The 93,708-nt window shown below is 65.2% G+C and carries 85 protein-coding genes; 54 read left to right on the top strand and 31 right to left on the bottom strand.

Annotated features, from left to right (window positions below; genetic code table 11):
• The first annotated feature begins 220 nt into the window (after positions 1-220).
• The 7 genes from M2D63_RS14425 to M2D63_RS14395 all read left to right on the top strand — a co-directional run bounded on the left by M2D63_RS14425 (position 221) and on the right by M2D63_RS14395 (position 6,844).
• Positions 221-1,573 (top strand): 3-oxoacyl-ACP reductase, encoded by a 1,353-nt coding sequence (locus M2D63_RS14425; protein WP_285863608.1) that lies wholly within the window; start codon positions 221-223, stop codon positions 1,571-1,573.
• Positions 1,574-1,575: 2 nt separating this feature from the next.
• Positions 1,576-2,430 (top strand): MaoC/PaaZ C-terminal domain-containing protein, encoded by an 855-nt coding sequence (locus M2D63_RS14420; protein WP_285863607.1) that lies wholly within the window; start codon positions 1,576-1,578, stop codon positions 2,428-2,430.
• Positions 2,431-2,490: 60 nt separating this feature from the next.
• Positions 2,491-2,796, top strand: coding sequence for a MazG-like family protein (locus M2D63_RS14415; protein ID WP_285863606.1), 306 nt, complete (start codon positions 2,491-2,493; stop codon positions 2,794-2,796).
• The gene (locus M2D63_RS14410; protein WP_285863605.1) at positions 2,793-3,542 is read left to right on the top strand and encodes a methyltransferase domain-containing protein; all 750 of its coding nucleotides are present in this window, start codon (positions 2,793-2,795) and stop codon (positions 3,540-3,542) included. Before M2D63_RS14415 ends, M2D63_RS14410 begins: the two co-directional genes overlap by 4 nt.
• Positions 3,543-3,560: 18 nt before the next feature.
• Complete coding sequence (locus M2D63_RS14405; RefSeq protein WP_285863604.1) at positions 3,561-4,208, top strand: DUF4136 domain-containing protein; 648 nt, start codon at positions 3,561-3,563, stop codon at positions 4,206-4,208.
• A gap of 19 nt (positions 4,209-4,227) precedes the next feature.
• A complete protein-coding gene (locus M2D63_RS14400) occupies positions 4,228-4,788 on the top strand; it encodes a DUF4136 domain-containing protein (protein ID WP_285863603.1) in 561 nt (186 codons plus the stop codon).
• A 103-nt stretch (positions 4,789-4,891) separates the two neighbouring features.
• Entirely contained in the window at positions 4,892-6,844 is a 1,953-nt protein-coding gene (locus M2D63_RS14395) for a pilus assembly protein TadG-related protein (protein ID WP_285863602.1), read from the top strand.
• Here M2D63_RS14395 and M2D63_RS14390 read toward each other — a convergent pair.
• Together M2D63_RS14390 and M2D63_RS14385 are read right to left on the bottom strand one after the other, a co-directional pair.
• Positions 6,829-9,519, bottom strand: coding sequence for an ATP-binding protein (locus M2D63_RS14390; RefSeq protein WP_285863601.1), 2,691 nt, complete (start codon positions 9,517-9,519; stop codon positions 6,829-6,831). The genes M2D63_RS14395 and M2D63_RS14390 overlap by 16 nt on opposite strands.
• Positions 9,516-9,959, bottom strand: coding sequence for a TadE/TadG family type IV pilus assembly protein (locus M2D63_RS14385; RefSeq protein ID WP_285863600.1), 444 nt, complete (start codon positions 9,957-9,959; stop codon positions 9,516-9,518). Before M2D63_RS14385 ends, M2D63_RS14390 begins: the two co-directional genes overlap by 4 nt.
• Positions 9,960-10,033: 74 nt before the next feature.
• Here M2D63_RS14385 and M2D63_RS14380 point away from each other — a divergent pair, with 74 nt between their 5' ends.
• Together M2D63_RS14380 and M2D63_RS14375 are read left to right on the top strand one after the other, a co-directional pair.
• The gene (locus tag M2D63_RS14380; protein ID WP_285863599.1) at positions 10,034-10,504 is read left to right on the top strand and encodes a prepilin peptidase; all 471 of its coding nucleotides are present in this window, start codon (positions 10,034-10,036) and stop codon (positions 10,502-10,504) included.
• Between the two features lie 134 nt (positions 10,505-10,638).
• A complete protein-coding gene (locus M2D63_RS14375; RefSeq protein ID WP_285863598.1) occupies positions 10,639-11,442 on the top strand; it encodes a response regulator transcription factor in 804 nt (267 codons plus the stop codon).
• A gap of 20 nt (positions 11,443-11,462) precedes the next feature.
• Here M2D63_RS14375 and M2D63_RS14370 read toward each other — a convergent pair whose 3' ends face one another.
• The 8 genes from M2D63_RS14370 to cpaB are packed head-to-tail and all read right to left on the bottom strand — an operon-like array spanning position 11,463 to position 18,932.
• Entirely contained in the window at positions 11,463-11,726 is a 264-nt protein-coding gene (locus M2D63_RS14370; protein ID WP_285863597.1) for a DUF3613 domain-containing protein, read from the bottom strand.
• Positions 11,727-11,733: 7 nt separating this feature from the next.
• On the bottom strand, positions 11,734-12,462 hold the full coding sequence (locus tag M2D63_RS14365; RefSeq protein WP_285863596.1) for a tetratricopeptide repeat protein: 729 nt from the start codon (positions 12,460-12,462) through the stop codon (positions 11,734-11,736).
• 14 nt (positions 12,463-12,476) lie between these two features.
• Positions 12,477-13,364: a type II secretion system F family protein gene (locus M2D63_RS14360; protein ID WP_285863595.1), complete on the bottom strand. Its 888-nt coding sequence runs from the start codon at positions 13,362-13,364 to the stop codon at positions 12,477-12,479.
• A gap of 1 nt (position 13,365) precedes the next feature.
• On the bottom strand, positions 13,366-14,247 hold the full coding sequence (locus M2D63_RS14355) for a type II secretion system F family protein (protein WP_285863594.1): 882 nt from the start codon (positions 14,245-14,247) through the stop codon (positions 13,366-13,368).
• Positions 14,244-15,515: a CpaF family protein gene (locus M2D63_RS14350; protein ID WP_285863593.1), complete on the bottom strand. Its 1,272-nt coding sequence runs from the start codon at positions 15,513-15,515 to the stop codon at positions 14,244-14,246. Before M2D63_RS14350 ends, M2D63_RS14355 begins: the two co-directional genes overlap by 4 nt.
• Positions 15,512-16,705, bottom strand: coding sequence for a pilus assembly protein (locus M2D63_RS14345; RefSeq protein ID WP_285863592.1), 1,194 nt, complete (start codon positions 16,703-16,705; stop codon positions 15,512-15,514). The genes M2D63_RS14350 and M2D63_RS14345 overlap by 4 nt, the downstream gene beginning before the upstream one ends.
• Positions 16,702-17,982 (bottom strand): type II and III secretion system protein family protein, encoded by a 1,281-nt coding sequence (locus M2D63_RS14340; protein ID WP_285863591.1) that lies wholly within the window; start codon positions 17,980-17,982, stop codon positions 16,702-16,704. The genes M2D63_RS14345 and M2D63_RS14340 overlap by 4 nt, the downstream gene beginning before the upstream one ends.
• 20 nt (positions 17,983-18,002) lie before the next feature.
• Positions 18,003-18,932: a Flp pilus assembly protein CpaB gene (cpaB, locus tag M2D63_RS14335; protein ID WP_285863590.1), complete on the bottom strand. Its 930-nt coding sequence runs from the start codon at positions 18,930-18,932 to the stop codon at positions 18,003-18,005.
• 300 nt (positions 18,933-19,232) lie between these two features.
• On the opposite strand from cpaB, the gene M2D63_RS14330 reads away from it, so the two are divergent.
• Positions 19,233-19,466, top strand: a complete 234-nt coding sequence (locus tag M2D63_RS14330) for a Flp family type IVb pilin (protein ID WP_285863589.1) — start codon at positions 19,233-19,235, stop codon at positions 19,464-19,466.
• A 64-nt stretch (positions 19,467-19,530) separates the two neighbouring features.
• Positions 19,531-19,938 (top strand): response regulator, encoded by a 408-nt coding sequence (locus M2D63_RS14325; protein ID WP_285863588.1) that lies wholly within the window; start codon positions 19,531-19,533, stop codon positions 19,936-19,938.
• Positions 19,939-20,025: 87 nt separating this feature from the next.
• Here the strand turns inward: M2D63_RS14325 and M2D63_RS14320 are convergent, their stop codons facing one another.
• Both M2D63_RS14320 and pbpC read right to left on the bottom strand, forming a co-directional pair.
• The gene (locus M2D63_RS14320) at positions 20,026-21,693 is read right to left on the bottom strand and encodes a ShlB/FhaC/HecB family hemolysin secretion/activation protein (RefSeq protein WP_285863587.1); all 1,668 of its coding nucleotides are present in this window, start codon (positions 21,691-21,693) and stop codon (positions 20,026-20,028) included.
• Between the two features lie 108 nt (positions 21,694-21,801).
• Positions 21,802-24,156 carry a peptidoglycan glycosyltransferase PbpC gene (pbpC, locus tag M2D63_RS14315; RefSeq protein WP_285863586.1) on the bottom strand — a complete coding sequence of 785 codons (2,355 nt, stop codon included), beginning with the start codon at positions 24,154-24,156 and terminating at the stop codon, positions 21,802-21,804.
• Positions 24,157-24,260: 104 nt separating this feature from the next.
• Here pbpC and M2D63_RS14310 point away from each other — a divergent pair, with 104 nt between their 5' ends.
• Positions 24,261-24,554, top strand: a complete 294-nt coding sequence (locus M2D63_RS14310; RefSeq protein WP_285863585.1) for a hypothetical protein — start codon at positions 24,261-24,263, stop codon at positions 24,552-24,554.
• A 117-nt stretch (positions 24,555-24,671) separates the two neighbouring features.
• On the opposite strand, the gene M2D63_RS14305 is transcribed toward M2D63_RS14310, so the two are convergent.
• On the bottom strand, positions 24,672-29,576 hold the full coding sequence (locus tag M2D63_RS14305) for an alpha-2-macroglobulin (RefSeq protein WP_285863584.1): 4,905 nt from the start codon (positions 29,574-29,576) through the stop codon (positions 24,672-24,674).
• 145 nt (positions 29,577-29,721) lie between these two features.
• On the opposite strand from M2D63_RS14305, the gene M2D63_RS14300 reads away from it, so the two are divergent.
• Entirely contained in the window at positions 29,722-31,065 is a 1,344-nt protein-coding gene (locus tag M2D63_RS14300; protein WP_285863583.1) for an MATE family efflux transporter, read from the top strand.
• 59 nt (positions 31,066-31,124) lie between these two features.
• Here M2D63_RS14300 and speA read toward each other — a convergent pair whose 3' ends face one another.
• The 4 genes from speA to M2D63_RS14280 all read right to left on the bottom strand — a co-directional run bounded on the left by speA (position 31,125) and on the right by M2D63_RS14280 (position 35,368).
• On the bottom strand, positions 31,125-33,038 hold the full coding sequence (speA, locus tag M2D63_RS14295) for an arginine decarboxylase (protein ID WP_285863582.1): 1,914 nt from the start codon (positions 33,036-33,038) through the stop codon (positions 31,125-31,127).
• A gap of 153 nt (positions 33,039-33,191) precedes the next feature.
• Positions 33,192-33,563 (bottom strand): translation initiation factor Sui1, encoded by a 372-nt coding sequence (locus M2D63_RS14290; protein ID WP_285863581.1) that lies wholly within the window; start codon positions 33,561-33,563, stop codon positions 33,192-33,194.
• A 194-nt stretch (positions 33,564-33,757) separates the two neighbouring features.
• On the bottom strand, positions 33,758-34,294 hold the full coding sequence (locus M2D63_RS14285) for an NUDIX hydrolase (RefSeq protein ID WP_285863580.1): 537 nt from the start codon (positions 34,292-34,294) through the stop codon (positions 33,758-33,760).
• 3 nt (positions 34,295-34,297) lie between these two features.
• Positions 34,298-35,368, bottom strand: a complete 1,071-nt coding sequence (locus M2D63_RS14280; protein ID WP_285863579.1) for a DUF2333 family protein — start codon at positions 35,366-35,368, stop codon at positions 34,298-34,300.
• Positions 35,369-35,647: 279 nt separating this feature from the next.
• Between M2D63_RS14280 and M2D63_RS14275 the strand changes: the two genes are divergently transcribed.
• From M2D63_RS14275 to M2D63_RS14210, 14 genes are all read left to right on the top strand, one after another.
• The gene (locus M2D63_RS14275; protein WP_285863578.1) at positions 35,648-37,261 is read left to right on the top strand and encodes a PleD family two-component system response regulator; all 1,614 of its coding nucleotides are present in this window, start codon (positions 35,648-35,650) and stop codon (positions 37,259-37,261) included.
• A gap of 110 nt (positions 37,262-37,371) precedes the next feature.
• The gene (locus M2D63_RS14270) at positions 37,372-39,333 is read left to right on the top strand and encodes a methyl-accepting chemotaxis protein (RefSeq protein WP_285863577.1); all 1,962 of its coding nucleotides are present in this window, start codon (positions 37,372-37,374) and stop codon (positions 39,331-39,333) included.
• A gap of 108 nt (positions 39,334-39,441) precedes the next feature.
• On the top strand, positions 39,442-41,220 hold the full coding sequence (locus M2D63_RS14265; RefSeq protein ID WP_285863576.1) for a protein-disulfide reductase DsbD: 1,779 nt from the start codon (positions 39,442-39,444) through the stop codon (positions 41,218-41,220).
• A 173-nt stretch (positions 41,221-41,393) separates the two neighbouring features.
• On the top strand, positions 41,394-41,846 hold the full coding sequence (gene aroQ / locus M2D63_RS14260) for a type II 3-dehydroquinate dehydratase (RefSeq protein WP_285863575.1): 453 nt from the start codon (positions 41,394-41,396) through the stop codon (positions 41,844-41,846).
• A 98-nt stretch (positions 41,847-41,944) separates the two neighbouring features.
• Positions 41,945-42,406, top strand: a complete 462-nt coding sequence (gene accB, locus M2D63_RS14255) for an acetyl-CoA carboxylase biotin carboxyl carrier protein (protein WP_285863574.1) — start codon at positions 41,945-41,947, stop codon at positions 42,404-42,406.
• 17 nt (positions 42,407-42,423) lie between these two features.
• Positions 42,424-43,779 carry an acetyl-CoA carboxylase biotin carboxylase subunit gene (accC, locus tag M2D63_RS14250; protein WP_285863573.1) on the top strand — a complete coding sequence of 452 codons (1,356 nt, stop codon included), beginning with the start codon at positions 42,424-42,426 and terminating at the stop codon, positions 43,777-43,779.
• A gap of 1,013 nt (positions 43,780-44,792) precedes the next feature.
• Positions 44,793-45,671, top strand: coding sequence for a 50S ribosomal protein L11 methyltransferase (gene prmA, locus M2D63_RS14245; protein ID WP_285863572.1), 879 nt, complete (start codon positions 44,793-44,795; stop codon positions 45,669-45,671).
• Between the two features lie 40 nt (positions 45,672-45,711).
• The gene (locus tag M2D63_RS14240) at positions 45,712-46,980 is read left to right on the top strand and encodes a DUF3426 domain-containing protein (RefSeq protein WP_285863571.1); all 1,269 of its coding nucleotides are present in this window, start codon (positions 45,712-45,714) and stop codon (positions 46,978-46,980) included.
• A gap of 156 nt (positions 46,981-47,136) precedes the next feature.
• A complete protein-coding gene (gene dusB, locus M2D63_RS14235; protein WP_285863570.1) occupies positions 47,137-48,150 on the top strand; it encodes a tRNA dihydrouridine synthase DusB in 1,014 nt (337 codons plus the stop codon).
• Complete coding sequence (gene fis, locus M2D63_RS14230) at positions 48,147-48,467, top strand: DNA-binding transcriptional regulator Fis (RefSeq protein WP_003186237.1); 321 nt, start codon at positions 48,147-48,149, stop codon at positions 48,465-48,467. Before dusB ends, fis begins: the two co-directional genes overlap by 4 nt.
• A gap of 82 nt (positions 48,468-48,549) precedes the next feature.
• On the top strand, positions 48,550-50,157 hold the full coding sequence (gene purH, locus M2D63_RS14225; RefSeq protein WP_285863569.1) for a bifunctional phosphoribosylaminoimidazolecarboxamide formyltransferase/IMP cyclohydrolase: 1,608 nt from the start codon (positions 48,550-48,552) through the stop codon (positions 50,155-50,157).
• Between the two features lie 121 nt (positions 50,158-50,278).
• Positions 50,279-51,574 carry a phosphoribosylamine--glycine ligase gene (gene purD, locus M2D63_RS14220; protein WP_285863568.1) on the top strand — a complete coding sequence of 432 codons (1,296 nt, stop codon included), beginning with the start codon at positions 50,279-50,281 and terminating at the stop codon, positions 51,572-51,574.
• 135 nt (positions 51,575-51,709) lie between these two features.
• Complete coding sequence (locus M2D63_RS14215) at positions 51,710-54,481, top strand: hybrid sensor histidine kinase/response regulator (protein ID WP_285863567.1); 2,772 nt, start codon at positions 51,710-51,712, stop codon at positions 54,479-54,481.
• A gap of 54 nt (positions 54,482-54,535) precedes the next feature.
• Complete coding sequence (locus M2D63_RS14210; protein ID WP_285863566.1) at positions 54,536-55,132, top strand: MarC family protein; 597 nt, start codon at positions 54,536-54,538, stop codon at positions 55,130-55,132.
• On the opposite strand, the gene M2D63_RS14205 is transcribed toward M2D63_RS14210, so the two are convergent.
• The 7 genes from M2D63_RS14205 to cobG form a co-directional block, all read right to left on the bottom strand.
• Entirely contained in the window at positions 55,129-55,752 is a 624-nt protein-coding gene (locus tag M2D63_RS14205; protein ID WP_285863565.1) for a hypothetical protein, read from the bottom strand. The genes M2D63_RS14210 and M2D63_RS14205 overlap by 4 nt on opposite strands.
• The gene (locus M2D63_RS14200; protein ID WP_285863564.1) at positions 55,745-56,434 is read right to left on the bottom strand and encodes a hypothetical protein; all 690 of its coding nucleotides are present in this window, start codon (positions 56,432-56,434) and stop codon (positions 55,745-55,747) included. The genes M2D63_RS14205 and M2D63_RS14200 overlap by 8 nt, the downstream gene beginning before the upstream one ends.
• A gap of 65 nt (positions 56,435-56,499) precedes the next feature.
• Positions 56,500-57,189, bottom strand: coding sequence for a hypothetical protein (locus M2D63_RS14195; protein WP_285863563.1), 690 nt, complete (start codon positions 57,187-57,189; stop codon positions 56,500-56,502).
• 103 nt (positions 57,190-57,292) lie between these two features.
• Complete coding sequence (gene cobJ / locus M2D63_RS14190) at positions 57,293-58,990, bottom strand: precorrin-3B C(17)-methyltransferase (RefSeq protein ID WP_285863562.1); 1,698 nt, start codon at positions 58,988-58,990, stop codon at positions 57,293-57,295.
• Positions 58,990-59,721: a precorrin-2 C(20)-methyltransferase gene (locus tag M2D63_RS14185; protein ID WP_285863561.1), complete on the bottom strand. Its 732-nt coding sequence runs from the start codon at positions 59,719-59,721 to the stop codon at positions 58,990-58,992. The genes cobJ and M2D63_RS14185 overlap by 1 nt, the downstream gene beginning before the upstream one ends.
• On the bottom strand, positions 59,721-60,347 hold the full coding sequence (locus M2D63_RS14180) for a precorrin-8X methylmutase (RefSeq protein WP_285863560.1): 627 nt from the start codon (positions 60,345-60,347) through the stop codon (positions 59,721-59,723). The genes M2D63_RS14185 and M2D63_RS14180 overlap by 1 nt, the downstream gene beginning before the upstream one ends.
• Positions 60,340-61,674 carry a precorrin-3B synthase gene (gene cobG / locus M2D63_RS14175; protein ID WP_285863559.1) on the bottom strand — a complete coding sequence of 445 codons (1,335 nt, stop codon included), beginning with the start codon at positions 61,672-61,674 and terminating at the stop codon, positions 60,340-60,342. The genes M2D63_RS14180 and cobG overlap by 8 nt, the downstream gene beginning before the upstream one ends.
• Before the next feature lie 117 nt (positions 61,675-61,791).
• On the opposite strand from cobG, the gene cbiE reads away from it, so the two are divergent.
• The 23 genes from cbiE (at position 61,792) to M2D63_RS14060 (ending at position 83,478) form a co-directional block, all read left to right on the top strand.
• Positions 61,792-63,003, top strand: a complete 1,212-nt coding sequence (gene cbiE / locus M2D63_RS14170; RefSeq protein WP_285863558.1) for a precorrin-6y C5,15-methyltransferase (decarboxylating) subunit CbiE — start codon at positions 61,792-61,794, stop codon at positions 63,001-63,003.
• Positions 62,996-64,093, top strand: coding sequence for a cobalt-precorrin-5B (C(1))-methyltransferase (locus tag M2D63_RS14165; RefSeq protein ID WP_285863557.1), 1,098 nt, complete (start codon positions 62,996-62,998; stop codon positions 64,091-64,093). Before cbiE ends, M2D63_RS14165 begins: the two co-directional genes overlap by 8 nt.
• Entirely contained in the window at positions 64,090-64,806 is a 717-nt protein-coding gene (locus tag M2D63_RS14160) for a cobalt-precorrin-6A reductase (protein WP_285863556.1), read from the top strand. Before M2D63_RS14165 ends, M2D63_RS14160 begins: the two co-directional genes overlap by 4 nt.
• 355 nt (positions 64,807-65,161) lie before the next feature.
• The gene (vapB, locus tag M2D63_RS14155; protein ID WP_285863555.1) at positions 65,162-65,392 is read left to right on the top strand and encodes a type II toxin-antitoxin system VapB family antitoxin; all 231 of its coding nucleotides are present in this window, start codon (positions 65,162-65,164) and stop codon (positions 65,390-65,392) included.
• Entirely contained in the window at positions 65,392-65,796 is a 405-nt protein-coding gene (gene vapC, locus M2D63_RS14150) for a tRNA(fMet)-specific endonuclease VapC (RefSeq protein WP_285863554.1), read from the top strand. The genes vapB and vapC overlap by 1 nt, the downstream gene beginning before the upstream one ends.
• Positions 65,797-65,892: 96 nt before the next feature.
• Positions 65,893-66,330, top strand: a complete 438-nt coding sequence (locus tag M2D63_RS14145; protein WP_285863553.1) for an NfeD family protein — start codon at positions 65,893-65,895, stop codon at positions 66,328-66,330.
• 23 nt (positions 66,331-66,353) lie between these two features.
• Complete coding sequence (locus M2D63_RS14140) at positions 66,354-67,211, top strand: SPFH domain-containing protein (RefSeq protein ID WP_285863552.1); 858 nt, start codon at positions 66,354-66,356, stop codon at positions 67,209-67,211.
• A 100-nt stretch (positions 67,212-67,311) separates the two neighbouring features.
• Positions 67,312-67,704, top strand: coding sequence for a DUF2946 domain-containing protein (locus M2D63_RS14135; protein WP_285863551.1), 393 nt, complete (start codon positions 67,312-67,314; stop codon positions 67,702-67,704).
• 45 nt (positions 67,705-67,749) lie between these two features.
• On the top strand, positions 67,750-68,220 hold the full coding sequence (locus M2D63_RS14130; protein WP_285863550.1) for a copper chaperone PCu(A)C: 471 nt from the start codon (positions 67,750-67,752) through the stop codon (positions 68,218-68,220).
• 19 nt (positions 68,221-68,239) lie between these two features.
• A complete protein-coding gene (locus tag M2D63_RS14125; RefSeq protein WP_285863549.1) occupies positions 68,240-68,656 on the top strand; it encodes a DUF2946 domain-containing protein in 417 nt (138 codons plus the stop codon).
• A gap of 80 nt (positions 68,657-68,736) precedes the next feature.
• Positions 68,737-70,803 carry a TonB-dependent copper receptor gene (locus M2D63_RS14120; protein ID WP_285863548.1) on the top strand — a complete coding sequence of 689 codons (2,067 nt, stop codon included), beginning with the start codon at positions 68,737-68,739 and terminating at the stop codon, positions 70,801-70,803.
• 58 nt (positions 70,804-70,861) lie between these two features.
• Positions 70,862-72,223, top strand: a complete 1,362-nt coding sequence (locus M2D63_RS14115; protein ID WP_285863547.1) for a PepSY domain-containing protein — start codon at positions 70,862-70,864, stop codon at positions 72,221-72,223.
• Positions 72,224-72,360: 137 nt separating this feature from the next.
• Entirely contained in the window at positions 72,361-73,149 is a 789-nt protein-coding gene (locus M2D63_RS14110) for an ABC transporter ATP-binding protein (protein WP_285863546.1), read from the top strand.
• A complete protein-coding gene (locus M2D63_RS14105; RefSeq protein ID WP_285863545.1) occupies positions 73,146-74,093 on the top strand; it encodes an ABC transporter substrate-binding protein in 948 nt (315 codons plus the stop codon). The genes M2D63_RS14110 and M2D63_RS14105 overlap by 4 nt, the downstream gene beginning before the upstream one ends.
• Positions 74,090-75,100 (top strand): iron ABC transporter permease, encoded by a 1,011-nt coding sequence (locus M2D63_RS14100; protein WP_285863544.1) that lies wholly within the window; start codon positions 74,090-74,092, stop codon positions 75,098-75,100. The genes M2D63_RS14105 and M2D63_RS14100 overlap by 4 nt, the downstream gene beginning before the upstream one ends.
• 109 nt (positions 75,101-75,209) lie before the next feature.
• Entirely contained in the window at positions 75,210-76,625 is a 1,416-nt protein-coding gene (gene cycA / locus M2D63_RS14095) for a D-serine/D-alanine/glycine transporter (protein ID WP_285863543.1), read from the top strand.
• A 204-nt stretch (positions 76,626-76,829) separates the two neighbouring features.
• Positions 76,830-78,095: an urea ABC transporter substrate-binding protein gene (gene urtA / locus M2D63_RS14090; protein WP_285863542.1), complete on the top strand. Its 1,266-nt coding sequence runs from the start codon at positions 76,830-76,832 to the stop codon at positions 78,093-78,095.
• A 102-nt stretch (positions 78,096-78,197) separates the two neighbouring features.
• The gene (gene urtB / locus M2D63_RS14085) at positions 78,198-79,697 is read left to right on the top strand and encodes an urea ABC transporter permease subunit UrtB (protein ID WP_285863541.1); all 1,500 of its coding nucleotides are present in this window, start codon (positions 78,198-78,200) and stop codon (positions 79,695-79,697) included.
• Entirely contained in the window at positions 79,697-80,776 is a 1,080-nt protein-coding gene (gene urtC, locus M2D63_RS14080; protein ID WP_285863540.1) for an urea ABC transporter permease subunit UrtC, read from the top strand. Before urtB ends, urtC begins: the two co-directional genes overlap by 1 nt.
• Positions 80,773-81,633, top strand: coding sequence for an urea ABC transporter ATP-binding protein UrtD (gene urtD, locus M2D63_RS14075; RefSeq protein WP_285863539.1), 861 nt, complete (start codon positions 80,773-80,775; stop codon positions 81,631-81,633). Before urtC ends, urtD begins: the two co-directional genes overlap by 4 nt.
• Before the next feature lie 51 nt (positions 81,634-81,684).
• Positions 81,685-82,383, top strand: a complete 699-nt coding sequence (urtE, locus tag M2D63_RS14070) for an urea ABC transporter ATP-binding subunit UrtE (protein WP_285863538.1) — start codon at positions 81,685-81,687, stop codon at positions 82,381-82,383.
• Between the two features lie 36 nt (positions 82,384-82,419).
• Entirely contained in the window at positions 82,420-82,950 is a 531-nt protein-coding gene (locus M2D63_RS14065) for a GNAT family N-acetyltransferase (protein ID WP_285863537.1), read from the top strand.
• Positions 82,951-82,956: 6 nt separating this feature from the next.
• A complete protein-coding gene (locus M2D63_RS14060; RefSeq protein WP_285863536.1) occupies positions 82,957-83,478 on the top strand; it encodes a GNAT family N-acetyltransferase in 522 nt (173 codons plus the stop codon).
• Positions 83,479-83,573: 95 nt separating this feature from the next.
• Here M2D63_RS14060 and M2D63_RS14055 read toward each other — a convergent pair whose 3' ends face one another.
• Entirely contained in the window at positions 83,574-83,879 is a 306-nt protein-coding gene (locus M2D63_RS14055; protein ID WP_285863535.1) for a chaperone modulator CbpM, read from the bottom strand.
• 2 nt (positions 83,880-83,881) lie between these two features.
• A complete protein-coding gene (cbpA, locus tag M2D63_RS14050; protein WP_285863534.1) occupies positions 83,882-84,829 on the bottom strand; it encodes a curved DNA-binding protein in 948 nt (315 codons plus the stop codon).
• Between the two features lie 159 nt (positions 84,830-84,988).
• Here cbpA and M2D63_RS14045 point away from each other — a divergent pair, with 159 nt between their 5' ends.
• Complete coding sequence (locus M2D63_RS14045; RefSeq protein WP_285863533.1) at positions 84,989-86,254, top strand: Hsp70 family protein; 1,266 nt, start codon at positions 84,989-84,991, stop codon at positions 86,252-86,254.
• 114 nt (positions 86,255-86,368) lie between these two features.
• Here M2D63_RS14045 and M2D63_RS14040 read toward each other — a convergent pair whose 3' ends face one another.
• From M2D63_RS14040 to M2D63_RS14030, 3 genes are all read right to left on the bottom strand, one after another.
• Positions 86,369-87,376 (bottom strand): AI-2E family transporter, encoded by a 1,008-nt coding sequence (locus M2D63_RS14040; RefSeq protein ID WP_285863532.1) that lies wholly within the window; start codon positions 87,374-87,376, stop codon positions 86,369-86,371.
• A 113-nt stretch (positions 87,377-87,489) separates the two neighbouring features.
• The gene (locus M2D63_RS14035) at positions 87,490-87,771 is read right to left on the bottom strand and encodes a PsiF family protein (RefSeq protein WP_285863531.1); all 282 of its coding nucleotides are present in this window, start codon (positions 87,769-87,771) and stop codon (positions 87,490-87,492) included.
• A gap of 62 nt (positions 87,772-87,833) precedes the next feature.
• The gene (locus M2D63_RS14030) at positions 87,834-88,625 is read right to left on the bottom strand and encodes a helix-turn-helix transcriptional regulator (RefSeq protein ID WP_285863530.1); all 792 of its coding nucleotides are present in this window, start codon (positions 88,623-88,625) and stop codon (positions 87,834-87,836) included.
• 99 nt (positions 88,626-88,724) lie between these two features.
• Between M2D63_RS14030 and M2D63_RS14025 the strand changes: the two genes are divergently transcribed.
• On the top strand, positions 88,725-89,621 hold the full coding sequence (locus M2D63_RS14025) for a DMT family transporter (RefSeq protein ID WP_285863529.1): 897 nt from the start codon (positions 88,725-88,727) through the stop codon (positions 89,619-89,621).
• Here M2D63_RS14025 and M2D63_RS14020 read toward each other — a convergent pair.
• Positions 89,602-90,492 carry a triacylglycerol lipase gene (locus tag M2D63_RS14020; protein WP_285863528.1) on the bottom strand — a complete coding sequence of 297 codons (891 nt, stop codon included), beginning with the start codon at positions 90,490-90,492 and terminating at the stop codon, positions 89,602-89,604. The genes M2D63_RS14025 and M2D63_RS14020 overlap by 20 nt on opposite strands.
• 125 nt (positions 90,493-90,617) lie before the next feature.
• Between M2D63_RS14020 and osmE the strand changes: the two genes are divergently transcribed.
• Entirely contained in the window at positions 90,618-90,971 is a 354-nt protein-coding gene (gene osmE / locus M2D63_RS14015) for an osmotically-inducible lipoprotein OsmE (protein WP_285863527.1), read from the top strand.
• Between the two features lie 78 nt (positions 90,972-91,049).
• Here osmE and M2D63_RS14010 read toward each other — a convergent pair whose 3' ends face one another.
• Positions 91,050-93,092, bottom strand: coding sequence for an AsmA family protein (locus M2D63_RS14010; protein ID WP_285863526.1), 2,043 nt, complete (start codon positions 93,090-93,092; stop codon positions 91,050-91,052).
• A gap of 317 nt (positions 93,093-93,409) precedes the next feature.
• Between M2D63_RS14010 and M2D63_RS14005 the strand changes: the two genes are divergently transcribed.
• A partial coding sequence (locus M2D63_RS14005) for a hypothetical protein (RefSeq protein ID WP_285863525.1) occupies positions 93,410-93,708 on the top strand: 299 nt, incomplete at its 3' end.

Genomic DNA, 93,708 nt, shown 5'->3' with positions numbered 1-93,708 from the left:
TCTCTTCCTCTTATTTTTCACCTCTCGGGGTTGGGGGGGGGGGGGGTGTGCCCCGGGGGGGGGTGGTGGGACCCCCCCCCGCGCCCCGCGGGCCCCCCCCCCCGCTCCCACGACCCCAGGCAGTTGTTCCCACCCACAGCGTAGGTGTTTTTTCAGGGTTCGAACGACCAACGGCCAAACATGGTCCACACTTTGAAGCTTATTTCAGGGAGAACCGCACATGAGCGACCGCTATATCGACTTCGCCAATTCCGACCTCGGTCGTCGCCTGGTCGGCGCAGTCGGCCTGCCCAGTCCGGCTCGCCTGGAGCGCTGGGAGGCTGGTCGCCTGCGGCCGGTCGAAGGCGCCCTGTTGCTCGGCGGCGGGCCGCTGGCGAACAGGATCGAAGCCTTCGCCAAGCGCCTGACCGATGACCTCTACAGTTTTGCCAGCCCCGACCTGAGCGCGACCGAATGGGTCGCGGGCCTCGGGCCCAAGCTCAAGGCGGTGGTGTTCGATGCCAGCGAGCTGGACGACAGCGACAAGCTCAAGCAGCTGCGCGAGTTCTTCCAGCCGCTGCTGCGCAGCCTCGCCCCCAGCGCCCATGTGGTGATCCTCGGCCGTGCCCCGGAGCAGCTCGACGACCCGATGGCCCGTGTGACCCAGCGCGCCCTGGAAGGCTTCAGCCGCTCACTGGCCAAGGAGTTGCGTGCCGGTGGCACCCTGCAGTTGCTGTACGTCAGCGATGCCGCCGAAGATCAGCTCGAAGGCGCCCTGCGCTTTTTCCTCTCGCCCAAGAGCGCCTTCATTTCCGGCCAGGTCCTGCGCCTGGAAGCCTGCGCCAGCAGCGTGCAGGACTGGACCCGCCCGCTGGCCGGACGTCGCGCCCTGGTCACCGGCGCCGCCCGCGGCATCGGTGCGGCCATCGCCGAAACCCTGGCCCGCGACGGTGCCGAAGTAGTGCTGCTCGACGTGCCCCAGGCCAAGGCCGACCTCGAAGCCCTGGCCGCCCGCCTGGGCGCGCGTAGCCTGGCCCTGGATATTTGCGCCGCCGACGCCCCGGCCCAGCTGATCGAAGGGCTGCCCGACGGCGTCGACATCATCGTGCACAACGCCGGCATCACCCGCGACAAGACCCTGGCCAACATGACCCCGGAATACTGGGACTCGGTGCTGGCGGTCAACCTCAAGGCCCCCCAGTTGCTGACCCAGGCCCTGTTCGACAGCGGCACCCTGCACGATAACGCACGCATCGTGCTGCTGGCCTCGATCAGCGGCATCGCCGGCAACCGCGGCCAGGCCAACTACGCCGCCAGCAAGGCCGGCCTGATCGGCCTGGCCCAGGCCTGGGCGCCGAAACTGGCCGAACGCGGCAGCAGCATCAATGCGGTGGCCCCCGGCTTTATCGAGACCCGCATGACCGCCGCCATCCCCTTCGCCCTGCGTGAAGCCGGCCGGCGCATGAGTTCCCTGGGCCAGGGCGGCCTGCCCCAGGATGTGGCCGAAGCGGTCGCCTGGCTGGCGCAACCCGGCACCGGTGCGGTCAACGGCCAGGTGCTGCGGGTGTGTGGCCAGGCCGTGATGGGGGCTTGAGCATGACGCGACAGTGGCGGGACCTCGACAACACGGCGGCGCTCTCCGGGCTGTACCTGCGCGCCGCGCGTAAACGCAAGATCAGTGGCTACACCCTGCCCGACACTGGGCTGCGCTGCTACCTGGAGGTCGAGCCAAAACGGCTCGAAGCCTATCGCAAGCTGTGCCATTTCAGTGACGACGGCTGCTTGCCGCCCACCTTTCCCCATGTCATGGCCTTCGCCCTGCAACTGCAATTGCTGACCGACCCGCAGTTTCCCTTGCCTCTGCTCGGGCTGGTCCACCTGCACAACAGTATCCGCGTGATCCGGCCGCTGGGTGGCATCGCTCGGCTGCGCTTCAGCGTGCATGTCGAGAACCTGCAAGCCCATGAAAAAGGCGCCACTTGCGACATGGTCACCCAGGCCGCAGATGGCCTCGGCCTGCTCTGGTCCGAGACCAGCCGCATGCTCTGCCGTGGCCTGAAGCTCGATGGCGAGGCGCCTGCCGGCGTCGAACCGGATGCACTGCCGCTGACCGAGCTGACCCGCTGGTACGCCGACAGCGACATCGGTCGGCGCTATGCCAAGGTCTGCGGCGACTACAACCCGATCCACCTGAGCGCCAGCAGCGCCAAGCTGTTCGGCTTCCCCACCGCCATCGCCCACGGCATGTGGAGCAAGGCCATGGCCCTGGCGGCGTTGCGCGGGCACCTGCCGGCCAGTGGCTACGAGATCGCGGTGGATTTCCTCAAGCCCGTGCGCCTGCCCAGTGAGGTGATCCTCGACGCCAGCCCCACGGCCGCAAGTGGTCAACTGCTGTTGCAGGGCCATGGCGACCTGCAGCACATGCGCGGGGCCTGGCGAGCGCTGGACTGAAGTGCAGGCTTGCGTTGCGCGGGCGGGCGCCTGAAGCTATGCAGCTTGAGGAGAGCCTTGATGAACCTGCACGAACTGACCCAACGCCTGCACCGGATCCGCGACACCAACGACTGGCGCGGCTTTCACAGCCCGAAGAACCTGGCCATGGCCGCCAGCGTGGAAATGGCCGAGCTGGTGGAAATCTTCCAGTGGCTGAGCGAGGACCAGTCGCGCCAGCTGTCGCCCGAACAACTGGAGCATGCCGGCCAGGAGGTCGGCGATGTGGTGCTGTACCTGTTGCTGCTGTGCAGCGAACTGGGCCTGGACATGGAACAGGTGGTGCGCAGCAAGCTGGCCGACAGTGAAAGGCGCTTCGCCCGATGAACGACCGTCATTTCGATGCCCTGGCCACCCGCTTTGCCGAGAAGATCTACGGCGGCGCCAAAGGTGCCATCCGCCTTGCGGTGCTCCAGGCCGACCTTGCCGAAGTCCTGCCCGACCGGCCCCTGCGCGTGCTGGATATCGGCGCGGGCCTGGGCCACATGGCCCTGTGGCTGGCCCAGCGCGGTCACCAGCTGACCCTGGCCGAACCCGCCGGCCCCATGCTCGACGGTGCCCGCGCGCGCTTTGCCGAAGCCGGCCAGCCGGCCACCTTCATCCAGGCGCCCTGGCAGGACCTGCTCGGTCAATTGACCGAGCCCTACGACCTGGTGCTGTGCCACGCCGTGCTCGAATGGCTGGCCGAACCGGAAACCATCCTGCCGGTACTGCACCAGTTGACCCGTAGCGACGGCCTGCTGTCGCTGGCGTTCTACAACCGTGACGCGCTGGTCTATCGCAACCTGCTCAAAGGCCATTTCCGCAAATTGCGGCGCAACGACATGGCCGGTGAAAAGCAGAGCCTGACCCCGCAAAAACCACTTGATCCGCGCATGCTCAAGGTGCAACTTGAAAGCCTGTGGCAGGTCGAAACAGAGAGTGGGGTGCGCGTGTTCCACGACTACATGCCCAGCGAATTCCAGAGCAAGGCGGAGCTGCTCGACCTGCTGGAAATGGAGCTGGCCCATCGGCGTCATCCGGCGTTTGCCGGGCTGGGACGCTACCTGCACTGGATCTGCAAGCCGCGCTGACATCTGCCGGAGGGTGACATGCCGTACCGTTTGACCCTGGGCGCACTGTGCCTGACCCTGGCCGGCTGCCAGAGCCCCAACCCCTATGTCGCCAGCTCCCGCCCCTTGCCTCCCCCGCCAGCCCAGGCCGCCAGCACCTTCGATGCCAGCGCCTACCCGGCCGCGCCGCGCGACTTCGGGCGTTATCGCAGCTGGACCTGGCGCGACGGGCAACTGCCGGCCGGCACCACCCTGGCCGACCCCGGCCAACTGGCCGAAGCGGTCAGCAATGCCCTGGACCAGCGCGGCCTGCGCCCGGCACGCAATGGCCAGGGCGACCTGCTGGTCAGCGCCAACCTGCGCATGGAGCGCCGGCTGCGTCAGGTGCAGGAAGACTACTACCCCTACGGTGCCTATCCCTACGGCGGCTACCCCTATGGCGGCTATGGTGGGTACGGCAGCTACGGCCGTTACGGCAGTGGCTATGGGGCCTACGCCAGCGTGCCGCTGGTACGCACCTATGAAGTGGAGGTGATGGTGGTAGATCTTGACCTGTATGACGCCAACGATGGCCAGGCGGTCTGGAGCACCAGCGCCGAGACCGCCAGCCAGGGCTCCCGGAGCGAACGCGAAGAGGCCTTGCGCGAATCCCTGAACAAGGCCCTCGACGGCTATCCTCCCAGTTAAAGGCAATTGGAGATCCATCATGTTGCGCCGATTCGCTTTACTCACATCCATGGTGCTGCTGGGCGCGTGTTCAAGCGGCAATGTGTCCCAGGACTTCGATGCCAGCCGCGACTTTGCCGCCTACCGCAGCTGGGTCTGGCAGGAACCGGCGCTGCAGTACCGCCCCGACGATCCACGGATCAAGAGCGACCTGACCGAGCAACGCATCCGCCAGGCGGTGGCCGGCCAGCTCGACCAGCGTGGCCTGCGCCCCGCCCAGGGCAGCAGCCAGGGTGACCTGAAGGTGCAGACCTACCTGATCGTCGAGAATCGCCAGCAGCAGATCACCACCAATTACGGCGGTGCCTGGGGCGGCTACTGGGGTAACTACTGGGGCGGGCCGATGTACAACGAGACCCGCAGCGTCGACTACAAGGTCGCCACCATCCAGGTCGACATGTTCGACGGCCACGACGGCAAGCTGGTGTGGCGCGGCAGTGCCGAGCAGATCATGAACAACTATCCGCCAGGCCCCGAGGAGCGCAACAGCGCCATCCAGGACACTGTGACCAAGGTCCTCGCCAACTACCCACCGCACTGAGTCGGAACGGGCCGCTCGCCATGCAGGCGACTGGCCATCATCTTGGCTACACTGCAGGGCACAACTGCTGCCACGCGCGGCCTCGGCCGGCAAAGGAGTGCGCGTGTCCCCTCGTTTTCCCGCACGGCAACGCGGCGCCATCGGCCTGGTCGCGGCCCTGACCCTGGGCATGGGGCTGCTGTTCGTGCTGATGGTGGTCGACAGCAGCCGGCTGTTCCTGGAGCAACGCAAACTGCAGCGCATTGCCGACATGGCAGCGCTGGAAGCCGCCGGGCAACTGGCCGTGTGCAGCGGCACAGGTCCCCAGGCCGCCGCCCTGGCCCGGGCCAGCGCCGTGCGCAATGGTTTCGAACTGAGCGCCGTGCAAGCCCTGGACACCACCTGCGGCAGCCTGCAGACCGGCGCCAACAGCCTGCGCAGCTACAGCGTCGATGCCACGCGCCACGAAGCCATCCGGGTGGTCGCCAGCACCCGTGTGGCGACTAGCGTGGCCGCCGGCGTACTGGCCCTGGCACGCGGCAACCCGGTGCCCGACTTCACCCTCCTGAGCGCCAGCGCCGTGGCCGCCACGCCCAGGCCACCCCAGGCGATGCTGCGCATCCGCAGCACCGCCGCCACCCTGGACTCGCGGCAAGCGCCACTGCTCAATGCCCTGGTCGATCCCCTCGGTGGCCACGTCCAACTGGACCTGCTGGGCTGGCAGGGCCTGGCCAATACCCAGATCAACCTGCTCGCCTACCTGGACCAGTTGGCCATCGATGCAGGGGTCAGCGCGGGCAATTATCAACAGTTGCTCAGCGCCGGTGCCACGGCGACCCAACTGCTCCAGGCCGCCGTCAAAGTGCTGCAGCGCAGCGGCGCCACGGCCGAAGTGGTGACCAATCTGGGCAGGATTGCCGTCGGTTCCGACAACAGTCGCCTGCTGCAGTTGGGCAGCATGCTCGACCTGCAAAGCGGCACCACCCAGGCCGGGCTCGACGCCGGCCTGCGGGTGCTGGACCTGGTGCAAAGCGTGATCCTGCTGTCCACCAAGGAAAACGCCGCGACCGTGGAAATGCCCATCAACCTGCTGGGGCTGGCCAACGGCAAGGTGCGCCTGAAAGTGATCGAGCCTCAACAGCTCTCGGCCATCGGCAACCCGCAAACCGACACCATCAGGGTGCAAACCGCCCAGGTGCGGGCGCTGGTCTCCCTGGAATTGCCGGTGCTGTCCACGGTGGCCGGACTGGTCAACGCCGTGCTCGATCTGGCCTCGCCGCTGACCAACATCCTCAACAACCTGCTCAGCCTCAACGTAATGGGCACCCTGCAATCGCTGACCTGCGCCCTGGGCATTCCCTGCAAGGTCACCGACATTCGCCTGCTGCCGGGCACGGTCAGCGTGGATGTCGGCATCAACGTGGCAAGGGCCAGCAGTGAAGTCAGCGACTACAGCTGCAACCCGGAGAAAACCCTCACCGCCCCGACCCGGAGTGCGGCGGTGGATATCGCCATCGGCCAGTTCAAGAACCCGGAGGATTTCTTCAGCAACGGCACTGGCGAAGTCACGCCGCTGCCGCTGATCGACATCGGCACCAACGTCTGCAGTCGCGTGCTGTTCCTGCCACCCATTTGCGGCACCCGGGTGGCATTCGCCGGCGGTGGCATCGGGGTGAAGGTCAACGCACCGCTGCTGGGCAGCAACTCGACCGACCCGGCCAGTGACCTGCGATTCGCACCGCCCGGCCACACGCCACCCGACATCGACCGGCCACCGGCCTATCTGAGCACCTCGGCCAGCAACATCATCGACAGCCTCAACGACACCATCGCCGGCATCGAGGTGCAGGCCTACAAACCCGTCAGCGGCAACCTCCTCGGCGCCGTGGTGACCCAGGTCGCCGGGTTGCTCGATGGCGTCGCCAACATCCTCGAACCGCTGATCAAGGGCCTGCTCGGCCCACTGGTCGATCCGCTGGTCAATGCCCTGCTCAAAACCCTGGGCATCGACCTGCTCAAGGTCGAGGTGGGTGCCAACCTGACCTGCTCCAGCAGCCGTGCTCAGCTGGTGCAGTAGCTCGGCAACTCGATGCAGAAGCGCGCGCCCTCGGCGGCGTTCTCGACACTCAGGCAACCACCCATGGCGTCGATGATGCCGTAGCTCACCGAAAGCCCCAGGCCGGTGCCGACGCCCACCGGCTTGGTGGTGAAGAACGGCTCGAAGATGCGTTCCAGCAAGCGCGGCTCGATGCCGCCGCCGTTGTCCTCGACCAGCAGGCGCACCTGGCGGTCGCTGGCCTCCATGCGCAGGGCAATCCAGGGTTGCAGCTCGCGCTGCTGTTGCCGACGCGCCAGCAAGGCATCCCGGGCGTTGACCATCAGGTTGATCAGCACCTGCTCCAGCTGGTCCTGGTGACCATTGACGGTCTGCGCCTGCATCGGGGCTTCGACCCGCAGCTCGACGCCCTTGCCACGCAAGCCCTCGGCCAGCAGCGACAGCGCGCCCTCGACCGCCTGCCAGGGCGCGAAGGGTTGCTGCTCGACCTCCGAGCGCCGACCGAACACCCGCATGTGGTCCACCACGCGAGAGGCGCGCAGTACCTGGGCATCGATGCGCTTGAGCTTGTCTTGCAGGTAATCCACCTGCACATCGCCGTTGTCCAGGCGCTTGAGCGCATTGACCACCGCCATGCGCATGACGTTCAGCGGCTGGTTGATCTCATGGGCGAGCCCGGTGGCCATCTCGCCGAGGGTAGCCATCTTCGCGCTCTGCAGCAGTTGCTGCTGGGTACGCCGGACCTGGGTGTTGTCGCGCCCCACCGCCTGGATTTCCAGCAGGCGGCCCTCGCCGTCGAACAGGCCACGATCGGACCATACCCACCAGGCATGCTCGCGCCCCGGCAGCTCCAGACAGATTTCCACGCTGCTCACCGGCTGCTCCGGCGTGAGCCCGGCCAGCCGCTCGAGGAAGGCCTCGCGCTGGCTGTCGGACATCCACTGCCCCAGATTGATCCCCGCCAACTGCGTCGCCGAGCACTCCAGGTAATCGGCCAGGGGCTGGTTGCCGAACACCAGGGTCAGGTCGGGGGTGTAGCGGCAGATCATCGCCGGTGAATCCTCCACCAGCACCCGATAGCGCTCCTCGCTTTCGCGTACCCGTTCGGCGGCCTCGGTGGCCTCGCTGACATCCAGCCAGATGCCCACTACCTCCACCGGCAAGCCCAGGTCGTCACGCAGCAGGCGCGCCTCATCGAGCACCCAGTGATAACCGCCCTGGTGGTCGCGCAGCCGGTAGCGACTGCGTACCTGGCCCTCGCGCAACAGGGTGCGGGTACGCGCCAGCCACAGGGCCTGGTCTTCGGGGTGCACCCATTGGCCTGGCTGCGCGTCGGCCGACGGCTCCCAGCCGAGCATCGGTTGCAGGCTGGCACTGAAGAATTCGGCCTGCAGCGCCCCTTCGCAGTAGCGCTGGATATAGATCACTGCCGGCGAGCTGGCGATCAGGTTTTCCAGGCGGGCCTGAGCGGCTCCTGCCTGCTGCTGCTGGGCCTTGATGTCGCTGATGTCGAGCATGAAGCCTTGCAGGCGGCGCTGCTGCCCGCTGCCGCGCACCTGCCCGCACAGGCGGTACCAGCGCGGGTTGGCCTCGAAGTGGTTGTCCAGCAGGCGCACGCTCAGGTGCAAGGCGCAGCCATCGCGCTGCAACTCACCCAGGGCCAGCTGCGCCGCCTCCCTGTCGGCCGGGTGCACACGGCTCAACCACTGGCTGAGGGTCAGCTGCGCCGGCATGCCCAGGCTCGCGGCCAGCCCCGGATCCATGTGCAGGCTCTGCTCGCTCAAGCGCCACTGCCACCAGCCTGCGCCCAGTTGCAGCTGCAGGCTGTCCAGGCGCTCGTTCTGCTGCTGCAGTTCGAACGCCGCCAGGCGACCGAGCAGTGGCTCGGCATAGGCGGCCAGCACCTGCAGCGCGTCCTGGGGCACCAGTGCTTCAGCGGGGCCGATGACGATCAGCCAGGCTTGCACGACCTGGCCCTGGGCATAGGGCAGCAGATAGGTCTGTTCCTGGACAAACAGCGGCTGCAGGCCCGGGTGGCCCGCGCTGCACAGCACCTGGCCCGGGGCTTGCTGGTCCAGTAACGCCCCCAGCGCCGCATCGGCCGGCCAAGCCAGCGGATCATTGCCACTGGCGTAGGTCTGCCAGCCTTCCCGGCCCTGCAACAACAGCCGCGCAGCGCTGGCCCGCCAGTGACGCACCAGCCACTGCAACTGCTCCTGCGCTACCAGCTCCAGGCGTTCGATGCTGCAATCGCGCAAGGCGCTCGCCAGATGGCAACTGAAGTGACGCTGGCGTTCGGCGTTCAACGATTGCTGGCGCTGCTGCAACAGGTCGCCAACATCGAACAGTTGCAGCAGCCACCGCCCGGACTGGGCCTGCAGCCAGCCACGGGTATGCAGGGTGCCACCGCCGGCGGCCTTGAAGTCCAGGTCCAGGACCTGGGCCTGCCAATCCATCGGCTCGCCTTCGAGCACCAGCAGGCTGTAGGGCTGCACATAATCCTGCAGCCGGGCATCGGCCTGCTCCGGCAATGCCAGCGCCGTGCGCAAGGGACCGGCCAGGCGCAGCACCCGGGCGCTATCGTCGAGCCACAACTGCAAGCCCACCAGGGCAATGCCTGGCGCCGGCTCCACAGGCTGCTCGGGAGCTGCCGAGCGCCCACGCCAACGCTCGAACAGGCCTTGTCCGGCACTCACAGTTGCAGGCTCGCGCTGGCCTTGAGGCTCGCAGGCAAGCGCGGCACCTCACCGATCACCGGCATATCGATCACCGGCAACACCGAGGTCAGCTTGGCTTTGGCATAGTCGATTTTCACCGTCAGCAGGTTGCCGGGCGTCAGGGTGACGCTGGCATCGCTGGCGAGCTGGAAATTCAGGGAGCCGGGCATCCACGCCAGTTGTTCACCCAGCACGCTCTTGGCCAGAGTGTCGATGTCGCTGCGATAACTCGGGCTGGCCGGATCCAGGGCCACACAGCGGCGCACCGCCTCGCTGCTGGCCTGGTTGAACGATTGCAGCATGAGCATCGGCAGGCCGTAGCTGACCACCCCGTAGAACACTGCGAAAAAGATCACGAATACCGCAACGAACTCCAGCGCCGCAGCGCCTTTTTGCCGTTTGACCAGGCTTGCTTTCATGATCGCGTCTACCCTGACAGTGACACCTCACTGACAGCATAGAATCATTCACCACAAAGGGATGCCTTTCGCCAATGCAAAGCATGGTCCTTCTGTTGTGGCTTGCCTTGTGCGCCGAACAAGATATGCGTGAACGCCAGATCGCCAACACCCTGACCCTAGGTGCGGCAAGTTGTGCGCTGGCCTACCTGTTCATGACCGGACACACCTGGATCGGCGCCGATGCCAGCGAGGGCGGCTGGGCACTGGCGATCGTCATGCTCCTGACCTTGCCCGGCTATATGCTCGGCCGCTTCGGCGCCGGCGACGTCAAGCTGCTCGCCGCCCTAGCCCTGGCCACCGACCGCATGTACGTGCTGGGTACCTTCATCGGCGCCGGCATCGCCGTGCTGATCTGGTTGTCCTGCCGGCGCCGGCTGTGGGCGCTGCTGAGCCAGAAAGTCAGGAATCGCCTCAAGCAGCTTACCGAGGAGTCCTCGAACAAACAGCCCTTTGCCCCGTTCATCCTGGCCGGTTTCCTGCTGGCCGCAGTGTGGATCCACTAATCGGCCAGAGTCCTGGTGCCTGTACAACCTTGTACAGAGTCGCGATGTGCGACTACTTTTCTAGAGTGTCTGCGGCCTGCGACAAGGGCCACCCAGGCTCCGGGAGAGAGGGGCACACCTGCAGGGAGTAGCGCGTGAACAAATCCTTCAGCGAGGTAAAGGTGCTGGTGGTCGATGACCAGCCAGTGATCGTCGAAGAACTCTGTGAGTTTCTCCAGGGCAGTGGCTATCGCTGCGTACCCTGCCATTGCGCCACCCAGGCCATCGAATGCTTTGCCGCCGACCCGGCCATCGGCGTGGTGCTGTGCGACCTGCACATGCCGCAGTGCGATGGCATAGAGCTGCTCAAGTCGTTGAAAGTGCTCGCCGGCCCCCAGCGCATCTTCGAAGCCATCATGCTCACCGGCCGCGCCGACAAGCAGGATGTGATCAAGGCCCTGCGCGCAGGCTATGCCGATTACTACCAGAAGCCCGTCGACCTCGACGAACTGCTCGAAGGCGTACAACGCCAGGAAGCCGCCGTGCTTGAACAGCAGAAAAGCCACCAGTACCTGGGCAGCCTCAACCAGAAGCTCCAGGACCTGGCCGACTCGATCGACGACCTCTACCAGGACCTGGACAAGGCCCGTGGCCTGGGTACCCAGCGCCGCGCCAGCGACGTCGAGGACGCGGACGCGGACGCGGACGCGGACGCGGACAGCGTGAGCATCCCGGCCATCTTCGACAAGCTGTCGCCACGCCAGCTGGAAGTGGCGCGCCTGGTCAGCAAGGGCAAGACCAACTACCAGATCGCCTGCGAGCTGGGCATCACCGAAAACACGGTCAAACTCTATGTGTCACAGGTGCTGCGCCTGACCCACATGCACAACCGCACCCAACTGGCCCTGGCCCTGGCGCCGGGCAGCTCGCCCCTGCACCTGCGGCAAACGGCGCACTAGCGGCGCCACCCGAGCCGCCGCTATTTGTCGGACGAGTCGACCTGCTCCCAGCGGTAGAAGTCCGGGATCTGGTACTTGTAGCTGTCCAGCCAGCGCTGCATGCTCTGTTCGCGTTCCTTGGGCGTGGCGGTCTGCGGGATCTTCGACGCCTGCTGGTTGCGCGCCTGCAGTTGCAGCCAGGCTTCGGTGGTCTGTTGCGCCGGCGACGACGGCCCCGCCTCGATGGCCGGGGACGCCAGGGGGAGCGCACTCAAGGCAAGCAATAACAGGCTGGCTGGCTTCATGATGACCTCAGGGTTGCCCGAAGGAAGGGGTCGGCTCCGACACCGCTGCGACCTGGTCGGCACGGCTCGGCGCGGACTTGCCAGGCGTTTTCAGTTGCTCGGCACGGCGCTTGGCGTCATTGAACTGGGCCGGGCTCAGGTTCAGGCGCGAGACGAGATCGGCCGCCTGCTCCCACTTGTCCTGGTAGAGCATCAGGCTGACCAGGTTGACCGCCGCCAGGGTGTTGTTCTGCTTGAGCTCGATCGCGGTGAGGAACTCGAAACGCGCCTGCTCGACATTGCCCAGGCTCAGGTAGACCACCCCCAGGTCGTTGCGCACCTTCTCGTCGGTCGGCGCCAGGCGGACCGCGCGCAACAGGTGGCGCTGGGCCTGGAGGTTATCGCCACGGGCGGCGAACAACTGGCCCAGGCCATGCTCGCCTTCGGCGGCCAGGCAGCCGCCGAGCAGGCTGCGGTACAAGGGCTCGGCCTCGCTGCGCCCCAGCAGGCGCAATACCTTGGCCTTGCGCAGGCGCACCTGGGCCAGGTCGGCCGGCAACACCTCCAGGTGGGCCAGGGCGGCGTGGGGGCGCCCCTCGCCGAGCATCTCGTCGGCCATGCTCAGGGCCAGCTCCTGGCTGGAATCGGGCTTGGCACAGCTGGCGCTGCTACCGGGCAGCGCCAGCCAGGGCGCGGCACCCTCGCTGGCACAACCGCCCAGCACCACCAGGCTCATGACCATCATGACTGCTTTCATCGCTACGACTCCCTTCATGAGCCCAGGGCCTTGGCCAATGCCGTGAAGCCGGGGCCGGCCAGCACGATCAGCAAGGCGGGAAACAGAAACACCATCATCACCATCGACATCTTTCCCGACATCTTCGAGATCCGCTCCTGCATCCGCGTCAGGCGCCGGTCATCCAGCAGCTGCTTGAGCGCCAGCAATGACTTCATCGCCCCACCACCCTGGGTGAGCAGTTGCTGGAGGATCACGCAGGTGTCACCGAACTCGTCCACGGCCAGCAGCTGCGCGGTTTTCTCAAGCTCCGGGGCCAGGGCCAGGCCCGAGTCGACCCGTTGCAGGATCAGGCGCAACTCTGCGCTGAGCTCCGGCAGCAGGTGCCGCGACTCCTGGCTCAGCACCCGCAGGCCCTGCTCCACCGCCAGGCCCGATTCGAAGAGGATGCGCAGCAAGGGAATGAAGGTCGAGACTTCGCGAGCGATCCGTTGCTGACGACGGGCAGCGGCCAGCGCCAGCAAACGCTTGGGCAGCAGGTAACCGATACCCAGCGCGCACAGCGGCACCACCAGCCAGGCGTTCTGGGTATCGGCATAGACGGTGTGTTCCAGCAGCAGGCCAACACCCAGGGCCAGCAACGGCACCCCGACCTGGCAGGCGGCAAACAAGGCGCGCTGGCGACTGCGCCGCCAGCCCAGGCGATCGAGCAGTTGGCGGGTTTCGCTGTCCAGGTTCAGCGAGCGCTGGGCCAGGCGACTGCTGCCCACCTGCTGCACCCAGTTGCCCAGGCGATCATCCCGGCCCAGCTGCCCTTGCAGGCGCTGGGCCACCAGGCGTTCCCGGCGGCGCTGGCGCAGCAGCTGCGCGAGCAACAGCACGAAGGCGGCAAAGAACAGCACGGCGCTGAGCATCAAGGCCATTTCACAGACTCCGCAACATGCGCCACAGCGCCAGGCAACCGACCACCTGCAAGCCGAAGGCGGCGAGCAGGAGGAACTGCCCCTGGCCGTCCTGCCACATGCTCAGCAGGTACCTGGGGTTGCTGTTCAGGAAGTAACCGGCCATGCCCACCGGCAGCAAGCCCAGGACCAGGGCGGTCATGCGTGTTTCACCGGTCATGGCACGTAACTGGCGAGCGCCCTGCTCGCGCTCGCGAATCAGCTTGATCAGGTTTTCCAGCAGCTCGCTGGCGTTGCCGCCGTAGCGCTGGTTGATCCGCAGGCCCAGGGCGAACAGGCGCAGCTCGTCCTGCTCATACAGTTCGGCCAGGTCGTGCATGGCATCGTCCAGGTCGACGCCCATCTGCACGTTGCGCCGCACCCGCTGCATGGCGCCCTGCAAGGGCTGCCGGCAGACGTCGATGGCACCCAGGACCGCATCGCTCAGGGTGCGACCGGCCTTGAGACTGCGCATGGCGTGGTCGAGCAGCACCGGCAACTGCTCGATCATGCGTTGCAGGCGGCGCTGGTAGCGCCAGCCCAGGTACAGGCGAAACAGCAAGGGACCGGCGAGCCAGCAGCCCAGCCCGGGCAGCCAGCCAGCCGTGAGCCCGACCAGCAGCGCCAGCAGGCTCCAGATCAGCGCGCCTGACAGCAGGCGGTCGTTGCGCCGCTCGACGCCTGCGCGTTGCAGCAGGCGGTCAAGCCAGTCGCGACGCACCGGGCGCGCGCTCGCGGTCTCCGGCACCTGGCCGAGACGCTGGAGGATGCGCTCGTTACCCGACTTGCGCAGGCCGCTGTAGAACAGCCGCAGCGACACCGCCAACAGCGCCAGGCAAGTCAGCCCGAGCAGCACCGGCATCATTGCCGCGACTCCAAAGGCTCGCGGCGCAGCTTGTCCCCCGCCGGGTTCGGTGCCTCGCGGTAAAAGCCATCGCCCGAACGGCGATCGAGGCGGAACAGGGTGTTGGTGACATACACATCGTCACGCACCCCGACCACCTCCAGCACTTCACTGACACAACGACGGCCATCGGCCAGGCGGGTCAGCTGGATCACCACGTCGAGGGCGGCACAGATCATCTGCCGCAAAGTCTTCTCGGCCACCTGCCGCCCGGTCAGGCCGACCAGGGTTTCCAGGCGCAACAGGGCATCCTGGGCGGTGTTGGCGTGCACGGTGCTCATGGAACCGTCGTGGCCGGTGTTCATCGCCGTGAGCACATCGAGCACTTCCACGCCGCGGATCTCGCCGAGCAGGATACGGTCCGGACGCATGCGCAGGGCGTTGCGGATCAGCTCGCTGGCCTTGATCTCGCCATGGCCCTCGGCATTCGGCGGCCGGGTTTCCAGGCGCACCACATGGGGGTGGTCCAGGTGCAGTTCGGCAACATCCTCGATGGTGACCAGACGCTCGTGGGGCGCGATCAACTGGCTGAGGATGTTGAGCAAGGTGGTCTTGCCGGTGCCGGTGCCGCCGCTGACCAGAATGTTGCAGCGCCTGGCCACGGCCAGTTGCAGGAAGTCGAGGATATCCTGGTCGACCGTGCGGGTGGCCAGCAGGTCGGCGCTCTTGAGCATGTCCTTGCGGAACTTGCGGATCGACAGGCAGGGGCCGTCCAGCGCCACCGGCGGGATGATCGCATTGACCCGGCTGCCATCGGGCATGCGCGCATCGACCATGGGCGACGACTCGTCCAGACGCCGCCCCAGGGGCGCGAGGATGCGCTGCATGACCCGCTCCACATGGTGCGCATCGATAAAGCGCAGGTCGGTCTGTTGCAGCACCCCGGCCCGCTCGACGAACACCCGGTGCGGCCCGTTGACCAGGATCTCGGTGACGCTGCTGTCGCGCAGCAGCACCTCCAGCGGACCGAAGCCGGTCAGTTCGTCGACGATTTCCTCGGCCAGGCGCTCCATCTCGTAGCGCGACAAGGCCAGGTGCAGGCGGGCGATATAGTCGCCCACCTGCTCCACCACGAACTGCGCCAGCGCCGGGCGCGAGCCTTCCAGCAGGTTACGCCCGCTGTCCTCTATGGCATCGATGATGTGCCGATGCAACGCGCGCTTGAGCCCCTGGGGATCGCTGCCCAGGTTGTGGCGCGGGCCACCGAACAGCTCGTCGGCACTGCTCATCGGTGCCCCCAGAGGCGGTTCAGCCAGGAGCCGCCGTCAGTCTTGTGGTTTTCCGAGCGCCGGGCCAGGCCCTCGCCCAGGGTCTTGAGGTGCTGGGTGAGGCCTTCCCGCGGGGCCAGCTCGAACAGGGTCAGGCCCTGGTTCTTGGCGTTCAGGCGCACCTGCGGGCTGTACGGCAACACCACCAGCAGCGGCAGGCCATAGCGCTTGCTCAGGGCTTCGGCGTCCGGCGCCACGCCCTTGAGGTAACGATCGACCAGCAGGCTGGCGTGCTCGAGTTTCATACCCTTCTCCCGCCACTGGGTCAGCACCTCCAGGTTGCGCCGGCAGTCCAGGACGTTCTGGTCGGTGTACCAGATCAACTTGTCGCAATGACTGACGAAGGTGCGCAAGGCTTCGCTGTCGGCCTGCCCGGTGAGGTTCACGACGATGTGCTGGAAGTGCTGGCGCAAGGCGCTGAGCAGCATGTACAGCTCAGCGGCGCTGGTGCGTTCGAGCGCCTCGTCGGCAGCGGCGTAGGCCAGCAGGCGCAGGCCTGAGCTTTCACGGGTGAATGCGCTGTCGATCAGGGTGTTGTCCAGGCGACGCAGGTGCCGCAGGGCGTCGCCGAAATGGAAGGACGCCTCAAGGCCCAGCAAGGCCAGGCTGTCGCCACGGGGCAGGCCCAGGTCGAGCAGCAAGGTTTGCTGGCCGCTGTTCTGCACCACCCGCGCCAGGTGGGTGGTGAGCAAGGCACCATCGGCTGCGCACTGGGCGCCGTAGAGCACGGTCAGGCCACCGAGGCTGGGGTTGCTGGTAACCGGCGGCAGGCGCTTGCTCAGACGCCGCACCAGGCCCGCCACCTCGCTGGCGCGCGAGCCGTAGGCGACAAAGTCACGGGCACCGGCACGCATGGCGTTGAGTACCAGCTGGTTGTCCATGCCGTCGCCCAGGGCGACCATGGCCAGCATCGGCTTGGCCTCCAGCACCCCTTCGATCAACGCACACTGGTTGACCAGGTGATCGCGGTCGAGGCTGACGAACACCAGGCTGGCGAAGGTGACATCGACCAACGCCAGCAACTCGTCGAGGCTGGCGCCGCTGCCGGCACCGACCACCTGCCCCAAGGGTGCCAGGGCGCCCTGCAACCATTGCAGGTCGGCGTCGTTGCGGGTGATGGCAAGAAACGTCTGGCTGAGGTTTTCGCTCATTGGGATAACCCGCTGCGACCTTCGAAGTCGCCGTTTTCCAGGAAGAACAACCGCCCCCAGCTCGGGTCGTAGTTACGCAGCCCCTCACCCGGCAAGGACGGCAGTTGCGCATTGGCCGCCAGGGGCTGGACCAGATGCGGGGTGACGATCATCAACAGCTCGGTTTCATCGCGCTGCAACACCGACTGGCGAAACAGCGCACCGAGGATCGGGATGTTGCCCAGCCCCGGGAACTTGTCCACCGCCGAGCGGGTGGTGCTGCTGATCAGGCCGCTGATGATGAAGCTCTCGCCATCGGCCAGGGAGATGCTGGTGTCGGTGCGCCGCACCGTGAGCCCCGGCACCAGGGTGCCGGCGATGTTCACCGCGTTGGTGTAGTCCAGCTCGCTGACTTCCGGGGCCACCTTGAGGGTGATGCGATCACGGCTCACCACGGTCGGCGACAGCGCCAGACGGATACCGAACTCCTTGTACTCGATCGACACACTGTCGCTGCCGCTGCTGGGCACCGGGATGGGAATCTCGCCACCGGCGAGAAAACTCGCGGTCAGGCCGCTGAGCACCACCAGGCTGGGGCGCGCCAGGGTGTAGGCGAAACCGCTGTTTTCCAGGGCATTGATGGCCGCGAGGAAGCGACTGCTGCCACCGCCCCAGACGATATTGAACACGTTGTTGTCCAGGGGAATACCTGGCCTGACGTCGACATACTGCCCCGGGGCGGTGCTGACGCCGGGCACGTAGCCTGGCCTGACCACGGTGTTGGGCACGGTCCCGGGTGAACCGAACAGGGCATTGTTGGAGCCTTTGAAGAACAGCCGCGCACCGGCCTCCTTGAACTTGGTGCGGTTGACCTCGACGAAGCGAATGTCGGCCTGCACCTGGTTGGGTAGCGTGGGGTCCTGGGAAGGCGGCACGGCGGTCTCGGCCATGTCGGCGGTGGCTACGCCCCTGACGAACAGCATGGCCTGGTGTGGGGTTTTCGCACAGGCCGTCCAGAGCATCAGGCTGGTGGCACCCGGGTTTAGCGCCGTCAGCAGCACGGCATCGTCACCGCTGGCATGCACATCGGCGATCTTCGCGTCGCCCACCGCCACCCGGGTGATGCTCACTGGCGCACGCAGTTCCTGCTGCAGGCCCTGGTCGATTTCTATCACGCCCGGCAACCGGGCCAAGGCCGCGCAGCCGGCACTGGCCGCCTGCACATCGGGCAGCAAAGTGCCCGCGCACAGCAACACGCACAGCAAAGACAGGTTTACCCGCACGGAACGACTGCTCATTTAAGGGCATCCTTGCTTGGTCAGGGAGTTGGCTGGCTGGACTGGTTACCACGGATGATCTGCATGCCTCGCGGCGCAGAGAGGCTGGCGACGGGCTTGGCCACCGGTGTCTGGGCCAGTTGGCTGAAGCGATAGAGTTCGCGGTTGGTGGAGTCCACCTCCTTTGCACTGCCTTGCGGGTCGGCCCAGTAGCGGGCCAGGCGTTTTTCTTCGGCACTGCGTACGGCCAGGCGCAGGCTGCCGGCCTGGGCGGCGAGCAACAACCGGCTGGCCAGTGCCTCGGGGACCGCCAGCACCACGGTGCGTGCCGGCGTGCGCTGTTGTTCCTGACGGGCCTTGTCCTCCAGCGACGGCTCTGCCGGCATGCCATCGTTGGCCAGGCCCAGTTGCTTGCCGACGCTGAGCAGGCGCAGGGCCGGCAGCACGACCTGGGCAGAGGCCTGGGGGTTGCTGTTCTCTTCACGCAGGTACAGCAGCACATCGACATAGTCGCCCGGGCTCAACTGCCCGGCGGCGCCGATCACATCGTCAATGGCCAGCGCCAGGGCGCGCTCGTGGGGACGGATCATGCGCGCCAGCGGTCCGCCGGCCTCGAAACTGCCATGGTCGAGCCAGGTGCCAGCGGCCAGAGCTCGCCAACTGCTGCGCCCCAGTACCTGCTCGATCGTCTGGAAACTGCCGGCGGGGGCCACCTGCAGGCGCTCTACCAGCAGGTCGTCGGCGGTCAACGGGGTGTAGGGGGCAACATCGCGACGCAGCACCACCACGGGCTGGCGTGTTTCATCGCTGGCCTTGTCGACGACCTGCTGCACGACCGCGACCTGCGGCGCAACGACCGGAGCGGCAACAGGCTCGGCGGGCGGACGGCTCAGCACCAGTCCCCAGTAACCGGCCAGCAAGGCGCCGACCAGGAAGAAACCCGCCAGGATGATGGTAATGCGACTGCTCACGTCGGCTCTCCTACTACTACTTCGCTGTAAGTCCTTCGCACCCAAAGGTAAAACCGACTATTTCGCTATGTGACACTAGCGCAGTGGAGCCAAAACGCCATTACCCGTCAGTATTTTTTCCGTCGTAAATCCGGCGCCCCAGTAAAACAACGCCTTACCGGCGCCCATTCGGGGTTATAACTTTTGGATTAATGCTTTCTTACATTTGCCGGTTCTGCCCGGCTTGGCGATGCTGTGATGGCAAAGGGGAATCATCGAATAAGCCCCGTTATCCGCGCCTTGCGCGCCAGGAGAAATGCCATGCGTCTTTCCCGAATCCTCAAGAGCTGCAAAGAATTCTTCTACCGCAAGGATGGGGCCTCCGGCATCGAGTACGCCATTGCGGCGGCGATGGTGGCGGCGGTGCTGACCACCTTCATTACGCCCATTTCCAGTGGTGTGACCTCGGTCTTCACCAAAGTCCAGAGCTCCATGGAAAAAGCCGGCGCTACCGGAGGTACGGGCGGTACCGGCGGCACGGGTAGCGGCTCATAAGGTCGCGGGTTTCGGACTCACTGGACGCTCCATCCTGATTTTCGCTCAGTAACAGGACTACACCATGCCGACCTCTTCCCTACGTCAACAGATTCTCCTGGTGGATGATGAAGAGGACGCCTTGCTGGAACTTGCCGAACTGCTGGAGAGCGAGGGTTTCTGCTGCCACACGGCCACCTCGGTGAAACTCGCCCTGCAACAGCTCACCCGCCACCCGGACGTGGCGCTGGTTATCACTGATCTGCGCATGCCGGAGGAAAGCGGTATTTCACTGATCAAGCGCCTGCGCGAGCACACCGCCCGCCAGCACTTGCCGGTGATCGTCACCTCCGGGCATGCCGACATGGACGACATCAGCGACCTCTTGCGTCTGCAGGTGCTGGACCTGTTCCGCAAGCCGATCTATCACACCCGCCTGCTGGAAACCCTGGACAACCTGTTCCCTAAACCGCGCCTGCACCTGGTGAATTGAGTAGCCGCTGCCGTCAGACAGCGACCTGTAGGAGCGGGCTTGCCCCGCGATTGCGGCGGTACAGGCAATCGCGGGGCAAGCCCGCTCCTACGGCCTGTACCTGAACGTCAGGGTGAAACGCGGCTGGCGGTCGAAGCTGTCCAGGGCGATGTCGGACATCGGCCTGGCGGCTTCCAGGGACAGGCTGTAGTGACGCTCGTCACCCAGGCGTATCCCCAGGGCCGCCGAGGACAGGCGTGAATCGCGTATTTCCAGCTCGTTGAACCAGCTGCGCGCCGCATCCACCACCCCATAGGGCTGCACCAGCTTCAGCCAGTCGCCACCGGGCCTGAAGCTGTAGTTGAGCTCATAGGCCACACCCCAGCCCTTGTCGCCCGCGGCCTGGTCACTGGGGTAGCCGCGGCCGAAGGCCTGTCCACCGAATACCGCCCGCTCACTGTCCGGCAGGCTGTCGTTGCTCCAGGTCAGGGTCGCCGAGGCCACCCCCTGCCAATTGTCGAAGAAGCGGTCGCTCTGCAGCCCCGACACCCGCAAACGGAGGAAATCCAGATCGATGTCACCGTCGGTTCTCGCCCCAAGGTAATCCACCCCCTGGTAAGCCCCGATACTGAGGATGCGCAGCTGCCTGGTGTCGGCCGTGCGCCAGTCACTTTCGAACGCCAGGGCGCGCGAGTCGGTGTGGCTGCTGATGCGCATGGGCACCTCGACGCCGCGGTAATCGGTATCGTCGCTCACCGCATAGACTCGCGCGGCCACACTGAGCCACTCGTTGGGCGAAGCCGTCAGGACCTGGCCCAGGCCGACTGCGTAGCGCTCGTTTTCACGACGCTGGCGCAGGTCGATGCCATTGTTCAGGCGGACCTCGGCGTCGGGGTCGCTGCGATACCCTGATGCCGACAGCGTCAGCTGGCTGCCTTCGTTGTCCAGGTACTGGGCGTAGTCCAGGCGGTAGTAGTGCTCATGATCGTCACCGGGCGGCACCAGCGCGGCAAAGCTGACCTGCTCGGCCAACGCGGTCTGGGCATTGCTGCTCACCGCCAGCAGCGCCTCGAGGTCGTCGCGGCTGCCGTCGGCCAGGCTCAGGGCGGCGCTGAAGGGCTTGCGCGACGCCTGGACGCTCAGCCGCGCCGCGCCATCGTGGATGCCGGGCGACTGCACCCGGGCCTCGAGCGTTACCCCCGGCACCTGGCTCATCAGCGAGGTGTAGCGTTCCAGGGTCTTGCGGGTCAACGGGCGTTCGGCCTTGAGCCGGGTCGTCAGTTGCTCCAGGTACGCCGATGCAGGGCCTATGTCCCCCTGTAGTTGGTAGTCACGGATATAGCCTTCGACCAGCACCACCTGCACCCGGCCATCGGCAAAGTCCTGCGGCGGCAGGTAAGCATAGGACAGCAGGTAGCCGTCCTGTTGATAACGTCGGGTCAGGCGGCGGGTCGCCTCGTCCAGTTCGGCCAGGGTGATATCGTGGTTTACCAGGTCCTGATAGTTGTCGCGCAGGTCACTCAAGGGGTAGACAGTACCGCCTTCGAAACGCACCTTGCGCAGGTGCACCCGGGTCGTCATCGGCAGGTATTGCGGCGGCGCTGCAGGTGTCGTTACGTACAGCTCGGGAGTGACCGGCCGATAGGCATCGGCCGGCAGGTTCGCGGCCGGCAGGCTGCGTTCGACGTCATTGCTGTTGAGATAGACCGGCAGGGGTTCGGCGTTCAGCACACTGGCCCAGGAAACCCCCAAGATCGCGACGGCCAATGGACGCATAGGTCGCTCCATGATCCTGAAGAGTTCGAGGGAAAAACTTCCGTGCCCTCGTCAGACTCAAGCGTAGGTGCTGCCCGGCAGCTGTTCAAGGATCATCGCAGGCGTCCCTTATTCACCGATCTGGAACTCGACCCGGGCGGTCTGTCCGCTCTCGTCCAGCGCGCTCAATTCAACGTTGCCGGCCTGTTCGAAACGGGCGCTCAATTGCGCCTGGCCCAGCGACTCACCCAGTGGCGCGCCGTTGACGAACCACCAGCGCCGACCGTTGCCGCCCAAGGCCGAAACATCGAGGCGCAGCGGCTCGCTGCTGGTGGCCGGGCGGCGCAACTGATCGCCCTGGCGCACGCCGACGATGGACAGCGGCGGCGCGCTGGCCGCGACCTGCGGCGGGCACTGCGGATCGATTTTCGGCAAGCGCGCCTCTCGCCGCTCCAGGCGCGGCAACCAGGGTTCCAGCGGCGCCGGCCACAAGGCGACCTCACGGGCCTGGGCACCGGCACAACCGGCATCGACCCGCAGCCCCCGGGCATTGACCCAGACCGTTTCGCGCAGGCCGACACTCAACGGCTGGTCCGCCGCCTGCAAGGTCGGCGGCGTGGTGCCGTCCAGGGTCCAGGCAAAACGCTGGCGACGGCAGTTGGGGTCGTGGCGGGCCATGGGTTGCCCCAGCGGCCAGCAGATCGCGGCCACCCCGACATTGGCCGGCACCGCAGCCACCGGCACTGCGATACCGCGCTGGCTGTCGCGGTTGCTCAGCACATCGTGTACCTGCAGCATCAGTGGCGCTGCCGAGGCCAGGCCGAACTGTCCGGGCACCGGCGTACCGTCGGGCCGACCGATCCAGATGCCGATCAGGTAACGCGGCCCCACACCGATCGACCAGGCATCGCGAAAGCCATAGCTGGTGCCGGTCTTCCAGGCCAGCAGCGGGCGTTGCACCAGCTCGGCGGTGGGATCGCGATCCGGGCGCGCCTGGCCGCTGAGAATGCGCCGGATGATCCAGGCACTGCCCGCCGACAGCAGGCGCCGGTCCACCAGCGGCGCATCCGGTTGCAGGCGGATCGGCGCACTCAGGCCTGCGCGTGACAAGGCGCCGTAACCGGCTACCAGGTCTTCCAGGCGACTGCCAGCGCCGCCGAGAATCAGCGACAGGTTCGGCTCGGCCAGGGGCGGCAGGGTCAAGGGCACGCCACCGCTGCGCATCTGCGCGGCAAAGCGCTTGGGGCCGAAGGCTTCGAGCAGTTGCACGGCCGGCAGGTTGAGCGACAGGGCCAGGGCGGAGCTGGCCGCCACCGGCCCGCTGAAGCCCATGGAGAAGTTCCCCGGCCGATAGTCGCCATAGCGCCGTGGTACATCCTGGAGCAAGGACTCGGAGTGGATCAGGCCGTCGTCCATGGCCATGCCGTAGAGGAACGGTTTGAGGGTCGAGCCGGGCGAGCGCAAGGCGCTGATCATGTCGACATGGCCGAAGCGGCGCTCGTCGTTCAGGTCAACCGAACCCAGGTAGGCGCGCACCGCCATGTTCTGCGCCTCGACCACCAGGATCGCCGCCGAGGTCCGCTCCGGCAGGCGTGCCCGCCAGCCCAGCAACAGATCCTCCAGGCGACGTTGCAAGGCCGCATCGAGGGTGGTGCGGATCAGCGGCGGGCTGTCCGGCCGGTTCAGCCGCCGGGCCAGCAAGGGCGCCAGGGCCGGCTCCTGGCGTGGCGCCAGCAACAGCGGCTCCTCCCGGGCTTCGGCCACCCGCTGTGGCGGCCATACCCGGTACTCGGCCAGGCGTTGCAAGACCTTGTCGCGGGCCTGCTGCGCCCGTACCGGGTGGCGGTCCGGACGCAGGCGGCTCGGGGCCTGGGGCAATACCGCAAGCAGGGCCGCCTCGGCTGGCGTCAGGTGCTGGGGCGATTTACCCAGGTAAGCCCAACTGGCCGCGGCCACGCCCTGCAAGGTGCCCCCGAACGGCGCGCGATTGAGGTAGAGCTCCAGGATCTGCGCCTTGGACAGGTGCCATTCCAGCTGCGCCGTGCGCCACAGCTGCTGCAGCTTGCCGGCCAGGGTGCGCGGGTGCGGATCGAGCAGCCGGGCCACCTGCATCGACAGGGTACTGCCACCGGACAGCACCCGGCCGCCGCGCAGGTTCTGCCAGGCCGCCCGGCCCAGTGCCAGCGGGTTGACCCCGGGGTGCCGGTAGAACCAGCGATCCTCGTAGGTCAGCAGCGCCTGCAGGTAATAGGGCGAGACCTGATCGGCGCTCACCGGGTAGCGCCAGACGCCCTCGGCATCGGCGAAGCGCCACAGAGGCGTACCATCTTCAGCCAGCACCACCCGCGCCAGGTCATCGGCGGGCAACGGCAGCGGCCACAGGCGATCGGCGCTCCAGAGCAAGGCGCAGAGCAGCAGGACGACGCCCGCCGTGGCGCTCAAGCGTCTGGCTATCGGCGTGCGCAAGCGAGCTAAGATGAGCATCACGCCCCCTCGTCGGGCAAAATGGCCGGGGAACCGCCCCGGCCGGTACAAGGCCAAAGGCTTGGCAACGGCAGACTCGCCGTTTCGATCATCAGGAAGCAACTATGCATGTAGAAGGTTTTTTCGAGTGGCTCGGCCAGGCGCTGGGGGCGCTGATCCGCTTTGTCGTCGATGCCCTGAGCGGGTTGTTCAACCTGCTGAGCAATGCCGGCAGCAGCTTCATCGATGGCCTGGCACGCACACTGGGCATGGACACCTCGCTGGTCAGCATCATTGCCCTGGTCATCGGCCTGATGCTGCTGTACTCGGCCATCCGCGCCTTCATGCGTGCGTCGATCATTGTCGGCATTATCTGGCTATTGCTGGGTTTGTGGGTACTGAGCTGGATCATTCACTGACAACGGCTGTGGGAGCGGGCTTGCCCCGCGATGCGGTCTGATTGGCTGGCCGCGATCGCGGGGCAAGCCCGCTCCCACAGTTCCCACAGTTCCCACAGCTCCCACCGGTCGCAGCCGTCAGCGGCCCTTGACCACCAACTCGTCGACAGTTTCACCCACCGCCTGCAGGTTCGGCCGGTACATCGACTCGACCTGCGGCGGCGGCACCCGGTAGGTGCCCGGGGTCACGGCCCGCGCCAGGTACAACAGGTGGGTGGTGCCGTAACCCTCCAGGTTCAGCGCCGCCACGTAACGGTCATCGCGAAATTCCTGGTGCACGACGTTGGCGTTCTGCATCGACTCGCGCCACTGCTTGACCGCGCTGCTGGCGTTTTCCAGGCTGGCCGCGCTTTGCGCCAGGTTCTGGTTCTCCAGCTCCAGGCCCGCCGGCAACAGGTCGACCACCAGTGCATCCGGCACCCGCGAGGCTGAGGTCAATGCCAGGTGCACCAGCACCAGGTCACCGCTCTTGAGCGCCTTGAGGTCCAGGGCCTGGCCATTCATGCCCAGGAACTCGCGGCGGATGCCCATGCCGTTGCTGCTGGCGGCCGGGGCCTGGCGCGGATAACCGGACAGGGTCAATTGCTGGTAGAGGGTATCGCTGCCCTGGTTCTGCATGCTCAGCGGCGAGGCCAGCAACGACCCTTCCAGCTTCAGCCCCGATTGCGCCGCATCCAGCTCACGCACCTCGCCGGCGCTGTCCAGGCGTGCCGTCCACTTGCCTTCAGGCTTGCTCAACAGGCCACGCCCGGCCAGGAACAGCGCGTTGCGCTCCTGGGTCGACAGCCAGCGGTTGGCCGCCAGTTGGTCGGACAGCTCGAACAGCCGGGTGTCGAGGGCATCGCTGGCCAGGTCGTTCTCTTCGAGCAAGGCCAGGATCAGTGCCTGGTCCCGCAACGGACTGCCGTAGTCGCCCAGCCACTCATCGCCCTTGCGACTGATGGCCAGGCCGGCCTGCAAGGCCTGCTGGGCACGTGGCTTGTCACCCATCTTGTCCAGGGCGATGGCCAGTTGCACCAGCGGCAGCCCTGAACGCGCATCGCTGCGGCGTTCGAACAGGCTGCGCAAGGCACCCAATGGCGCCTGCTGGGTGCGGGCCAGCACCAGGCCGGCATAGGCCTGCACGGCGAAGCGGCTGTGCTCGGCGTTGTTGCTGTAGTTGACCTCGACCAGGTTGCGCTCCTGCAGGTAACGCAGCAGGCGCTCGCTGGCTTTCTTCAAGGCCTCGGCCGGAACCGCATAACCCTGCTCGCGGGCGCGCAGGAGGAAGTCGCTGACATAGGCGGTCAGCCAGTATTCCTCTTCACTGTCCGAACTCCACAGGCCGAAGCTGCCGTTGTAGCGCTGCATGCCCAGCAGGTGCTCGATGCCCATCTCGATCTTGCGCTTGCGCACCTCGGCCGACTCGCCACTGATGCCCAGGCGCTTGAGGGTCGCGGCGTCGGCATAGAGCGACGGATACAGGCCACTGGTGGTCTGCTCCAGGCAGCCATAGGGGTAGGCCTCCAGCGCGCGGATCTGCTCGGCCAGGTTCAACGGAGGCCGGCTGGACAGCGCCAGCATCGCCTCCAGGCCTGCCGGCTCGAAGGCGGCCAGATCCTCGGGTGGCAAGCTCCAGGGCTGATCCTTGAGCGCCACCCGGTAATGCTTGAGCATGGCCGGATAGGCCGGGCGGATGCCCAGGGTCCATTCGCGGTTGAAGACACCAAGGATTTCGCCCGGCAACTGCAGGCCGACGACCTCGACCTTGACCTTGCCCTGCCCCAGGCCGCCGTCGGCCTGCACCGGCACCAGCAGGGTGACGCGCTTGCCCTGGGTCAGGTCCAGATGCTGTTCGGCGGCGCCCAGCAGGCTCAGCTGGCCTTCGGTGCTCAGGCGTACGTCGAGCTTTTGCGCCTGACCCGAGAGGTTCGACAGGTCCAGCGCCAGGGTGGTGCGGTCGCCACCGGCGAGGAAGCGCGGCGCCGACAGTTCGGCAATCAGCGGTGCGGCCACTACTGTCTTGCCTTCGGCCACGCCGTAGCGCTCATCGGTCCAGGCCTGGGCCATCAGACGCAGTTCGCCGTTGAAGTCGGGGATGTCGATAGTAGCCTCGCCTTCGCCGCTCTCGTCCAGGGTCACCGGCGCGCTCTGCCGGGCGACGATGGTGACGCTGGTGTCGGGCCGCTTGCCGCCCTTGGCCATCGCCGCGTCGCCACCGAAGGCCAGGCTGGCCAGGCGGCCCTGCCCGGCTTCGATCAACTGGCCATAGATGTCCAGTTGGTCGGCGCCGTAGGCCTTGCGCCCGAACATCCCGGTGAAGGGGTCGGGGGTCGGATAGTCGGTGATATTGAGAATGCCCACGTCCACCGCCGCCAGCAGCACATGCACCTGTTTCGGTACGCTGCCGTCGGCATTGCGCGCCTGCACCTTGACCGTCAACGGCTGCTTGGGACGCATCTTCTCGGGCGCGTCGAGGGTCACGGCCAGCTTGCGCCCGGCCCGGTCCAGCGGCAGGTGCAGCACACCCACCGCGCGCTTGGGCGTGGCGTTGACCTTGCGCTCGCCCGGGCGGATCACCAGGGCACTGACATACAGGTCGTGCCGGGCCCATTTCGGGTCCAGCTGGACCGAGAAGGTCTTGCCTTCGGCCGGCACGTCGATTTCCTGCCACCACAACGGGCCGTCGCTGGACTCGACCATCAGGTAGCCGTTGCCAGCCGCCGGCGGCGTGACCGTGATGTTGGCCGTGGCGCCGTCGGCATAGGCGGGCTTGTCCAGGGCCAGCTTGACCTGGTCCGGTCGCACGGCGCCGCCATCGGCGTTGTCCTGGGCACGATAGCCGGCCCAGAAGCGCTCGCTGGAGACCAGCCCGGTCTGCGGATCCTCGACCTCGACCCGGTACGGGCCCCACTCGACCTGGAAGTTGAGCCGGGCGGTGGCGCCGGCCTTGATGCTGACCGTCTCCTCGCTCTGGGTCAGGAACTTCTCGTTGAAGTTGTAGCTCCAGCCATCACTCTGCGAGTAGTTCCAGTAGTAGTCGCGGCGCTCACGGATCAGACGCACCTTGAGGTTGTCGGCGGCCAGCTTGTTGCCGTCGCGGTCGGCGACCAGCACCTCGAATTCCACCGGAGCATCGCTGTCGGTTTCCTCGCCATCGAACAGACCGCGCAGCCCCGGCAAGCGCTCGGCAGGCCAGATCGGCTGCTCCAGGCGCCGGGTGATCGGCCGCCCACCGGACTCCTGCAGGCTGGCCTGCACGGTCAGTTGCAGCGGCGAGCGGGCCTCGGACCACTTGCTCTCGATGCTCAGGGTGGCCTTGCCGTCGGCGTCCAGGCTGACTTCATCGAGCTCCAGGTCCTGGCTCAGCTCCTGCTCGGTGATCGAGCCGAACTGGTAACCGGGCAGTGCCGGCACCGCTTCGCGCAGCGGGCGCACATAGACCTGGCCGCTCAGGCGATTGCCCGAGGCCGGGGCGCCATAGAGGTAGCGGCCATTGACCTCGATTTCGGCGTTCTGCTCCGGGCTCAAGGGCACATCGCTGCCCTTGAGTTCCAGGGCCAGGCGTTCGGGTAGGAAGTCCTCGACGAGGAACTCATAGATCTGCTTCTTGCCGCCGCCCAGGTCGAACAGCAGTTGCCAGCGCCCGGTCGGCGCTTCGCCGGCCAGTTGCAGCTGATACTGGTAGAGACCGTTGTCGCCCGGCTCCCAGACGAACTTGCGGCTGATCTGCTCATCGGGACGGCGCACCTCCACCGTCACCGGCTGCGGCGTGGTCGGGCGGCCATCCTGGTCGCGCAACAGGCCATTGAGCAACACTGTTTCGCCCGGGCGATACAGGTCGCGCGGACCGAACACAAAGAACTGCAAAGGGGTGGCCAGCGGGCCGGTGATATCGAATTCAGCCAGGTCCAGTGCCGCGCTGTTCAGGCGCAGCATGGTGGTGTGCACGCCTTGGTGGGCCAGCAGGGTTTCAGCCTTGGGCGGCATCGGCAGCTGGGCATGGCCCTGGCCATCGGTCTTGCCCTGGGCCAGCACGCGGCCTTCGGCATCGAGCAGTTCGAGGCTGACATCGCCCAGGGCCTTGCCGCCTTCCAGCGCCTGGGTGAAGACATCGAGGCGGTTGGCATAGCGGTGCGCCGATACGCCGATATCGCTCAAGGTGAACAGGGTCGCCGGTTGCGAGTAGTCATAGGTGCCGGAGGCGCGCATGACCGCCAGGTACACCCCTGGCTCCTGCAATGGTTTGATTCCGGCAATCGGCAACAGCACGGTCTCGCGGGTGTTACGCGCCGGGTTGAGGTCGAAGCGACCGCTGTAGACCAGGTCGGCCATGCCCAGGGTTTCTTTGGACTGGTAGTAGTACAGGCTGCTGTTGCGGCCCCAGGCACTGAGGAAGGCCGACAGCGACTCGGGTTTGATGCGGAAGAATTCGACATCGACCTTGTCGACGTTCAGGGCGATTACCGGCAGGCCCTCGGCCAGGCGTGTAGGCAGCAACGAGCCACGGCTGGCGAAGCCGACGGTGGCCTGCATGTCGCGGGTTTCCAGGCGGCTCACCGACTCGGCGGCCAGGCGGCTGCCGTTGACGGCCTGCAGTCCGGCATCGATGGTCAGCACCAGCTTGCGCTGTGGCTCAAGGTGCCGCAGGCGCAGCTCCATGCCGTTGTCGGACAGCTCCCAGGCGCCATCCACCTTGCCCTTGACGGTGTCGACCAGGTGTACCCGCTCGGCGAAGTTCTGCTGCGCATCCAACGGTACCGAGAAGCTCAGGGACAGGGCACTGGCCCCCTCGACCTGGACTTCCGAGACATCCACCACGGTCAGCTCGCGCCCGGCATAGCGCTTGGCCAGGGTAGCGGCGTCTTCACGGGCGGGCCTGGTCGCCTCCTGGACCTGCGCGGGTGTGGCGGCCGGCGCGCTGGCCGGCTTGTCCGGGGCAGACGAGTCGCAGGCACTGAGCAAGGCCAGCGCGCAGGCCAGCAACAATCCTTTGTTGAGCATGGGAGTAACTCTTGGGCAGCGGGTTCTGAGCTATGAACTATATATCAACGGCGCCACCCTCGAGCCGCACTGCGCGCAAATCAGAGCGCGCCTACGGGATTTGTTCCCCGTAGCGGCTACAATGGCCGGCTTGCCTGGAGCCGACATGTCCCGATTGCTGACCGACTGGCGCGACCGCCTGACCCACCGCAAGGTCTGGGCCCTGGCCGCACCGATGATTCTCTCGAATATTTCCGTACCCCTGGTGGCCCTGGTGGACAGCGCCGTGATCGGCCACCTGCCCCACGCCCATCAGCTCGGCGCCGTGGCGGTCGGTGCCACGCTGTTCACATTCCTGGTCGGCTTGATGGGCTTCCTGCGCATGGGCTCCACCGGATTCGCCGCCCAGGCGGCCGGCCGCGCCGATGGTGCTGCGCTGCGCCAGGTGCTGGTGCAGGGCCTGCTGCTGGCGCTGGGTTTCGCCCTGCTGATCGGCCTGCTCGCCCTGCCCTTCAGCCAACTGGCGCTGCAGGCGATGCAGCCGAGCGAAGCATTGCATGAGTCCACCGAGGCCTTCTTCCACACCCGCCTGCTCGGCCTGCCGGCCGCCCTGGCCAGCTACGCCCTGGTCGGCTGGTTCCTCGGCACCCAGAACGCCCGGGCGCCACTGGCGATCCTGCTGACCAGCAACCTGCTGAACATCGCCTTGAACCTGTGGTTCGTCCTTGGACTGGACTGGGGCGTGGTCGGCTCGGCACGGGCCTCGGTGATCGCCGAATGGAGCGCCGCCCTGCTCGGCCTGGCCCTCACCCGCCCGGCCTTGCGCACCTACCCCGGGCAGATCGCCTGGGCGGCACTGAAGCACTGGCAGGCCTGGCGGCCGATGCTGGCGGTCAATCGTGATATTTTCCTGCGCAGCCTGGCGTTGCAGGGGGTGTTCCTGCTGCTGACCGTGCAGGGCGCACGCCTGGGCGAAGCCACCGTGGCGGCCAATGCCCTGCTGCTCAACGGCTTGATGCTCACCGCCTATGCCCTCGACGGCCTGGCCCATGCGGTCGAGGCCTTGTGCGGGCATGCCATCGGCGCGGGAGATCGCCCGGCACTGCGCCGTTCCCTGACCGTGGCCGGTGGCTGGTCACTGCTGGCCAGCAGCGGCTTTGCCGTGCTGTTCCTGCTTGGCGGGCACCAGTTCATCAACCTGCAGACCGATATCGACAGCGTGCGCGACGCGGCCTACCCGTACCTGCCGTACCTGGCGCTGTTGCCCCTGGTGGCGGTCTGGAGTTACCTGCTCGACGGCCTGTTCATCGGCGCGACGCGGGCGCGGGAAATGCGCAACGGCATGCTGGTCAGCGTGGCCCTGGCCCTGCCGGTCGCCTATGCGGCCACAGGCCTGGGCAACCATGGGTTGTGGCTGGGGTTTCTGCTATTCATGGCGCTGCGGGGGCTGACACTGGCGCTCATGGGCTGGCGCTTGCAGCGGCGGGATGGGTGGTTTGTGCGGGATTGAATGCATCGCGGGGCAAGCCCGCTCCTACGGGGTAGGAGCGGGCTTGCCCCGCGAAAAGGTCAGCTCGACAGGTACGAAGAACGGGTCAGCCCCAGACGCAACGCGTCGAGGAACTGGGTCTTCTCACGCGCGGTGATCTTGGCGCTGGCGCACTTGTCGCGGTAATGAGTCATCAACTCCTCCGGCGACAGGTGCACGTAGCGCAGCATGTCCTCGATGGTGTCGTGGGTCTCGATACCGGCGTGGTACACGGTGCCATTCGGGTTCTGGTAGATGTTCACCGAATCGGTGTCACCGAACAGGTTGTGCATGTCGCCGAGGATTTCCTGGTAAGCGCCGACCAGGAAGATACCCAGCAGGTAGTCCTCACCTTCTTTGATCGCGTGCACCGGCAAGCTGGTCTCGATGCTCTGCTCGTCGACGTACTGGTTGATCTTGCCGTCGGAGTCGCAGGTCAGGTCCTGCAGCACCGCGCGGCGCATCGGCTCTTCGTCCAGGCGATGCAGCGGCAGGATCGGCAGGACCTGGCCGATGGCCCAGGTGTCCGGCAGGCTCTGGAACACCGAGAAGTTGCAGATGTACTTGTCGGCCAGCTTGTCGTTGAGCTCGTCCAGCACCTGGCGGTGCGAGCGCTGGCGGGCCTTGAGCGAGTTGTGCAGGCGACGGCACAGGGCGAAGTAGCACTGCTCGGCCAGGGCCTTCTCGGCCAGGGAGATCTTGCCGTCGGCGTACTGGGCCGCCACGTCGCTCATGTAGTGGGTGGCGCGCCAGTAGGTCTCGGTGACCATCTCGATATCGGTCGGGCCCAGCAGGTCGGCCAGCCACTGCACGGTCTCGGGCAGGCTGTCCTTGTTCTCGATCACCGGCACTTCGTCGTTGTGCTTCTCGACGTCGGTCACCTGCACCACCAGCATGGCGTGGTGGGCGGTCAGCGAGCGGCCGCTCTCGGAGAAGATGTGCGGATGCGGCAGGCCCTGGGCATCGCAGAACTCCTTGAGCATGCCGACCACGACACCGGCGTAGTCGTCCATGTCGTAGTTGATCGAGCTGGCGTTGCGCGAGTGGGTGCCGTCGTAGTCGACGCCCAGGCCGCCACCGACGTCGATGTGATCGACCGGCAGGTTCAGGGCGCGCAGTTCGCCGTAGTAACGAATCGCTTCCTTGAAACCGTGCTGGTAGTCGGCGAGGTTGGCGATCTGCGACCCCATGTGGAAGTGCAGCAGGCGGATGCCCTGGTCAAGGCCGGCATCGCGGAAGCGCTGTACCACCGAGATCAGTTGCGCAGCCGACAGGCCGAACTTGGATTTCTCGCCACCGGTGTCGGCCCACTTGCTCGACGCCAGCGACGACAGGCGCACGCGCAGGCCGACCTGTGGCTTGACCTTGAGGTCGGCCGCTTCTTCGATCACCAGCGCCACTTCCGACTCTTTCTCGATGACGATGAAGACGTTGTGACCGAGCTTCTGGCCCATCAGCGCCAGGCGGATGAACTCACGGTCCTTGTAGCCGTTGCAGACGATGGTGCCGCCTTTCGGTGCCAGCGCCAGCACCGCCAGCAGCTCGGGCTTGGAGCCGGCTTCCAGGCCGATGGAAACGTTCTGGGTGGCGATGATGTTTTCCACCACCGCTTCCTGCTGGTTGACCTTGATCGGGTAAAGCGCGGTGTACTTGCTCTGGTATTCCAGGCGCGCGATGTTGGCGTCGAAAGCACCGGTCAGCTGGCGCACGCGGTCTTGCAGGATGTCGGGGAAGCGCACCAGCAGCGGCAGCGACAGGCCGCTCTTGCGCAGTTCATCGACCTGCTCGTAGAGGTCGATCGGCGCGCTGCCCGGGCCGTTGGGTCGAACTTCGACGCGCCCGGCCTCGTTGATTGCGAAATAACCGGCCCCCCAATGGCGAATGCCATAAACGCTGCGGCTGTCCGCAACTGTCCATTGGCTGCCATCGTCTTTGCGTGTGCGTCGTACGGACATTGAAGTCCCCTATATAAAAAGTCGAAAAACACCGGCCCACAGCTGGCGGGCGCAGTGTAAAACCTGGAAATGACGATTTTCCGTGTTCAGGGATAGACCCTTCCTACGGGAACGAGTTTAGAAAGCGAATTGCAAAAAATCGCGATGCTGTCTTCAGCCGCCGGACTTTTTCGCTTTGAAGCCTTGTTTGATCAGCTCTGCCAACAACAGCTCGACATGATCGCCCTGGATTTCGATGACGCCGTCTTTCAACGCGCCACCGGTGCCACATCGCCGTTTGAGCGTGCTGGCCAGGTCCTTGAGCTGTTCCAGGGGCAGCGGAACGCCGCTGATGGTCGTCACCGTCTTGCCGCCACGGCCCTTGCTTTCGCGGCGCACGCGAGCAATGCCATCGCCTTCGGGGATGATCGACTGTTTGCAGATGCAGGCATCTATGGGTTTGCTGCAGTCCGGGCAATGCCGACCTGCGTCAGTGGAGAACACCAGGCCACCGAGGGCGGCGAATGATGAGGCTTTCTTGGCCACTTTTGATCCTCGTACGGTGAGGACAAAAACTGGTCGATACCCCTGGCAGGGTGCCGACCGCGAAGCCCCACTCTGGCAGGGGCAGCGCTACTGCCACACCAGGGTGCGGCAGCCTTAAAAGGCCGCGCAGTGTAACGATAAATCGCGCGAATGCTAAGTACAAAACTGCGCCATTTTAGGCAGGAATCGCGACGTCAGGCTTGACGGTCGATATAGCGCTGCAGCGCCGCCAGGGAGTCGGGGCAATACGGCTGCTGCCGGCTGTCGGCCAGGGCCTGGTCGAGGGGCAGGAAGCGGGCTTCGCTGACCTCCTCAGGTTGCAGGCGCAAAGGCCCGTCCCAGACGGCCGAGAACACCGCGCACCAGAGCCGGTTGCCGGGCTGGTCGAAGAAGAAGCGCTCGTGGAAGGTCAGTTCGACCCCGGCCACTCCCAGCTCTTCTTCCAGCTCACGGGCCGCCGAATCGGCAAAGCTTTCGTCCGCCTGGACCATGCCGCCGGCGGCCACATCCCAGTACCCTGGATAGATGGCCTTGCTCTCGGTGCGCCGGTGCACGCATAGCTCACCGGCCGAGTTGAACAGCAGGATGTAGGTGCCGCGCCCGATCAGGCCGCGCTCGCGCAGTTCGGCCCGTGGCAAGGCGCCCAGCAACTGGTCGTTGTCGTCGACCCAGGCGATCAGCTCGGCATCGGAGGCGGCGCGATGGGCCGCCTCCTGCTTGGAGATGGCCACCGGTCAGCCCTGGGACAGCAGCTGGCGAAGGTCGATGACCGCGGCATTGGCCCGGGAGATGTAGTTGGCCATGACCAGCGAGTGGTTGGCCCACATGCCGAAGCCGCTGCCGTTGAGCACCATCGGGCTCCACAGTGGCTCCTGGGAGGCTTCCAGCTCACGGATGATCTGGCGCACGCTGACCGTGGCGTTCTTCTTGGCCAGTACGTCGGCGAAGTCGACTTCGATGGCGCGCAGCAGGTGCGACAGGGCCCAGGCTTGGCCGCGGGCTTCATAGAAGACGTTGTCGATCTGCAGCCATGGGGTCTCGACCACTTCCTCATCCAGTTGCGGTGCCTGCCCGGCGACCACGGTCTCGGTCTTCAGGGTGCTGTTGAGCTTGACCCGGCCAACGCTGGCCGACAGGCGCTGCGACAGCGAGCCCAGGCGGGTGGCGACGTCGCCCAGCCAGTTGTTGAGGTTGTCGGCACGGGTGTAGAACAGCGCGCCCTGCTGCTCGGAGGCCAGGCGGCTCTGGTAGCGGGTCAGCGAGTTGATGCCTTCCTGGAACTCGGATTCGCTCGACGGCAGGATCCAGCTCTTGTTGTCGAAGTTGAAGCGCGGCTCGGCCTTGGCCAGGTCGGCGTCTTCGGCAGACTGCGACTGCGAGCGGGCGAAGTCCTTGCGCAGCGCCCGGCTCAGGTCGCGGACCTGGACCAGCACGCCGTATTCCCAGCTGGGCATGTTGTCCATCCACAGGCCTGGCGGGAAGCGGTCGTTGGAGATGTAGCCACCCGGCTTGGTCAGCAAGGTGCCGGCAACGGTCTTGAGGGTTTCCACCGTGGTAAAGCCCACGACCATTTGCTGGCCGCTCTTCTCAGCGGCCGCCTGGGCATTCTGCTGGACCGGGAACAGGTCCGGCTCGGCGCTCCAGTACCAGCCCAGGGCGATGCACACCAACAGGTAAAGGCCGATCAGCGTGCCCAGCGCACGGCTGAAGAACAACCCACCGAAGTAGCTACGGGTGGCGGCGCTGCGCGGTTCTACCCGCTCGCGTGCCTCGGCTTTGCCTGTACGGTTTTTCCAGTCCAGCATGGCGTTGTCCTTTGTGTCACGTTGGTTCAAGGGGTTCGACCGCAACCCCCGGGCTTCGTGCCAGCGCTGTGCGGTTTTCCGTTACGCGCCGCCTGCCGGGGTCGGCAAGTATCGCAGCACTATAAATCAAGCGCGCCGGTTCGTATAAGCGACTGATGAGTCAGAAAATGAATTAAAAACTTGTACAGTAAATTGATACAAGGCACTCGATTGTCCAGCAAGTGGTGCTAGCATAGAGCCATCACTCGAACTGCCTCACCCCTTACAAGTAGTCAGGACATGACCGAGCCAGAAGACCCCAGTCGTGAGCGCCTCAAGCAGCACTTTGCCCAACGGGTCATTCACCAGGCTCGGCAAATCCTCGAAATCTGGCAGCGCCTGCAGCGCAGCGAGTGGTCGACGGGCGACCTGGGTGAACTGAGCGAGGCCACCCTGCGCCTGCAACGCTACGCCGAGCGCTTCGAACAGCCGGAACACAGCCAGCTGGCCGAGGCCATCGGCCAGACCCTGGCCGCCGTCGAAGCCAACAGCGCACAACTGAGCAGCCACCTGATCAGTGAGCTCAACCGCCTGATGCTGCGCCTGTCGCGCACCGGCCTGCGCCAGGGCGACAAGCTCGAACAGGTACCCCTGCCGCCCCTGCGCAAGCCGGTCTATATCATGCTCCAGGACCACGAGAGGGCCGAGCGCCTGGCCCAGCAGCTGGAGTTCTTCGGCCTTGGTGTACAAGCCTTGTACAGCGCCGATGCCTTTCGCGCCTCGATGGTCGAGCGGCTGCCGTCGGCCATCGTCATGGATGTCGACTTCAGCGGCCCTGGCCTCGGCCTGCAACTGGCCGCCCAGGCCCAGCTAGGGCTTGAGCACCGGGTGCCGCTGTTGTTTTTCAGCCTGGATGAAACCGATACGCCCACGCGCCTGGCCGCGGTACGTGCCGGCGGCCAGGAGTTCCTGACTGGCACCCTGGAAGCCTCCAGCCTGCTGGAGAAAGTCGAACTGTTGACCAGCGTCACCCAGTACGAACCCTTCAAGGTATTGATCATCGACGATTCCCGGGCCCAGGCCATGCACACCGAGCGCCTGCTCAACAGTGCCGGCATCGTCACCCGCACCCTGACCGACCCGATCCGTACCATGGCCGAGCTTGCCGACTTCCAGCCCGACCTGATCATCCTCGACATGTACATGCCAGCGTGCACCGGCCCGGAGCTGGCCAAGGTGATCCGCCACAATGACCGCTACGTCAGCGTGCCGATCATCTACCTGTCGGCCGAAGACGACCTGGACAAGCAACTCGACGCCATGAGCGAAGGCGGCGACGACTTCCTGACCAAGCCGATCCGTTCGCGCCATCTGATCACCACCGTGCGCAACCGCGCCGCTCGCGCGCGTAACCTCAAGGCGCGCATGGTGCGTGACAGCCTGACCGGGCTGTACAACCACACCCATATCCTGCAACTGCTCGAGGACTGCAGCTTCCGCGCCCGCCGTGAGGAGCAGCCGTTGAGCTTTGCCATGCTCGACATCGATCACTTCAAGAAGGTCAACGACAGCCATGGCCACCCTATGGGCGACCGGGTGATCAAGAGCCTGGCGCTGTTTCTCAAGCAGCGCCTGCGCAAGACCGACTTCATCGGCCGCTACGGCGGTGAAGAGTTCGCCATTGTCATGCCCAACACCGATCTTGCGGCTGCGCACCAGGTGCTGGATGAGATCCGCCGGCGCTTTGCCGAGATCCACTACCCGGCCCAGCCCCGGGACCTGTTCTGCACCTTCAGTGCCGGGGTGGTGCAGCTGCGTGACGGGCTCGATGCCCTGAGCATGGCCACGGCCGCCGACGAAGCCCTGTACCGGGCCAAGGGCGCCGGGCGCAATCGCGTACAACGGGTGGACTGATCAAGGCAAAGTGCCACTTTTTTCTCCAAGCCCTCCGCTTCGTCATCACCCGGTCATAAAAACGCAATAACTTCAGGCGCTTACCGTTCGGCCGTTGGTAGACAACGCACATGCGCCTGAAGCTGCTCACCAATTTCAACACCCTGTTGCTGGTCACCGTCTGCATCGCCCTGGGCGCCACCTTGTGGTGGTCGCAACGCGCACTGGAACGCCCCTATCAGCTGATGGAGCAGTACCTGTCACTGTCCCGGCAGTTCCAGGACCAGGTGGCGCGCAACATCCAGGATTACCTCGGCAGCGGCGATGCCCTGCGCCATGCCACGGCGGTACAGGCCACGGCCGACCTGCAGGAACAGTTCAAGCAACTGCCCGAAGCGCTGGCTGCCAGTGTGCGCCCCAGCCTCGACAGCCTGCAGCACTTTAGCGGCAACGAACTGCTGGCGGCGGGCAAACTGGCGGGCGATCCACAGGCCTTGCTGCAGCAGGCCGAGCGCGAGCTGGGGGCCAGCCTCGATCAACTGGCCAGCTATGCAAAAGACAGTGGCAACGACGCTGCCGGGCGTTACACCCCGGTGCTGTTCAAGGCCGCACTGCACCTTTCACGCCTGTCGCTGGCCCGCGACAAACTGGTCAGCAGCGGACGTAGCGAGCTGGCCGACGAAGTGCAACGTGAACTGCAACTGATCATCGCCCAGGCCCAGGCGCTGGATGAGCTGCCGTTGCTTGGCGTCACCCACAGCAGTCAATCCGGTGCCGATGATTTTGCCGCCCTCATGGGGCTTGAATCGCAAGGTGCCAGCATCGCCGAGGACAGTGGCATCGGTCTCAAGCGCGAGTTGACCAGTCTGCTCAACCGCTACCCGGCCGAGCTGCAGCGCACCCGCGAGCTGATCCAGCGGCGCAGCGAGCTGGCGGCCAGTACCCACCAGCGCATCGAAGCCGTCCAGCAAGCCATCACTGCCCTCGAGCCCGGCGTGCGCAGCCAGCACGCCACCATCCAGGGCGAGGTGCGGATGATCCAGGGGCTGATGATCGGCCTGATCCTGCTGATCGCCCTGCTGATCGACACCCTGCAACGGCGCCTGGCGCGGGTCCTGACCAGCCTGGCCCCGGCCCTGTCGCGCTGGGCCGAGGGCGATTTCGCCCAGCCCATCGCCCTGGGCAAGAGCAACCGCGAGATGCACGACATCCAGGAGTCGCTCAACCGCCTGCGACACTATCTGGTGGAACTGGTCGGCACCCTGCGCACCCATGCCGAACAGGTGGCCGGCAGCAGCCATGCCCTGGCCGGCATGAGCAGCGCCCTGCACGACGGCGCCGAGCGCCAGGCCGGCGATACCGCACAGATCCGCGATGCCCTGGGCGAGCTGGAAGCGACCATCCTGCAAGTGGCCGGTGATGCCAGCCAGGCCGCCGACGCCAGCCGCGACGCCGGGCGTGCAGTGGAACAGGGCCAGGCGGTGATCGGCCAGAGCCTGTCCGGCCTGCGCGCACTGGTCGATGAAGTGCAGGGCAATGCGCAGATGATCGAGCAACTGGCCGAGGAGTCCGCCACCATCGGCGGCGTGCTCACGGTGATCCGTTCGATTGCCGAACAGACCAACCTGCTGGCCCTTAACGCCGCCATCGAAGCGGCGCGCGCCGGCGAAATGGGCCGCGGCTTTGCCGTGGTGGCTGAAGAGGTGCGCTCGCTGGCCCAGCGCACCACCGGTGCCACCGCCGAGATCCAGACCCTGATCGGCCGTTTGCAACAGGCAGCCCGCGAATCGGTGCAAGGCATGCGCGACCAGCTTGAACACGCCGAAGCCACCGCCAGCCAGGCCCAGTCGGCCGACGGGGCGCTGGATGAGATCGTCACGGCGATCCAGACCATTTCCGCCACCGCCGTACGCATTGCCGACGTCACGGCCCAGCAGAGTGGCGCGGTCAGTGAGATCCGCGATCACAGCGAGCGGATTCATGACCTGGGCGAGGATAACCTGCAGCGTATCGGTGAGGGGCGCGAGCAAGGCGAGCAATTGCTCAGGCTGGGTGGGGAGTTGAATACGGCGGTACGGGCGTTTCGGGTCTGAAATCGTGTCGTGCCCATCGCGGGGCAAGCCCGCTCCTGCAGCCGCGATGGGCGCGACGCCACCCCAAAGTCCGCTATGATGCAGGCACTTCTGTACTGCGAGACCGCCATGCGCCGCCTGTTTTTCCTTCTGTTCATGCTCCTGGCCTTGCCTGCCGTCGGCGCCGGCCTGCTCGACAACCGCCCAAGCGCCACCCTGGGCGCCGCCTCGCTGAACAACAGCGACGATTTCCTGCCTGTGCATGAAGCCTTCAAGCTGAGCCTGATCCACAGCGACGCCAAAAGCCTCAAGCTGCGTTTTGTCGCCGCTGATGGCTATTACCTCTATCGCCATCGCTTCCAGTTCCACACCGAGCCCACCGACATCACCCTGGGCAATGCCCAAATCCCGCCCGGCGAAGCCAAGCACGACGACTTCTTCGGCGACGTCGAGGTCTATCACGGCATCCTCGACATCGAGATACCGCGACCAGCCGGCGACCCGCGCGCCTTCACCCTGCTGGTGGGCTACCAGGGCTGCGCCGACAAAGGCCTGTGCTATCCGCCGGAAACCGAGCGCCTGAGCATCGATGGCACCGAAGCGGCCCCGGCGCCAGGCTCGCCCAAGGCCTGGACCTGGAAAGAGCTGCTGCTGTTCTTCCTCGCCGGTGTCGGCCTGACCTTCACCCCCTGTGTGCTGCCGATGCTGCCGATCCTCTCCGGTGTGGTCCTGCGCGGCCAGGTCGGTGGCCTGCGCGGCCTGGCCCTGTCGCTGTCCTACGTGGTGTCGATGGCTGCCTGCTTTGCCCTGCTGGGGGCCTTGATGGGGCTGTTCGGCGCCGGCATGAACCTGCAGGCGCGCCTGCAGTCGGCCTGGGTACTGGTACCGTTTTCGCTGTTTTTCGTGCTGTTCGCCTTGGCCATGTTCGGCCTGTTCGAGCTGAAGCTGCCCCACGCCATCAGCACGCCGCTGGAGCGTCTGGTCGGGCGGACCAAGGGCGGCTCGCTGATCGGCGCGGCGATCCTGGGGATCTTTTCCAGCCTGCTGGTATCGCCCTGCGTGTCGGCGCCACTGGCCGGTGCGTTGCTGTATATCAGCGCCAGCGGCGATGCCGCCGGTGGTGCACTGAAGCTGTTCGCCCTGGGCCTGGGCATGGGCGCCCCGCTGCTGCTGGTTGCCACCGGTGGCGCGGCCTGGCTGCCGAAAAGCGGGCCCTGGCTGGTCACGGTCAAGAACGCCATTGGCGTGTTGCTGCTGGGGCTGGCCATCGCCCTGCTCAGCCGCGTGTTGCCCGGGCAGGTCACGCTGCTGCTGGTGGGCCTGCTGAGCGCAGGTGTGGCGCTGTTCCTCGGTGCGCTGGAGTTCACCAGCAAGACCGCCCGGCAACGCCTGGCCCAATTGCTCGGCCTGTTGCTGCTGGTCTATGCCCTGGCCTGCTGGTATGGCGCCCTCAGCGGCCAGACCGACCCGCTACGCCCACTGCCTCAGGCCGCGCTGGTCAGCACCGACAAAGGTGCGCCGGTCAGTGCGCAGAGCGACTGGCAGACCGTGACGACCCCCGCCGCCCTCGACAGCGCCCTGGCCGAGGCCAAGGCAGCCGGGCAAGCCGTGGTACTGGACTGGTACGCCGACTGGTGCATCAGTTGCAAGGTGATCGAGCGCGAAGTGCTGACGGCCCCGGCGGTGAAAGAACAGCTCAAGGACTTCAAGCTGGTGCGCTTCGACATTACCGAAAGCAATGCGCAACAACGTGCGCTGCTCGACCGCTATCTATTGTTCGGCCCGCCTGCACTGCTGTTCTTTGCCACGAACGGCAGCGAAAATACCGCTGCACGTGTGGTGGGCGAGACAAACGCCGGCGAATTTGCCGAACATCTGACGCGCATTCGCGCCGATCTGGGTCTATAACTTCTTCTGGCCGTGAAAAAGCCATCATCGATGACCAAAATTAATAAATTAGTCACATATCTGGCGTGAATCTCGGTCATCGTGCTGGCTATTGTCGGTAACTGGACACTGCCCGCCGGTTTGCGGCATAGTCGCCGCGCAACGTTTGTGCCTAACGATAAAAGGAACCACAGATGGCAACGCTACTGGTGCTGCACGGCCCCAACCTGAACCTGCTCGGAACCCGCGAGCCGGGCGTCTATGGCGCCGTGACCCTGGCCCAGATCAACCAGGACCTGGAGCAGCGCGCCCGCGCCGCCGGCCATCACTTGCAGTACCTGCAGAGCAATGCCGAGTACGAATTGATCGATCGCATCCACGCCGCTCGCACCGAAGGCGTCGACTTCATTTTGATCAATCCAGCAGCTTTCACACACACAAGCGTCGCATTACGTGACGCATTGCTGGCGGTGAGCATCCCATTCATCGAAGTGCACCTGTCCAACGTGCACAAGCGTGAGCCTTTTCGCCATCACTCCTACTTTTCCGATGTCGCCGTAGGAGTGATTTGCGGCCTGGGCGCCAGCGGTTACCGGCTGGCCCTGGAGTCCGCCCTGGAACACCTGGCTGCCAACGCGAAGCCCTGATGACGAGAACCCGGCCTGTGGGCCGGGGCTCACAAGAAACGTTTGCTAACACGTTTTTATATTTACGCCCCTGACCGAACCTTGGGAGTTGATGATTAATGGATATCCGTAAAGTCAAGAAACTGATCGAACTGCTGGAAGAGTCTGGCATCGACGAGCTGGAGATCAAGGAAGGCGAGGAATCCGTACGGATCAGCCGTCACAGCAAGGCCCCGGCCCAGCAATACTTCGCGCCAGCCCCCGTCGCTGCCGCCGTTGCACCTGTCGCCGCACCAGCCGCCGCTGCTGCGCCAGCCGCCGAAGCCCCGGCCGCGCCAGCCCTGAAAGGCACCATCGTCCGCTCGCCAATGGTCGGTACCTTCTATCGCAAGCCTTCGCCGACCTCGGCCAACTTCGCTGAAGTCGGTCAGAGCGTGAAGAAGGGCGACACCCTGTGCATCGTCGAAGCCATGAAGATGATGAACCACATCGAAGCCGACATCGGCGGTGTGATCGACGCCATCCTGGTGGAAGACGGCCAGCCGGTTGAGTTCGACCAGCCGCTGTTCACCATCGTTTGAACCGCGGAGAGCCAACGATGTCTGCGAAGCTGGAAAAAGTCCTGATTGCCAACCGCGGGGAAATTGCCCTGCGGATCCTGCGTGCCTGCAAAGAACTGGGCATCAAGACCGTCGCCGTACACTCCACGGCAGACCGCGAACTGATGCACCTGGGCCTGGCCGACGAGTCGGTGTGCATTGGCCCGGCCTCCTCCAAGGACTCCTACCTGCACATTCCGGCGATCATCGCCGCGGCAGAAGTCACCGGTGCTACCGCCATCCACCCAGGCTACGGTTTCCTCGCCGAGAACGCCGACTTCGCCGAACAGGTGGAGAAGTCCGGTTTCGCCTTCATCGGCCCGAAAGCTGACACCATTCGCCTGATGGGCGACAAGGTTTCGGCCAAGGACGCGATGATCAAGTCGGGCGTACCGACCGTTCCGGGTTCCGACGGCCCACTGCCGGAAGACGAAGAAACCGCGCTGGCGATCGCCCGCGAGGTAGGCTACCCGGTGATCATCAAGGCCGCCGGTGGCGGTGGTGGTCGCGGCATGCGCGTGGTGCACAAGGAAGAGGACCTGATCGCCTCGGCCAAGCTGACCCGTACCGAAGCCGGTGCTGCGTTCGGTAACCCGATGGTCTACCTGGAGAAGTTCCTGACCAACCCACGCCACGTGGAAGTCCAGGTACTGTCCGACGGCCAGGGCAACGCCGTGCACCTGGGCGACCGCGACTGCTCGCTGCAGCGCCGTCACCAGAAGGTACTGGAAGAAGCACCGGCCCCGGGCATCGATGAAAAAGCCCGCCAGGAAGTGTTCAAGCGCTGTGTCGATGCCTGCATCGAGATCGGCTACCGTGGCGCCGGCACCTTCGAGTTCCTCTACGAGAACGGCCGTTTCTACTTCATCGAAATGAACACCCGTGTTCAGGTGGAGCACCCGGTTTCGGAGATGGTCACCGGTATCGACATCGTCAAGGAGATGCTCAGCATCGCCGCTGGCAACAAGCTTTCGTTCCGTCAGGAAGACGTGGTGATCCGCGGTCACTCCCTGGAGTGCCGGATCAACGCCGAAGACCCGAAGAAGTTCATCCCGAGCCCAGGCACGGTCAAGCACTTCCACGCCCCGGGCGGCAACGGCGTTCGCGTCGATTCGCACCTGTACAGCGGTTACGCGGTTCCACCGAACTACGACTCGCTGATCGGCAAGCTGATCACCTACGGCAAGGACCGTGACGAAGCCATGGCACGCATGCGCAATGCCCTGGACGAAATCGTCGTCGACGGTATCAAGACCAACATCCCGCTGCACCGCGACCTGGTGCGTGATGAAGGTTTCTGCAAAGGTGGCGTCAACATTCACTATCTGGAACACAAACTGGCTAGCCAGGAGTGATCCTCAGGTGATGTGAAAAAGACCCCGGTCCGATGGCCGGGGTCTTTTTTTGGTTCTTCACGGAATACAGGGGGCTACGATCCTTGGGCTTGGGCTTGGGCTTGGGTGTCGAGGTGGCGAGCTTATCCATTCCATGCAGCGACGCTGGCGGCCCCTTCCGCCCTTACGGCGGGTCCCTTTTGTCTTGGCAAAAGGAACCAAAACCGCTCGCTCCTGCATCCGGCCCTACGCTACGCTCCGGGTTCCCTCGCTACGGTGTCTTCCAGGGGCTGCGCGGCCTACGACTTGCTTCGCCAAGTCTACGGCTCGCGTTCTTCGGCTACGCCGAAGGGTGCTGCGCACCCGCCCCCTCCAGACACCTACGCTCGGCCTCCTGAAGTCGCGAAGTTACGGGTGGCGCCTACAGTGGCGCATCTTCGAAATCAGAGGTCGGCGCAGCCTGGCTGACGCCATCGCGGGACAAGCCCGCTCCTACTCTTGCTCTTGCTCTTGCTCTTGCTCTTGCTCTTGCTCTTGCTCTTGCTCTTGATCTTCATGCGCGTTGTTTCAGGCGCCACAGAATGCGACTTCAGGAGGCCGAGTGGAGGTGCCTGCAGGGGCCGTGCGTAGCACCTTCGGCGTAGCCGAAGAACGCGAGCCGTAGACTTGGCGTAGCAAGTCGTAGGCCGCGTGGCCCCGGAGGGCGCCGGAGCGAGGGGACCCGGAGCGCAGCGGAGGGCCGGATGCAGGAGCCAGCGGTTTTGCCTACTTTTCCCAAGAGAAAAGTAGGCCGCCGTAAAGGCGGAAGGGGCCGGCAGCGTCGCTGCATGGAATGGATAAGCCCGCAGACTCGACACCCAAGCCCAAGGAACCTAGCCCCCGGAATTCCGTGAAGAACCTTTTTTTTGCGGCTGATCTACCGGTGACCGCCCCTGCTGGCGATGCGCGCCCCACAAACCCTTCACACTGAAGTAAACTGGCGGGCTTCCCGCAGCCTTTGGCTGCCCCTGTAGATTTTTCCAAAGGTGCCCGCCATGCCCTGGCTGCAAGTACGTCTGGCCATCAGCCCGGAACAAGCCGAAACCTATGAAGATGCCCTGCTCGAAGTAGGCGCCGTTTCGGTCACCTTCATGGACGCCGAAGATCAACCGATCTTCGAACCGGACCTCAATACCACGCCGCTGTGGTCGCACACCCACTTGCTGGCGCTGTTCGAAGCCGATACCGATGCCGCCGCGGTGTTCGCCCATCTGCAGCTGCTGACCGGCGCCGAACTGCCCGAGCACCAGGCCGAAGTCATCGAGGACCAGGACTGGGAGCGCAGCTGGATGGACAACTTCCAGCCCATGCGCTTCGGCCAGCGCCTGTGGATCGTGCCGAGCTGGCACGCCGCTCCCGAGCCCGATGCGGTCAACCTGCTGCTCGACCCGGGCCTGGCCTTCGGCACCGGCACCCACCCGACCACCGCACTGTGCCTGGAGTGGCTCGACGGCCAGGACCTCAACGACGCGCAAGTACTCGACTTCGGCTGCGGCTCCGGCATCCTGGCCATTGCCGCCCTGCTGCTGGGCGCCCGCGAAGCCGTGGGTACCGATATCGACGTGCAGGCCCTGGAAGCCTCCCGCGACAACGCCGGGCGCAATGGCATCGCCGACGAGCGTTTTGCCCTGTACCTGCCCGAGCACATGCCGGCGATGCAGGCCGATGTGCTGGTGGCCAACATCCTCGCCGGCCCGCTGGTCTCGCTGGCCCCGCAGCTGTCGACCCTGGTGCGTCCGGGCGGCCTGCTGGCACTTTCCGGGATCCTCGCCGAGCAGGGCGAAGAGGTGGCCGCGGCCTACGCCAAGGACTTCGACCTCGACCCGATCACCGTTCGTGACGGCTGGGTACGCATCAGTGGTCGCCGCCGCTAAGTGCGCCTAGAATAATCTTCTGCATAACCCGGACCGCCGCATGACCGACAGTTTCGTCACCCAGTGCCCGCATTGCCAGACCAGCTTTCGCGTCAGCCACAATCAGTTGAGCGTGGCCCGCGGCGTCGTGCGTTGCGGTGCCTGCCTGCAGGTATTCAACGCCGCCAAGCAGCTGCTGGAACAGAGTGCAGCGCAACAGCCGGCCAGTGAACCTGCGAGCGTCGCGCCCGCGAGCCCGGTGCAAGTGGCGCCGGCGCCTGCCCACGAGTGGACGGCCAGCGAGCTGGACCTCGACCAGCTGGACCTCGACCAGGAGCTGGCGCGCCTGGAACAGCGCGAGATCCAGCCGACCACCGAGTTCAAGGGCGGTGCGCCGCGCGAAGAAAGCCTCAGCGCCCACCGCGACGAGCCGGACAGCGACGACACACACTTGCCCGGCGGCCTGTTCAGCACCCCGGCCGACGAGCGCGAAGTGCTGGCTGACGAGCTCGAAGAGCCTCAGCCGCCGCTGATAGAACAGGCACCACTGGACCTGGAACCGGAACCCGGGGAGCGCACCGAGCCTTCCCTGACGCTGGACCCGGATGTGCTTGGCGACGACCTCGACGAACCCCTCCATCACCATCAACCGGTGGTGACTGAGCTGGACGAGCCAGCTGTCGAGCGGCTCTCGGCCAAAGCGCCTGAAGACGACCTGGATGCACCGGAACCGGATCTGCACGAGCGTCACGAGCCCGACCTGGTGCCGACGCGCGGCACCCGCAAGGAGCCGTTGCTCGACCTGGTCGACGACCCGCTGCAACTGGACTGGAAGAAGCCCAAGGCCCACTGGGGCAAGCGCCTGCTGTGGCTGTTCCTGGTGCTGCTGGCCGCGGCTGCGCTGGCCGGCCAGTACATCTGGTATCACTTCGACGAACTGGCCCGCCAGGACCGCTACCGCCCCTGGTTCCAGCAGATCTGCCCGCAGGTCGGCTGCCAGGTACCCTCCCGGGTCGACATTGCCCGGATCAAGAGCAGCAACCTGGTGGTGCGTAGCCATCCGGACTTCAACGGCGCCCTGATCGTCGACGCGATCATCTACAACCGCGCGCCCTTCACCCAACCGTTCCCGTTGCTGGAGCTGCGCTTTGCCGACCTCAACGGCCAGTTGATCGCCAGCCGGCGCTTCAAACCCGCCGAGTACCTCAGTGGCGAGCTGGCCGGCAAGGGTGAAATGCCGAGCCAGGTGCCGATCCACATCGCCCTGGACATCCTCGATCCAGGGCCCAAGGCGGTCAATTACAGCCTGAGCTTCCGCTCGCCGGAATAACCCCGAAGGCCACTGCCCGACCCTGCAAACTGTCGGGCATAACGCCGCAGTTGTTCAGATTTTATCCAAATCCATCTTTATCCGGTCACCGAGAGCGGGTATCATGCCCACCCTTTTTCGAACTCTAATGATCCGGCCCCACAACAGGGAACTCCTATGTCGGCGGTACGCATCGGCCCATACACACTGCAGAACAGCCTGATCCTCGCGCCGATGGCCGGGGTCACGGACCAGCCATTTCGTCAGCTGTGCCGACGAATGGGTGCAGGCCTGGTGGTGTCGGAGATGGTCAGCAGTGACATGAGCCTGTGGAACAGCCGCAAGTCGCGCCTGCGCATGGTTCACGAAGGCGATCCCGAGCCACGCTCGGTGCAGATCGCCGGTGGTGACGCGCAGATGCTCGCAGCGGCAGCCCGGGCCAATGTCGAGGCCGGCGCGCAGATCATCGACATCAACATGGGCTGTCCGGCAAAAAAAGTCTGCAACAAGGCTGCAGGCTCTGCTTTATTGAAAGATGAAGCCCTGGTCAGCGAGATCCTCCACGCGGTAGTTGCCGCCGTGGACGTACCGGTTACGCTGAAAATCCGCACCGGCTGGGACCGGGCGAACAAGAACGGCCTGACGGTGGCGAAAATCGCTGAACAGGCTGGCATCCAGGCACTGGCGGTCCACGGACGAACCCGTGCCGACCTGTACACCGGCGACGCCGAGTACGACACCATCGCGGCAATCAAGCAGGCGGTGTCGATCCCGGTGTTTGCCAACGGCGATATCACATCGCCAGAAAAGGCCCGGGACGTCTTGCAGGCGACCGGCGCCGACGGCCTGTTGATCGGCCGGGCTGCCCAGGGGCGGCCATGGATCTTTCGCGAGATCGAGCATTACCTGCGTACCGGCGAGCACTTGCCGGCACCGCAGCTGGAAGAAGTGGAACGCATTCTGCTGGAACACCTGACCGCGCTGCACGCCTTCTACGGCGATGTGATGGGCGTACGCATCGCCCGCAAGCATGTCGGCTGGTACCTGGCAACGCTTCCGGGCGCCAGGGAGTTTCGCGCCCAGTTCAATCGTTTGGAAGATACGCAAGCGCAGTGCGCCAACGTTCGTAGCTTTTTCCACGAACGTGAACAGAGCCTTGAGACAGAGGACGGACAAGGGGTGGCCGCATGACGATGATGACCGAGACTTTAGTGAGTGGAACAACGCCCGTGAGCGACAACGTCAACTTGAAACAGCACCTGAATACACCGAGCGAAGAGGGTCAGACCCTTCGCGGCAGTGTGGAAAAGGCGCTGCACAACTATTTCGCCCATCTGGAGGGCGCGGCCGTCACGGACGTGTACAACCTGGTGCTCTCGGAAGTCGAAGCGCCGTTGCTCGAAAGCGTGATGAACTACGTCAAGGGCAACCAGACCAAGGCCAGCGAGCTGCTCGGGCTCAACCGCGGCACCTTGCGCAAGAAACTCAAGCAGTACGATTTGTTGTAAGCAAGCATCCAAACCAGAAAAGGCGGCTCCCATTCGATGAGGTCGCCTTTTTTGCTGACTCCACCGCGTTATGGAATCTGAAATGACCGACCAGACTACCCGCCTGCCGATCCGCCGCGCCTTGATCAGTGTTTCCGACAAGACCGGGATCCTTGAATTCGCCCGTGAGCTGCAACAGCTCGGCGTCGAGATCCTGTCCACCGGCGGCACCTTCAAGCTGCTCCAGGACAACGGCGTTGCCGCGGTGGAAGTTGCCGACTACACCGGTTTTGCCGAAATGATGGATGGCCGGGTCAAGACCCTGCACCCGAAGATCCACGGCGGCATCCTCGGCCGTCGCGGCACTGACGATGCGATCATGGCCGAACACGGCATCAAGCCGATCGACCTGGTTGCCGTCAACCTGTACCCGTTCGAAGCGACCATCTCCAAGCCGGGTTGCGACCTGCCGACCGCCATCGAGAACATCGACATCGGTGGTCCGACCATGGTCCGCTCGGCGGCCAAGAACCACAAGGACGTCGCCATCGTGGTCAACGCCAGCGACTACGGCCAGGTACTGGAAAGCCTCAAGGCCGGTGGCCTGACCTACGCCCAGCGTTTCGACCTGATGCTCAAGGCCTTCGAGCACACCGCTGCCTACGACGGCATGATCGCCAACTACATGGGCACCGTGAACCAGGCCGCCGAGACCCTGAGCACAGAAGGCCGCAGCGAATTCCCGCGCACCTTCAACAGCCAGTTCATCAAGGCCCAGGAAATGCGCTACGGCGAGAACCCGCACCAGAGCGCGGCGTTCTATGTCGAGGCCAAGCCGTCCGAAGCCGGCATCGCCACCGCCGTGCAGCTGCAGGGCAAGGAACTGTCGTATAACAACGTGGCCGACACCGACGCTGCGCTGGAATGCGTGAAGAGCTTCGTCAAGCCGGCCTGCGTCATCGTCAAGCACGCCAACCCGTGCGGCGTGGCCGTGAGCCCGGACGCCGAAGGCGGCATTCGCCAGGCCTATGAGCTGGCCTACGCCACCGACACCGAGTCGGCCTTCGGCGGCATCATCGCCTTCAACCGCGAGCTGGATGCCGAAACCGCCAAGGCCATCGTCGAGCGTCAGTTCGTCGAAGTGATCATTGCCCCCAGCGTCAGCGAAGAAGCCCGCGCCGTGGTCGCCGCCAAGGCCAATGTGCGCCTGCTGGCCTGCGGCCAGTGGTCGGCCGAACGTGCCGCTGCCTGGGACTACAAGCGCGTCACCGGCGGCCTGCTGGTACAGAGCCGCGACATCGGCATGATCACCGAGGGCGACCTGAAGGTGGTCACCAAGCGTGCGCCGACCGAGCAGGAAATCCACGACCTGATCTTCGCCTGGAAAGTGGCCAAGTTCGTCAAATCCAACGCTATCGTCTACGCCAAGAACCGCCAGACCATCGGTGTCGGCGCCGGCCAGATGAGCCGCGTGAACTCCGCGCGCATCGCCGCGATCAAGGCTGAGCACGCCGGTCTGCAGGTACAGGGCGCGGTCATGGCTTCGGATGCGTTCTTCCCGTTCCGTGACGGTATCGATAACGCGGCTAAAGTAGGTATCACTGCAGTGATCCAGCCAGGCGGTTCGATGCGTGATGCCGAGGTGATCGCTGCTGCTGATGAAGCTGGCATCGCCATGGTCTTCACCGGCATGCGTCACTTCCGTCACTGATACCGGCCTGTAGGAGCGGGCTTGTCCCGCGATTGCGGTGTGACGGTCACATCGCATCGCGGGACAAGCCCGCTCCTACAAGGATCTGCCCCATCCGAATTAGCGTCATCGAGGTTTTGACATGAATGTTTTGATTATCGGCAGCGGCGGTCGTGAACACGCCCTGGCCTGGAAAGTCGCCCAGGATCCACGGGTCGAGAAGGTCTTCGTTGCCCCGGGCAACGCCGGTACCGCCATCGAAGCCAAGTGCGAGAACGTCGACATCGACGTCACCGCCCTGGAGCAACTGGCCGACTTCGCCGAGAAGAACGTCGCCCTGACCATCGTCGGCCCAGAGGGCCCGCTGGTGGCCGGTGTGGTCGACCTGTTCCGCAGCCGTGGCCTGGACTGCTTTGGTCCGACCAAGGGCGCAGCCCAGCTGGAAGGTTCCAAGGCCTTCACCAAGGACTTCCTGGCCCGGCACAAGATCCCGACCGCCGACTACCAGAACTTCACCGAGATCGAGCCGGCCCTGGCCTACCTGCGCGAGAAAGGCGCTCCGATCGTGATCAAGGCCGATGGCCTGGCCGCCGGTAAAGGCGTGATTGTCGCCATGACCCTGGCCGAAGCCGAAGACGCCGTACGCGACATGCTCGCCGGCAACGCCTTCGGTGACGCCGGTTCGCGCGTGGTCATCGAGGAGTTCCTCGACGGCGAGGAAGCCAGCTTCATCGTCATGGTCGACGGCCAGAACGTACTGCCAATGGCCACCAGCCAGGACCACAAGCGCGTCGGCGACGGCGATACCGGCCCGAACACCGGCGGCATGGGTGCCTACTCCCCTGCCCCGGTGGTCACCGCCGAAGTGCACCAGCGGGTCATGGACCAGGTGATCTGGCCGACCGTGCGCGGCATGGCCGAGGAAGGCAACGTCTACACCGGCTTCCTGTATGCCGGTCTGATGATCGACAAGGCCGGTAACCCGAAGGTCATCGAGTTCAACTGCCGTTTCGGCGACCCGGAAACCCAGCCGGTCATGCTGCGCCTGGCGTCGAGCCTGGTGCTGCTGGTCGAGGCGGCCTTCGCCAAGGCCCTGGACAAGGTCGAAGCCCAGTGGGATCCGCGCCCGAGCCTGGGTGTGGTCCTGGCAGCTGGCGGCTACCCTGGCGACTACAGCAAGGGTGCGACCATCAACGGCCTCGACGCTGCAGCCAAGCTGGAAGGCAAAGTCTTCCACGCCGGTACCGCGCTCAAGGACGGTCAGGTCGTGGCCACCGGTGGCCGCGTGCTCTGCGCCACTGCGCTGGGCAGCAGCGTCGAGTCCGCCCAGCAGCAGGCCTACCGCCTGGCCGCCGAGATCAATTGGGACGGCAGTTTCTACCGCAAGGACATCGGCTACCGTGCCATTGCCCGCGAACGTGGTGAGCATCAGCAGTAAAACAGCGCCCGGCAGCAGCGACGCCCCGTGCGTCCTGCTTCCGGCTCGTCGCCAGGGCCCCTCGGGGGCCTTGCCTTCGACTTGGCGCGCCGCGCATAGTTATCATCCGGCACTTTGCTAAGAAGGGATCTCGTCGTGCGTTGGCTCAGGATCGCCATTGGCCTCACCGTCAGCCTGCTGACCCTGCTCTGCCTGTTTCCGGCCACGGCTGACCAAGGCAGTGGATGGGCGGTTTTGCTCGACGAGCAAGCCAACCTGCAGCTCAGCGACGTACGCTCCGAACGCTACCGCAGTCAATTCAGCCCCATCCAGCTGAACCAGCTCAATGCCGCAACGCCGGACCAGGCGTTATGGCTGCACTACCGCCTCGAACCCGGGCAGCACGAACACTTGCTGCGGGTGTTCGCTCCGGACCTTTCCCGGCTTGATCTGTACGCCCTCGATGGCGATCGGCTGATCAAGCAGATGCACAACGGTCGGCCCTCCGCCGATAGCGAAGCCACGGTGCGCAGCAGCGACCACCAGTTGGCCCTGCCCATCAGCCAACACGGCCTCGACATCTATCTGCGGCTGGTCTCCGAACACCAGCTGCGCCCGGCCATCAGCCTGGAACCTGCCACCGCGGTCGCCGCCGACCAGCGCCAGTCGCTGTTGTTCGGCCTGCTGTTCGGCTGCTTGCTGATGTTGATGCTGCACAACCTCATCCGCTTCGCCTATTCGCGCTCCAGCACCAGCCTGGCGCTGGCGGCCTATCACGGCCTGATGCTGCTCAGCGCGCTGATCCTGCTCAACCTCAGCGGCCCCTGGTGGAGCGTCTGGCACACGGCGCAAACCCCGGCCGCCTACCTGGTTGCCTTGCTGGCGTCGCTGGCCGGCCTGACCTTCACCCTGCGTTTTTTCAGCCCGTGCAACCAGCCACGGCTGAACCGCCTGCTGCAGGTGGAGATGGTCCTGGTCGGGCTGTGCGGCCTGTTGCTGCTGTTCGTCAACACCTTGCCACTCAACCTGATGACCTACGTGCTGTTCGCCATCGGCAGCCTGAGCATGCTGCTGATCTCCAGCTACCACTGGTTCAGGGGTTATGCGCCGGCGCGGCTGTTCAGCCTGGCCATGCTGGCCTTCAACATCGGCTGCCTGGTGGTGCTGCCGGCCCTGCTCGGGCTGACCCGTACGCCGACCCAATGGCTGTTGTTCATTCTCCTGGGCATGGCCAGTTTCAGTGGCCTGCTGCTCAACCTCTCGGTCAGCGAGCGCCTGCGCCGCATCAGTGAGGAGCGTTTCAGCGCCAGCCGCGAACTGGCTGCCAGCAACGCCGAGATCAACGCCAAGGCCGAGTTCCTGGCCAAGATCAGCCATGAGATCCGCACCCCGATGAACGGGGTGCTGGGCATGACCGAACTGCTGCTCGGCACCCCGTTGTCAGTCAAGCAGCGCGACTACGTGCAGACCATCCACAGCGCCGGCAACGAGCTGCTGACCCTGATCAACGAGATTCTCGACATCTCCAAGCTCGAGTCCGGGCAGATCGAGCTGGACGACGTGCAGTTCGACCTCAACGCCCTGATCGAAGACTGCCTGAGTATTTTCCGCGCCAAGGCCGAGCAACAGAACATCGAGCTGATCAGCTTCACCCAGCCGCAGGTGCCGCGGGTCATCAGCGGTGACCCGACGCGCCTGCGCCAGGCGCTGCTGAGCCTGCTGGACAATGCCCTGAAGAAAACCGAACAAGGGGAAATCCTCCTGGTGGTGGCCCTCGACCAGCGCGCTAGCGCGCCACGCCTGCGCATTGCCGTGCAGGACAGTGGCGAGGCCATTCCCCCGGGCGAGCGCGATGCCCTGCTGCAGGCCGAGCTGCACAGCAGGCATTTCCTCTCCAGCAACAAGCTGGGCGGGCAACTGGGCCTGGTGATCGCCAAGCAGTTGATCAACCTGATGCAGGGTGAGTTCGGCATCAAGACCAGCCACGGCATGGGCAACACCCTGTGGATGACCCTGCCGCTCGATCCCCAGCGCCTGGAACAGCCGCCCGCCGACCTCGACGGCCCGCTGCGCGGGGCCCGGGTGCTGGTGGTGGACGACAACGACACCTGTCGCAAGGTCCTGGTCCAGCAGTGCAGCGCCTGGGGCATGAACGTCAGTGCCGTGCCGTCGGGCAAGGAGGCCTTGGCCCTGCTGCGCACCAAGGCGCACCTGCGCGACTACTTCGATGCGGTCCTGCTCGACCAGAACATGCCCGGCATGACCGGCATGCAACTGGCGGCCAAGATCAAGGAAGACCCGAGCCTGAACCACGACATCCTGCTGATCATGCTCACCGGTATCAGCAATGCACCGAGCAAGGTCATCGCCCGCAATGCCGGGGTCAAGCGCATCCTGGCCAAACCGGTCGCCGGCTACACCCTCAAGACCACCATGGCCGAAGAACTGGCGCTGCGCAGCAAGGGCCAGCCGGTCATCCCGGCCCCCGTCAGCCTGACCACGCCACTGAACCTGCCCAGCGATTTCCGTATCCTGGTGGCCGAAGACAACAGCATTTCGACCAAGGTCATCCGCGGCATGCTGGGCAAGCTCAGCCTCGAGCCGGATACCGCCTGCAATGGCGAAGAAGCCCTGCAAGCGATGAAGGCCAAGCACTACGACCTGGTGTTGATGGACTGCGAAATGCCGGTGCTCGATGGCTTCTCCGCTACCCAGCAACTGCGAATCTGGGAAGTCAGCAACCAGCGCAAGCGTACGCCGGTGGTGGCCCTGACCGCGCATATCCTGGCCGAGCACAAAGAACGCGCACGCCTGGCCGGCATGGACGGACACATGGCCAAGCCAGTCGAGCTGTCACAACTGCGTGAACTGATCGAGCACTGGGTGGCCCGCCGCGAAGCGGAATCCTCCGAGATACCGACCCTGTAAAGCGCCGCACGCCTGATACACTTGCCTCACCCCTTTCCGTCGCGAGCCTCGGCCATGCTCCATGAGTTGTTCAGCGTCTACCTGAAAATGCTCGTGCTCTATAGCCCGTTCTTCGTGCTCTCCTGTTTCATCGGCCTGACCCGCGGCTACTCCAGCAAGGAACGCAAACTGCTGGCCTGGCGCGTGGCCATCGCGGCGTTGATCGCCAGCGTACTGCTGTACCTGTTCGGGCGGGCGATCTTCGGTGTCTTCGGCATCACGGTCGATGCCTTCCGCATCGGCGCCGGCAGCGTGCTGTTCATTTCCGCCCTGGGCATGGCCCAGGGCAAGTCGGCGGTGCAGACCGACAACATCCACCAGGATGTGACTATCGTCCCGTTGACCATTCCCCTGACCGTCGGCCCGGGCACCATCGGTGCCCTGCTGGTCATGGGCATCGGCCAGCCGCACTGGGATGACAAGCTAGTGGCCATCGCCAGCATCGCCATGGCCAGCTTCACGGTCGGGCTGGTGCTGTACCTTTCCAACACCATCGAACGCATCCTTGGCGACCAGGGCCTGCAGATCGTCAGTCGGCTGATGGGGCTGTTCGTCTGCGCGCTGGCAGCGCAGATCATCTTCACCGGGATCAAGGGTTACCTGGCGCCCTAGAGCTGCAGCGCGATGATTTCCTTCAGGGCAATCGCCTGCAGGCTGCGTTCGACCTTGTCGCGAAACTGCCGATCGAACAGCCGCGTATTGAAGCGAACCAGCTCCGCCCGCACCTGCTGGTTCCTGCGCTCGTGAAACAAGAAGCCGGCACTGACTTGCGTCTGGTCCAGATCTTCGTGGTAAAGCACCATGTCGACGTAGCCGTTCTTGCCCGGCGCACAAGGCAACAGCTGAAAGCTGCCCTGCTGCCGCACTCGCCGCTCAAAATGCAGCAAAGCACTGGCACTGGCATTGAGCCCTTGCAGGGCCAGCTCGGTGGAGGCGGCATAGCGACTACCCGCCGTGGCCGAAATCGAGCGCAGGGCGTTATCAACGATTTGCGTACGGTCGTTATCTGACCAATGGACTTCTTCGGCAGGCAACGCATCCCAGCCGTAGAACTTCAACTTGTTCTTGAAGTACCCATACCAATCCGCAACCTGCCCCTGCTCATGGACAAAACGCGTTTCCTGTCCAGCCTGCAGCAACGCCAGTTGTATCGACGTCCGTTGCGCCACGCTGATACCGGGCATGAACGACATGAGCCCTGCGCCGACCACTGCGGCCTGATGGCTATTCATATTCAGCTCCCGGCACTGCTCCCAGATCCAGCAGGTAGCACTGTTCTTGCTGTTTACGCGCGACCAACGCCCGTAGCTCTTCGCGACGCGGCTCGAACAGCTCGCTGTCCAGTTGCGCCGACAGCCCGTTGACCGCAACGTCCCCCTGGAGCGTCCGGGCGGGCAATGGTCGTTCGATGGCAGCCTGCGCAAGTGGCTCGTCAGTCTGCAAGCCGAGACTGCACAGGGTGATCACCGGTCCCGGATGAACCAGCCCGATTTCCAGTGCAATCCGGGTGCCGTGCTCGTCACCCTCGAAGGTGTAGCGGCGCAGGTTCTGCAGGGCGTCGTCATTGCCCGCCAGGCCATTCAGACCGCGCTCGATCAGGCTACCGGCAGCCTCATGTTGCGTCTGTAACCAGAGGCTCAGGGGCTGAATCGGCACCAGCACAGAAGCCGCGTCGGTACATTGGCGCTCGCGAAATAGCTGGGTCATGATCCAGCCACGCTCGGACAGTCCCCGGCGGTAACGGCTATACCATGGCGAATAGTTTGCGAAGCGTGAGCCTTGCGCCTTGTTGGCTACCAGTTGCGCATACAGCAGCGAGTCGAGTACCGCCTGGTGCTGGGCATGCGGCACTTGAGCTGCGACCAGCAACAAGGTGCCGCCGCTCATCCACAGCCTGTAGTCATCCGTTTCCATGATTCCTCCTCGTCCAGATCGGCGGGTACGTTCGGGATGGCCCGCACGCGGACCATCCCGAGCGATCAGATGTCGTAATCCAGCACGTTGGCGATGGCACGGTCGCCGAGCTTGCTCTCGATAGTGGCGCGAACGCGCTCGAACAACGACTTGTTGAACGACAGCACGGCAGCCCCTGTGTAGAACTGCGCAGCGCTGCTCTTCCACTCCAGGACAGCCAGGTCCAGGTCATGGGCCGAGGTGTCGCTGTGTACGCAGCCCATCGCCAGGACCACTTCACCATCGGAGGTTTCAATGCAGGAGGCCAGACCGATATTGGCGGTCTTCTTGCCCTTGACGTTGCGGTCGAACAGTTTCTGGGCCTGGTCGACCTGCACCAGCTTGGCCAGGGCATCGCCTGTCAGTTTGTTCAGGGCCATGCCGATCGGGCCACCCATCACAGCGGTCCCAACCGTCCCCAGGGCCTTGGCAGCGATGGCACCGACCGTCAGCGTCTGTGACGCGCTATGTTCGCGCTCATAGCTGTGCCGAGCAGTGACCCAGCCACAATCCTGCATCACTTTGAGGAACTGCTTGAACCAGGCTTCGCCCTGGCCTTCTTCGTCGTACAGCTTGCTGGCGACCAGTGATGCGAACTGGTAGGCGTTCTTCACATCCCTGCGGCTCTGCTCGGTCATGCCAGCACCGAAAGCCATCAACGATTGCTCGATGACGGCGGCGGTATTGGTGCTCAGGATGGCGGTGGTGTCGTTCATCTCGAATAGTCCTTTTCATGAAACCCCGGTCATCAGCGACCGGGGGCTTCACACTATTCGAGGCAGGTGCCTGGATCAGCATCGAAGGCTTTCCCTGCCAGGCTCACTCCGTAGCCGGGTACCAGCGCGGTGTGTAGACCCACTGCCCGCCATCGGGACGCGGGAATCCGCAGGTCTGCGAGGAGCCGACCAGGACCATGGTGCGCATGTCGACCATTTCCGGCAGCAGTTGCCCCAGGGTGACCACTCGCAGGGTCTGCCCCGGCCTACCGATGTCGCGGCCGAGTACCACAGGGGTGCTCTCACTACGGTGCTGGCGGACGATTTCCAGGGCCCGCCCCAGTTGCCAGGGGCGCGAGCGCGAGATCGGGTTGTAGAACGCCAGCGCCAGGTCGGCCTGGCAAGCCAGGTCCAGACGCTTCTCGATGATCGACCAGGGCTTGAGGTTGTCCGACAGCGACAGCACACAGAAGTCGTGACCCAGTGGCGCACCGGCCTGGGCAGCGGTCGCCAGGGACGCCGAAACGCCGGGCAGTATTTCCAGCTCGACCGCATGCCACTGCGGGTCCGTCGACTCGTGCAGGGCTTCGAGCACCGCCGCGGCCATGGCGAACACGCCCGGATCGCCCGAGGACACCACCACCACCGATCGTCCTTGCACTGCCAGTTCGAAAGCGTGGCGGGCGCGCTGCATTTCTTCGCGGTTGTCGGTGCAGTGCATGACCTGGTCGGCACGGAACGGGCCGGCCATGCGCACGTAGGTTTCGTAGCCGAGGATATCGTTGGCCCGGGCCAGCTCGGCCTTGACTGCCGGCACCATGAACTCGGCGGCCCCAGGTCCGAGACCGATCACAGCCAGGCGCCCACGGGCACGACCGATCAGCAGAGGATCGACCGGCTGCTGGGCCACGGCGATCGCCAGTCCATTGGCAACCACTTGCACTGACGACCTCGGCAACGCCTGCTCAGCCAATGCGCCGGGGCTTTCGGTGCCTGGCGCAAAGCGCACCGGGACGCCCAGCTCGGCTGCAGCGGCATGCAATAAAGGTTCAGCCATCAAGGCTTCACTGGCCACCAGGCAGGCCAGCGCAGGCTCGGCGATCCGCGCCGAGCGCAATGACTCACGTACTGCTGTGGCCAGTTCCGGCACAACGGCAGTGACTGCGACCACGACGCAGCGCGGATAGATCAGCAATTCGTTGGCCGAGGTATCCCGCGCCTCGCAGCCGACATGAATGGCCAGCTGCGCCTGCTCGCTCTGCGGCAATTGGGCATCGGCCAACCAGGGTGCCTGGCCATCGATGCGCACCGGTTCACCGGCCAGCAGATCGGAGACGAAGCGCTTGCCCAGCTCCAGGTCGGCCAGGACATAACCGCTGGGTGGATTGAGCAGGCAAGTACCGAAGCGCAGCTCGCCACTGGTGGTAATGGCAGGTGCAACGCCCAGCCCGGCAGCGATCTCCCGGGCCATGACATTCACCCCGCCCAGGCCGCCGAGCAGGGGCACCACCGCACTGCCATCCTCGGCCACCGCCAGTACCGGCGGCTCGACACCCTTCTCCAGCAGCAGGCTGGCCAGGGTACGAATGACGATGCCGGCCGCGCACAGGGCAATGATCGGCGTGTCCTGTTGATAAAGCTGGCGCAGGGTGGCGCCGAACTCCTGGTAGCTGCAGTCGACACCCTCGACCCGGCCTTCGAGGCCGTGGATCTGGGCGCCCGGGTAGCGCTGCTGGATCTTGCGGGCAGTGGCCAGGCTGCCTGTTCCGAGAACGACGATGGCCGGAGCTTTGCGCGCCATCAACCTTGCCACCTTTCACCCGGAACGATGATCAGCGAGAAGTACGGCGAAGACTGTGGATCGACGTCATCCAGGGCAACGATCTTCTGGTTGGCCATGGTCGCCCGCTCCACATACAACGCGCGCTCGGCCAGGCCGAGCTCGGCCAGCACATCGCGGACCTTGGGGAAGTTGCGTCCCAGCTTCATGATCACCGCCGCATCGGCGTCGGCCAGGCGACGCTTGAGTTCGTCATGGGGCAGCACGCCCGAGAGCACCGACAGGCTCTGGTTGCGATACACCAGCGGCGCACCCAGCACCGAGGCGCCGCCGAGCATCGAGCACACACCCGGAATCACCTGGGCCTCATAGCGCTCGGCAAGGCGGTCATGCAGGTACATGTAGGAACCATAGAAGAACGGATCGCCTTCGCAGATCACCGCCACGTCGCGTCCGGCATCCAGGTGCGCGGCCACCTCCAGGCTGGCGTCGTCGTAGAAATCGCTGATCACCTGCTCATACGACAGCGGTGCCGGCAAGGCTTCGGTGGTTACCGGGTACACCAGCGGCAGCAAGGTTTGCGCCTCCTGCAGATGGCCTTCGATGATGCCGAAGGCGTTGCCGCGCTTGCCCTTGGCGACGAAGTAGGCAACCACCGGCGACTCGCGCAACAGGCGCAGCGCCTTGACCGTGATCAGTTCAGGATCGCCAGGGCCGACGCCCAGGCCAAGCAAACGTCCACGAGCCTGCATTATTCGACCTCCGTGGCCAGGGCGTTGACCGCAGCGGCAGCCATGGCGCTACCGCCCAGGCGTCCCTGCATGATCACGAACGGCACGCCACGGCTGTCGGCGGCGAGCATGGCCTTGGATTCGGCGGCGCCGACGAAGCCCACCGGGAAGCCCAGGATCAGTGCCGGCTTGGGTGCGCCGGCATCGATCATTTCCAATAGATAGAACAGTGCGGTCGGAGCGTTGCCGATGACCACGACACTGCCTTCCAGGTAAGGACGCCACAGCTCCAGCGCCACCGCCGAGCGGGTGTTGCCCAACTCACGGGCGAGCGCCGGCACCTGCTCGTCGCGCAGGGTGCAGATCACCGGGTTGTCCGCCGGCAGGCGGGCGCGGGTGATGCCTTCGGCGACCATCCGTGCATCGCACAGAATCGGCGCGCCCTTGGCCAGGGCCTCACGCCCGGCCGTGCCGGCACCCGGCGAGAACTGCAGGCCATCGATGGCATCGACCATGCCACAGGCATGGATCACCCGTACCGCGAGTTTCTCCAGGTCGGCAGGAATCCGGTCGAGCCGCGCTTCCTCGCGAATGATCGCGAAGGAATTGCGATAGATCTCCTGACCATCGCGGATGTAATCAATCATCAAGGGGGCTCCGTGAGCGGGCATCGAGCAGTGTGCCGGCTTCTTTCAATGTGAGGTCGCGCGCGCGCAGGGCACCGAAGCCCTTTTCGCGCACGTCGCGTAGATACAGGTCATAGCGGCCCGGGGCGCGGGCCAGCAGGGTTGCCGGGGCGGCATGGGCCATGGCGCAGGAACGTGGGCAGCCGCTCAGGTGCACGCTGGCCGGCGCACCCGAGGTCAGCAGGGTCGCCAGGTGCACGGCGTCGCCCTTGGTATCGGCCAGGCCCTTGGCGCAGCCCGCCGAGCCGGTGCAGGCCACCAGGCGCGCCAGCGGTTCGGCGGCCGAGCACAGCAAGCCGAGTCGGGCGAGCCCGGCGGTGACAGTCGCTACCTGCGGCTGGGCAATATTGGGCAGCAGCAGGCTTTGCCAGGGCGTCATCCGCAAGCTGCCATCGCCCAGCGTGCGGCTCAAGTGCGCCACGCCACGCAGCATGGCTGGAGTCAGTCGTCCCAGGGGTGGCGCGGCACCGACCGCACTGAGCCCGGCTTCTCGCTGAGGATAAGGCCCAAGGTGAGAACAGGGTTGAACGGGGCGACGCCATTGCAGGATCAGCGGATCGCGCCGGACCGGCAGGTCCAGGCCGGCGACGAAGACGTCGGGCGAACAGTCCTCGAGCAACTGACGCATGCGTGCCTGATCAGGCCTGGCCAGGGCAAGAAAGCGATCGAGCACCGCGCTGACCAGCGCGTGACCTTGCGCCAGGGGCACGGCACCGAGGGGCGAGTCCGTGGCCGGGCAACCCGCCAGGCCAAACGCCAGCCACGGCCCACCATCGAGCATCAGGGCGCTGAGCCAGAGATCGTGGGGGTGTTCGAGCATCGCCAGGGCTTCACCGGCGTCCAGCTGCACGGCGAACTTGGCCGACAACTGATGAAAACGTGGTGTGGTTTCCAGGGTCTGCAACAACTGCGCGGCCAGTGGCCGGGCGTCGAACAGCATTTGCGGATCAACCCCGGCGCTCGGGCTGAGCATCAGGTTGCGTACATCGTCACCCGCGGCTTCGCGCGGCCCCAGGCCTGCCGCCAGCAACGGCTCGATCAGGGCGCTGTGCTCACCGCTGATGCCACGAATCTGCAGGTTGCCGCGATTGGTGGCCTCGATGGCGCCGCCAGCGAAGCGTTCGGTTGCCGTGGCGATTGCATCGGCCTGGTCGGCCGTGAGCGAGCCGCCGGCCAGTTTGATCCGGCAGATGCCACCGTCCAGCGCCTGGACGATACGCAGCAACCCCGGACAGGCCGAGGGACGAAGCGAAACGTGGGGCTGGCGGGCCGAGGAAGGCGCGTTCAAAAGGTCACCCGACAATCGTGAAAAGGCACTTCAGTGTAGAAGGCGCGGTATTATGCCTGCTTTGTCCGAAGGCATGAAAAGCCTGCCGGTCGGATTAGCGGGAATTGAGGAATTTGCATGTCGCCCTGGCTGACAGTAATAGGGATCGGTGAAGACGGTTACAGTGGCCTGGGCAAGCATGCCCGGCGTGCACTGCTGGGCGCTTCACGGGTGTTTGGCGGCCAGCGTCAGCTGGATCTGCTGCCGCGCTGCATCGGTGCAGAGCGCCTGTTGTGGCCCAGCCCGTTTTCCCTGGCGCCGTTGCTGGCACTGCGCGGTGAACCGGTGTGCGTGCTGGCCAGCGGCGATCCGATGTTCTTCGGGGTCGGCGCCAGCCTGGCCAGGCAGCTCGACGCCGACGAGATGAGCGTGCTGCCGATGCCGTCCTCCTGCACGCTGGCTGCCGCCCGCCTGGGCTGGCCGCTGCAGGAGGTGGCGACGCTGTCGGTGGTGGCCCGCCCGCTGGCCACCCTCAATGCCCACCTGTACAGCGGTGTACGCCTGCTGGTGCTGAGCAACGATGGCAGCAGCCCGGCGGCCATTGCCGCCCTGCTGCACGAGCGTGGCTTCGGCCCGAGCCGCCTGCAGGTCTTCGAGCACCTGGGGGGCACGAACGAACGCTGCCTGCGCGGCACCGCCGCAGACTGGCCCCATGGGCGCACGGCGGACCTCAACCTGGTCGCCATCGAGTGCCTGGCAGCGGCCGATGCTCCGCGCCTGTCACCGCTGGCAGGCTTGCCTGATTCCGCCTTCCGCCATGACGGCCAGCTGACCAAGCGCGATGTGCGCGCCATTACCCTCGCCCGCCTGGCACCGCAGCCGGGCGAACTGCTCTGGGATGTCGGCGCCGGCAGCGGCTCGATCGGCATCGAATGGATGCGTGCGCACCCCAGTTGCCGGGCCCTGGCCATCGAGTCCGATGACGGCCGCCAGCAGTTGATCGAACACAACCGCGATGCCCTCGGCGTGCCCGGCCTGCAGTTGATTCGTGGCCGCGCCCCGCAAGCGCTGGAGGGCCTCGAGCGCCCGGATGCGATCTTCATCGGCGGCGGCGTGACCCGCGAAGGCGTGCTGCAGCAGTGCTGGGAGCAACTGCGCCCGGGGGGCCGCCTGGTGGCCAATGCCGTGACCCTGCAAAGCGAACTGACCCTGGTGGAGTGGCGTGAGCGACATGGCGGCGAACTGACCCGCATCCATATCGCCCAGGCCCAGCCCCTGGGCGAATTCGACACCTGGCGCCAGGCCTTGCCGATCACCCTGCTCGAAGCGGTCAAGCCCATCGATGCGTGACGAAACCCGGGAACAACCCGCCCCCCTGCGCAGCGGCCTGACCACCGGCAGCTGCGCCACCGCCACCAGCCTGGCCGCGGCGCGCCTGTTGCTGACCGGCGCGCACAACGACGCCGTGCAGATCACCCTGCCCAAGGGCAAGCAGGTGCAGATGCGCCTGGAATTCTGTCGCCTGCATGAAGACGGTGCCGAAGCCGGCACCCTCAAGGATGCCGGTGATGACCCGGATGTCACCCACGGCGCCCTGCTCTACAGCCGCGTGCGTCTGCAAGCCGAACCTGGCGTGCGCTTCAGGGCAGGCCAGGGCGTGGGCACCGTGACCCGCCCCGGCCTGGTGCTGGCCGTCGGGGAACCGGCGATCAACCCGGTGCCACGCAAGATGATGACCGAGCACCTGCAGCAACTGGCCGATGAATGCGCCTATGCCGGTGGCTTCGAAGTCACGGTGAATGTGCAGGACGGCGAGCAGCTCGCGCTGAAAACCATGAACCCGCGCCTGGGCATCCTCGGCGGCCTGTCGATTCTCGGCACCAGCGGCATCGTCCGGCCCTTCTCTTGTTCGGCCTACATCGCCTCGATCCACCAGGGCATCGACGTGGCGAAGACCAACGGCTACCAGCACATCGCCGCCTGCACCGGCAACGCCAGCGAAGACACCATGCGCCGGGTGTACAACCTGCCGGAAATCGCCCTGATCGAGATGGGCGACTTTGTCGGTGCGGTGCTCAAGCACCTGCGCAAGGTACCGGTGGAAAAACTCAGCCTGTGCGGTGGCTTCGGCAAGATCAGCAAGCTCGCTGCCGGGCACATGGACCTGCACAGTCGCCACTCCAGCATCGACCTGCCGCAACTGGCCGAGTGGGCGGCAGCCATCGGTGCCGACAGCAATCTGCAAACGGCGATCCGCGCGGCCAACACCAGCCAGCAGGCCCTGGCCCTGGCGACGGCGGCGGGTATCGCCCTGGGTGATGCCGTCTGCGCCCACGCCCTGGCCTTTGCCCGCAGCGTAGTGCCGGCGCAGGTGCAGGTGGAGGTCTTCGCCATCGACCGTCAGGGTGGCATTGTCGGCCATGCGGGAGCCTTTGCATGAAACGCGTTCTGTTGCTTGGCGGGGTCACCGAGGCGCTGGTCATTGCCCGCACCCTGGGCCCCGGGCATATCTACAGCCTGGCCGGCATCGGCCGGGTGCCGACCGACCTCGATTGCCAGGTTCGCGTCGGCGGTTATGGCGGCGCCGAAGGACTGGCCGCATTCATCCGCACCGAGGGCATTAGCCTGTTGATCGATGCCACCCATCCCTATGCGGCGCAGATCAGTCATAACGCTGCCACTGCCTCGCGCATCACAGGCATTCCGTGCTGGGCCTTGCGGCGACCGGCGTGGGAATCACAACCGGGGGATGACTGGCGTGAAGTGGCGGACTGGGCGCAGCTGATGCAGGCACTGGCAGCCTTCAAGCGGCCTTTGTTCACCCTGGGCCGTGAGCCTTTGCAGCATTTGCATGAGATACCGGCGCATCAGTTCTGGACATTGCGGGCGCTGGAGAGTGTTCCGGGGAATGAGCGTTGCGAAGTGATTGGCGCCCGAGGGCCATTTCACCTGGACGATGAGCGCGTGCTGTTCGAGCGTCGACAGATCGATGTACTGGTCAGCAAGAACAGCGGCAGCAGCGCGACCGAGCCGAAGCTGCAGGTCGCCCGGGAGCGAGGCATACCCGTCTTGATCCTCAAGCGTCCGGCGCTTGCGCCTGTCACTCGCAGCTTCGACAGTACACAGGCATTGCTGCAGGCGCTTGCCCTGTAAAGCGGCGGTGCGCCGATTCGGCTTGACCCGGCGGGGAGGGGCTAGCCGCCCCATCGCCGGCTCCCACAAAGACAGTTGCTCCCTCAGGAAAAAGGCTACGGCCTGTAGGAGCGGGCTTGCCCCGCGATGCGATGTAACTGACCGATTGCAATCGCGGGGCAAGCCCCCCCTTTAAATTGGCCCGGCCTTTTTGGTGGGGGTTGCCCCGGGTTTGGTTTTTACTGCCCCTTTTCCATGCGGGGGCCACCCCCGCTCCTACAAAAGACAGTTGCCTCCTGCGAAAGTATATCCCGTTGACATATCCCTCTTTCGGCATAAACTCGGACATACATTCACGCTGGTCAGGGGGCCTTCCATGGAGCAAGGTGCAGTCTTCAAAAGCAACCGCAGCCAGGCCATCCGCTTGCCGAAATCCGTCGCCCTGCCCGAAGACATCACACGCGTGGACGTTGTTGCCATCGGTCGTACCCGAATCATTTCACCTGCCGGTGAAGCGTGGGACAACTGGTTCGAGGGCGATAGCGTCAGTCCGGACTTCATGGCCTCGCGGGATCAGCCGGCCGACCAGGAGCGTGAAGGGTTCTGATGCTCAAGTACATGCTCGATACCAACATCTGCATCTTCACGCTCAAGAACAAACCTCAGGTTGTACGTGAAGCGTTCAACCGACATCACGGCCAGATGTGCATCAGCACCGTCACACTGATTGAATTGATCTACGGTGCGGAAAAATCTGCTGCTCCTGAGCGCAACCTGTCGGTTGTCGAGAGCTTCGCTGCACGTCTTGAGGTCCTCGACTATGACCGTCGCGCAGCGGCTCACAGCGGCCAGCTACGCGCAGAGCTGGCCAGGGCTGGTACACCCGTCGGCCCCTATGACCAGATGATCGCGGGCCATGCACGCTCGCTTGGACTCGTGGTGGTGACCAACAACCTGCGCGAGTTCCAGCGTGTACCCGGGCTGCGTGTCGAAGACTGGCTGGCCCGATAGCAATGCCTCCTACAGGCATTGAGGCCTAATCTGAATAGCTCTGCTCCACACCGCTGACTTACACTACCCCCCTCCTCTTCAGGAAGACTCACCGATATGGACATGCAATGGTGGATCTGGCTGGTGTTCGGTTTCGGCCTGATTGTGCTCGAACTGCTCCTGCCCACCTTCTTCATCCTCTGGTTCGGCATCGGTGCCGTCCTGGTGTCGCTGGTCGCTTACCTGGCGCCAGGCCTGCAACTGGATATGCAGGTGCTGCTGTGGGTGGTGCTCTCTTCGCTCACCACCGTCCTGTGGTTCAAAGTGTTTCGCCGCAAGCAGCCTGATACCCGCTGGACCGCCGACGATGTGATCGGCCAGGTCGGCCTGCTTACGGCCACGGTCTCGGAATTCCAGAAAGGCCGCGTACGCTTCCAGAAGCCCATCCTCGGCAACGAAGAGTGGGTGTGCATCGCCGATACCGAGATCCAGTCCGGCGAGCGTGTCCGCCTCACCGCCATCGAAGGCAATACCGCCCGCGTCACCCGGGCCTGACCCGCAAAAGGAATGTTCGCGCCATGACCAGCCTCATCGTCGTCAGTACCCTCGCCCTGTTCGTCATCATCACTCTGTTCAAGGGGGTGCGCATCGTGCCCCAGGGCGAGGAGTGGATCGTCGAGCGCCTGGGGCGCTACCACAGCACCCTCAAGCCCGGCCTCAACATCGTCATCCCCTACGTGGACGTGGTCGCCTACCGCCTGCCCACCAAGGACATCATCCTCGATGTGCAGCAGCAGGAGATCATCACCCGCGACAACGCGGTGATCGTCGCCAACGCCCTGTGTTTCGCCAAAGTCGTCGACCCGCAGAAGGCCGCCTATGGCGTGCAGGACTTTTCCTTCGCCGTGACCAGCCTGACCATGACCTCGCTGCGCGCCATCGTCGGCGCCATGGACCTCGACGAAGCACTGTCCAGCCGCGAGCAGATCAAGGCACGCCTGCGTGAGGCGATGTCCGAGCAGACCGAAGACTGGGGTGTGACCGTGCGCTCGGTGGAGATCCAGGACATCAAGCCCTCGGAAAACATGCAGGCGGCAATGGAGCGCCAGGCCGCCGCCGAGCGTGAGCGCAAGGCCGACGTGACCCGCGCCGAGGGCGCCAAGCAGGCCGCGATCCTCGAAGCCCAGGCGCGCCAGCAGGCGGCCAAGCTCGATGCCGAGGCGCAGATCAACCTCGCCGAGGCCTCGGCGCGCTCGATCACCCTGGTCAAGGAAGCGGTGGGCACCGAGATCACCCCGGCCATGTACTTGCTGGGCGAGCGCTACATCGGTGCCATGGAGTCGCTGGCCAGCAGCGACAACGCCAAGGTCGTGGTCCTGCCGGCCGACCTGCAGGAAACCGTGCGCGGCTTGATGGGCCGCAACAAGCCGGTCTAGAACAAGGCCCCCAGAGGTGCGGTAATTCACCGCACCCTCGGCAATTTTGCCTACACTGGGGGTTACAATAGCCATCACCTGATTCCAACCGGAACGCCTCATGTCCTCACATCGGCCCGCCATTGCCTGGATCGCCTGCTTCGCAGTGCTGTTCAATCTGCTGGCCATGCCGTTGGCGTCTGCCGCCCCCAAGGGGCCGGCCGAGCAACTGCTGTGGGGCGCGTTCTGTTCGAGTGTGGGTGGCAAGGCCACCGCCGAAATCCTCGCCCTGGGCAAGATCGACCTTGGCCAGCAAGGCGATGACCATTCCAGCATGCAACACTGCTGGTGCTGTTCCGGCGCCGCGCCCTTGCTGGCGCTGCCGGGGCATGTGCCGCACCTGACCACGCCACCGGCACTACCCTCTGCGCGGGAGCCGCTGCTCGCCGCCTACCAGCCCACGCCACGGCAACTGTGGCCAGCGCTCAACCCACGCGCCTCTCCTCTGGCCTGACTTCACTGCGCAATCTGCGACCCTGAATTCGACTGGAGAATCACCATGCTCAAGAACGCCCTGCTGCTGGCTGCCCTGTTGCTGCCGGCGACCTTTGCCAACGCCCACGAATACACCAAGGGCGACCTGCACATCGCTCATCCGTGGTCGCAGGAATTGCCGCCCAACGCCCCTAACGTGGCCGCCTACTTCATCGTTCACAACAACGGCAGCAGTGCCGACACCTTGCTCGGCGTCGACAGCCCGATCAGCGACAACGCGCAGTTGCACGAGCATGTGCACAAGGACGGGCTGATGAAGATGCAGCAGGTGCAGAGCGTCGAGGTACCTGCCGGCAAGGAGCTGGTATTCGCCCCGGGCGCCTACCACGTAATGCTGATGCAGCCCAAGGACCGCAGCCTGCTCAGCGACGGCAAGCACTTCCCGCTGACCCTGCACTTCCAGAAGGCCGGCGACATCACCGTGGAAGTCGCGGTGCAGAAGCAGGCGCCCGACGATACGGCCCACACGCACTGACCGCTGAGCGCGGCTCGCCATGAGCATCGTCCGCAGCAGCCTCGCCCGTCCCGCCCGCCCTGACAGAAAAAGGGTGCGCGGCAGCTGGCTGAGCCTGTTCGCCATGTTGATGATCTTTATCGGCCCACTGGTTTCCCAGTCGATGCCGATGGATCACCGTGCCATGCCGGCAGGCATGAGCATGGATGGCGCTGCCGACTGCCACGGTGACAGCCACCACGACAGCAGTCCTTCCCTGAGCATGGTCTGGGAGAAGTGTGGCTATTGCAGCCTGTTCTTCCACTGCCCGGCATTGCCCCAGGCCCTGAGCCTGCTCACTACCGATACCCTTCCCACCGGCAGCCCGCTGCTTGTCCCGCCGCACCGGGGGCATGCGCGGCACACCGTCTTCCCCGGGGCCAGGCCCCGCGCACCGCCGTCCTTCATCGTCGTCTGAAAACACCTTTCGCGCACAAGCGTCCGGCCTCTCGCCGCGGACCTTGCGTGCCCCCATGACTGATCGATGTTGGAATCACTATGTCCGGCTGCACCGCTGTTTTTCGCCTGTCCCAACAAGGGACCCTCGCCGCGCTCTGCGGTACCCTGCTCAGCCCCCTGGCCATGGCCGCCAGCGCGCAGGGTGACGTGCCCCTGCACGAGCACAACGAACTGAGCCCGACGGTCATCACCGCCGTGGCCCCCAGCTCACCCCTGACCATCGTCACCAACCCCAAGGAGCCGCGCCAGCCGGTGCCAGCCAGCGACGGTGCCGACTACCTCAAGACCATTCCCGGCTTCTCGGCGATCCGCGCCGGCGGCACCAATGGTGATCCGGTACTGCGCGGCATGTTCGGCTCGCGCCTGAACATCCTCACCAACGGTGGCGTGATGCTGGGCGCCTGCCCCAGCCGCATGGATGCACCGACCTCGTATATCTCGCCGGAAACCTATGACCGCCTGACCGTGATCAAAGGCCCGCAAAGCGTGATCTGGGGCCCGGGTGCTTCCGCCGGGACCATTCGTTTCGACCGCGACCCGGAAAAATTCGGCGAGCTCGGCAGCCGCGTCAATGCCAGCCTGCTGGCCGGCTCCAACGGCCGCTTCGACAAGCTGATCGACACGGCGGCGGGCAACCAGCTGGGCTACGCGCGCTTTGTCGGCAACCAGTCGCATTCCGACGACTACGAGGACGGCAACGGCGACACCGTGCCGTCGCGCTGGGACAAATGGAACGGCGACGTGGCCCTGGGCTGGACGCCGGATGCCGACACCCTGGTGGAACTCACCGCCGGCAAGGGTGATGGTGAAGCCCGCTCCGCCGGACGCGGCATGGACGGTTCGCAGTTCAAGCGCGAAAGCCTGGGCCTGCGCTTCGAAAAGTCCAGCATCGGCGAGGTCTGGGACTCGCTCGAAGCCCAGGTCTACTACAACTACGCCGACCACGTGATGGACAACTACAGCCTGCGCACGCCCTCGGGCATGGGCATGATGGGCATGCCCATGGTCAGCAACGTCGACCGCCGCACCCTCGGTGGCCGGGTCAAGGGCACCTGGCGCTGGAGCGAGCTGCAACTGATCGCCGGTGTCGATGCGCAGACCAACGAACACCGCAAGCGGGGCGGCATGGGTATCGATGTGCACAAAGAGATGCCCTGGACCAAGGACGCGGACTTCCACAACTACGGTGTGTTCGGTGAGCTGACCTGGTACGCCGCCGACCAGGACCGGCTGATCAGCGGCGCCCGCCTCGACCGCGCCTCGGCCAAGGACTACCGCGCCACCAGCCCCACCAACGGCGATACCCGCGCCGATACCCTGCCCAGCGGCTTCGTCCGCTACGAGCACGACCTGGTCGAGATGCCCGCCACCACCTACATCGGCGTGGGGCACGTCCAGCGCTTTCCGGACTACTGGGAGCTGTTCTCGCCCAAGTCCGGCCCGGCGGGCTCGGTCAACGCCTTCGACAGCATCAAGCCGGAGAAAACCACCCAGATCGATTTCGGTATCCAGTACCAGACCGATGACCTGCAGGCCTGGGCCTCGGGCTATGTCGGGCAGATCCGCGACTACATCCTGTTCGACTACAACAGCGGGATGATGGGCATGAGCAGCTCCCGGGCGCAGAACATCGACGCCCGGATCATGGGCGGCGAACTGGGCGCCGCCTACAACCTGACCCCGAACTGGAAAGCCGACGCGACCCTGGCCTACGCTTGGGGCAAGAACAGCAGTGATGGCAAAGCGCTTCCACAGATGCCGCCCCTGGAAAGCCGCCTGGGCCTGACCTACAGCCGCGACGACTGGAGTGCCGGCGCGCTGTGGCGGGTGGTGGCCGCGCAGAACCGTATCGCCGAGGGCTACGGCAATGTGGTCGGCAAGGACTACGAGAAAAGTTCAGGCTTCGGGGTGTTCTCGCTCAATGGCAGCTACCGGGTCAGCCAGCACCTCAAGCTCAGTGCCGGAATCGACAACCTGTTCGACAAGGCCTATGCCGAGCACCTGAACCTGGCGGGCAACGCTGGCTTCGGTTACCCGGCCAGTGATCCACAAGCGATCAACGAGCCGGGGCGCACGCTCTGGACCAAGGTCGACCTGAATTTCTGATCCACCCCCTGGGTGCGATCAGCGATCGCACCTTACTTTGGCAACATGGGAGCACACCATGAGCACACCGAAGATATCCTTCTACAACCTGGCCTGGCGTTGGCACTTTTATGCGGGGCTGTTCGTCGCCCCGTTCATGATCCTGCTGGCGATCACCGGGATCATCTACCTGTTCAAGCCGCAACTCGATCCACTGCTCTACCGCGACCTGATGGTGGTCGAGGCCGGGCATCATCGACAGAGCGCCGACCACCTGCTGCACCAGGTGCGCGAGGCCTATCCCAAGGGGCAGGTGAGCCAGTACCTGCCCGCCGCCAGCGCGGACCGTAGCGCGCAATTCGTGGTCCAGGATAGCGGTCGCGAGCTGAATGTGTTCATCAACCCCTACGACGGCCGGGTGCTGGGCGAGCAGGATGCGAAGGCCAACCTGCAAGCCGTCGCCCGCGCCCTGCATGGCGAGCTGATGATCGGCACCGTCGGTGACCGCCTGGTGGAACTGGCGGCTGGCTGGGGCGTGGTGCTGGTAGTCTCCGGCCTGTACCTGTGGTGGCCACGCGGTGCGCGCTCGGCGGGGGTACTCTGGCCGCGCCTGAATGCCCGCGGGCGCCTGCTGTGGCGCGACCTGCACGCGGTCACCGGCTTCTGGGGCTCGGCCCTGTTGCTGTTGATGCTGCTCAGCGGCATGACCTGGACCGGCTTCTGGGGCAAGCATTACGCCGATGTCTGGAACAGCTTCCCGGCGAGCATGTGGAATGATGTGCCCAAGTCCGACCAGCAGGCCCGTGAGCTCAACAGCGCGACCCGCCAGACCGTGCCCTGGGCCATGGAAAACACGCCGATGCCGCAGTCCGGCGCCCACGCCGAACATGCGGGCCACAACATGGGATCGAGCGCCCCGGCCGCGCCGCAGGTCAGCCTGCAGCAGGTCCAGGACCTGGCCGCCAGCAACACGGTCGAGCCCGGCTACAGCATCACCCTGCCCACCCGCGCCGACGGCGTGTACACCATCGCCGTGTTCGCCGACGACCCGCGCAACGACGCCACCCTGCATGTCGACCAGTACAGCGGCAAGATCCTGGTGGATGTGCGCTGGCAAGACTACAACGGCGTCGCCCGCGCCACGGAAGTGGGGGTGATGCTGCATGAAGGCAAGATGTTCGGGCCACTGAACCAGATCATCATCCTGCTGGTGTGCCTGATGATCCTGCTGGGCTCGGTGAGTGGCCTGGTGATGTGGTGGAAACGGCGTCCACAGGGCAGCCTGGGGGTGCCGCCGCTGCGTCATGACCTGCCGAAGTGGAAGACAGCGATCGTGATCATGGTGGGGCTGGGCGTGGCGTTTCCGCTGGTGGGGGTCTCGTTGCTGGCGGTTTGGGTGCTGGATTGGGGCCTGTTGTCACGGAAACTGAAAACCGCCTGATCGCCGTGTGGGAGCGGGCTTGCCCCGCGATTGTGGCTTGTCTGTCACACCGCAATCGCGGGGCAAGCCCGCTCCCACCGAGGACAGTTGCCCCCGCAAATCCGCTACCATAGCCACCCGTTCTCGACAGGATCGCCATGAGCACCCTGAGTATCAGCGGCCTGCACTGGTCGCCCTTGGGCCACGGCCATTGTCACCATCAGTTCCAGCTGCGCGACGTCGATCTCAGGGTCGGCGCCGGGGAGTTCGTCGGCCTGATCGGCCCCAATGGCAGTGGCAAGACCAGCCTGCTGCGCTGCGCCTACCGCTTCAACAAGCCGGAGCGCGGCCAGGTGCGCCTGGATGAACACGATCTGTGGAAACAGTCGCCACGCTGGTGTGCCCAGCGCATCGCCGTGGTCCTGCAGGAATTTCCCGATGCCTTCGGCCTGAATGTCGAGGAAGTGGTCGCCATGGGCCGCACCCCGCACAAAGGCCTGTTCGATGGCGACAACCCGGAGGATCGCCGCCTGGTTCGGGAGGCCTTGCACGCCGTGGGCCTGGCCGGGTTCGACGCGCATGCCTTCGCCAGCCTCTCGGGCGGTGAAAAGCAGCGGGTGATCCTCGCCCGTGCCCTGGTCCAGCAACCGCAATTGCTGATCCTCGACGAGCCGACCAACCACCTCGATCCACGCTACCAGCTGGAGCTGCTGCAGCAGGTCCGACGCCTGGGCATCGGCACCCTGGCCAGCATCCATGACCTGAACCTGGCCGCTGCCTTCTGCGATCGCCTGTATGTGCTGGACCACGGTCGCATCGTGGCCAGCGGTACGCCGGGTGAAGTGCTCACGGTCGAGCTGCTGCATGAGGTCTTCGGCGTGCAGGCGCTGATCGACCGTCACCCCCTGGCCGACCACCCACGCCTTACCTGGATAACCCAGCGATGATTCGAACCACCCTGCTTCTCGTCCTGGGCCTGCTGGCCAGCGCCAGTGCCTTCGCCCAGGCCAGCCAGTACCCGTTGACCGTGCAGAGCTGCAACCGCCAGGTGACCTTCAACAAGGCCCCGGAGCGTGCCCTGAGCCACGACATCAACATGACCCAGATGATGCTCGCCCTCGGCCTGCGCCCGCGCATGGTCGGCTACAGCGGCGTGAGCGGCTGGAAGGCCGTCACGCCTGAACTGCGCAAGGAACTCGACGGCCTGCCGGAGCTGGCCAGCAAGTACCCGTCGGTGGAAACCCTGCTCGTTGCAAACGTCGATTTCTTCTTCGCCGGCTGGGACTACGGCATGCGCATCGGCGGCGACCTGACCCCGCAGAGCCTGGCGCCCCTGGGCATCCCGGTGTACGAGTTGACCGAGTCCTGCGCCTTTGTCATGAAACGCCCGGCCGCCAGCCTCGACGACACCTACAACGACCTGCGCAACCTGGGCCGGATCTTCGATGTGCAGGAGCGCGCCGAGCAATTGATCGGGCAGATGCAGCAGCGGGTCGACGCCGTGCAACAACAGTTGCCCGCGCAGCGTCCACGGGTGTTCTTGTATGACAGCGGCGAGGACCGGGCCATGACCTCCGGCCGCCTGGGCATGCCCCAGGCGCTGATCGAAGCCGCCGGCGGGCGCAATGTGCTGGACGATATCGAGGCCAGCTGGACCCGGGTCAACTGGGAAAGCGTGGTCGAGCGCAACCCCGAGCTGATCGTCATCGTCGACTATGGCGAGGTCAGCGCGGCGCAGAAACAAGCGTTCCTCGAACAGCACCCGGCCCTGCAGTCGGTAGCGGCGATCCGTGACAAGCGTTTCGTGGTGATCCCCTATGTGGCCGCCACGCCGAGCCTGGAAAACGTCGAGGCGATCGAAGCCATCGCCGCCGGACTGCACGGCGCATGAATCGCTATCGCCTGCTGTTGCTCGCCCTGACTGGCCTGTTGCTGGTGTCCTGCGTGGTGTCGCTGGGTTTCGGTGCCGCGCCGGTGCCGGTCGAGGTGGTGTGGCGGGTGCTGCTGTACAAACTGTTCGGCATCGCCCCTGAGGTACCCGCCTGGACCACCGGCCAGGAACACATCGTCTGGCTCATCCGGGTACCGCGCATGCTGCTGGCGGCGCTGGTCGGCGGTGGCCTGGCGATGATCGGCGCGGTACTGCAGGCCGTCACCCGCAACCCCCTGGCCGATCCGCACCTGCTCGGCGTGACCTCCGGCGCCACCCTCGGCGCGGTGCTGGTGGTGCTGCATATCGGCGAACTGCTCGGGGTGTTGACCTTGCCCCTGGCCGCCTTTATCGGCGCCCTGTGCAGCATGCTGCTGGTGCTGGCCATCGCCAGCCGTCATGGCCGTCTGGACAGCGACCGGCTGCTGCTGTGCGGCGTGGCGGTGGCCTTTGTGATGATGGCGATTGCCAACCTGCTGCTGTTTCTCGGCGATCACCGCGCCAGCTCCGCGGTGATGTTCTGGATGCTCGGTGGCCTGGGCCTGGCCCGCTGGGAGCTGCTGCCGATCCCGGCGATCAGTGTGCTGCTGGGGCTGACCCTGTTGCTGGGCATGGCCCGCGCTCTCAATGCGCTGATGGCCGGTGAACAGACCGCCGTGACCCTCGGCCTGAATGCCCGCTCGGTGCGGCTGGTGGCGTTCCTGATCTGCTCGCTGCTGACCGGCGTGCTGGTGGCGATCAGTGGCTCGATCGGTTTCGTCGGCCTGATGGTGCCGCACATCGCCCGGCGTCTGGTCGGCGCCGAACATACGCGCCTGCTGCCCGTGTGCCTGCTGGTGGGCAGCCTGTTCCTGATCTGGGTCGATGTGGCCGCGCGCACCTTGATTTCACCCGAAGACCTGCCGATCGGCATCGCCACCGCCGCCATCGGTGGCGTGTTCTTCATCGGCCTGATGCGCAAGCGCTGACACTACGCAAGCAGGCTTTGGTCTTGAGACGTATTGTCGCGGCTGCGCCGCAAAGCCGCGTGTTAGCCTAGGGCGCACAAGAGAATCGCCCTGTACGGAATGCCTGCCCATGACCGCGAACCTGTCACCGCAACACCCCACGCCCGACGACCATGAACACCTGCAACGCAACCTCTCCAACCGCCACATCCAGTTGATCGCCATCGGCGGCGCCATCGGTACCGGGCTGTTCATGGGCTCGGGCAAGACCATCAGCCTTGCCGGCCCTTCGATCATCTTCGTCTACATGATCATCGGCTTCATGCTGTTCTTCGTCATGCGCGCCATGGGCGAGTTGCTGCTGTCGAACCTGGCGTACAAGTCGTTCATCGATTTCTCCGCCGACCTGCTCGGCCCCTGGGCCGGTTACTTCACCGGCTGGACCTACTGGTTCTGCTGGATCATCACCGGCATCGCCGACGTCATCGCCATTTCCGCCTACTCGCAGTTCTGGTTCCCCGACCTGCCACAATGGGCGCCAGCGCTGGCCTGTGTCGGCCTGCTGCTGTCGCTGAACCTGATCACGGTGAAGCTGTTCGGCGAGATCGAATTCTGGTTCGCGATGATCAAGATCGTCGCCATCCTCGCCCTGGTCGGCACCGGCCTGTACATGGTCCTCTCCGGTTTCGAATCGCCGGCCGGACGTACCGCGAGCCTGGCCAACCTGTGGAATGATGACGGCATGTTCCCCCATGGCCTGATGGGCTTCTTCGCCGGTTTCCAGATCGCCGTGTTCGCCTTCGTCGGCATCGAGCTGGTGGGCACCACCGCCGCCGAAGCCAAGAACCCCGAGCGCACCCTGCCGCGGGCGATCAACTCGATCCCGGTGCGGATCATCGTGTTCTACGTGCTGGCGCTGATCACCATCATGGCAGTGACCCCGTGGCGCGACGTGGTGCCGGGCAAGAGCCCGTTCGTTGAGCTGTTCGTGCTGGCCGGCCTGCCGGCGGCGGCGAGCATCATCAACTTCGTGGTGCTGACCTCGGCGGCGTCCTCGGCCAACAGCGGCGTGTTCTCCACCAGCCGCATGCTCTTCGGCCTGGCCCAGCAGGGCGATGCGCCGCGCAGCTTCGAACAACTGTCCAGCCGCTCGGTGCCGGCCAACGGCCTGTACTTCTCCTGCACCTGCCTGCTGCTGGGCGCGGCGCTGATGTACCTGATCCCCGACCTGATCGAAGCCTTCACCCTGGTGACCACGGTATCGGCGATCCTGTTCATGTTCGTCTGGACCCTGATCCTGCTGTCGTACCTGAGCTACCGCAAGCAACGCGCCACCCTGCACCTGGCGTCGAAGTACAAGATGCCCGGCGGACGCTTCATGGCAGTGGCGTGCCTGGTGTTCTTCGCCGGTATCCTGGTGCTGCTGAGCCTGGAAAGCGACACCCGCCAGGCGCTGATCGTCACCCCCCTGTGGTTCGTGCTGCTGGCGGTGACCTACCAGTTCGTGCGCCGCAATCGCCAGCAGGCGGCCGCGCAACAGGCCTGACCCTCGGCGGTTGCGCACCAGCACGGCGCAACCGCCTGCACCGCCTCGCTCGTACGGCGCCGTGGCGGTGCAAGCTTTCCCCCCTCCCTCCCCGTAAAGCCCGTGCCAGAGCCTTTCTCAGGTTCGGCACAGGCCTTGCTAAAGCTCTCTCCCGAAGTCGCCACCTGCCTTAGCGCACATTCGAACTCAACGGAGAGAGCACATATGAAGCGTCGCAGTCTGATCAAGGCCTTCACCCTCAGCGCGTCCCTCGCGGCGATGGGCCTGAGCTGGAGCATCCAGGCCGCCGAGACCATCAAGGTCGGCATCCTGCATTCGCTGTCCGGGACCATGGCGATTTCCGAGACCTCGCTCAAGGACATGGCCCTGATGACCATCGAGCAGATCAACGCCAAGGGCGGGGTCAACGGCAAGCTGCTGGAGCCGGTGGTGGTCGACCCGGCATCGAACTGGCCACTGTTCGCCGAGAAGGGCCGCCAACTGCTGAGCCAGGACAAGGTCGCGGTGGTGTTCGGTTGCTGGACCTCGGTGTCGCGCAAGTCGGTGCTGCCGGTGTTCGAAGAGCTCAACGGCCTGCTGTTCTATCCGGTGCAGTATGAGGGCGAAGAGATGTCGCCCAACGTCTTCTACACCGGCGCCGCGCCGAACCAGCAGGCGATCCCGGCGGTGGAGTACCTGATGAGCGAAGAAGGCGGCGCGGCCAAGCGCTACTTCCTGCTCGGCACCGACTACGTCTACCCGCGCACCACCAACAAGATCCTGCGCGCCTTCCTGCACAGCAAGGGCGTGGCCGACAAGGATATCGAAGAGGTGTACACGCCGTTCGGCCACAGCGATTACCAGACCATCGTCGCCAACATCAAGAAGTTCTCCGCCGGCGGCAAGACCGCGGTGATCTCCACGGTCAACGGCGACTCCAACGTGCCCTTCTACAAGGAGCTGGCCAACCAGGGCCTGAAGGCCACCGAGGTGCCGGTGGTGGCCTTCTCCGTGGGCGAAGAAGAACTGCGCGGGATCGACACCAAGCCCTTGGTGGGTCACCTGGCGGCGTGGAACTACTTCGAGTCGGTGGATAACCCGGTCAACAGCCAGTTCGTCGCCGACTGGAAAGCCTACGCCAAGGCCAAGAACCTGCCGGGCGCCGACAAGGCGGTGACCAACGACCCGATGGAAGCCACCTATGTCGGCATCCATATGTGGGCCCAGGCGGTGGAAAAGGCCAAGTCCACCGATGTCGACAAGGTCCGCGAAGCCCTGGCCGGGCAGAGCTTCAAGGCGCCGTCGGGCTACACCCTGACCATGGACAAGACCAACCACCACCTGCACAAACCGGTAATGATCGGCGAGATCCAGGACGACGGGCAGTTCAACGTGGTCTGGGAGACCGAACAGCCGGTGCGGGCGCAGCCGTGGAGCCCGTTCATCCCGGGCAATGACAAGCGGCCGGATTATGCGGTGAAGGGTAACTGAGCCCATCGCGGGGCAAGCCCGCTCCAACCAGGGGGAGTAGCCCCCTGTAGGAGCGGGCTTGCCCCGCGATGAGGCCCACCAGCACACCACAAGGAAACCGCCATGCCCAAGGCCCTTCAGCGCCTCCTCCTCGGCCTGCTCCTGCTGCTGCCCCTGGCCGCCCAGGCCAGCGACGCCGACTACTTCATCACCGCCAAGGCCAACGAGCAGGCCCGCCTGCTCCAGGACTGGGCGGCGCAACCCGACCCGGGAAGGCTGCACCTGCTGACCTCCCTGCAGCAAGGCCGCATCGCCCCCGGCGACACCCGCAAGCTGCGCCTGAACAACCGACTGCGCGGCCTGGTAGACAATGCCCTGGCCAGCCACCAACTGCTCGGCGACGACCCGAGCGTGCGCCTGGCCGCCGCGCAACAACTGCAAAAAAGCGCACAACCGGCCCAGGTCGCCTTCCTCGACCGGCGCTTCGCCAGCGAGCCTGATACTGCGGTGCATGCCGCCCTGGGTCTGGCCCTGGCCAACCTGCAACTGGCCGACAGCGATCCCGCCGTGCGCCTGGCGGCGGTGCGCCTGCTCGGCGAAACCGGCGACCCCATGGCCCGCACCCGCCTCGAGGCGCTGCTCGAACCTGGCGTGGAAAGCGATGCCAGGGTACGCACCGCCGCCGAAACCAGCCTGGCCCAGGTCAAGCGCAAGCTGCTGTTCGGCGAACTGCTGGGCCAGGCCTTCAGCGGCTTGTCCCTGGGTTCGATCCTGCTGCTGGCGGCCCTGGGCCTGGCGATCACCTTCGGCCTGCTCGGGGTGATCAACATGGCCCATGGCGAGATGCTGATGCTCGGCGCCTATGCCACCTACGTGGTGCAGGTCCTGATACAGCGCTACGCACCAGGCGCCATCGAGTTCTACCCGCTGATCGCCCTGCCCGTGGCCTTCGCCGTCAGCGCCGGGGTCGGCATGCTGCTGGAGCGCACGGTGATCCGCCACCTCTACGGCCGCCCGCTGGAAACCCTGCTGGCCACCTGGGGCATCAGCCTGATCCTGATCCAGGCCATCCGCCTGCTGTTCGGCGCGCAGAACGTCGAAGTGGCCAACCCGGCCTGGCTGTCCGGCGGCATCCAGGTGCTGCCCAACCTGGTCCTACCGTACAGCCGTCTGGTGATCATCGGCTTTGCCCTGTCGGTGGTGCTGCTGACCTGGCTGCTGCTCAACCGCACGCGCCTGGGCCTGAACGTGCGCGCCGTGACCCAGAACCGCAACATGGCCGCCTGCTGCGGCGTGCCCACCGGACGCGTGGACATGCTCGCCTTTGGCCTGGGCTCAGGCATCGCCGGCCTCGGTGGCGTGGCCCTGAGCCAGATCGGCAACGTCGGCCCGGACCTGGGCCAGAGCTACATCATCGACTCCTTCCTGGTGGTGGTGCTCGGTGGCGTCGGCCAGCTCGCCGGCAGCCTGTGGGCGGCCTTCGGCCTAGGGATCGCCAACAAGCTGCTGGAGCCGCAGATCGGTGCGGTGCTCGGCAAGATCCTCATCCTTGCGCTGATCATTCTGTTCATCCAGAAACGCCCGCAAGGCCTCTTCGCACTCAAGGGACGGGTAATCGACTGATGAACCAGCCTCTGCTTGTAACCGCCAGCCACAAGGTCGGCCCGCGCTGGACCCTGGCCGTGGGCGCTGCGACCTTGCTGGTGCTGCTGGCCCTGCCGCTGCTGTCGCTGTTGCCCGACGGGCACAGCCTGCAGGTCTCGGCCTACACCCTGACCCTGGTCGGCAAGATCCTCTGCTATGCCATCGTCGCCCTGGCCCTGGACCTGGTCTGGGGCTATGCCGGGCTGCTGTCGCTGGGTCACGGCCTGTTCTTCGCGCTCGGTGGCTATGCCATGGGCATGTACCTGATGCGCGAAGCAGCCGGTGACGGCCTGCCGGCGTTCATGACCTTTCTGTCCTGGAGCGAGCTGCCCTGGTACTGGGCCGGCACCCAGCACTTCGCCTGGGCCTTGTGCCTGGTGGTGCTGGCGCCAGGATTGCTGGCGCTGCTGTTCGGCTTCTTCGCCTTCCGCTCGCGGATCAAGGGCGTGTACTTCTCGATCATGACCCAGGCCCTGACCTTCGCCGGCATGCTGCTGTTCTTTCGCAATGAAACCGGCTTTGGCGGCAACAACGGCTTCACCAACTTTCGCAGCATCCTCGGTTTCGACATCACCGCACAGAGCACCCGGGCAGTGCTGTTCCTGCTCACCGTGGCCTTGCTGGTAGCCAGCCTGTACCTGGGCTGGCGCCTGGCCCGGAGCAAGTTCGGCCGGGTCCTGACCGCACTGCGCGATGCCGAGAACCGCCTGATGTTCTGCGGCTACGACCCGCGGGGCTTCAAGCTCTTCGTCTGGGTGCTCAGTGCCGTGCTGTGCGGCCTGGCCGGGGCGCTGTACGTGCCGCAGGTGGGCATCATCAACCCCAGCGAAATGTCACCGACCAACTCCATCGAAGCCGCCGTGTGGGTCGCCCTGGGCGGGCGCGGCAGCCTGATCGGCCCCTTGCTCGGCGCAGGCCTGGTCAATGGCATGAAGAGCTGGTTCACCGTGGCCTTCCCGGAATACTGGCTGTTCTGCCTGGGGGCGCTGTTCATCCTGGTGACCTTGTACTTGCCCAAAGGCGTGGTCGGACTGTTGAAGAAAAGGGGCGAACAATGAGAGCCATACCACTGCCTCCGGCCCACCCAGAGTTCATGCTCGAACCCCTCCTCGATGGCGGCAGCGGCCGCGATGCCATCGGCCTTGGCCAGGTGCGCGGCGAGGGCCTGGACGTGCGTCACGGCACGGTCCTGACCCTGGAGGACATCCACGTCAGCTTCGACGGATTCAAGGCCCTGAACGCCCTGAACCTGTACATCGGCGTCGGCGAGCTGCGCTGCATCATCGGCCCCAATGGTGCGGGCAAGACCACCCTGATGGACGTGATCACCGGCAAGACCCGTCCCACCGGCGGCAAGGCCTGGTTCGGCGACACCCTGGACCTGACCCGCATGAGCGAAGTGCAGATTGCCCAGGCCGGCATCGGCCGCAAGTTCCAGAAACCCACGGTGTTCGAGGCCCTGAGCGTGTACGAGAACCTGGAGCTGGCGCAGAAGGCCGACAAGTCGGTGCTGGCCAGCCTGGTTGCGCGCCTGGGTGGCGAGCAGAAGGACCGCATCGATGAGGTCCTGCAGACCATACGCCTCAACGCTTCGGCACAACGCCCGGCCGGCTTGCTGTCCCACGGCCAGAAGCAGTTCCTGGAAATCGGCATGCTGCTGGTGCAGGACCCGCAACTGCTGCTGCTCGACGAACCGGTGGCCGGCATGACCGACGCCGAGACCGAATTCACCGCCGAACTGTTCAAGGGCCTGGCCGGCAAGCATTCGCTGATGGTGGTCGAGCACGACATGGGCTTTGTCGGCAGCATCGCCGACCACGTCACCGTGCTGCACCAGGGCAGCGTGCTGGCCGAGGGGTCGCTGGCACAGGTGCAGGCCGATGATCGGGTGATCGAGGTCTACCTGGGGCGGTGATTTCAGAGCATCGCGGGGCAAGCCCGCACAAACAACCAACGGACTGAAGACATGCTGAAAATCGACTCCCTGCACCAATACTACGGCGGCAGCCACATCCTGCGCGGCCTGTCCTTCGAGGCCCGGATCGGTGAGGTAACCTGCCTGCTGGGCCGCAACGGCGTCGGCAAGACCACCCTGCTGCGCTGCCTGATGGGCCTGTTGCCCACCCGCGAAGGCAGCGTGCATTGGGAAGGCCAGCCGATCACCGCGCTCAAGCCGCACCAGCGGGTCCAGGCCGGCATCGCCTACGTGCCCCAGGGCCGGGAAATCTTCCCGCGCCTGACGGTCGAGGAGAACCTGCTGATGGGCCTGTCACGCTTCCCGGCCAGCCAGGCGAAAAGCGTCCCGCCGTTCATCTACGAGCTGTTCCCGGTGCTGCTGCAGATGAAACACCGCCGCGGCGGCGACCTCTCCGGCGGCCAGCAGCAACAACTGGCGATCGGCCGCGCCCTGGCCAGCCAGCCCCGCCTGCTGATCCTCGATGAGCCGACCGAAGGCATCCAGCCCTCGGTGATCAAGGAAATCGGCGCGGTGATCGGCAAGCTGGCCACCCGCGGCGACATGGCGATCCTGCTGGTGGAGCAGTTCTACGACTTTGCCGCGGAACTTGCCGACCAGTACCTGGTGATGTCCCGCGGGGAAATCGTCCAGGCCGGCCGCGGCGAAAACATGGAGGCCGAGGGTGTGCGCGGCCTGGTAACCATTTAACCTGAAGACCACTTCGTACCTGTTCGAGAAGTAGCCATGACTTACCTGATCCGTGATGCCGTAACTGCCGATCTACCGGGCATTCGCGACATCTACAACGACGCGGTGCTCAACACCACGGCGATCTGGAATGAGCAACCCGTTGATCTGGCCAACCGCCAGGCCTGGTTCGATGCCCGCCAGGCCCAGCGCTACCCGATCCTGGTGGCCGTGGACGCCGTTGCAGGTGATGTGCTCGGCTATGCTTCATTCGGCGACTGGCGCCCCTTCGAGGGCTTTCGCCACACCGTCGAGCACTCGGTGTACATCCGCAGCGACCAGCGCGGCAACGGCCTGGGCCCTGCCCTGATGAGCGCCCTGATCGAACGCGCCCGCGCCTGCGACAAACATGTGATGGTCGCGGCCATCGAAAGCGGCAACGCGGCCTCGATCCGCCTGCACGAGCGCCTGGGGTTCACCCTCAACGGACAGATGCCCCAGGTGGGCGTGAAATTCGGCCGCTGGCTGGACCTGACCTTCATGCAGTTGATCCTCGATCCCGGCATGCCCCCACGATCCATGGAGTGACGCCCGATGAATGCTGCGCAACTCAACCGTGTGACCCATGAAAGCTTTGCCCACTACCGCGACGGCCTGGTGGCCTTGCTGCTCGATGCCGTGCGCCACGGTGCCTCGGTCGGCTTTCTGGCGGATATCGACGCACAGCAGGCCAACAGCTACTTCGACGAAGTGAAGCAGCGCCTGGCCAGCGGCGAGTTGTTGCTCTGGGTGGTTGGCAAAGACCAGGAAGTACTGGGCAGCGTGCAGCTGGCCTTGTGCCAGAAACCCAATGGCCTGAACCGCGCCGAGGTGCAGAAGCTGCTGGTGCACAGCGAGGCCCGGCGGCGTGGGCTGGGCCAGCAGTTGATGAAGGTGCTGGAGGCCGCGGCGGCGCAGAAGCAGCGCGGTATGTTGTACCTGGATACCGAGGCGGGCTCGGGGGCCGAGGCGTTCTACCGGTCGTTGGGGTACAGCAAGGCCGGTGAGATTCCGCAGTATGCCTGCGGGCCGGATGGGACCTATCGGGCAACGGCCCTGTATTACAAGCTGCTATAGGCGGTAGGGCCAATCGCAGGCTTCGCCAGCTCCCACACCCATGCCTTGTGGGAGCTGGCAAAGCCTGCGATCGAGTGCGCAGCACTCGCCAGGGACTACCCTTGCAGGAACCTGCCCAGGCGCTGCTTGAGCATCAGGTTCTCACTGCGCAACTGCTGCACCTCATCCAGCAGCTCCAGTGCCAGCGCCACCCCTTCCCACTCCAGCGCCAGATCGCGCTGCAGCTTGGCCGCGCGCTTGGCCAGCACCGGGGCCTGGTCGTCAAACAGCCACTCTTCCGGCGTTCGTCCGGAAGGTTCGACAATGCCGTGTTCGACGATTTCGATCACGTAGGCGGCCGGCAGATCGGCTTCCCGACAGAGGGTCTGCATGTCCAGTTGAACGACCAGGGTACTGCTCATGATCAGCTACTCCATTGTGTCCTCGGATTGAACGCCGCGTGTTGCGCCAGCTTGTTCCACAAGTCCTTGGTGGTGTCGTCGTTGTGGCTGGGCATGACCACCTTCAGTTGCGCATAGAGATCACCGCGCTGGCCCTGCTTGTTGGCCAGGCCCATGCCCTTGACCCGCAGGCGCTGGCCACTCTGGCTGTCGGCACGGATGGTCAGGTTGATCTTGCCGGTCAGGGTCGGCACCGCCACCTTGGTGCCCAGGGCAGCCTCCCAGGGCGCCAGCGGCACGGTGATGATCAGGTCATGACCTTCGACATCGAACAGCGGGTGCGGTGCCATGCGAATGGTCAGGAACAGGTCGCCGTTGGCGCCACCGCCGATGCCCGGCGCACCCTGGCCCTTGAGGCGGATCTTCTCGCCATCGCTGACCCCGGCCGGGATCTTCACGTTCAGGGTCTTGGTGGTAAAGCCGGTGCGCTGGCCGTGGGCGTTGTGCTGCGGCACCTGGAAGCTGATCTGCTTCGACTCGCTGGACAGGGTTTCTTCGAGGAAAATCGCCAGTTCCATTTCCACGTCCTGCCCTCGCCGACCGCTGCTGCGCTGCTGGCCGCGGCCAAATGGGTTGCCGTTGCCACCGCGCGAACCGAAGATCGAGCTGAAAAAGTCGGAGAAGTCGCCGCCCTCGAAGCCGCCGGAACTGCGGCTTTCCCAGCCGGGCGGGCCCTGGAAGGGGCGACCGTGCTGGCCGTACTTGCGCAGTTCGTCGTATTCGGCGCGTTTTTCCGGGCTGCCCAAGGCCTCATAGGCCTCGTTGGCCTCCTTGAATTTTTCCTCGGCGTCACGCTCTTTGCTGACGTCAGGGTGATACTTGCGCGCCAGCTTGCGATAGGCGGTCTTGATCGCCTTCTCGTCCGCCGTGGGCTCGACGCCAAGTATCTTGTAGTAGTCTTTGAAGTCCATCTAAGGAATCACCATCAATAGTTCGATGCTGCAGAAGATTGGGGTCAAGCATAGCCTTTCAAGGCGTCCTTGGGTTTGCGGCAAAGCAGATAATCGGTCTTGATTCTGCTGACGGCTGGCATAAACTGCGCGGCCGTTTTTCCCCCGGAAGTACATCCCATGAGTGACGCATCCCCGGCCCGTGCCTGCGGCATCGACTTCGGCACCTCCAACTCCACCGTCGGCTGGCATCGCCCGGGCGTGGAGTCGTTGATCGCCCTGGAAGACGGCAAGATCACCCTGCCGTCGGTGGTGTTCTTCAATATCGAGGAACGCCGCCCGGTGTACGGCCGCCTGGCCCTGCACGAGTACCTGGAAGGTTACGAAGGCCGGTTGATGCGCTCGCTCAAGAGCCTGCTGGGCTCCAAGCTGATCAAGCACGATACCAGCGTGCTGGGCACCGCCCTGCCGTTCAAGGACCTGCTGGGCATGTTCATCGGCGAGCTGAAAAAGCGCGCCGAAGCCAACGCCGGTCGTGCCTTCGATGAAGTGGTGCTGGGCCGCCCGGTGCATTTCGTCGACGACGACCAGGCCGCCGACCAGGAAGCCGAAGACACCCTGGCGGAGGTGGCGAAGAAGATCGGTTTCAAGGACGTGTCCTTCCAGTACGAGCCGATTGCCGCGGCCTTCGACTACGAGTCGAGCATCCAGGGCGAGGAGCTGGTGCTGATCGTCGACATCGGCGGTGGTACCTCCGACTTCTCGCTGGTGCGCCTGGCGCCGGAGCGGCACATGCTCGATGACCGTCACAGCGACATCCTCGCCACCGGCGGCGTGCACATCGGCGGTACCGATTTCGACAAGCAGCTGAGCCTGCAGGGCGTGATGCCACTGTTCGGCTACGGCAGCCGGATGAAAAGCGGCGCCTTCATGCCCACCAGCCACCACATGAACCTGGCCACCTGGCACACCATCAACTCGGTGTACTCGCAAAAATCCCAGCTGGCCCTGGGCAGCATGCGCTACGACATCGAAGACACCGACGGCATCGACCGCCTGTTCAAGCTGATCGAACAGCGTGCCGGCCACTGGCTGGCGATGGAAGTGGAAGAAACCAAGATCGAACTGACCCACAACGACCGTCGCTTGGTCGACCTCAAGCGGGTCGAGTCGGGACTGAGCGTGGAGCTGACCCGGGCCTTGTTCGAAGAGTCGATCGACAACCTGCTCGAGCGCGTGCGTGGCAGTGTCAGCGAGCTGCTGGCCAAGGCCGGCGTGGGTGTCGAGCAGGTCGACACGGTGTTCTTCACCGGCGGTTCAAGCGGCATTCCGGCATTGCGCCAGAGCGTGGCGGCGATGCTGCCCAATGCCCGGCATGTCGAAGGCAACATCTTCGGCAGCATCGGCAGCGGTTTGGCGATCGAGGCGCGCAAGCGTTACGGCTGAGGCCCTATCGCGGGGCAAGCCCGCTCCCACCGACTGAACTGCACCCCAAACCCATCCAACCTTTGGGGGGGCAGTTCAGACCCGGTGGGAGCAGGCTTGCCCCGCGATCAAACTTCACACCAATTCAGCCTGCCTCAACTCACTCTTCAAATAGGCGTAATAGATCGGCCCCGCCACCACCCCCGGCAAGCCGAACGCCGACTCGCACACCAGCATCGCCAGCAGCAGTTCCCAGGACTTGGCGCTGATCTGCCCGCCGACAATCCGTGCGTTGAGGAAATACTCGACCTTGTGGATAACAATCAGATAGCCCAACGCCGCCATGGCCACCCAGATCGACAGCGACAGGCCGACGATGGTGATCAGGGTGTTGGACATCAGGTTGCCGATCACCGGCAGCAGGCCGAGCAGGAAGGTCAGCACGATCAGGGTCTTGGTCAGCGGCAGGTGCACGTCGAACAGCGGCAGCACCACGGCCAGGAAGATCCCGGTGAAGAAGGTGTTGAGCAGCGAGATCTTGATCTGCGCGAAGACAATGTTGCGAAACGCCTGCACCAGCAGCGCCAGGCGGTTGAACAGGGCCGCCGCCAGGGGCTTGCGCCGGGAGATGTCGGGAATGCGCTGCAGGGCGACGATGGCGCCGAGGATCATGCCGATCAGCAGGGTGACGAAGGTGTGCGCCGCGCCCTTGCCCACCAGTTGCAGTTCGCCCAGGTGGGTCTTGAGCCATTCCCCGATGGCCACCTTGAACTCGGCGGCGCTGGCCGGCAGGTAGGCATCGACGAACGGCGGCAACTGCCCGCGGGCCCGGTCCACCAGAAGCATGAACTTGTCCAGCGAGGCGCCAGGGTTCTCGGCCTCGTGCAACAGGAAGCTGATGGCGCCGGCGAACAGCAAGGTCAGGGTGCTGACCACCAGGGTGCCGAGCAAGGCTACCGCCAGCCAGCGCGCACGCTCCCCGGCAATCAGGTGCTGCAGCTTGGGCGTGAGCATGTTGACCAGTTCGAACACCAGCAGGCCGGCCAACAGGCTCGGCAACAGCTTGAGCGGCAACGCCAGCAGCAGGCCGGCGAACACAATGATCCAACTGGCCATTTTGATCTGGCGCGGAGTAAAGGTCATACAACCTCAAGGGTCGACTGCGGGAAAAAACGCAGTCTGCCAGCCTTCGCCGGGCAGGCATAGAGGCACGGCCGCTGCGCTGGCAGCGGCTGACCCGGGTCAGCGCCAGGGCGTCATTTTTTCTTCAGGCAGTCGCTCATGAACGCCTTGCGCTCGTCGCCCTTGAGGGCCTTGGTGGTGGCGTCGGCATTGCAGAGGGTCATCTTTTCCTGCTGCGTAGGTGGCTTGGCCTTCAGGCAGTTGCTCATGAATGCCTTGCGCTCGTCACCCTTGAGGGCCTTGGCAGTGGCGTCGGCGTTGCAGGTGGTCATCTTTTCCTGCTGCGCGGTGGCGGCAAAGCCTTGCGAACACATCAACAGGCCCAACAGCAGTAACGGCACACGCACCAATTTCATGGCGTTCTCTCCTTGTCGCCGCGCCCTGTGCGCAGCCTCGCCGTGAGTGTAGACAAGAATTCCTACACCCCTTGGGCACGGGCCTGGCGCCGGTAGTGCTCCGGGGTGCAGTGGGCGTGGCGCTGGAACATGGCGATAAAGGCCGAGGGGCTGCTGTAGCCCAGGTCGAAGGCAATCTGCTGGATCGGCAGGTTGTGCTCCAGCGCCTCGATGGCCTTGAGAAAACGCAGGCGTAGTTTCCACTCGCCGAAACTCATGCCCAGTTCGCGCAGAAACTGCCGGGCCAGGGTGCGCTCGCTGACATGCACGGTGGCCGCCCAGGCGGCCAGCGGTCGGTTGTCACCCGGCTCGGCGTGCAGGGCCTGGAGCACTCCGTGCAGGCCGGCGCTGCGGGCATAGGGCAGAAAGCAGGTCTGGGTCGGCGCCTGGCGCAGTTGATCCACCAGCACCTGGGCCAGGCGGCGGTCTGCCTCGTCCTCGGGGATCTTCACGTCGCGCCGGGCAAAGTCGCCGAGAATGGCCTTGAGGATCTCGCTGATCACCAGGGTGCAGGGCTGCGCGGGCAAGGCCCGGCACAGCTCGCGGTCCAGGTAGACCGAGCGGTAGACGATGGCCTGGGGGTTGTAGCAGCTGTGCTCGGTGTCCGGCGGCACCCACACCGCGTAGTGCGGCGGCGAGACGAAGCGCTGGCCGTCGATGTCCAGGTGCATGATGCCGTGGGCCGCATAGTTGAGCTGCCCCCAGGCGTGCCGATGTGCCGGGCTGTGGGTGTCGGCGCCGAACTCGTCGTAGCGCAGGTACACCGGCGACGGCAGGGTGTCGAACTGCGGAATGGTGATGACTTTATCGGACATGCTGTCTGGATCGATGGGTGAGTTGTCTGGATACAAGTATAAGCAACGGAACAGACAAAGGGATAATGGCGCCTGTTTTCCCCCAAGAGCTTCTGTTTGATGAATTATGCGTTCCCCTTGCTGGCCATCCTGATCTGGGCCGGCAACACCGTGGTCACCAAGCTGTCGGCCGGTGCGATCTTTCCCGCCGAGATCGGCTTCTACCGCTGGTTGCTGGCCGGGTTGCTGTTCACCCCCTTCCTGCTGCGGCCGCTGCTGCGCCACTGGCCCGAAATCCGCCCGAACCTGGGCAAGATCTTCATCCTCGGTGTACTGGGCATGGCGGTGTACCAGAGCCTGGCGTACTTTGCCGCGGGCATCACCAGTGCCACCAACATGGGTATCATTCTCTCGCTGATGCCCTTGATGTCCCTGGCCATGGCCATCGTCAGCCTGGGCCAGCGCCTGAGCTACGGCGCCCTGGCCGGCGCGCTGGTGTCCTTGATCGGCGTGTTGCTGGTGGTCTCGGCCGGTGACCTGAGCGTGTTGCTACAGCACGGCCTCAACGGTGGCGATGCACTGATGCTGGTCGCCACCCTGGCCTATGCGCTGTACAGCACCCTGCTGAAAAAATGGCAGTTGCGCCTGCCGCCCCTGCTCCTGCTGTACCTGCAGGTACTGGTGGCGATCATTGTGCTGTTGCCGTTGTTCCTGTTCTCGGACAAGACCGGCCTTGGCCGTGGCAACATCGGCCTGGTGCTGTACGCCTGCGTGCTGGCCTCGATGGTCGCGCCGCTGGTGTGGATGCAGGCGGTCCATCGCCTGGGGCCCAGTCGCACCACGCTGTTCTTCAACCTGCTGCCTGCCGTCACTGCCGTGATCGCCGCCCTGGTACTCGATGAGCAACTGGCGCTGTATCACCTGGTCGGCGGCCTGCTGACCCTGGCCGGGGTGATCCTGGCCGAACGCTGGAAAACCCCGGTGCGCCGCGCCGGCGTCATAGCCCCGCAGCCTTGAGCCGGGCCGCGTGCTCGGTGAACAGCCGCAGCGGATCGGCGCCCTTGCCCACCGCGCCCAATGAGTGATTGACGATGTCCAGGTGATCCAGCGGGTAGTCGTCGCCGATCACCTGGCCCAAGTGCGAGCTGTAGCGCCCGACCATGCCATCGCACTGCCCGGCCTCGCGCACGAAGCTGCGGGCGTACAGGCGACAGAGCAGATTGCTGCCATCCAGGCGGTTCAGGCCGCGATCGGTCAGCCCCGGCTGCAAGGTGCCGGACCAGGAGTAGTAGCGCACGCCATTGACCTCCCCCGGCCCCTCGCCACCCCAGGTGGTGGGCAGGCCCTGTGGATAAGCCTGGTTGAACAGGGCGACGCCGGCACTGGTCAGCGAATGGTGCGAGGCATGCACGTCGATGGGCAGTTTCGGTCCGCGCCAGCCGGTTTCCAGCCAACCCATCAGCACGCCCAGGCCATGCAGCGACGCCTTGAGCAAACGTCCGCGCGCGGAGTCGGCGGGATACTTGCGTCCTACGTAGTCGGCCAGCTCCGAGCCGTGGTTAGGGCCGGCGATGGAGGTCACCGAGGCCACCCACTCCGGGCGTTTGGCCGCCGCATAGCGCGCGGTCAAAGCGCCCTGGCTGTGGCCCAGCAGGTTGACCTTGTCGGCACCGCTGCGCCGGCGAATATCCTCGATGATCCGCAGTAACTGTTCGCCACGCACCTCGCAAGAGTTGAGGGGTGAGACCTGGATGGCATAGACCTGCGACCCGCCCTGACGCAGCGCCTGGACGATGCCGAACCAGTAGGGATACAGCAGCAGGCGGACGAAGCCGAGCATGCCCGGCACCAGCACCAGTGGATAACGCGTGGCGAGCCCTTCGGCCATGGCTGCATTCCCCCGCTCCGTGGACAGTCATCCCTCACACTACAGGCACAACTCTGGCTCTCGCAATCGAACTCCAGGGGAGGCTGCGGATCAAACTCATCAGACCTTCAGCAAGGATATGAATCATGTTCAGAAAGACCCTGGCAATCCTCTTGGCCACCACCGCCCTGAGCGCCTGCGGCAGCCGTCCGGAAAACCCGGTGGATTACGTCACCTACCGCAACGCGCCGCTGGTCAAGCAGGTGAAGAACGGCATGACCCTGCAGCAGGTGAACACCATCGGTGGCCGCCCGTCCACGGTCGTCAAACTGCCCCATGGCGGCACCTGCAACAACTACATCCTCAACCGCGAAGGCCATCAACAGGCCTACTACGTGCGCTTCGACGCCAGCGGGCATGTCGACGACAAGGGATTCAAGACCTGCGCACAACGCCAGAAAGACGAAGATGCCGTGAATGAGGTCATGCCCACTGCGTGATGCCCGGCGGCCCCATCGCAGGCTGCGCCAGCTCCCACAGGGCACCCGGCTGGCCAGCGGGGCTCTCAGCCTCCCCCGTCAGCCAGCCTTGTCCGCCTTCATATGCTCCAGCAACGGCTTGCACTGGTTCGGCACATCGCCGCCCGGCGCCACCAGCGCCAGCAACCCGGCCGCTGGGCCGATCACCACGCCCAGGGCCACCATCCCCGCCCCGCGCAAGGCCAGCGGCACCGCTTGAACGCCAGCGTCCGGCTTGGCAAAGGGACCGCGCACATACAGCGGCGAGCGCAGCGAAAGCAGGCGCACGCCCTTGGACTCGGGGTTGATCTTCAGGTCCAACTGCTCGCTGGCGAAGTTGGCCGTACCGTTGATGTAGACGATCGCATTCTCGGTGTCGAAGACGAACAGGCGGGTCGTGGCCAGGCCATCCTTGATGCCGAAGTCGGCCGCAGCGCAGTTGATCTTCACGTCCTTGTCACCGAACAGCTGGCCCACCACATAGTTGCCCACGTTCAGGCCGGCGATCTCCATCAGGCCGCGACTGATGGCGCCGTCGTTGATCAGCATCTTCAGCTCGCCATTGGCGGTCCCCAGCAGCTTGGCCACCGAATTGCCCCGACCACTGAGCTCGGCGTCGCCATTGAGCTCGCCAAAACTGGTCTTCATCGGCTCGAAGGTCGGGAACAGTTGCTTGAGCTTGAAGCCACGGGCGTTGAGCCGGGCCTGCCCCTGCAAGGGCGCGGTACGTCCGTCCAGGCGCACCTGGGCATCCAGCTTTCCGCCCGCCACGCCAAAACGCAGCGGCTCCAGGTGCAGTACGCCATCGTCGAGGATGACGTGGCTGGACAGGTCGGTGAACGGCAGGTCCTGGTTGTGCACGATGCGCTTGCCGCTGAAGGTCACGTCGGCATCCATGCTGCGCCAGCGTTCGGTGCGAAACTCCTCGACCGGCAGTACCTTGCCCGCCGGTTGCCTGCTGGCGCCGCCACGGGCCTGCTGTTGGGCATTGGAGTCGGCACCGATCAGCGGCGCCAGGTCCTTGAACAGCAACTGGTTGGACACCAGGTTGCCGCTGAGTTTGGGCCGTGGCTGGCTCGACACGAAGGTCAGGTCGCCATGGATATCACTGTCGCCGATCTTGCCGTTGAAGCCTTCATAGCGGAATTGCGCACCACCTGGCTCATGCAGTTTGGCCTGCAGACGGCCATCGGTGGTATAGGCAGGAGAGTCCGGCAGGGTCACACCGATCAAGGGGTAGAGATTGCCAAGGCTGGTGCCCGACAGCCGCAGGCGCAGGTCCAGGGCGCCGAGGTTGCGAGGATCGGTCAGGGCGCCGGCCACGGCGATACGGGTATCGGCGATCTGCAGGTCGGCCTGCAACGGGAAGGGCTGGCTGGCGTCCTGCAGCGCCAGCAGGCCGCCGATCTTGCCCGTTCCGGAAAGCGCCTGGCCCTTGTAGCGGCCTTTGACCTTGAGGCCAAAGGCATAGTCCTGGGCGACGCCGGTTTTCTGTGCCGTGGCCTTGCCGACGATGTCACTGAACGGGATCGGCTTGCCCAGTGGATCGATCAGGACATCGAGGCTGGTTGTCAGGGTCTGGTCCTCGAAACTGACCTGGCCCTTGTCGAAGCCGATGACGCCGATGTCCAGCACCCAGGCTGACGGCTCGGCCTGCGCGTCCTTGGGCGCGAATTCGAAGGTCCAGTTGGCCCGGCCGTCAGCCAGGCGCTTGAGGTTGCCAGTGGGCTGGTTCAGGTCGATGCGCGGGATGACGATCTGCTGGAACAGCAACGGCAAGGGCGCCAGGCGAAACTCGACACGCTTGAGGCTGAGCATCTGCGGCTCCTTGAGCCAGTCCGGGTTGCCCAGGGTCAGGTCCTGGGCGATGAAGCGCGGCCAGGGCAGCCAGGCACGCCAGCCGCCCTGCTCGGGTTCGCGCTGCCAGCGCACTTCCAGGTTGCCATTGATGGCGAAAGGCCGATGCAGGGCTTCGGACACCTTGGCATTGAGGGTCGGCTTGATGCGGTTCCAGTCGAATGTCGCGATCACGACCAGCAGTAACGTCAGCACCAGCAGCAGGCTGGCGAGGGTCCAGGTGAGGAGTCGGGCGGGACGCGTCATTGCATGAATCTCCTGACGACCACAATGGCGAACGTGGGCGTATTGATGGCACTTATTCTTGGGACTGATGAAACGCCCAGGGGTTTAACCGGTAGTGATGATTCCGGGATTTTTTCCGCTTTTTTTCCCGCCTTGCCATTCGCCCGGGCGCCTGGAAAGGCCCGGCGATCGTGCTGAAACAACCGGCCTAGAGCCTGCGCTCCAAAGCATCATTTCCATCAATTGTCACCATTAGCCTTATGAACTTCTATCTGGCGCCCTCGAGCGTAGCATTGGCCCCGTACCCACTTTCCAGCCCCTCCAAGGAGCACCGAACGATGAAACGCCAACTGCTGCTGAGCCTGTCCCTGTCCATCCTGGCCGCCAATGCCTTTGCCATTCCTGCCAGCGAACAAAACCTGACCGCCGAATCCCGTTCCAGCTCGACGGTGATCTCGCAACCGCTGAACACCCTGGCCGAAGGTGGTTCGGATCGCCTGCTGGAACGCAACCGTGTAGCCGAAGGTGGCTCCGACCGTCTGCTGGAACGCAACCGCGTCGCCGAAGGTGGCTCCGACCGTCTGCTGGAACGCAACCGCGTCGCCGAAGGTGGCTCCGACCGTCTGCTGGAACGCAA

Source organism: Pseudomonas sp. BJa5 (genome assembly GCF_030272875.2).
GTDB lineage: Bacteria > Pseudomonadota > Gammaproteobacteria > Pseudomonadales > Pseudomonadaceae > Aquipseudomonas.
Note: the sequence above shows the minus strand (reverse complement) of the source record. Positions and strands in the feature narration are given on the sequence as shown.

Coding starts and splice junctions, on each gene's coding strand:
- M2D63_RS14265 (WP_285863576.1), top strand. CDS start 39,442: ATGCGCCGCCTGTTTTTCCTTCTGTTCATGCTCCTGGCCTTGCCTGCC.
- pbpC (WP_285863586.1), bottom strand. CDS start 24,156: ATGCTCATCTTAGCTCGCTTGCGCACGCCGATAGCCAGACGCTTGAGC.
- M2D63_RS14205 (WP_285863565.1), bottom strand. CDS start 55,752: ATGAATAGCCATCAGGCCGCAGTGGTCGGCGCAGGGCTCATGTCGTTC.
- M2D63_RS14145 (WP_285863553.1), top strand. CDS start 65,893: ATGGACATGCAATGGTGGATCTGGCTGGTGTTCGGTTTCGGCCTGATT.
- M2D63_RS14040 (WP_285863532.1), bottom strand. CDS start 87,376: ATGACCTTTACTCCGCGCCAGATCAAAATGGCCAGTTGGATCATTGTG.
- fis (WP_003186237.1), top strand. CDS start 48,147: ATGACGATGATGACCGAGACTTTAGTGAGTGGAACAACGCCCGTGAGC.
- M2D63_RS14140 (WP_285863552.1), top strand. CDS start 66,354: ATGACCAGCCTCATCGTCGTCAGTACCCTCGCCCTGTTCGTCATCATC.
- M2D63_RS14125 (WP_285863549.1), top strand. CDS start 68,240: ATGAGCATCGTCCGCAGCAGCCTCGCCCGTCCCGCCCGCCCTGACAGA.
- purH (WP_285863569.1), top strand. CDS start 48,550: ATGACCGACCAGACTACCCGCCTGCCGATCCGCCGCGCCTTGATCAGT.
- M2D63_RS14280 (WP_285863579.1), bottom strand. CDS start 35,368: ATGCTGGACTGGAAAAACCGTACAGGCAAAGCCGAGGCACGCGAGCGG.
- dusB (WP_285863570.1), top strand. CDS start 47,137: ATGTCGGCGGTACGCATCGGCCCATACACACTGCAGAACAGCCTGATC.
- M2D63_RS14425 (WP_285863608.1), top strand. CDS start 221: ATGAGCGACCGCTATATCGACTTCGCCAATTCCGACCTCGGTCGTCGC.
- urtE (WP_285863538.1), top strand. CDS start 81,685: ATGCTGAAAATCGACTCCCTGCACCAATACTACGGCGGCAGCCACATC.
- M2D63_RS14360 (WP_285863595.1), bottom strand. CDS start 13,364: ATGGCCTTGATGCTCAGCGCCGTGCTGTTCTTTGCCGCCTTCGTGCTG.
- M2D63_RS14275 (WP_285863578.1), top strand. CDS start 35,648: ATGACCGAGCCAGAAGACCCCAGTCGTGAGCGCCTCAAGCAGCACTTT.
- M2D63_RS14355 (WP_285863594.1), bottom strand. CDS start 14,247: ATGATGCCGGTGCTGCTCGGGCTGACTTGCCTGGCGCTGTTGGCGGTG.
- M2D63_RS14305 (WP_285863584.1), bottom strand. CDS start 29,576: ATGCTCAACAAAGGATTGTTGCTGGCCTGCGCGCTGGCCTTGCTCAGT.
- M2D63_RS14380 (WP_285863599.1), top strand. CDS start 10,034: ATGCAAAGCATGGTCCTTCTGTTGTGGCTTGCCTTGTGCGCCGAACAA.
- speA (WP_285863582.1), bottom strand. CDS start 33,038: ATGTCCGTACGACGCACACGCAAAGACGATGGCAGCCAATGGACAGTT.
- M2D63_RS14160 (WP_285863556.1), top strand. CDS start 64,090: ATGAAACGCGTTCTGTTGCTTGGCGGGGTCACCGAGGCGCTGGTCATT.
- M2D63_RS14310 (WP_285863585.1), top strand. CDS start 24,261: ATGCATGTAGAAGGTTTTTTCGAGTGGCTCGGCCAGGCGCTGGGGGCG.
- M2D63_RS14060 (WP_285863536.1), top strand. CDS start 82,957: ATGAATGCTGCGCAACTCAACCGTGTGACCCATGAAAGCTTTGCCCAC.
- M2D63_RS14110 (WP_285863546.1), top strand. CDS start 72,361: ATGAGCACCCTGAGTATCAGCGGCCTGCACTGGTCGCCCTTGGGCCAC.
- M2D63_RS14320 (WP_285863587.1), bottom strand. CDS start 21,693: ATGCGTCCATTGGCCGTCGCGATCTTGGGGGTTTCCTGGGCCAGTGTG.
- M2D63_RS14100 (WP_285863544.1), top strand. CDS start 74,090: ATGAATCGCTATCGCCTGCTGTTGCTCGCCCTGACTGGCCTGTTGCTG.
- urtD (WP_285863539.1), top strand. CDS start 80,773: ATGAGAGCCATACCACTGCCTCCGGCCCACCCAGAGTTCATGCTCGAA.
- M2D63_RS14270 (WP_285863577.1), top strand. CDS start 37,372: ATGCGCCTGAAGCTGCTCACCAATTTCAACACCCTGTTGCTGGTCACC.
- M2D63_RS14065 (WP_285863537.1), top strand. CDS start 82,420: ATGACTTACCTGATCCGTGATGCCGTAACTGCCGATCTACCGGGCATT.
- M2D63_RS14165 (WP_285863557.1), top strand. CDS start 62,996: ATGCGTGACGAAACCCGGGAACAACCCGCCCCCCTGCGCAGCGGCCTG.
- M2D63_RS14350 (WP_285863593.1), bottom strand. CDS start 15,515: ATGAGCAGTGCCGACGAGCTGTTCGGTGGCCCGCGCCACAACCTGGGC.
- M2D63_RS14420 (WP_285863607.1), top strand. CDS start 1,576: ATGACGCGACAGTGGCGGGACCTCGACAACACGGCGGCGCTCTCCGGG.
- M2D63_RS14045 (WP_285863533.1), top strand. CDS start 84,989: ATGAGTGACGCATCCCCGGCCCGTGCCTGCGGCATCGACTTCGGCACC.
- urtA (WP_285863542.1), top strand. CDS start 76,830: ATGAAGCGTCGCAGTCTGATCAAGGCCTTCACCCTCAGCGCGTCCCTC.
- M2D63_RS14180 (WP_285863560.1), bottom strand. CDS start 60,347: ATGATTGATTACATCCGCGATGGTCAGGAGATCTATCGCAATTCCTTC.
- urtB (WP_285863541.1), top strand. CDS start 78,198: ATGCCCAAGGCCCTTCAGCGCCTCCTCCTCGGCCTGCTCCTGCTGCTG.
- osmE (WP_285863527.1), top strand. CDS start 90,618: ATGTTCAGAAAGACCCTGGCAATCCTCTTGGCCACCACCGCCCTGAGC.
- cbiE (WP_285863558.1), top strand. CDS start 61,792: ATGTCGCCCTGGCTGACAGTAATAGGGATCGGTGAAGACGGTTACAGT.
- M2D63_RS14365 (WP_285863596.1), bottom strand. CDS start 12,462: ATGAAAGCAGTCATGATGGTCATGAGCCTGGTGGTGCTGGGCGGTTGT.
- vapB (WP_285863555.1), top strand. CDS start 65,162: ATGGAGCAAGGTGCAGTCTTCAAAAGCAACCGCAGCCAGGCCATCCGC.
- M2D63_RS14300 (WP_285863583.1), top strand. CDS start 29,722: ATGTCCCGATTGCTGACCGACTGGCGCGACCGCCTGACCCACCGCAAG.
- purD (WP_285863568.1), top strand. CDS start 50,279: ATGAATGTTTTGATTATCGGCAGCGGCGGTCGTGAACACGCCCTGGCC.
- M2D63_RS14185 (WP_285863561.1), bottom strand. CDS start 59,721: ATGCAGGCTCGTGGACGTTTGCTTGGCCTGGGCGTCGGCCCTGGCGAT.
- M2D63_RS14020 (WP_285863528.1), bottom strand. CDS start 90,492: ATGGCCGAAGGGCTCGCCACGCGTTATCCACTGGTGCTGGTGCCGGGC.
- M2D63_RS14120 (WP_285863548.1), top strand. CDS start 68,737: ATGTCCGGCTGCACCGCTGTTTTTCGCCTGTCCCAACAAGGGACCCTC.
- urtC (WP_285863540.1), top strand. CDS start 79,697: ATGAACCAGCCTCTGCTTGTAACCGCCAGCCACAAGGTCGGCCCGCGC.
- M2D63_RS14325 (WP_285863588.1), top strand. CDS start 19,531: ATGCCGACCTCTTCCCTACGTCAACAGATTCTCCTGGTGGATGATGAA.
- aroQ (WP_285863575.1), top strand. CDS start 41,394: ATGGCAACGCTACTGGTGCTGCACGGCCCCAACCTGAACCTGCTCGGA.
- vapC (WP_285863554.1), top strand. CDS start 65,392: ATGCTCAAGTACATGCTCGATACCAACATCTGCATCTTCACGCTCAAG.
- M2D63_RS14055 (WP_285863535.1), bottom strand. CDS start 83,879: ATGAGCAGTACCCTGGTCGTTCAACTGGACATGCAGACCCTCTGTCGG.
- M2D63_RS14135 (WP_285863551.1), top strand. CDS start 67,312: ATGTCCTCACATCGGCCCGCCATTGCCTGGATCGCCTGCTTCGCAGTG.
- M2D63_RS14210 (WP_285863566.1), top strand. CDS start 54,536: ATGCTCCATGAGTTGTTCAGCGTCTACCTGAAAATGCTCGTGCTCTAT.
- M2D63_RS14030 (WP_285863530.1), bottom strand. CDS start 88,625: ATGTCCGATAAAGTCATCACCATTCCGCAGTTCGACACCCTGCCGTCG.
- M2D63_RS14010 (WP_285863526.1), bottom strand. CDS start 93,092: ATGACGCGTCCCGCCCGACTCCTCACCTGGACCCTCGCCAGCCTGCTG.
- M2D63_RS14330 (WP_285863589.1), top strand. CDS start 19,233: ATGCGTCTTTCCCGAATCCTCAAGAGCTGCAAAGAATTCTTCTACCGC.
- M2D63_RS14405 (WP_285863604.1), top strand. CDS start 3,561: ATGCCGTACCGTTTGACCCTGGGCGCACTGTGCCTGACCCTGGCCGGC.
- M2D63_RS14130 (WP_285863550.1), top strand. CDS start 67,750: ATGCTCAAGAACGCCCTGCTGCTGGCTGCCCTGTTGCTGCCGGCGACC.
- prmA (WP_285863572.1), top strand. CDS start 44,793: ATGCCCTGGCTGCAAGTACGTCTGGCCATCAGCCCGGAACAAGCCGAA.
- M2D63_RS14105 (WP_285863545.1), top strand. CDS start 73,146: ATGATTCGAACCACCCTGCTTCTCGTCCTGGGCCTGCTGGCCAGCGCC.
- M2D63_RS14240 (WP_285863571.1), top strand. CDS start 45,712: ATGACCGACAGTTTCGTCACCCAGTGCCCGCATTGCCAGACCAGCTTT.
- accB (WP_285863574.1), top strand. CDS start 41,945: ATGGATATCCGTAAAGTCAAGAAACTGATCGAACTGCTGGAAGAGTCT.
- M2D63_RS14370 (WP_285863597.1), bottom strand. CDS start 11,726: ATGAAGCCAGCCAGCCTGTTATTGCTTGCCTTGAGTGCGCTCCCCCTG.
- M2D63_RS14400 (WP_285863603.1), top strand. CDS start 4,228: ATGTTGCGCCGATTCGCTTTACTCACATCCATGGTGCTGCTGGGCGCG.
- M2D63_RS14115 (WP_285863547.1), top strand. CDS start 70,862: ATGAGCACACCGAAGATATCCTTCTACAACCTGGCCTGGCGTTGGCAC.
- M2D63_RS14415 (WP_285863606.1), top strand. CDS start 2,491: ATGAACCTGCACGAACTGACCCAACGCCTGCACCGGATCCGCGACACC.
- M2D63_RS14035 (WP_285863531.1), bottom strand. CDS start 87,771: ATGAAATTGGTGCGTGTGCCGTTACTGCTGTTGGGCCTGTTGATGTGT.
- M2D63_RS14340 (WP_285863591.1), bottom strand. CDS start 17,982: ATGAGCAGTCGTTCCGTGCGGGTAAACCTGTCTTTGCTGTGCGTGTTG.
- M2D63_RS14025 (WP_285863529.1), top strand. CDS start 88,725: ATGAATTATGCGTTCCCCTTGCTGGCCATCCTGATCTGGGCCGGCAAC.
- cycA (WP_285863543.1), top strand. CDS start 75,210: ATGACCGCGAACCTGTCACCGCAACACCCCACGCCCGACGACCATGAA.
- M2D63_RS14195 (WP_285863563.1), bottom strand. CDS start 57,189: ATGAACGACACCACCGCCATCCTGAGCACCAATACCGCCGCCGTCATC.
- cobJ (WP_285863562.1), bottom strand. CDS start 58,990: ATGGCGCGCAAAGCTCCGGCCATCGTCGTTCTCGGAACAGGCAGCCTG.
- accC (WP_285863573.1), top strand. CDS start 42,424: ATGTCTGCGAAGCTGGAAAAAGTCCTGATTGCCAACCGCGGGGAAATT.
- M2D63_RS14410 (WP_285863605.1), top strand. CDS start 2,793: ATGAACGACCGTCATTTCGATGCCCTGGCCACCCGCTTTGCCGAGAAG.
- M2D63_RS14385 (WP_285863600.1), bottom strand. CDS start 9,959: ATGAAAGCAAGCCTGGTCAAACGGCAAAAAGGCGCTGCGGCGCTGGAG.
- cbpA (WP_285863534.1), bottom strand. CDS start 84,829: ATGGACTTCAAAGACTACTACAAGATACTTGGCGTCGAGCCCACGGCG.
- M2D63_RS14200 (WP_285863564.1), bottom strand. CDS start 56,434: ATGGAAACGGATGACTACAGGCTGTGGATGAGCGGCGGCACCTTGTTG.
- M2D63_RS14345 (WP_285863592.1), bottom strand. CDS start 16,705: ATGAGCGAAAACCTCAGCCAGACGTTTCTTGCCATCACCCGCAACGAC.